Source organism: Paraburkholderia dipogonis (assembly GCF_046027395.1).
GTDB lineage: Bacteria > Pseudomonadota > Gammaproteobacteria > Burkholderiales > Burkholderiaceae > Paraburkholderia > Paraburkholderia dipogonis_A.
In genome coordinates this window covers 1-112,210 of the sequence record NZ_JAQQEG010000025.1, presented here as the reverse complement: position 1 = coordinate 112,210, position 112,210 = coordinate 1, and the positions used below count along the sequence as shown (strand labels likewise).

Genomic DNA, 112,210 nt, shown 5'->3' with positions numbered 1-112,210 from the left:
AGCGAACGACACGCAGTACCTGATTCCGTGCGGTCTGGCGGCGGACGAGGAAGCGCGCCTGAAAGTGCTGGCGCGCCGTGCCTTCGACGTGCTCGGTTGCACCGACTGGGGCCGCGCGGATTTCATGCTCGACGCCGACGGCAACCCGTATTTCCTCGAAGTGAACACGGCGCCTGGCATGACCGATCACTCGCTGCCGCCGAAAGCGGCGCGCGCGGTGGGCATCAGCTATCAGGAACTGGTTGTCGGCGTGTTGGCGCTGACGCTGCAGGACTAACCGGGGCGACCCGAAAGCAACACCATGTGGAACAACGTTCGCCAGCTCAATTTCGCCGCCAACGCATTGCATGCGTTGCTGGTGCTCGTGCTGCTGGCGGCAGGCGGTTACTGGCTGATCCAGCGCCCGAATTTCGCGCTGCGCGAGATTCAGATCGACGGCGACACCGAGCACATCAATTCGCCGACGGTGCGTGCCGGTGTGGTGGGGCGCTTGAAGGGCAACTTTTTTACGGTGGATCTCGACGTGGCGCGTCAGGCCTTCGAGCAGATGCCGTGGGTGCGTCATGCGAGCGTGCGGCGCGTCTGGCCGAATGCACTGGCTGTCACGCTGGAAGAGTACAAACCGCTGGGGACATGGGGCAGCGATCAGTTGGTGAGCGTCGACGGCGAGTTGTTCACCGCGAACCAGGGTGAGCTCGAAGAGGACCTGCCCGCGTTCGACGGTCCCGACGGGACGGCAAAAGAGGTGGTCGCGCGGTATCACGACTTCCAGAAATGGTTTGCGCCATTGGGCGCGACGCCTGAAGAGGTGACGCTGTCGCCGCGCTACGCGTGGACGGTGAAGCTCTCGAACGGCACGCAGGTGGAACTTGGGCGCGAACGCAATCAGGACACGCTGCTCGATCGGAGCAAACGTCTGAGCGCGGCGTGGAGCGCGGTGACGCAACGTTGGGGAAAGGATATCGAGTATGCGGACTTGCGCTATCCGAACGGTTTCGCGATTCGCGCGGCAGGGATGCGCTTTATCACCGAACCCGACAAGGGCAAGAAGTAAACGGACATCACACGCAATGAGCACGCTATGAGTAAAGACTATAAAGATCTGCTGGTCGCCCTCGACATTGGGACGTCGAAGGTCGTGGCCATCGTCGCCGAGTTGAAGGGCGAAGGTCACTACGAGGTGATCGGCCTCGGCCAGAGCGAATCGAAGGGGCTCAAGAAAGGCGTGGTGGTGAATATCGAGGCCACCGTGCAGTCCATTCAGCGCGCGCTCGAAGAAGCCGAACTGATGGCCGACTGCAAGATCACAAACGTATTTACCGGAATTGCCGGCAGCCATATCCGCAGCTTCAACTCGAGCGGCATGGTGGCGATCAAGGAGAAGGAAGTCACGCAGACGGATGTGGCGCGCGTGATCGAAACGGCGAAGGCGATCAACATCCCGACCGATCAGCAGGTGCTGCACATCCTGACGCAGGAATTCATCATCGACGGTCAGGAAGATGTGCGCGAGCCGATCGGCATGAGCGGCATTCGTCTCGAAGTGAAGGTGCATATCGTCACCGGCGCGGTGAGCGCGGCGCAGAACATCGTCAAATGCGTGCGCCGCTGCGGCCTCGAAGTGAACGATCTGATTTTGCAGCCACTGGCGTCGTCGCTGGCGGTGCTGACGGAAGATGAAAAAGAACTCGGCGTGGTGCTGGTCGATATCGGCGGCGGCACGACGGACATTGCGATTTTCAGCGAAGGCGCGATCCGTCATACGGCGGTGATTCCGATCGCCGGCGACCAGATCACTAGCGACATCGCGATGGCGCTGCGCACGCCGACGCCGGACGCGGAAGACATCAAGGTGGATTACGGCATCGCCAAGCAGGCGCTGGCCGATCCGGACGAGATGATCGAAGTGCCGGGTCTGGGCGAGCGCGGTCCGCGCACGCTGTCGCGCCAGGCGCTGGCGGCGGTGGTCGAGCCGCGTGTCGAAGAACTGTTTTCGCTCGTGCAGCAGGTGGTGCGCGAGTCGGGTTACGAGGAGCTGCTGAGCTCCGGCGTGGTGCTGACCGGCGGCGCGTCGATGATGCTCGGCATGGTCGAACTGGGTGAGGACATTTTCCTGAAGCCGGTGCGCATCGGCGTGCCGGAATACGCGGGCGGTCTCGCCGATGTCGTGCGCAATCCGCGCTACTCGACGGCAATGGGCCTGCTCGTCGAAGGACGCTCGCAACGCATGCGCGGCCGCAAGGTCGCGGTGCAGTCGGGGTCGATGGGACAGGTGTTCACGCGCATGAAGGACTGGTTCCTCGGCAACTTCTAACGCATTCGCTGTATAGAACGGTTTTGAAAAATACGCGCCGGTGCCGGCGGCCGGCGCGCGACAGGGGGTTGCCCGATCTCCTGCCGAATAACGGCCGAGTGGCTGTAAATTTTTTATCTTGACGGAGGCATCATGGATTTCCAAATGCTGGAAACCGAAACGAACGGCACCATCATCAAGGTGGTCGGAGTAGGTGGCGCTGGCGGCAATGCTGTCCAGCACATGATCAACAAAGGCGTGCAAGGCGTCGACTTCATCGTGATGAACACGGACGCGCAGGCTTTGTCGCGTTCGCGTGCCACCGCGGTGATCCAGCTCGGTAACACGGGTCTGGGCGCCGGCGCCAAGCCGGAAATGGGCCGCGCCGCAGCGGAAGAAGCCCGTGAGCGCATCGCCGACGCATTGCGCGGCGCGCACATGGTCTTCATCACGGCCGGCATGGGCGGCGGCACGGGCACGGGCGCAGCACCCGTGGTCGCGCAGATCGCCAAGGAAATGGGTATCTTGACCGTTGGCGTTGTCAGCAAGCCGTTCGAATTCGAAGGCGGCAAGCGGATGCGCGTGGCAGAAGCCGGTTCGCAGCAACTGGAGGATCACGTCGACTCGCTGATCGTCGTCCTGAACGACAAGCTGTTCGAGGTGATGGGCGATGACGCCGAGATGGACAAGTGCTTCCAGTGCGCAGACGACGTTCTGAACAACGCAGTTGCCGGCATCGCGGAAATCATCAACGTCGACGGTCTGGTGAACGTCGACTTCGAAGACGTGAAGACGGTGATGGGCGAGCAGGGCAAGGCGATGATGGGCACGGCGACGGTTGCCGGCGTCGATCGCGCTCGCCTCGCGGCTGAGCAGGCTGTCGCCAGCCCGCTGCTGGAAGGCGTGGATCTGTCGGGCGCGCGTGGCGTACTGGTCAATATCACGTCGAGCCGTTCGCTGCGCCTGTCGGAAACGCGCGAAGTGATGAACACCATCAAGAGCTATGCTGCAGAAGACGCAACCGTGATCTTCGGCGCGGTGTACGACGATGCGATGGGCGACGCGCTGCGCGTAACGGTCGTGGCAACGGGTCTGGGCCGTGCGGCGAAGAAGCAGCAATCGGCACCGATGACGCTGCTGCGCACCGGCACCGACAATCAGCCGATCAGCACGATGCAACACGCTGCTTACACGCCGTCGCACGCCAGCACCGCCGACTACGGCGCGCTGGACACGCCGGCAGTGTGGCGCACGTCGCGCGATACGGCCGCTTCGCATGTGCAGGCGTTGCAGGAAAAGGGCGTCGACACGTACGACATTCCGGCATTCCTGCGCAAGCAGGCGGACTGAGCGCACGGGCAGGCTTTCGTTGCGGCGCTGCGAGTTGGACAGCAGTGCAGCGCTGGCGGACGAATGCACGAGCGTGGCGGGTGAACGGCGAACAAGTCGCGTATCTTTGAGGATTCGCGACAAGGACAACTGCCCTCTTCGGATTCGCGAAGCGGAGCGGGCGACTGTCGCCGGACGGCGGAGCATGTAATGGCTGGGCTCACGCCGGATTTTTCACTGCGACACGACGACGTGCGAGCGTGCTTCGCATCGATGCAAAGGACTGAGCATGATTCAAGCAGGTGACAAGCTGCCCGACGCAACGCTCTTCGAGTTGATCGAAGACGAGCGGGCGGGCTGCACGATCGGGCCTAACAGCTTCGACGTGCGCGAGCAGACGGCGGGCAAGCGCGTGGTGATCTTCGGATTGCCGGGCGCGTTCACGCCCACCTGTTCGGCCAAACATGTACCGGGTTATGTCGAGCACGCCGAGCAGTTGCGCGCTCTTGGCATCGACGAAATCTGGTGCGTGTCCGTCAACGACGCGTTCGTAATGGGCGCGTGGGGACGCGATCAGCACGCCTCGGGCAAGGTGCGCATGATGGCGGACGGCAGTGCGGCTTTCACGCGAGCGCTCGGTCTCGAGCAGGATTTGTCGGCGCGCGGCATGGGAATCCGTTCCCAGCGCTACGCGATGGTTGTCGACGACGGCGTGGTCAAGACGTTGAACGTCGAGGCTGCCGGCAAATTCGAAGTCAGCGATGCAGGGAGTATTCTCGCTACGTTGAGCTAGGCACGCTGGCGTCGTGGCCTTCGCCACAGGCACGCGCGGTTGGCGCGTTGTGCCGGGGCAACGGTTGATAAGACGCTTTTGTGACAGGCCGTTACGCGGGCCGATGACCGGAAACGCCTCCGTTCCGGGGCATCGGCCCGTCACGCTTTCCCTGACGGGCGCCCAGGGTAATGCAGCGAAACAGATTGATACGTTCCGCGAAAAGACGCTCCTTAGGGTATTGGAGTATAATTCGTGCTATGGAATAAAAAGTCCCGATTGGGATTTTCAATCGAATAGAAGATCACCATGTTGAAGCAGCGCACAATCAAGCAAATCGTCAAGACAGTCGGCATCGGCCTGCACTCCGGCCGTAAAGTCGAACTGACGCTCCGTCCGGCCGGGCCGGACACGGGCATCGTGTTTTCGCGCGTGGATCTGGCCACGCCGGTGGACATTCCTGCGTCGGCGATGGCGATTGGCGATACGCGTCTGGCTTCCGTGTTGCAGAAGGACGGCGCGCGCGTCTCGACCATCGAGCATTTGATGTCCGCTTGCGCCGGTCTCGGCATCGACAACCTGTATGTCGACGTCACCGCCGAAGAAATCCCGATCATGGACGGCAGCGCCGGTTCATTCGTGTTTCTGATTCAATCGGCAGGTATTGAAGAGCAGAACGCGGCGAAGAAATTCATTAAGGTCACGAAGCCGGTCGAAATTCGTGACGGCGACAAATTCGCGCGTCTCGACCCGTATTTCGGTTTCAAGCTTAAATTTACGATCGATTTCCGTCACCCGGCTGTGGATAAAACCGGCCAGGCGCTGGAAGTGGATTTTGCCAATACGTCGTACGTGCGTGAAATCGCGCGTGCCCGCACCTTCGGTTTTGCGCATGAAGTGGAAATGATGCGCGAACTGGGGCTGGCGCGCGGCGGCAGCATGGACAACGCGATCGTGCTCGACGAGTACCGCATTCTGAACAACGACGGCCTGCGCTACGACGACGAGTTCGTAAAGCACAAGATGCTCGACGCGATCGGCGACCTGTATGTGGTTGGCCACCCGTTGCTGGCGGCATATGACGCGTACAAGTCGGGCCACGGCCTGAACAATGCGTTGCTGCGCGAACTGCTGGCGCACGAAGATTCGTACGAAATTGTCACCTTCGACGACACGCAGAAGGCGCCGCGCGGTTTTGCCTACGAGACGCAGACGGCTTTCGCCTGACGCCGTCGCTTCGGGTGAAATTTCCGAAGCAAACGCATGAAAAATTAGCGGCCCAGTCGGGCCGCTTTTTTTTCTGGTCAGCGATTTCTCCGATGCCGGGCCGCCATTTTCGCCAGCGCTTCCTGTAACGGCGACGGTGCCAGCGATTCGCTGAGCGCGTGGAGCGCATCGGCGCCGGCGGGCGTCATGCGCGCCTGTTTGACCGGCGGCGGTTCCTTGACGGCCTGCGGCCGCACGCGAATCCGCAGGGAATTGACCGGCCAGCCGCGCTGCTGCAAGTCCGACAGCAGTCGTGGCTCCAGATGCCGCAGTCGTGCCGCCAGCGCGTTATGGCCGGCAAACAGGGCCAACACGCCTTCCTTGATAAAGCTAGGCTCGACGCTGGTTGCCAGGTAGTCCGGCAGCAGCGCCCGCAGATCCTTCTCCAACGCCGCAATCTGCTCGACGCCCGCGCGCAGGGCCGCGAACGCGTCCGTGCGATTGAGCACCTCGGCGACCGGCTGTGGGCGCCGAGCCTTGAACTGCTGGGGCGGCGGCCTTGAAAAGGAAGGAAAACGGCTCATGTTCGATGGTAACGGCGTATCCGCACCCTATGTGCGTTCACGCCGCGATTGTACCGCGCGAGATGCACGCGGACCTGCCTCAATGCGGACTGTCAAAGCTCGCTGTGACGGGCTTCGGATGCCCCGCCGCCGTCTCGCTGCCGACATAAGCGCGGGCGGGGGCGCGTGCTAAAATGCGCGATTCGAATTCACTCTTGGACTAAGCCGCCGAGGCCCTTCCGACCCCGGAGCGCACGTGCACGAAATGCACGGCGCGACCCAGCCGAAGCCGCGACGCAGACACCGATCCGATGACCACCGGTTTTCTACAGAAGATTTTTGGCAGCCGCAACCAGCGGCTAGTCAAGCAATATCAAAAGACCGTCACGGCGATCAATGCGCTCGAGCCGCAGATCGAGCAATTGACGGACGATCAACTGCGCGCCAAAACGGGTGAATTCCGCCAGCGCGTCGCGAGCGGCGAATCGCTCGACAAGCTCCTGCCGGAAGCTTTCGCGGTGTGCCGCGAGGCCAGCAAGCGGGTGCTGAAAATGCGCCACTTCGACGTGCAGCTGATCGGCGGCATGGTTCTGCACTACGGCAAGATCGGCGAAATGCGCACCGGCGAGGGCAAGACGCTCGTCGCCACGCTGCCGGTGTACCTGAACGCGCTTTCGGGGCGCGGCGTGCACGTGGTCACGGTCAACGACTACCTCGCCCAGCGTGACGCCGAGTGGATGGCGCGCCTGTACAACTTCCTCGGTCTGTCGGTCGGCATCAATCTGTCGCAGATGGATCACGGCGCGAAGCAGGAAGCCTACGCGGCGGATATCACGTACGGCACCAACAACGAATTCGGCTTCGACTACCTGCGCGACAACATGGTCTACGAGACCGATGCGCGCGTGCAGCGAGCCCTGAATTTCGCGGTGGTCGACGAGGTCGACTCGATCCTGATCGACGAAGCCCGTACGCCGCTGATCATCTCTGGCCAGGCCGAAGACCATACCGAACTCTACGTGCGCATGAATGCGCTGCCTCCGCTGCTCGAGCGCCAGATCGGCGAAGAGAAAGCGGACGGCACCGGCGTCGAAAAGCCGGGCGACTACACGCTGGACGAGAAAGGCCGCCAGGTGTTCCTGACGGAATCGGGCCACGAAAAAGCCGAGCGCCTGCTCGCCGAGTGGGGCCTGATCGGCGAGGGCGAAAGCCTGTACGCGCCGCAGAACATCACGCTGATGCACCACGTGTACGCCGCGTTGCGCGCGCACACACTGTTCTTCAAGGACCAGCATTACGTCGTGCAGAACGGCGAAGTGGTGATCGTCGACGAATTCACCGGCCGTCTGATGTCGGGCCGCCGCTGGTCGGATGGCCTGCACCAGGCCGTCGAGGCGAAGGAACACGTCAAGATCCAGAGCGAGAACCAGACGCTCGCGTCGATCACGTTCCAGAACTACTTCCGCATGTACGCAAAGCTGTCCGGCATGACCGGTACGGCGGATACGGAAGCGTACGAATTCAACGAGATCTACGGTCTCGAAACGGTCGTGATCCCGACCAACCGGCCGCCCAAGCGGATCGACAAGCAGGATCAGATCTACAAGACCGCCAAGGAACGCTACGACGCGGTGATCCGCGACATCCGCGATTGCTACGAGCGCGGTCAGCCGGTGCTGGTCGGCACGACGTCGATCGAAAACTCCGAGTTGCTGTCGCATCTGCTGAAGCAGGCCGGTTTGCCGCACGAAGTGCTGAACGCCAAGCAGCACGCGCGTGAAGCCGAGATCGTCGCAGAAGCCGGCCGTCCGAAGCGCATCACGATCGCCACCAACATGGCCGGTCGCGGTACCGACATCGTGCTCGGCGGCAACGCGGAAAAGCAGGCGTCGTTCATCGAACTGGACGAAACGCTGGCCGAAGACGACAAGCAGCGCCGTATCCAGAAGCTGCACGACGAATGGCAAGCCCTGCACGATCAGGTGAAGGCCGCGGGCGGTCTGCACATCATCGGTACCGAGCGCCACGAATCGCGCCGGATCGACAACCAGTTGCGCGGCCGTGCCGGACGCCAGGGCGACCCGGGTTCGTCGCGCTTCTATTTGTCGCTGGAAGATCCGCTGCTGCGCATTTTCGCCGGCGATCGCGTGCGCGCGATCATGGACCGCCTGAAGATGCCCGAAGGTGAAGCGATCGAAGCGGGCATCGTCTCACGCTCCATCGAATCGGCGCAGCGCAAAGTGGAAGCGCGCAACTTCGACGTTCGCAAGCAATTGCTCGAATACGACGATGTGTCGAACGATCAGCGCAAGGTGATTTACCAGCAGCGCAATGAGTTGCTGGAAGCGAACGACATCACGGAAACGATCGGCGCGATGCGTCAGAGCGTGATCGCCGATATTGTTCATCAGTTCGTGCCGGCAGGCAGTATTGAAGAGCAGTGGGACGTGCCCGAGTTGGAAGAAGTGCTGCGCAACGAATGGCAGCTGGACCTCGCGATCCAGGAAATGATCAACGAGTCGAATTCGATCAGCGCGGACGAGATTCTCGAAGCGGTCGAAGCCGCCGCGGACGAAGCCTACGAGGCGAAGGTCGAACTGGTCGGCCGCGAATCGTTCAGCGCGTTCGAGCGCTCGATCATGCTGCAAACGCTGGACCGTAGTTGGCGCGAACATCTGGCCGCGCTCGATCACCTGCGCCAGGGCATCCATCTGCGCGGCTATGCGCAGAAGAATCCGAAGCAGGAATACAAGCGCGAGGCGTTCGAACTGTTCGCCGCGATGCTCGACGCCGTGAAGCTCGAAGTCACCCGCGTGGTGATGAACGTGCAGATCCAGTCGCCGGAACAGTTGGAACAGGCCGCCGAACAGCTCGAAGAGCAGGGCGGCCACCTTGAAAACGTCGAATTCCGCCACGCCGAATTCGCCGAAGCCGCCGCAGCAGCGCCTGTTGCCGCGGAAGCGGCCACCGCCGCCATGATCGGCGATGCAATGAGCCACGGCCCGTCGCATACGGCCGCAGCGAACATGAGCGCGGACAACGTGCCGAAGGTCGGCCGTAACGACCCGTGCCCGTGCGGCAGCGGCAAGAAGTACAAGCAGTGCCACGGCAAGATCGCGTAATGCCGAAGGCGGCGCGCTGTGAGGCGCGCCGCGTCGTTTTACGCGCTACTTTGCCTTGATTTCGCGGTGGACCGGCAACACGCCCGGACCATCAGTTTCCGTTTCCCTCGATGCCGGCGCCTGCCGGCATTTTCTTCGACAGGTCGCGACCATGGCTGTCAATTTCCCTTCGATCGATCCCGCTCAACTCCAACCCGTCGCCGGCGTTTCGCTCGGCTGGGCGGAGGCGAATATCCGCAAGCCGAACCGCAAGGACGTGCTCGTCATTTCCGTGGGCGAAGGCGCCACGGTCGGCGGCGTGTTCACGCAGAACCGTTTTTGCGCAGCGCCCGTCACGGTGTGCCGTGAGAATCTGGAACGCGTGCGCGCAGGCGGCAAGCCGATTCGCGCGCTGGTGATCAACACCGGCAACGCGAACGCGGGCACCGGCGAGCCGGGCCTCGTGGCGGCGCGCGAAACCTGCGCCGAACTGGCGCGTCTCGCGGATATCACGCCGGAACAGGTGCTGCCGTTTTCGACGGGCGTGATCCTGGAGCCGCTGCCGGTCGATCGTCTGAAGGCGGGGTTGCCGGCTGCGTTGGCGAACCGCAAGGAAGCGAACTGGTACGACGCCGCGCAGGCGATCATGACCACGGACACGCTGCCGAAGGCCACGTCGCGCCAGGTCACTATCGAGGGCCACACGGTCATGCTGACCGGCATCAGCAAGGGCGCGGGCATGATCAAGCCGAACATGGCGACCATGCTCGGCTTCCTCGCGTTCGACGCCGCCGTCGCGCAACCGGTGCTCGATGCGCTGGTGAAGCATGTGGCGGACCGCTCGTTCAACTGCATCACGATCGATGGCGATACGTCGACCAACGATTCGTTCATCCTGATCGCGTCGGGCAAATCGAGCCTGCCGACGATCACGTCCACCGACTCGCCCGCTTATGCAGCGCTGCGCGACGCGGTGACCGAAGTCGCCCAGACCCTCGCGCAATTGATCGTGCGCGACGGCGAAGGCGCGACCAAATTCATGACCGTGCAAGTGGAAGGCGGTTCGAGCGTCGGCGAATGCCGCCAGATCGCCTATGCGATCGGCCACTCGCCGCTCGTGAAGACGGCCTTCTATGCATCGGACCCGAATCTCGGCCGCATTCTCGCGGCCATCGGCTATGCCGGCGTGGACGATCTCGACGTCGGCAAGATCGATCTGTATCTGGACGACGTGCTGGTTGCGACTGCCGGTGGCCGCAATCCGGCCTACCGTGAGGAAGACGGCCAGCGCGTCATGAAAAAGAGCGAGATCGGCATTCGTGTCGTACTCGGCCGCGGCGATGCGCAAGCCACGATCTGGACTTGTGATCTGTCGCACGACTACGTGAGCATCAACGCCGACTATCGTTCGTAATCAGGTTCATTACGCGGCCTGAAGGCCGCTTATTCCCAGCCATGGACAAACTCGAACAGTTTCTGACCCGGGCCGAAGCCGTGCTCGTCCGCCTCGAAGCGATGCTTCCGCCCGCTTCGCCTGATATCGACTGGTCGGCGGCAGTTGCCTTCCGCTGGCGCAAGCGCCAGGGGCGCGGCTACCTGCAGCCGGTGCCGGCCATCTCGGCGATCACGCTCGATGACCTGCAGAACATCGATCGGCAGAAAGGCCTGATCGAGCAGAACACGCGCCAATTCGTGCACAAGCAGCCGGCCAACAACGTGTTGCTGACGGGCGCGCGCGGCACCGGCAAGTCGTCGCTGATCAAGGCATGCCTGAACGCGTACGCGAAAGATGGCCTGCGTCTGATCGAAGTGGATAAGGACGATCTGCACGACCTCGGCGATATCGTCGACCTGATCGCGCAGCGGCCGGAGCGCTTCGTGGTGTTCTGCGACGACCTGTCGTTCGAAGACGGCGAGTCGGGCTACAAGGCACTGAAGGTCGCACTCGACGGCTCGATCGCCGCGCAATCGGACAACGTGCTGATTTACGCGACGTCGAACCGCCGCCATCTGTTGCCCGAGTACATGAGCGACAACGAGACGTACAAGCACACGTCCGACGGCGAGATTCACCCCGGCGAACTGGTCGAAGAAAAGATCTCGCTGTCCGAGCGTTTCGGGCTGTGGGTCAGCTTCTATCCGTTCAAGCAGGACGATTACCTGTCGATCATCAGCCACTGGCTGCGGCATTTCGGCTGCGATGACGCCGAAGTCGAAGCGGCGCGCGGCGATGCGCTGGTGTGGGCGCTGGAGCGCGGGTCGCGTTCGGGGCGTGTTGCGTGGCAGTTCGCACGCGACTGGTCCGGCCGCAAGACCTCAGCATGAGCCTCGGCATGAGCGACGACGTCGAGAAGAACGCCGCCGGCCGCAAGGTGACGGAAGTTGCCGTCGGCGTGCTGGTTCAGCCCGATGGCCGCTATCTGCTGGCGCAGCGCCCGGCAGGCAAGCCGTACGAAGGGTATTGGGAGTTTCCGGGCGGCAAGCTGGAAGCGGGTGAGTCGGTTGAGGCCGCGCTCGCCCGTGAGTTGCACGAGGAACTGGGTATCGACGTCGAAGCGAGCCATCTCTGGCACACGCTCGAACACGATTACCCGCACGCCTATGTGCGGCTCTTTTTCTGCAAGGTGACTCAGTGGTCCGGCGAGCCACACGGCCGCGAAGGCCAGGCTTTTGTCTGGCAGACGCTGCCCGCGGATGTCGAGCCGCTGCTGCCGGCGACCATTCCCGTGCTGGAATGGCTCGCAGCCGAAAAGGCCTGATAGGAAAGGATCAGGGCACGCGGTAGCGGGCGCTGCGCTGGCAGCGCCGGTCCGCGTGGCCCGGACAATGGGCCGCGCTCAATGCGGCGTGTAGTCCCCGCCAGGCGTCTCGTCCGACGACGCTTCCTGCTCGCTCCCGCCGATCTTGTACTTCTCAGCGGCCCAGGCGCCGAGATCGATCTGCTTGCAGCGATCGGAGCAGAACGGGCGGAAGCGGTTTTCAGGTGTCCAGCGGACGTCCTTTCCGCAAGTGGGGCATTTGACGACAGTAGGCATACGGTCAGGCAGTCAATCGCAAAACGGAACAAGTAACGAATATAGGGGCATTTCTCGCCGCTTTAAAGGCGTGCCCCTTCGGTTCGGATTTACCAGGTGAACGTGACAGGCTTGCGAGCGTGTTTTACAGGCTGCAAAGCGTGAGCTGGAAAGGTACATCGACGTCGACCGCACGCGGACGCAGATCGCCGTCCTGCACGGTGAAGCGCACCCACAGCATGTACTTGTTCGCACTGGCTTCGGGGATCACGCGCAATTCCGGTGCCACCCGTACCTGCATCAATTGATACGAACGGCCGGACAGCATTTGCTGATAGCTGCCCTGCATGGCCATGACCTTGGACGCCTGGCCGGATTCACGCGCGAGCCGCAGGACGATGATGGCCGCGTCACGCAGCGGCAGCAGCGGCGTCACCCACTTGGCGATGTCCTGACGGCGCTGATCGGGATGAATCTGCTGCCACGCGTAGTAGGACGGCAAATCGAACTTGCAGGTGCCGCCTGGAATGATCGCGCGGCTGCGGATGCTGGCGAGCCATTCGTTGTCTGCAAGATGCTGGCCGGTCTTGCCCTGCATCTGCGAAAGGCCCGCGAGAGTTTGCTCGATCTCGCCGAGTACGGCCTCAAGCGCATTCTGTTCGATTCCCGGATTGCCGCGAAACGGCGCCAGCGTTTGCCGTTGGCGTTCGAGTTCTTTCATCAGATCCGACTTCAGATCCGCGCGGCCCGCAACCTCTGAGATTTCGAACAACGTTGTCAGTGCGACGTGATGTTCCCTGGCGTCTTCCTGAGTCAGAAAGAACGTGAAGCGCTCGAACAGATCTTCGAGGCGCAATAGCGTCCGGATTCGCTCGTTGAAGGGATACTCGTAAAGGATCAAGCGGGCTCGCCTCGGGCGTGGTCGGTGACGGGAATGCAGAACATTCTAATGCCGTGGGACTACCCTAGCAATCACGCACTTTTTCAGCGCGCATTCGCAACTTTTTTCACGTGTTTCGGGCGGTTTCCAACGCGCTTTTGGCATGCGCATCGCTGCGAAGTTCAACCGGGATTTCCCGAAGTGTCACGTCGCCGTCATGCGCCGGCAAGCGACAGATACACACGATGCTGCGCGTCGACTTGCGCTTTTAGCGCGTCGAGTGGCGCGTTGCCGTTGTCGATCACGTCGTCGGCCGCGGCCAGGCGCGCTTCGCGCGTGGCCTGACGGGCGATGATCGCCAGCACCTGTTCGCGACTGAAATTGTTGCGGCTCATCACGCGCGAGATCTGCGTTTCGACGCTGCAGTCCACCGTCAGCACGCGATTCACGCGCGTCTTCCACTTGCCCGATTCGACCAGCAGCGGCACCACCACGATCACGTACGGCCCTTGAGCCTCGCGCTGCTCGCGTTCGGTTTCCGCGCGGATCAATGGATGCGTGATGCCCTCGAGGCGTTTGCGCGCGCCGTCGTCGCTGAATACGAGCGAACGCATGCGGGCGCGGTCGAGTGAGCCGTCAGGGGCGACGAACGCTGCGCCGAACTCGACGGCGATCTGCGGCATGGCGATGCCGTGTGGCGCGGTGATGCGATGCGCGATCAGGTCGGTGTCGACGAGCGGCACGCCGTGCGCGGCAAACAGGTCGGCGACAGTCGATTTGCCGCTGCCGATGCCGCCGGTCAATCCCACAGCAAACATGCTTCAACCTCCCAGTGCCAGATAAAGCGGTGTGCCGAGAAACAGCGTCAATGCGCCGCCTGCCGCGAGAAACGGCCCGAACGGCAGCGGCTCTTCAAAGCGGATGCGGCCGCGCCATGTTGCCAGTAGACCGACGACCGCGCCGGCGACCGCTGCGATCAGCACGATCTGCGGCAGCGCCGCCCAGCCGAGCCACGCGCCGAGCGCCGCCAGCAGTTTGAAATCGCCATAACCCATGCCTTCGACGCCGCGTACGAGGAGAAATAACCAGTGCACGACCCACAGCACCAGATAGCCGAAGATCGCGCCGAGCACCGCGTCGTGCAGATTCGTGAACATGCCGTTGAAGTTGACGATGATGCCCGCCCACAGCAACGGCAGCGTCATCGAGTCGGGCAGCAGATGCGTATCGATGTCGATCGCGCTCATCGCGAGCAGCGCGGCGCACAGTCCGAAGGCGGCGAGCGCCGTGAAGGTCGGGCCGAACAGCGCGAGAGAGCCTGCCGCGAATGCGGCACTGGCGATTTCGAGCAGCGGATAGCGCAGGCTCACATGCGCCTTGCATGCGGAGCAGCGCCCGCGCAGTAGCACATAGCTCAGCACTGGGAGATTCTCCCACGCGCTCAACGGATGGCCGCAGTGAGGACACGCGCTGCGCGGCACCCACAGGTTGTAGCGTGCCGGCAGGCCGTCTTCTTCCAGCGGTTCGTCGGCGGTCTCGCTGACTTCCGCGCGCCATGCGCGCTCGAGCATGATCGGCAGCCGATGCACGACCACGTTCAGGAAGCTGCCGATCACGAGGCCGAACACAATGGCAAACGTCATCTGCAGGGCGGCGGGCAAGCTGCCGAACGCCTCGCCGAGACCGGTCGCGAAATGGCCGGGCAGCAAGCCCGACAGCAGGCTGGAAGAAGTGTCTGGCACGAGTGGAAGAGTGGCCCGCATAGATTAAGGATGGATTCGGCTGCGATCCTACACCACGTTGCCGAGTTGAATAATGGGAAGATACATCGCGATCACGAGGCCGCCGACCAGCGCACCGAGCACAATGATGACGAGCGGCTCGCACAGGCTCGACAGCATGCCGATCTTTTCGTCTACCTGACGATCAGCGAGCGACGCCACGTCGATCAGCATGGTGTCGAGTGCTCCGGACTCCTCGGCAACCGCGATCGGCTGCACGACCTCGGGCGGAAAGCAGTGTGCCGCGCGCATCGCGGCGGCGAGTCGCTCGCCACGCCGCAGCCGCGCGGCGATATCCACGGTGGCGCGGTCGAAGAAGGCGTTGCCGGTGGCGTGAGTCAGCGAATCGAACGCGTCGGCCAGCGGTGTGCCGGCTGATAACAAAGTGCCGAGCGCACGGCTCCAGCGCGCCGCGCACAACGTGCGCAGCAGCGGACCGGCGACCGGTATTGTCAGCGATATGCGCGCAAAACGGATGCGCGCGGCTTCGGAACGTCGCAGTAGAAACGTCGCTGCCGAACCAGTTGCGAAGATCATTGCGAATGCCGGTACGCTCCATCGCGCCACGCCGGACGACAACGCCAGCACGAACTGCGTCGGTGCGGGCAGTCTGGCGCCGAAGCCGTCGAAGATCTGTTTGAAAGTCGGCACGACCCACACGAGCAATGCCGCGGTGATCGACATTGCCAGCACGAGAATCGCGACGGGATAGGTCAGCGCCGCGCGCACCTTGGCGCGCTGCGCGGCGGCGCGTTCGCGATCATCGGCGATGCGGGCGAGGACGGCCGCGAGCGCGCCGGCTGCTTCGCCGACTTCGACGAGCTGGCAGTAGAGCGCGTTGAATTGGCCGGGATGTCGCTGCAATGCTGCCGAGAATCGCAGTCCGCCAGTGATGTCGCGCGCGAGGGCGCCGACGATCCGCGGCATGCCCTGGCGGCGTGAAGCCTGCGCTTGCGCGAGCAGGTCCAGCGCGGGCGCGAGCGGCAGGCCGGCGCGCAGCAGGCTGGCGAGCTGCCGGGTGAATAGCGTGATGTCCGCGGCGCGTGCGGTCGGACGCGGTGCCGGTCCGTGCGCCGTGAGTTCGACGATGAACAGATTGTCGCGCTTGAGCACTGAGCGCGCGACGGCCGCATCCGGTGCGATGAGCGCGCCGTTTTTCCGCACGCCGTCGGCATCGACACCGCGCCATTTGAAACGCATGTCGGAGGCCAGAGCCCGTTGGGTCGTGGCCGTGTTCATGCGACCTCAGTGGCGGCGAGCGCTTCAGCGAGACTGGTGGTGCCATCGCGCACACGAGCCAATGCCGCGTCGCGCAAGGTGCCCACCTGTTCGGTTTGCGCGAGCCGCGCGAGTTCATGCGTGCCGGCGCTTGCGACGATCAACTCTCGCATCGCATCAGACACGGGCATCACCTGATGAACTCCGACGCGGCCCCGATAACCGATGCCGTGACACGCAGTGCATCCGGCCGCGGCGTAAGGTTGCCAGCCGTCGAGTTGATGCTCGCTGAAACCCGCCGCTCGCAGCGCCGCGACCGACTGCGGCGCCGGCACGCGGCACGCGACGCACAGCCGTCGCACCAGCCGTTGTGCGGTCACCATCCGCAACGCGGCCGCGAGGTTATACGGCTCGACGCCGATGTCGATCAGGCGCGCGACGGCTGCCGGCGCGTCGTTCGTATGCAGGGTCGACAGGACGAGGTGGCCAGTTTGGGCGGCTTTTACGGCGACGTCGGCGGTCTCTTCGTCACGGATTTCACCGACCATGATCACATCGGGGTCCTGACGGAGAAATGCGCGCAACGCGACCGCGAAAGTGAGCCCGGCTTTCTCGCGCACGCTGACCTGATTGATGCCGGCCAACTGGATCTCCGCGGGATCTTCCACTGAACAGAGATTGCGCGTTTCGCCGTTGAGCAGGTTCAGGAAACAATACAGCGACAACGTCTTGCCGCTTCCAGTGGGACCGGTGACGAGCACGAGGCCGTGCGGCGCGCGAATCGCTGCGTCCATTGTCTCGCGTTGGCGCAGATCGAGGCCGAGCAAGTCGAGTGAGAGATCGGCGGGCAGCGCGTCGAGTCTGCGCAGCACGAGTTTCTCGCCGAATAGCGTCGGCAGCGAGTTGACGCGATAGTCTTCGACGCGTCCGGGCGAAGTCGAAATACGAAGCCGGCCGTCTTGCGGCACGCGACGCTCCGCGATATCCATGCGAGCGAGCACCTTCACACGAGTGATGAATGCATCACGCAGATGCGCGGGCGGCGGCAGGATTTCGTGCAGTACGCGGTCGATTCGTAAGCGCACGCGCCAGCCGTGTTCCGCCGGCTCGATGTGAAGGTCTGACGCGTTGCGGCGGGTTGCTTCCTGCAATGTGTCGGTCAACAGACGTACGGCGGGAGCGTTGTCTGGATCGGTGAGGCTTGATGCGCTGAGGTCGGGTGAGAATGCCTTCGGTTTCGCCTTGACTGCGCTTTCGTGGGCGTTTGCGATGGGACGCGGCGATGCCGCCGCGGGTTGAAAAGAAGCTTGCATGAGAGACCGGTGATGAGCCGCCTGTAGAACACGACGGCTTCATCTTCCGGTAAGGCGGCGGGCGCCGCTACTCAGCCGTTCGGCTAATGGCGCGCGCGGCGCCTGTGTGGGATGCTGCTGCGTGTCGTGCCTGACTGTGGTGTTCGGCCGCGTCGCGCGGTTACGTCTACTGGCCTAGCCGCGCAATACCTTGCTGGCCTTCGCGCGCGTCGGCGGTCTGAACAGCTTGACCGTACGAATCGCCTGATCATCGCTGCGCATCACCTCGAGTTTGACTTCGCCGATCTGCACGCACACGTCGCCGTCGGGAATGTCTTCGAGAATTTCGAGGATCAGGCCGTTGAGCGTTTTCGGCCCATCGGTGGGTAGCGTGAGATGCAGCCAGCGGTTCAGTTCGCGCAGCGGCATGCTGCCGGCCACGATGCATTCGCCGTTCTCGTTCCAGCCGCCGCGCGAATTGGCGCCGCGCGGAATCGACGTGGTGAATTCGCCGATCAGTTCCTCGATGATGTCTTCCGGCGTGACGAGCCCCTGCAACTCGCCGTATTCGTTGACGACCAGCGCCGTGCGGTGACGGCTCTCCTGGAAGAATTGCAACTGCTGGAACACCGGTGTGCCGCTCGGGACGAAGTACGGCTCGGCGAGCAACTCACGCAGCGTCTCGCGTTCGAGTTCCTGGTTGTGTAGCGCGGCCAGCGTTTTGCGTACGTGCAGCACGCCGAGCACCCGGTCGATGTCGCCTTGATAGACGATCAGCTTGTTGTGATAGCAGGTTTCGAGTTGATGCAGGATCTGTTCGAACGGCGCGTCGAAATCGAGCGCCTCGATGCGGCGGCGCGGGATCATCACGTCGTCGACGGAAATGTTTTCGAGGTCGAACAGGTTCAGCAGAATGCTGCGGTGTTTGGTCGGCATGAAGCTGCCGGACTCGAGCACGATGGTGCGCAGCTCTTCGGTCGACAGGCGCTGGTCGTGCGCGCCTTTCGTATTGATGTGCAGCACGCGCAAGATGGCGTTCGCGAACAGATTGACAAACCAGACGAGCGGTTTGGCGACGCGCATCATCGGCGCGATCAGCAGGCTTGCGGGCAGCGCGATCTTTTCCGGGAACGTCGCGCCGACGATCTTCGGCGTAATCTCCGCGAACACGATGATCAGAAACGCGACGATACCGGTCGCGATCGACAGCACCAGATTGTTACGGCCGAACGTGTGCAGCGCGATCGAGGTGGTGAGCACCGGAATGATCGTGTTGAACAGATTGTTGCCGATCAGCACGACGCTCAGCAGTTGATCGGTGTGCGCCAGTAGACCCTGCGTGGTCTTCGCGCCGAGCGCGTTCTGGTTGGCAAGATGTTTCAGGCGATGGCGGTTGATCGCCATCATCGCCGTTTCGGAAATGGAAAAAAAGCTCGAGCAGACAAGCAGCAGAAAGACGGCGCCGATCTGCGCCCATAAGGGAAGTTGTTCCACGCGTCGTGAAGGATAGGGGAAAGGATGAAGAGAATATAGCAGAGGGGCTTGCGCGCGCCGTTTGGCACGGCGGCAAAAGACAGGGGCGGACGGCAGCCGCGGCGCAAGGCGCGTGTGGCGAACGACACTCGGCGAACACGCCGTACGTGACCCAAAAACAAAAAAACCGCCGAGCAAGCTGGGCGGTTTTTCGAGCCTTGAACTAACAAGGCAAATCTGGTCGGGGTGAGAGGATTCGAACCTCCGGCCTCTACGTCCCGAAGAATGCGGAACATCAGGATTGGCATTGTTTTTAAAAGATTTTTCCATCAAGTACTACACAAAGTACTAAAGTCAGCAATCTACATAACTAAACATTATCAAGTCAAGCAGCAGCAGTCACTTCAAGCTGGTGAGCGCCCGGTGTTTACACAGTACACACGAATGACGAGTGATCAGGCCCTTCTTTTGCTGCCGTCCGCTCGCTGCCCCTAGATCGGTTTTGCGTTGAGATCAGCAAGCTGCTTTTGCAGCTTCTGCATCTTATGTTGGATGTCGGCGCGCTTGGCGGCGACCGTCTGGCGCTTGGCCGCTAGCTTTTGCGCGTCGATACGCTGCGTCTCAAGGTCTTTGACTTCACGCAGATCGGAGCGGGTCAGGATTTCTTCGTATCTCACGGTAATAAGTCTCCTCGGTTGTGCAAGTATTTATGCGGCTGGAATACGCGATCGAGGTAGAGCCGAGGGCAATTGTCTCCCCACGGCTTATTGTGTAGTCGACCCGATGCGTTGCCGAGGCCTCGTCGCTTCACATCGTGCTAAAGAAGCTCGCTGCATTTGCCGTCAACCAGAGAGGTAGTAGTCGCGCGGGCACCGACATACGCAGAGACCTATCGAAGAAGAACAGTCCTGACCATGCGGCATAATGCTGCCAACCTTTGCTACGGTCGGGTGCTTTACTCCTCCTAGTATCAAAACGAGCGATAAGAATGGCGCCAAACGGAACAGCGGAAGATGTCCGCCTTGAGCAACTTGAAATCAAGGGTTACAGATCTTGCCTATCGACCAGCTTTGCGCCCGATAAGGACCTATCGGCCCTTATCGGGGTCAATGGAGCAGGGAAAACTAACATTTTGCAAGCCGTTCGCTTGTTGAACAGCAAGCAGGGGCGATTCAATAAGAGAGCACTTGAACAGCTTGGAAAGGGGGCGGACTCGGAAGTTACTGCTTGGTTCAGGCTTGGCGGAAACGATAAGCGAATTGGATTAAGGATGCGCTTCAGCATTATGGAATCCACACGTCGGGACGAACTCGTTGCGGTTTCGGAAGCTTGGAATCTTCAGAGTATCACTGGTTCAAAATCGTGGCGAAACTTACCACCGATCGAATTTTTCCGCGATAGCGCAAAGGCGCAATATTATCAAGAAGATTTTTTCTTGTTCAACGGCGAAGCTCGGTTTGGCCAGGTCAGCAAAATGGATATCGATCGGTCGGGAATCGATTTGATGCGGGACCCAACAATCGTCGACGCAGTTTCGTCGATCGCCGATTTTCGCGCAGGGATCACCTACTATAGTGCCTCGCGCTTCACTGATCCTGTTCGATGTCCGAGCAGCTTCGAAGTTGATGAGGACGGCCGTCTAGCAGACTCGTACGGTTCGTCGGCACCTCATTTGCGTTTCATCTACGATCTGTACCGGCTAAAGGTGCTAAACGAAGCACTGTATGATGCTTATTGTAGGTTTGTCTCGCGCCAACAACTTGGACTCCTTAGCCGCATCACGTGGAAAGAGATCGAGCTCAGTTCTTCTACGGCGGAAGTTCGCAGTGGAGGCGGGGTAAAGAAGGTCAGGAAGCGGAAGACACTTGTAATTCCAAAAGTACAGATTGGATCTTCTTACATCACGTTCAACCAGCTCTCTGAGGGAACGTTTAAAACGCTGGCGCTTGCTTTTTATATAATTACTGATTCAAGCCGGTTGCTCATGGTCGAAGAGCCAGAGGTCTGCGTGCATCACGGCCTCCTCTCACGCGTTGTCGACACTCTAAAAGCCTACTCAAAAACCAAGCAAACCTTCATTTCGACGCACTCCGATCTGCTCGTCGATCAACTCGAAACAGAGAATATTTTCGTAGTCGAAATGGCGCGCAACGGCACCCAAGTAAAGCAACTTGACAATTGGCTGACGAAGGATGCCAAGCGTGCCCTTCATACCTATCTCGCGGAAACGGGTTCGCTCGGGGAATATTGGCGCAGCGGAGGGCTATCATAATGCCGGCGAAGATTGGCATTATCGCCGAGGATCCGAGCGACGTCGAAGTGCTGAAATTGTTAGCCAGAAAAATCACGGGCAAGCCCGTTTCGACTGCGCACTTCACAGGCAAAGGTTGCGGACCACTCAAGAAGAAGACCCCAGGGTGGTGCAAAGATCTGGCGCATAAGGGATGCACAAAAATTTTGCTCGTTCATGATTTGGATCGTAACGATGCGAAAGCGCTTAGAACGACCCTAGAGGCAATCCTGGAAAAGAGCACAGCTTCTACGCAAGCTGTTGTAATACCCGCGGAAGAACTGGAGGCGTGGTTACTGAGCGATGTTTCCGCGATCACGTCAGCGCTGAATCTGCAAAAGGAACTGAAAGCGGTCCACCATCCCGAGACGATTCCCTCGCCGAAAGAATATATCCGTGACAAGGTGTGGCTCCTATCGAACAAGACCACGGCATATGTCAACAGCGTACATAACAAATTGATTGCCGAAAGGCTCGACGTCGGTTCTGTTCGGAGGAAATGCCCGTCTTTCAAACAATTTTCTGAATTTTTCGGCAAGTGAGGATGGCCATGGAGGCCGCCATTTTTTTCAAGAAGCCTCCAACCACATTCGGCTCCTATAGCGTTGCGCCCGCCCAGTATGTAATGCAAGCACAGATGTGCACTGATAAGCAATACAACTGGAACCGGTTTGGGAACGAAGTATTCGCGCCGATTTGCGAACAAGGACTGCCGGGTCAAGCAGTCCCCAGCGCATTCATTTGCCAACGAAGCCCGTACGCATCTGACCGCTGACGGCTTCGATTTGAGCGTCGAGTTCGCCGGCTGCGACTGCGACCTTGAGCATTTCAAGTGTCGGGATCAGGTCATCGAGCGTACCGATCTCGATGGCCGTCTTGCCCTTTGCCAGTTCGAGAGTTTTCGTTCCGTAGCGGACGTGCATGCAGACTTTGCCGTTTTCGGCAGTCCACCACCAAGCACGCACACGCTTCTGCACTTCCACGTTACGGCGCCCGCCGGTTTCTGCGTCCTTCACCGAACGGAACAGAGTCGGCCGAAACGCCGTGCCAGCTTGCTGAGCCTTGGCGAGTTCTGTCTGTTCCCAGATTTTCGAGATCAGACGGTTACGACGCTGCACGATCTGCGGCAGCGAGCCGGGACGCTTTGCGGCGACGAGTTTCAGGCTAGTAAGCGTGCTCATATTGGACTCCTGAGTTATTTGGTGCAATCCAGGATGTAGCCGCTTGCCAATGAAATCAATAGGATTGTGACACTAACCGTCAGGTTACGCCGTGGCCGGCATAAATACGGCTATGACGAAAAATACAGATATAAAGACAGCGACACGCGACTGGATGCTTGGCTACCGATCGTGGATGACGCATGCCGTTACGCTCACGATGAAACAGTATCGAATCGTCGGAACGGACAAAGGGCAGACAGTCCAAACGTTGACTGCTGAGGAAGCGCGAAAAAACTTCCGACACTTCATGAGTCGCCTGAATCGAAGCATGTACGGGAATGGGCCGAAGTGCCACTACGTGATTCCTGTGCTGGAAGGTGTGGCGACCGGAAAGAACCTGCATTACCACTGCGTCATGGGAAACTTCCGTGAGGAAAAGAGCCATGAGGAGATAGTCGAGGCAATACGTAACGCATGGCGGAAAACCAGCTTCGGTAACGAGCAGATCGACGTGCAGATAATGTACGGCGATGACTGGCTCAACTACATCACGAAGGAAGTCGGCATGGGCAACGCCGACAGCGTTGACTACGGGAATGTGTACGTTCCTGATAGCCGATAACAATAAAGCAAGACCCCACCAAGTAGTCCATGCTGCGTTGCTGACGTAATCGTCCTCGCAGCTTTCACTTCGAAGAGCACCACGCAATGCTCTTTAATGAATTCCTATGGCTATAGATTTCGTGAAGAAATACCTCGAAGAAGTTACGGTAGCTGACGAGGAACCAACGACTGACGGGAAGTTAGACAAGGAACGGATGACGGTCCAGATATAGAAGACAGGTGATCTGCATACGAACGCGGAACACATGGCGGAACGGAAAGTCACTAATACGCCATCACTGATACCTCGTCGATTGGTTTAACCAATGCGTTCGGCGCGACCGCAACACGAAACCAAAGCAAATAGCAAAAACCTTTGTTCTTCACGCAGGTGTTCGTTTCTTCTGATACCTACAACGCGTCATTCTTCTATTGATTCGTATAACTAAATAATACATCCTCTGGAACAAGGAATTCATTTGTTTAGAGGAAACACATGAAGCAGGCCAAGACATTCACTGAAAAGGAACTCAAGCAGGTACTGACCTATATCTCGCTACGTAGGCATGCGCTACGTAACCGGGCTATGTTGCTACTGACGCATTGGGCCGGTATGCGGGTCGGAGAAGTAGCTGCATTGCTTGTTGGGGACGTGGTCAACGCGGATGGCTCGATCAAGTCGGAAATTCGACTTGCTCCTGAGCAGACCAAGGGCCGTCATGCACGCACGGTATTTCTCGGGCAAAAGCTGCGGCGCGAACTTGCCGCGTATGTTGCGAGCTTGAAGAAGAAACAGCCAGACAGGCCGTTGTTCTATACACAGAAGCGGGCCGGTTTCACGGCCAACACGCTGTGCCAGTACTTCTACTGGCTCTACAAGGAAGCAGGTATCGAAGGCGCGAGCAGCCATTCAGGTCGGCGCTCGTTCATCACGAATCTGGCGAACAAAGGCGTAGGTGTTCGCGTGCTCATGTCGCTCGCCGGGCACCGCAACATCTCGACTACGCAAGCATATATCGACGTCAATGACGAGATGCAGCGCAAAGCCGTGGACCTCGTGTGATTGCTGGTCGGACTGGCTGATTCGATCCGTCTGAAACCTCGATCCCGAACAGCACGTTCCCGACCAGCTCTGTATTTCGACGTCAGCTTGCGGCGGCGCGATTGCAACGAAGTTGGGGGTGTGCAAGCTCGCATCAAACCGTGCTGGTCTTGCATTGATCACTTCTGGTCATTCTTTGTAGGTTCGTTCGCCGCATTCGCTGGACGCTCACGCGCGCTACCCCTGGCAGGCGCTTCTCTCTCAAGCAGCGTCGTCAGTCTGAATATTGCCATCGCGGTCGCGAGCGCAGTAAGGATGGCATAGATGAATAGCGCAAACCCCAAGAAATTTCCGATCGGCGCGATCCATTCATGAACGAAGTCGACGCTACCTACCGCACGAAATACTAGTGCTCCGACTCCTTGGTCCTCGCGCAGGCCAAAATCCAGTCCCTTTCCGATCAAGGCTGCGATTAACGCGACCAACTGTACGACTATAAAATGGGCTAGGGAAGCGCTGATCGTCACATACGGACTTGTTTTCCCATCCCTCCGTTGCGTAAGCAACGAGCGGAACTTCTCGTCGCCAAATCCGAGCACGATCGCATACGCCCCGATCGCAAACCCGATCATGGTTGGCAAAGAGGCAATTGCGTCTCCCCACCAGGCAGCATCCACCCATAGATGGCCGAGCAGGGCGGTCAGAACCATCGACGCGTGCAGATACGGGGACAAAAATACAGCCTTTGCCCCTCCGTATGCGGTCCAATACCGCGCGAATATCTCTGCGACGCCGCTATACGATCTCTTGAGATCACGTAGCATCAGTTAGTCTCTGTTGGCCGGCCGTGGTCGTCTAATTCGGGCGAGATGTGTCTCCGCAACGTTTAGCAGAGCCGTCCGAACTGTTTCTACGTCCGGATCGTACTGCGACGGGGCGAGCATGGGATGTTGCTTTGTCGAAAATGTCGAAACCTTCCCGCCTTCGACGGCTCCCCTGGCCTCGACGTAGCCATTGCTTTGCGCTACTTCGGAGAGCATGCGCGTCGGACCATTCGGAACAAGAGATTCACCTTTTTCTGCAACGAGGACCGTTACCATTGTGGCCGCATTTTGCTCCGCCAAACGGTCTCTGATTTCCTGCTCAAGATCGTGCCAGTCATCAGGGTTCGGCGGGGTGATGACGATGTGCAACTTTCTGAGATCCGGCAGACCAAGGATCCGTTCAAGTGAATCGGCATCGGGTATGACCGTAACGTTTACTTGCCCGTACTGGTCGACGAGTCGAGGCTGATTCAACAGCTCCCGAAAATATCTTCCCGCGTCGACCGGCCCAAGGTGTTCATTGGTCTCGCGACTAATGAAAAACAGCCTGTGCGTTGGCGCATGAAAAAGGAACGGGAATGCCTCCAATCCGGGCTTCAAATGTTCCGGGACCTTGAGGTCCGCCAGATCCTGCTCTTCCGCTGGCGCTTGCTGGAGCATGTTCAGCCACTTGCCCGTAAGCTTCAAATCGTAAAATTTGTAAACTTCCCCGTAGTAGAAGCCGTCTTCCTCTCGACCGTCGAAGGCCCCCAATATTCCAGCAAACTGGCCGCGGATTTTGACCACCCGCTTGGTTCGGTATGCCTTCCTGAACATTTCAACGTAGCGTTCAGGACTATGCGGCACCGGCATCACAATGTTTAACGCGCTAATAACGACTGCTCTCACAATCTCACCCTTTTTTTTGATTTTTGGATCAACGCCGCCACGGCCCGGGCAGCCACAAATGATAACCGAAAGGTCTATTAGGGTCCGAAACGCGAGCGCTTGAAATCCGGCGTCAGCACTTTCCGCGACGCATCGGGAGTTGTGAAGGCAAGACGCCGACCAGTGATGACAGTCGCGAGTTTGTGTACTGGTGCACGGAGACGATCTGGAGCCGGTGTTCGAAGTCGTTTTCGGAGACGCCAGCAAAACCCCGTGAACGGCGACATGCGCGTGTGCCGGCTTGGTGATCGAGCGCGCGTGGTCGTGTCTGCGAACTTCAATCGCATCTTCGGCGCGGAACTGGCGGAGGCGCGGTGGACGCGGTAGCGCTGGAAGATGTGCGCGCGATAGAGTTGCACTTAAGTTACAAATCTGTAAATCGATAGGATAATTCCCCTCCACCCTGCTCGCAGTTGGTGTGGGGGAATCCTGACGACTTGCGATCAATCTGGAGTTTCTTTGTAATAAGGAGATTTTGGTTTATGGCAGAGCGAAAACGCGGAACGATTCTCTATTCCGACTCGGACATTTACGACTGGTTGGCCGATCAGAAAGGGGCCAATCACCTTCTCGACAAGTTCGGTCTTGAGTTTGAGCGGCGAGTCCTGCTGGGCGACCGAGCAACTGCGCGGATGTCTATTTCTTACGTCTCTCCACACACAGAGGGGAGGTGGGCTGGTAAGGAGCGTCGCTATAGCTGTGGGACGTTTCCGACTGACTCGATCGAAGGTGCGCATCGCCAGATTGAAAATATGGACGCGCTGCTGGCGAAGGGCATCGACCCGAACGATGAGCGGGATGGGGGCCGTCCGAGAGTGGGCGACGGAATGGGTCCGGAGGGGAAGAACGGCGGAGGCTCTGGTGAGTGATATCGTCCGGGATGTATGACCGCTTGCTGTTCTGGAGCGGTCATGTGAACGTCCGGACGCCGCATCCGAGGAAGGTCGCGCCCTGGCCGACTACTGCCCTATACGATCGGCGGCGTGTGACCTACGAGCGACGGCTCGGAATAGCTTCCGCCTTGAACGTTGAGCGCTCGCGTTGGTGAGCCGGGTGTCAATGCCCGATACGTTTGGCCTCCATTGCAGTTAGCGCTTCCATGAAAATCACCTGCAAGGATGGCAACGCTTTCTCAAGGACATCGTACAGGCCCATATCTCGGCTGAGTTTCTCCAGTTTGGCACGATATAGCCGAGCGGCTTGGCATCGCTGATCGATGGGAACGAGGAAATACTCGCCGTTCCGATTTTTCGTGGACTCGATGTCCTCGGCTAGACCTTGCTCGTGTAGGTCGAACGCAGCGCCGACTGCCTGACCGCGACTGCACCCGAGCAGCGGGTGCAACTTGTCGAGCGAGATTTCGCCAGTGGAAAGCCCGATGTCCAGCGCCTTCGCCGCGAATACGGAAGTATTGAGCGTTTTCGCGAGGGCGGTTGCATACCGGCCTTGGTACAGCGACATGAAATTGTGAAAGCGTGTGATCGCGAACATGTAACTCCAAGCTGTGGATGTTGATCTTATATCTGCGTTGACTTCAACGATGCCAGATGCATGACGCATCGATATAAGGAGGGTAGCGAGGGGTTACTGGATCATCAAGAAAAGGTTGATGCGGTGGACTCAGGCGGATCGTCGCTTGATCCATGTGCTAGGTCAAACCTATCGCTGGGCGTACAGGCCTGTCCAATCAAAGTAATGCCGGGACAGGCCTGGTACTGGCTTACGGCGTCCTGGGCGCGGGAGCCTGCACTTGCGCTTGACGTTGGACAATCGCGGCTTTTAGCTGTATCGCTACGATCTCGCTGTTTGCGAGAATGGAGCGGGGATCGTTGCCCTTGGCGATGACATTGGTTCGAATGTAGCTGTCGGTGATTCTGCTGACATTCGGTACGCCGTGTTCGTCGAGCAGATTTCGGACAAGTGGAATCCAGACGTCCGTGCTTTCCGGCGCGAACGGAATGCAGTGGCTTCTCGATCTTACGCCCGCGTCAATACGGTTGAGGTGATTTGTCGTCATGATGAAGGCCGTAGTAAACAGGCCGTTTGCGTCAACCGAATTCATGACGCATTTAAGCTGTTTCATCGCGTCCGCTGTCAGATTGTCGGCCTCGTCAAGAATGACGTAGTGAAAGCTCCCGCTTAGAGGGTAGCCTTTGCTCTGTTTATCGATGGACTCGATCAGGCCGACGCCGTTGTTTCCGGCCATACAGTTTTCGTGACGCACGTTCGGCTTCTGCGTCGAGTATTTGGCTTCGATGTCAGCAGGCAGGAGCTTTGCGCAGCTCGACTTCCCTGTACCGAACGGGCCGTGGAGGATGATGCCGTTCCGCTTCGTGCCCGGAAATGAGTGCCCGGGTGTGATGAGCATACGGATTGTGGATTCTGCGGAAGCAGACGGATAGATCATGGTGTTGAGATTCATATTTCGTATTCCTATGTAAATGGTGGTCAAGGTCATCCTGACCACCGGATGGATTAAACAGCGATCAGTGCGTCCGCGATGGTTGTGAGGTCTTCGGCGGGCACCTTGGCCGGAGGTTGGGTGACAGCCTGTGCTACCGTTGCAGCGGGTGTTCCGCTGGTATCGGACGTAGTCTTTTGAGTCTGTTCGGCGGCATGCTCCAAGTATGCGGAATCGATCAGGCTCTTGCTGGAGACGAACCCCTTGATATCGATGCTGCCGTCCGGGTTACGCACAACGATGGCGACGTACTCAGTCGGCTTCTCCACTGGATCAAGATCCGCGTCCGCGAGTGCAGGCGCGTCGATAATGCAACGTGTCGCTTGCAGGGCATCACGGGCGCTGGCAACCTTGTCCGAGCGGTTCTTTTCGCGCTTCGAGCCGGAGACGTACTTGAGGTTAATCTCCCCGTCCGCGAGAAACTTCTTGCGCACGGCTTCGATGCCACCTGCTTCCTTGAGCCACTTGAGGAATTCACCCGGGGTCTTTTTCAGTGCTTGCGCGACAGAGAAGACATGCACGTATCCGGACGTGAGTTGCGGGCTCACGGTGACAACCAGCTTGACGAGTTTGTGCAGGTCGGTAGTCTGGTCGTTCGTACCGATTTGCTTAGCTTTGCACGCCTCGTCCAGAATTGCGCGATTCTTTTCGCGTTCTTCTGGCGCCGCGTTCACGATGTAGGCAAGGTGGGTGCCGTAGATGTCGCGGAGGGTTTCGTGCAATGCGTTGTGCGCGCCCGTGAATCGGGTCTCGAGTGCCGTGATCGTTTGCGCCAGAGGTACCGGCGATTGATACTCCGCGAGGCGGATGATTTCGGTCTGTTGCGTCGTGTCGCTCATGAAAATGCTCCTGTAAAGTTGAGGAATTTGCCGATCAGTGAATCGACGGTTCTACTTTATTGCGGAGCGGTTTTCGATGATATCCGCGTACTTGCCAAACGGTAAAAGTTCGCTTCCGTTTGGCAAGCAAGTGGCTAATTTTTCTTGCCTTGATGGCGTTTGAAGGTCATGCCCTTCAGCCAGTCATAGATTCTGCGGTAGAGCGTCTCGCTCTTTACCTCAATCTCCAAGCGCTTCGCTTCGGCGATAACTTCCTTTTCCAACTTCATGGCAGCATGGAGCCTGGAGTTGTAGTTGCCCTCCGAAGCAAGTTTTCGGGCATGCTGCCTTAACGGCTCGAACTTGGCGCTACGAGCAAGTCCACCTGCCGAGCCTCGTTCAGACAGTGCTTGCTTGCGAAAGGCTTTCATGAATCCGATGCCAAATGCAACGCCCATCCAATACTGTGCGTGAGCGATCCCAAGCCAGGAATTTTCGCGGTTTGCCTCGGCCAATGACGCGAGCGCGCCAAGAGCATACGCACACGAGAGGTGCATCATGTCTAGGTTGCTGACATCGCGGTCGGCAAAGCCGTCTTCAATGTCGTTCGGGTCGGCTTCCGCTGCCACGAGCTGATCGATGATGTCCGGCTTGAAATCCGCAGCAGTCTTATCGATGCCGAGGCTTTCGTACATCTCCGACAGTTGATTGAGCACTTGGAAGGCCATTGCCTCGCATGCCGATTCGTTGTGTGATTCGCGATTATCTGTTGACGTGTTGGATGCCATTTAATGTGTTGGGTGGATGTTGGGGCAAGGAAGAACGCCAGAAGTGATGTATGCGCATTCAGATGGTCGTCGGTCGAACCGACTGCATGTGATTAACGGCGTTCTGGCGGGTTGCTTGAATGCAGAGTTGCGCAGGTATCGAACAGACCGGCCAAGCGCATGGCTGCACGTCTGGTTTGCCGTAGGGGAAATGTTAGCTACGCTGCTATTTTCCGGGTATCCGGATTCAGCGGTTGATGTTCACAAGCATGTTGCGTTGCGAGAAGCGAACATCATGGGCATGTGTGGAGTATCGGGCAACTATCGACCCACTTCAGCCAGCCTACCGTCACGGTCGTCCGATCTCACGCTAGTATGAGACGCTCGCAGATCAAAATGCGACGCTCTGCGGCTCGGCCACTCTGGATACTCGCTCGAACGATCCGCGCCCAGCGACAGACCGCAGCGAGTAACGCCAACATCAGGCGAACCAGGCCAGAACCTTTATATCGCCTGTATATCGGGCAACAGTCGGTCGAACTCCCGTTTCACCACGCCATAGCATTCGCACGCGCGCTTTTCGAGTCCCGGCCGATCCAGCACCTCAACATGATTACCGCTGCATCGTACCAACCCGGCATCCTGCAGCTTCATTGCCACTTCGGTCATGCCGGCCCTTGGGATCCCAAGCATGTTCGCAATCAGTTCAACCGTCATTTTCTGTTCGTCCAGCGGTAGGCGGTCGACACTGAGCAGCAGCCATCTGCACATTTGCTGGTCCATCGAGTGATGCTGGTTGCAAACGACCGTCTGGGCCATCTGCGTGATCAATGCCTGGGTATAGCGTAGCAATAGCCGCTGCACCGGACCAGCTCTGTCGAATTCCTCCTTCAGGATTCGGGCATCCAGGCGATATGCCTGCCCGGCGCTTTGCACGATGGCCCTGTTTGGCATCGTCTCTCCACCCATAAAAAGCGCGATCCCAACGAGTCCTTCGTTACCCACGATCGCAATTTCTGCGGGCGTTCCGTCATGCATCAGGTGCAGCATCGATACAACTGCCGTCCTCGGAAAATAGACGTTCTCCACGTTTGCGTCAGACTCATACACAACCTGCCCCAGGGGCATATTGACAGGGACCAGGTGCGCTGCCAGACGCGCCCATTCTGCGTCCGGAAGAACACTGAGCAAGTGATTCTCTTTGGCACGATGTTCGTTCGTCATGTGTTTCGCTCCCAGGCATCTGATCCGCACCGCACGGCATGCGTAGGCGTCGTCTTGACAGGATCACGTAACGAAGCCGTGTGAGCGCGTCGAACAAACGGCAAGAATGTCGCTGCGCATTGCCCCGACCGTCAGCCCTGGCGTGGTGCGTTTACGTCGGCAAACCTTTCGCCTGAAAAGACGTGGCCCATCAAATCCTCTGCTAGGCTCGCGATCCTGGTAATCTCCCGGTCAATCGTGTCAATCGCCCCGAGTATCTCTGGCTGATCCGGAGATGCCGTGCGGAGGGTTTGAACCGCGAGTCGCAGTGGGGTCAAACGATTGAACAGCTCGTGCGCAATCGTCAACAAAATTTCGACCCTGCTCTGCGACAGGTCGAAATGGCCGTGGGTCAGCGGAACGTTGTCTGAAAAAGCGATGGCGGCTCGCCGGCGAGGGCGGTTCATATCTCGATCGCTCACGGCTGAGCGACGCTTACAGGAAATATCCAGATACCGCCGGTAGGAGATTCTCTGCGCCGACATGATGCTTCCTCTTTTGACTTCCGGATCGCGGTCAGCCCGAGAAATCCAGTGGTGTTTGGCGCCCGCTCCTAACAAGGACCGGGGGGGGCTCTGCCAACTGCAACGGGTCCGCAAACCCGCTCGGGCGACTCGCGATTGCCGGATGCACGTAGGAAGCGACAGCGTCTCACGGCACAGAGGGAACGTCTGTACGGTAGCGTTCAAGACTCTCCGCCAAGTGATTCAGGTCGATATTGCCTTTTCATCGGGTCAATTATCCAGCCCCTCGTCCCGCGTCGTCCGCACGTGGGAGTGACACTGAAAAGGAGGTCTCTGTCTCGCCGGACCGCGCTTCGATCGCACCGTGGTGGGCCTTGGCGATTTCGCTTGCAATATAGAGTCCCAGTCCGAGGCCATCCGCCCTGTCGTCTTTGCTCTGATGGTCCGGACCCCGCATCAAGGGATCAAAAATGCGCGCCAGCGTGGCGCGATCGATCGCAGGTCCGCGGTTGCTGACGTCGATACGAACAAGTGCTACGTCGCCAGTCACTGTCACGTGCACTGGAGTGTCTTGTGCCCCGTACTTAATGGCATTGAGTACAAGATTTCCGATCAATTGTTGCAGGCGGTGGCCGTCCCAGACCCCCTGTGAATTGCCACTCACGTGCAGCTCAATCTGCCTGTCAGGATGAACCGCGCGCAACTCGTCCAGCTCGTCGGCAAGCACGTCCGCGAGATTGACACTGGTGGGTATGACGTTGATGCCCAAGCCCAGTCTGGTCCGATTGAAATCGCTCAAATCGTCAAGCAACGCCTGCATTCGGGCCCCGCTACGTATCAGGCGGCCGGCGGCTTCCGATATTTGCTCCCCGGCGTTCAGTGCTGCCAGACACGACGCGGTCACCTGAATCGCCTGCAGAGGGCTGCGCATGTCGTGCCCCAGCATGCCAAGCAGAAGGTTACGGTTCTGCTCGATCTGTGCACTGAAAAATGTGACCGATTCGGCAAGTACCTGATCAATTGCTTCGTTGAATCGAATGATGTCGTCCAGATCAGCCGCTTCCGGCTCGCAATGGTCGATCCATAAGCGAAGCACGCTTGCGCGCAGTGCGCGATATTCGGCGGCAAGCTGGTTGATGTTGAAGCCGGCCCTCGCTCTCAGAAGGGCGTGGGCTTGCGCGGCTGTTTCGGTGGCGTCGATCAGAGTGGGCCCTCGCCCCATTGATTTTTCGCGTTGTGCTTCCCTGGTTTGCGAAGTCTGCAAGTCCTTTGCCACGGCGAGAAGAATCTGCTGCGCGTGGTCGCGCAGCGCCAACGATTCCATGTTTGCCGCCGCCGGCAGAAGGGTGGCGGCGAACGCCTCCCATTGCGCCAGAATCGGCTCCATGTCTCGCGAGATGAAGTCAGCAAGTCGCATGTAGGCGTCTCCAAAACGGGTGTCGAGGTCCGGTCGGCGTCCCTATGTTACGCGCAAATTAGGGACGATTCGACCGGAAGAAAAGCTCGTTGGTGGCCGAACGCTATCGTGGCCTGCGTGGCTGCCTGGCCGCGAAACTTGTTGATGTGAGATAGCGTTCGTGTTGCGAAAAAGGCGCGGGCCGATGGCACGATGGTATGCGCGCAATCGGGATACACGAACGCGACGTTAGGGGGCAAGTTTAATCCGGGAGCAGCCGTTTGCGCGAAGCAGTCGAACGTCTCAAAGTGGCCGTTCTGTGCCTTCGAATCAACGATCGCTTTACGTGGCGACTCCTGCATCGCACAAGAAGTGCTCAAGCACGGAATCCGAATACCCAATTTTCCGGAAATCCAGCGGCATCAAGGAAAGGCCGGATTTGACGAAAAGTCCGGCCACGCGAAGAGCAGTTACGACAGCGACAGCGGTGGAATAGAACTGGCCGGAAGGTTCAGTACTCCACTACCGGTCCCAGGCATGGCAGACGGACTTACCGGAGTCGTGCCCGCCTTGCTTTTCACTTTCGACGTGTCGGCTGCTTTCCCATCCGGTGCTTCTGCTTCGGCCTCTCGCTTGTTCTTGCGTTTGCGCTGCGACTGGATCACGTCGATATTCATTTCGCCGGTAAGCTCGCTGGCATAGAAGCGTTCGATCATTTCGACGGATGTACGGGCATTACGGGCCAGCGTCAGCATGTCGATGCCTTCCCCATTGAGCAAGCGATACATGATGGAGGTATGACGCAAACTGTAGATCGTACGCTCGTTGCCGCGAGCATCGGTTTTCATGCCGAGGTCGTCCAGCAGGAAGTTGAATTGCTGCTGCAGGCGCTTTAACGCGGTGTCTCGATTCGAGTACTGGGGCATGAACACGTAGTCATCCGGCTTTGCCAGATCGTCCGCCGCGTACAGTTTGCGTTGGCGCTCGTACACGTCAACGGCACGTTCCATCGTTGCGATAGGCTTGCTGTGCTTCTTGCTCTCAGGCAGTGATAGCCGCAGGTACGTGTGCTCGTCACGGATGATTTCGACATGCTTGTGCTGCATGTTCTTCAGGTCAGTCGGCCGAATGAAGCTGTTGACCATGAAAACGATCATGTTGTACAGGTCGGCCGTGATTTTGAGCTTGCGGGTTTCGTCCTGTCTGCCGTTGCCGCTTGGTGACGAAATCTCGTGTTCTGTGCCGATAAGGGCCTTCGCTCGTCGGTACAGCTTTTCGTATTGCGATTGGTTAAACCAAGCGCGTGGTTTGTCTTGCTTGCTGATTTTCGGAAAGCGGGGCAGCGTGTCGATTGCTCCTCGATTTGCTGCGTACTGAAGCACCTTATTGATGATGCCCACGTAACGTTGGATCGTCGAGGGATCGAGCTTTTCAGCGCTCAGCTTGATTACGAACTGGTCTAGTAGTTCGAACGTCACGTCTTTGATGGGGCGGCTGCGGAACTCCGGAAAGATTTTCGCTTCGAGCATGTACTTGTCGTTGCGATGCGCATCGTCCGAGAACTCCCTGCGATCGACGCGCCCTTGCTGCGATTCGAGCATCTTTTGCGTCCAATACTCGAAACCGGTCTGATGTGCTGGCGATGCGCTCGTGAATTGTCCTGCCATGACCTGTTGGCACAATGTCTTGGCAAACGTGATGGCTTCGCGCTTGTCTGAAGTCTTGGCGCTGCGCTTGATGGTCTTGAGGCCGTCGTAGTATCTGACCTGCCAGTGCGAACTGGCAGGCATCAAGTAGATCTTGAGCTTGTCTGGATAGCCCTTGATACTTTCGAGCGTCGCTGGGATGGGCACTGTCCGGTTGGTTTTGGACGTTGCCTGAGTGGATGATGTCGTGTTTGTTGTTGTAGTTATGGACATGATTGCGTTGTTGTAGTTGCAATGAAAAAAGCCCTGCGAACAAAAGAGTTTCGCAAGGCTTTATCAAGGGTGTGTACTACACAGCTTACTGTAGTACATCTGCAACGGCAAAATTCGCTAAGCCGTTGATTTTTAAACAAAATCTGGTCGGGGTGAGAGGATTCGAACCTCCGGCCTCTACGTCCCGAACGTAGCGCTCTACCAGGCTAAGCTACACCCCGATTTGTACTGCAGACTCGATTCAGACTAAGTCGGTGTTTCAGTCTCGTTCAAGACTGTCTTGCCGTCGAGTAAGAACATAATTCTAGCAGGCTCTCTTTAAAAATGGAATCGGGAAATGAAGAAATTGCTGCTGCGGCGGCCTGCGCTTCCTGCTTCGCGCATTCGAGCGTGTGATCCAGCGCGCCGGAACGCGTGATCGCCTCGAAAATGGTGTCGAAGCGGGCCGTGCCGCCTTGTTCGATCGCTTCCCGCGCGAGCGCCGATTGATCCGGCGTGCCGCGTTCGATCAGATAGATCAGCGGGAGTGTGGGTTTGCCTTCACGAAGATCGTCGCCGGCGTTCTTGCCCATCGATTCGGCCGTGCCCGTGTAGTCGAGCCAGTCGTCCATGATCTGGAATGCAGTGCCGATGCGCCGGCCGAATTCCGCCGCGGCGGCTTCCGTTTTCGCGTCCGAGCCGGCCAGCACCGCGCCCAGCTGGGCCGCGGCCTCGAACAGCTTGGCGGTCTTGTAGCGGATCACTTGCATGTAGCGGGCTTCGTCCACGTCGGCGTCGTGCATGTTGAGCAGTTGCAGCACTTCGCCTTCGGAGATGACGTTGGTCGCCTCCGACAGAATCTCCATCACGCGCATTTTGCCCACGCCGACCATCATCTGGAACGAGCGCGAGTACAGGAAATCGCCCACCAGCACGCTCGCGGCGTTGCCGAACAACGCGTTGGCGGTCTGCCGGCCGCGCCGCAGGTCGGATTCATCGACCACGTCGTCGTGGAGCAGCGTGGCCGTATGAATGAATTCGACGACCGCGGCCAGTTCATGCCGGTGCCCCGTGGTTTCGCCCAGCGCGCCGGCCACCAGCAGCAGCAGCGCGGGCCGCAGCCGTTTGCCGCCGGCGCTGATGATGTACTCGGAAATCTGGTTGATCAGCATCACGTCGGACGCAAGACGGTGCCGTATGACGCGATTGACCTGCTGCATGTCTTCGGCGATCGGAGCGAGCAGGCTGGCGGCGTTGGAGGAGGGGGTGGCAGTCGACGACATGATGGCTGAATTGGGTAGTGCCGCGAATTATAAGGCGAATCGCGACAGTTCCGGGTCGCAGGCTGCGGCGCGGCGCGTTCCGGGCGGCGGCAGAGCCGGGCACCAAGGCCGTGAGGCAAGGCGCCGGACGCTGCGCGCGGCGCCTCTCAATGAGTTTTGACCGAGCAGCTAACTCTATGTATAATCACGGGTTTCCGCGCGCGGTGCGTGGGAAAAATGAACACAGAGTGAGGTTCTCAATGTACGCGGTCATAAAAACCGGTGGCAAGCAGTATAAAGTTGCCGTCGGCGAAAAACTTAAAGTAGAACAGATACCGGCAGACATTGACGCTGAAATCACGCTCGACCAGGTTCTCGCAGTGGGCGAAGGCGAATCGATTAAGTTCGGTACGCCGCTGGTCAGTGGGGCTTCCGTCAAGGCTACCGTCGTGTCGCAAGGTCGTCACGCAAAAGTGACCATCTTCAAGATGCGTCGCCGGAAGCACTACCAGAAGCATGGCGGCCACCGCCAGAACTATACCGAACTGCGCATCGACGCGATCAACGCGTAAGCGCAACGGTTAAGGAGCAAATCAAATGGCACACAAAAAGGCAGGCGGATCATCCCGCAACGGCCGCGACTCTGAATCGAAGCGTCTCGGCGTCAAGGTTTACGGCGGTCAAGCCATCAACGCTGGCGGCATCATCGTTCGTCAACGTGGCACGCGTATGCACCCGGGCGAAAACGTCGGTATCGGCAAGGATCACACCTTGTTCGCGCTGACGGACGGCCACGTCAATTTCTCGACGAAGGGCGCAGCGAAGAAGCACATGGTCAACGTCGTCCCGGCAGCAGTCTGAGCTTACTCAGGCACGGGCTTCAGGACCGGAAAAAGGCCCCGCGAAGTTAGCGGGGCTTTTTTTATTCCGGCGGTTTTCGTCGGGTGAATGGGCGTGAATGTTTCGCTCACGCCAGCACGCCTATGCCGTTTGGTCGATTGATCAGCGCGCGGCGGGCGCGGCAAAATAGCATCATCCAGTAGCATCAAATCTAGCAGCACCATCGGGCAGCACACCACGGGACGGAGTTACGCATGAAGTTCATTGACGAAGCGAGGATTGAAGTCATCGCCGGCGACGGAGGGGATGGCAGCGCGTCGATGCGCCGCGAGAAATTCGTCCCGTTCGGCGGCCCGGATGGCGGCGACGGCGGCCGGGGCGGCAGCGTGATCGCGGTCGCGGACCGCAACATCAACACGCTGATCGACTACCGCTACGCGAAGAAACACTTGGCGCGCAACGGCGAAAACGGCCGCGGCGCGGACTGCTACGGCAAGGGCGGCGACGACATCACGTTGCGCATGCCGGTCGGCACCACCATCACCGACATGGAGACCGGCGAGTTGATCGCCGATCTGACCGAGCATAACCAGAGCGTGCAGATCGCTCAGGGCGGTGCGGGCGGTCTCGGTAACCTGCATTTCAAGTCCAGTACGAACCGCGCGCCGCGTCAGAAGACCGACGGCAAGCCGGGCGAGCGCCGCATGGTGCGCCTCGAACTGAAGGTGCTGGCGGACGTCGGTCTGCTCGGCATGCCGAACGCCGGCAAGTCGACCTTCATCGCGTCGGTGTCGAACGCGAAGCCGAAGATCGCCGACTACCCGTTCACGACGCTCGCGCCGAATCTCGGCGTGGTGCGCGTCGGGCCGAGCCGCAGCTTCGTGATCGCGGACATTCCTGGCCTGATCGAAGGCGCGGCGGAAGGCGCGGGCCTCGGCCACCAGTTCCTGCGGCATTTGCAGCGCACCGGCTTGTTGCTGCACATCGTCGACCTCGCCCCGTTCGACGACGCGGTCGATCCCGTCGCGGAAGCCAAGGCGATCGTCAACGAACTGCGCAAGTACGACGAGCTGCTGTATGAAAAGCCGCGTTGGCTCGTGCTGAACAAGCTGGACATGGTGCCCGAAGACGAGCGCGAAACGCGCGTCTCGGCGTTCCTCGAAGGCTTCGGCTGGGACGGTCCGGTGTTCGAAATCTCGGCGCTGACCGGCCAGGGCTGTGAAAACCTCTGCTACGCGGTGTTCGACCACATCGCCGCGCATTCGGATGCGCAGCGCGCGGCCGAAGCCGAAGATCTCGCCGCGGACGTGCGCTTCCGCGAGAAGCCGGAAGCTCCGGCCGCCGCAGACGACGCCGGCATCGACCCGCAGGCATAAAAAGCTCGAGCGCCGGCGCCCGAACGGGCTGCCGGTATGCATCACGCGTCATCTTGGAGACTGCGCACAATGCGTTCCGTCATCGCAGATTCACGGCGATTGGTAGTGAAAGTCGGTTCGAGCCTCGTCACGAATGACGGGCGCGGCCTCGATCATGCTGCTATCGGTCGCTGGGCCGCGCAGATTGCCGCCCTGCGCGCGCAAGGCAAGGAAGTGGTGCTCGTCAGTTCGGGCGCCATTGCCGAGGGAATGCAGCGGCTCGGCTGGACCAAGCGGCCGCGTGAGATCGACGAACTGCAAGCGGCCGCGGCCGTCGGCCAGATGGGTCTCGCGCAGGTCTACGAAAGCCGCTTTGCCGAGCATTCCATCCAGACCGCGCAGATTCTACTGACTCACGCCGATCTGGCCGACCGCGAACGCTATCTGAACGCACGCTCCACGCTGCTCACGCTTCTGCGCTTGGGCGTGGTGCCGATCATCAATGAGAACGACACGGTCGTCACCGACGAAATCAAATTCGGCGACAACGACACGCTCGGCGCGCTCGTCGCGAACCTGATCGAGGGCGATGCACTTGTTATCCTGACCGATCAGCAAGGGCTTTTCACCGCCGACCCACGCAAGAATCCGGCTGCGACTCTGGTCCAGCAGGCCGATGCCGGCGCGCCGGAGCTCGAAGCCATGGCGGGCGGCGCCGGTTCGAGTCTGGGGCGCGGTGGCATGCTCACCAAGATTCTCGCCGCGAAGCGCGCGGCTCACAGCGGCGCCAATACGGTGATCGCAAGCGGGCGCGAAGCGGATGTGTTGTCACGGCTGGCCTCGGGCGAGGCGATCGGCACGCAGTTGATAGCGCGCACGGCGCGCATGGCGGCGCGCAAGCAATGGATGGCGGATCACTTGCAAGTGCGCGGCCACGTGGTGATCGACGACGGCGCTGTCGAAAAACTGACCGAAGGCGGCAAGAGCCTGTTGCCTATCGGCATCGTCGGCGTGCAGGGCGCATTTGCTCGCGGTGAAGTGATTGCTTGTCTGAGCGCTGCGGGGCGTGAAGTGGCACGCGGCCTGACGAACTACAGCAGCGCCGAAACCAAGCTGATCCAGCGGCGCCCGAGCGGCGAGATTGAATCGGTGCTTGGCTATATGCTGGAGCCGGAGCTGATTCACCGTGACAACCTGGTGCTAGTCTAAGTCACTAATAGTCGCAGGCGCGGGAACAGGGACACGGCAAACAAAAAGCCGTTCCAGCGAAAGCTGGAACGGCTTTTTTTTTACGCCCGCAACCCGCCAGGATCCAAAGTTCAGTGGATCGACGAACTCGCTGTGCGCTTATAGCGGATGTTCTCCAGAATCGAGCTTGCGTTCCCCATGGGCATCTTGTTCGCGCACAGATAATCCTGATACAGCGCCGCCTGATAGGCGTTCAGCGCGCCATTCTCGATGCGCGTGAAGCTGTTCGCAACCGTCGTGTCCCAGCCGTCGTGATCAGAATTCAGGCCCGCATACTGGCGCCATTCATAGGTGTCGCAGCGAATCCCTTCGTAGATTACGTTACGAGCGCCGCTCGGGCTTGCGACGACGACGGTAAAGCGAACCACTCCGTCCGTACCGACGGTGAGCGAGTTCCGGTCGACCGCGAACTGCAGCGGTGTATTGCCGGATACTTCGAAAGGCAGCAGATTCGAGTCTTGCGGCAGCGGCGGCAGGGTGTCCACCTTGTTCTCAACCCAGTTGCTCTGCCGGTCCAGCAAATAGGTAAACGCGCTGTCGTCTTTATTGGTAGGTTTGCCGGCGCTCGAACAGCCAGCCAGCAGGGCGCCGGTGGCGACGCACGCCACGACGAGAGCAAGTGCTTTCAATATGATTTCCTCGAAACACTGACGCGGCTCGTCGAGCCGCGTCAGAGAGAGGCGGCGTGGACAGCCGCACAGAGTTGTTAATTGCGCACGCCCGGGCGGAACAGCGAGCCGGCCGTTTCGCCTGCCGATTCGTCTTCGTGCTCCGGCACGGCGCCTACCTCGGCCGTTGAACCGGAGCCCGGACCGCAATCGGACGCGATCGTTGCGTGAACCGATGTTTCGATGCTGACAGATGTCACCGAGGTCACGGTGGTCACCGTCATTACCGTGGAATCCGGTGGACTTTCCATTGACGACGCTATCCGGGGATAGCGCGGCCCATGGTGCCCGCCAGGTTTTTCCGCACGCGGCGCAGCCCGGCGCATGAAACGGGATAGCTCCGTCAGCGCCAACTGATATACATCCCGCTTGAACTCGATCACACAGTCGAGCGGCACCCAGTACTCGTTCCAGCGCCACGCATCGAACTCAGGGTGGTCGGTGGCGCGCAAGCAGATGTCGCAGTCGCGTCCAACCATCCGGAGCAAAAACCAGATTTGTTTCTGGCCGCGGTAATGACCGCGTACTTCGCGCTTGATGAACTTGTCAGGCACCTCGTAACGCAACCAGTCGCGCGTGCGACCAATCACCTTGACGTGCTCAGGAAGCAGCCCGGTTTCTTCGTGTAACTCCCGATACATCGCTTGCACGGGGGTCTCTCCGTACTTGATGCCCCCTTGCGGAAACTGCCAGGAATGTTCACGGAGCCGTTTGCCCCAAAACACCTCGTTGTGCGCGTTCAAGAGGATGATGCCGACGTTCGGGCGAAAGCCTTCACGATCCAGCATACAACCACCTTCGAATCCTTTAAAATTGCTTTGATTATAAACAGATAACGGGCCTGACGCACCGATTCGCACCAGATTGGAACGATTCGCCGCCAAAGGCTCGCGTTTGCGGTAGCCTGTCAGTCTTTCCGTGCCTTATCCCTTGTGCAAAGGCTTTGCGCGGCGGCTTCGGCGCCGCGGTCGGGCTGCGTTGTGCCGGTGTCAGGCAAACCGTGCCGGCTCAGAGCCGGATCTGTGTCGATTTCCCCACCGTTTTCACCTTTCGGGCGGTCCCTCCGGAGCCGCCGCTTTTGGATAATCTGAATGAAAGCTTCCCGTTTCTTTATCGGTACCCTCAAAGAAGCTCCCGCCGACGCAGAGATCGTCAGCCACAAGCTCATGGTGCGCGCGGGCATGATCCGGCGCGTCGCCGGCGGTATCTATAACTACCTGCCGGTCGGCCTGCGCTCGATCCGCAAGGTGGAAGCCATCGTGCGCGAAGAAATGAACCGGGCAGGCGCGATCGAGTTGCTGATGCCGGCGGTGCAGCCGGCCGAGTTGTGGCAGGAATCGGGCCGCTGGGAAAAGTACGGCCCCGAACTGCTGCGCTTCAAGGATCGCAGGCAGTCCGATTTCGTGATCGGACCGACCCACGAAGAAGTGGTGACGGACATCGCGCGCAATCAGATCAAGAGCTATCGCCAGTTGCCGGTGAACTTCTACCAGATTCAGACCAAGTTCCGCGACGAGATCCGTCCGCGTTTCGGCGTGATGCGCGGCCGCGAGTTCATCATGAAAGACGCGTACTCGTTCGACAAGGACATGGATGGCCTGCGCGAGTCGTATCGCAAGATGTACGACGCTTACGTGCGCATCTTCACGCGCCTCGGTCTGGACTTCCGCGCAGTGGCGGCGGACAACGGTTCGATCGGCGGCAGCGGCTCGCATGAATTCCACGTGATCGCTGAGACGGGTGAAGACGCGATCGCCTATTGCCCGACCTCCGAGTTCGCGGCGAACGTCGAAGCGGCTGAAGCGCTGCCGCTCTACGCGGAACGCGCTGCGCCGGCCGAAGAGATGAAGAAGACCGCCACGCCGGGCAAGGCGAAGTGCGAAGCGGTGGCCGAACTGCTGAACATTCCGCTCGAGCGCACGATCAAGTCGATCATCCTCGCGACGGAAAACGAAGGCGCCGAGCCGACCATCTGGCTGCTGATGCTGCGCGGCGACCACGACCTGAACGAGATCAAGGCGAGCAAGCTGCCGGGTCTGGCCGACTTCCGCATGGCGACCGAGGCGGAAATCATCGAAACCTTCGGTACGCCGCCGGGTTACCTCGGTCCGATCGACACGAAGAAGCCGATCAAGGTCGTCGCGGATCGCACGGTCGCGAACATGAGCGACTTCGTGGTCGGATCGAACGAGGTGGATTACCACACCACCGGTGTGAACTGGGGCCGCGATCTGCCGGAACCGGTCGTCGCCGACATTCGCAACGTCAGGAAGGGCGATCCGTCGCCGGACGGCAAGGGCGTGATCGACATCTGCCGCGGTATCGAAGTGGGCCACGTGTTTCAGCTCGGCACCAAGTATTCCGAAGCGATGAACGCGACCTGCCTCGACGAAACCGGCAAGCCGCGGCCGATGGAAATGGGCTGCTACGGGATTGGCGTGACGCGTATTCTGGGCGCCGCGATCGAACAGAATTTCGACGACAAGGGCATCATCTGGCCAGAATCGATTGCGCCGTTCGAAGTCGTGCTGTGCCCGATGGGTTACGACCGCAGTGAAGCCGTGCGCGCAGAAGCCGATAAGCTGTACGCGACACTGGTCGAAGCGGGCATCGACGTGATCCTCGACGACCGCGGCGAGCGCCCGGGCGTGATGTTCGCCGACTGGGAGCTGATCGGCGTGCCGCATCGTCTCGTGATCGGCGACCGTGGCCTCAAGGAAGGCAAGCTCGAATACCAGGGCCGCCGCGACGCTGAAGCGACGCTGCTGCCGGTCGAAGACGCCGCGCAAACGGTGATCGGGAAGGTTCGCGCAGCGTTGGCGCGCTAAACGGAGCGGACGGTGGAATACACCTTCGTGTCCGCGACTGTCCTGCTGATTCTGATCACCGATCCGCTTGGCAACATTCCGCTCTTCATCAGTTGTCTGCGCGGCGTGTCGCCGAAGCGGCGCACGATCGTCATTCTCCGTGAGGTGGCGATCGCCTTCGCGATCCTGCTGATCTTCATGGTGGTCGGTGACGGCTTTCTGCGCATGATGAGCCTGACCGACCAGTCGTTGCGCATCGGCGGCGGGATCGTGCTGTTCCTCATCGCGCTCAGAATGGTGTTTCCGCATCCGGACGGTCCGCTCGGCGGCGACACGCGCGGCGGCGAACCGCTGATCGTGCCGCTCGCCATTCCGGCGCTGGCGGGCCCGTCGGCGCTGGCCACGGTGATGCTGCTGACGTCGCAGGCGCCCGGCAAGATGCTGGAGTGGATCGGTGCGCTGACTGTCACGATGATCGTCTGCGCGATCGTGCTGATGTTGGCGGAGCGCATTCAGGCGTGGCTCGGCGAGCGCGCGATGATGGCCTTCGAGCGGCTGATGGGTCTCGTGCTGGTGGCAATTTCGGTGGAGATGATGCTCGGCGGTATCCGGTCGTTCGTGCATCAACTGTGATGCCGGAGCCGGCGGGGCATCCAGGCCCGTGCAGTGCAACGCAGCGCAAAAAAAGCGGCCCGTGAGCCGCTTTTCTTATACCGATTCACCGCCTCGAAAGCGGCGGCCTTAAACGGGCATCAAGCGCCTTCAGTCAGCGCGCGAATCGTGGGCAGGTTACGCCAGTAACCCTTCGCATCCATTCCGCAGCCGAACACATAGCGGTCCGGCACTTCGAAGCCGCAATAATCCGGACGCAGCGGCTTGGCCTTCGGAATGATCTTCTCGCACAGCACCGCGCTCAGGAAGCGCTTCGCGCCCATCGCGAGAATACGGTCGCGGATCGCGGCCATCGTCTCGCCTTCGTCGAGGATATCGTCGAGCACCAGCACGACGCGATCCTTCACCGACTCCGCCGGCGCCACGCGCCACTGCATCTCGTTGCCGCCCTTGGTGGTGTTGCGGTAGCGGGTCAGGTGGATGTAGTCGAACTCGAGCGGGAAATCGAGGTGCGGCAACAGCATGCCGGTGAACACCGCCGCGCCGCCCATGACCGACAACACGAGCGGGAAGTCCTCGCTCATCTCGTCGCGGATGGCGGCCGCCATGCCGCTGATCGACGCGTTGACGTCGTCGGCCGAAACGATTTCTTCGGAGTGGCTAAAAATGTGGAGAGCTTCTTCGCGGTTCATGACGTCTGACGGGCGGTGACTGTATACATAGTGTGGGTGAGGACGGCGGCGCGCGGTACAGAATAAACCCGCACGAATCCGGAGTCAGGTCGCGTTCCGTGGTCCATGCGCGGAACGCGCGCGCCGCCGTCTTGCTAAAGCTTAGCGCATGCCGGGCAACATGCCCTTCATGCCGCGCATCATCTTTTGCAGATTGCCGCCCTTGAGCTTTTTCATCATGGTGCGCATCTGGTCGTACTGATTCAGCATGCGGTTGACTTCCTGCACTTGCACGCCCGCGCCCGCGGCGATGCGGCGCTTGCGCGTGGCCTTGATGAGGTCGGGCTTGGCGCGCTCCAGCGGCGTCATGGAATTGATGATGCCTTCCATGCGCCGCATCTGCTTCTCGGCCTGGCCCATGTTGGCGCCGGCGGCGGCCTGCTGGAACTGCGCGGGTAGCTTGTCCATCAGCGACGACAGGCCGCCCATGCCCTTCATTTGCGTGAGTTGTGCGCGGAAATCGTTCAGATCGAAGTCGCCGCCTTTCTTGACCTTGTCAGCGAGCTTCTGCGCGGCCTGCACGTCCACGCCGCGTTGCGCTTCTTCGACGAGGGCGAGAATGTCGCCCATGCCGAGAATCCGGTTCGCCATGCGGTCCGGGTAGAAGACTTCGAGGCCGTCGAGTTTTTCCGCCACGCCGACGAACTTGATCGGCTTGCCGGTGACATGGCGCACGGAGAGCGCCGCGCCGCCGCGCGAGTCGCCGTCGAGCTTGGTGAGGACCACGCCGGTGAGCGGCAGCGCGTCGCTAAATGCCTTGGCGGTGTTCACCGCATCCTGGCCGAGCATCGCGTCGACCACGAACAGCGTTTCCGCCGGCTTCAGCGTGCTGTGCAACGCGGCGATTTCCTGCATCATCACTTCGTCGATGCCGAGACGGCCGGCCGTGTCGACCAGCAGCACGTCGTGATAGTGGCGCTTGGCCCAATCCACGGCGGCGCGCGCGATGTCGACCGGCTTCTGATCCGGCTCCGACGGGAAGAAGTCCGCGCCGACCTGCTCGGTCACCGTCTTCAACTGCGCGATAGCGGCAGGGCGGTAAACGTCGCACGACACGGTCAGTACTTTTTTCTTGTACTTCTCGCGCAGCAGCTTGGCGAGCTTGCCGACGGTGGTCGTCTTACCGGCGCCCTGCAGACCCGCCATCAGAATGACGGCCGGCGGCGTGACGGCGAGGTTCAGTTCGACCGCCTTGCCTTCGTAGTCGCCGCCGATGATCGCGGTCAGCTCGCGCTGCACCACGCCGACCAGCGCCTGACCCGGCGAGAGGCTGCTGATGACTTCCTCGCCAAGCGCCTTTTCCTTCACCTTGGCGATGAACTCGCGCACGACGGGCAGCGCCACGTCGGCCTCGAGCAGCGCCAGGCGCACCTCGCGCAGCATTTCCTGGGTGTTCGCCTCGGTGAGCCGGGCTTCGCCGCGCAGCGTCTTGACGACGCGCGCCATCCGTTGAGTCAGATTGTCGAGCATGGGGAGCGATGAACAGTGCGGCCCGGGCAGCGCGCGAAGCGGAAGACGTCGCGGAGTAGGGGCCTAGTGTAAACTTCGAATATGGATATTGTACTGTATGCCCTCACTGCGCTCCTCTACGGTGGTTTAGCCGTGGCCGGCTGGCGCTCGCACCGGCACGCCGCCATGCGTCCCATGCTCGAAAGCGTGCCGCCGGTGCCCGCCGCGGCTGCGCCCGTGTCGGCACCATCGGCCGCTTCGGGCATGAGCAGCTCGGGGCGCGCGCTGCTGTTCGTGGCGCTGCTCGCCCACGGCGTGCTGCTGCATACCACCATCTTCCCGCAGAACGCGATGGTGTTCGGTTTCGCGTTCGCGCTGTCGGCCATGTTCTGGCTGGGCGCCGGCATCTACTGGATCGAGAGCTTTTTCTTTCCGCTCGACGGCCTGCGTCTGCTGGTCCTGCCGCTCGCCTGCGTCGCCTCGTTGTTGCCGCTGGCGTTCAACGGCGTGCGCGTGCTGCCGTACTCGGCCGCGCCGATGTTCAAGCTGCACTTCCTGATCGCCAACATCGCCTATGGTCTGTTCGCGATCGCGGCGCTGCACGCCATTCTGATGCTGCTGGTCGAGCGGCGTCTGCATGCCATGCGCGGCGGCATGGCGCAGCGGCACGGGGCCGCGGCGGGCAACGGCTGGCTGTCGAGCTGGCTCGATACGCTGCCGCCGCTGCTGACGTTGGAGAAGCTGCTGTTCCGTTTGATCGGCGCGGGTTTCGTCTTGCTGACGTTAACACTGGTGTCGGGCATTCTGTTCAGCGAGCAACTGGTCGATCGCGCATTGCGGCTCGATCACAAAACCGTGTTCGCGATTCTTTCCTGGGTGATGTTCGGCGCGCTGCTGACCGCGCGCAAGGTTTCCGGCTGGCGCGGCCGTGCGGCATTGCGCTGGGTGCTGGCGTCGTTCGTCGCGCTGTTGCTGGCGTACGTCGGCAGCCGTTTTGTTTTCGAGGTGCTGTTGCACCGAGCTGTAGTGTGAGCGTGTCCCCATGCGACAAATATTTCTGCTGATCCTGTTGTTCATCCTTGGCCAGTGGCTGGTGAAGGCGCTGCGTCGTCATGACGTGCAGGCGTCCCAACGCAGCGGCACCGGCGCCGCGGGCGCCAAAGGCGCGAATGGCGCGAATGGCGCGAATGGTGCGAATGGTCCGAACGGCGGCGCGCGCGCTTCCGCGCCGGCGCAACTCGCCGAGCCGATGATCCGTTGCGTCGAATGCGGCGTGCACGCGCCGAAGAGCGATTCCGTGGTGGTGGCCGGGCAGCCGTTCTGCAGCGCCGCGCACGCGCAGCGTCACGGCGCGCGACCCACGGGCCGCGACGCTCGATGAGCGTCGAGTTCACCGTCGACACCGACGGTTGGGTCGCCGCCGCAAGCAAACTGCCATCGCCGAATTTCGAAGCGCGGCCCGAAGGGGCCGTGCCGACGCTGATCGTCGTTCACAACATCAGCCTGCCGCCCAACGAATTCGGCGGCACCGCGATCGCCGACCTGTTCCTCAACGCGCTCGATTGCGACGCCCACCCGTACTACGACTCGCATCTGCGCGGCGTGCGGGTGTCGGCGCATTTCGTGATTCATCGCGACGGCGCGCTCGAGCAGTTCGTGTCGTGCAACGAACGCGCGTGGCACGCCGGGCCGTCGAATTTTTTCGGCCGCGAACGCTGCAATGATTTCTCGATCGGCATCGAGTTGGAGGGCAGCGACATTACGCCTTTCGAAGCGGCTCAATACCGCACGCTCGGTGCCCTCGTGAGCGCGCTCAAGGCTCGCTATCCGGTCGAGGCGCTCGCCGGTCACTCGGACATCGCCCCCGGTCGCAAGACCGATCCAGGGCCCCATTTCGAGTGGTCGCGTCTGCAGCGCGACACGTCGCTTGACGCTCAGTATTTCCCCTATCTCAAGTTTTCCAAAGCGCCGTAACGACCCTTCGCGCGACTTCGCGTGATGCGAGGAGAGCAAGGCGCCGCCTTGTTCTCCGGGGAGTCGGCTTCGCGCCGCGCTAAGCAAAAGTCAAGACTTCGAAAGCAAATAAAACGATTTGACCTGTCTCGAATCTCCACTATACTTGGTGCCACAAATTCGGTTCTGCACTACATCTTGTGTTCCGCTGTGCATAACCGTGTGAATAACTGAGTGCATAACCGAGTGTATAAGTCCGCGGCGCCCCGCTCTCGAGCACGGCGCCGCAAGCATTCCAGGCAGCGAAAAAAATTCCTGTGGCGCGGCCGGCGAGACCACCGGCAGCATCCAGAAACATTCAGGAAAGGGGCTTAGCCAGTGATCGCGACCTACACGATGAAGACCGTTACCAATTCGAATCAGGCTTCATCGCAGTCGCATCCCGCCACGCGGCTTAGCCGGCCTTTTTCCTGCACCCCATCGCTTGCGCACGCGGCGGCGCAGCGTTCGTTTTAATCCGCGGATCTTCCCGCAACATTTCCAGGACCAGGAGCTTTGCACATGCAAACCACCGACAACGTGACGACCCGGTATGAGGGCTCACCGACTGGCCAGGCCTTCGGCCAGGCACAAGGCGCACAAGCGCTCGCGCCGCAAGCGACCTTCGCCGACTACAAGGTGATCCGTCGTAATGGCAGCGTCGTGTCGTTCGAACCGTCGAAAATCGCCATCGCCGTGACGAAGGCATTTCTGGCCGTGAACGGTGGTCAAGGCGCCGCCTCGGCGCGTGTGCGCGAACTGGTCGAGCAACTCACGCAGAACGTGGTGCGCGCACTCGTGCGCAGCCGCCCGAACGGCGGCACGTTCCATATCGAAGACATTCAGGATCAGGTCGAGCTCGCGCTGATGCGCGGCGGCGAGCACAACGTCGCGCGTGCTTACGTGCTGTATCGCGAGAAGCGCACGCAGGCCCGCGGTCATGACGACCAGATCGTGGCGAACACGCCGGGTCTGAACGTGACCGACAACGGCGTCACACGTCCGCTGGACATGGCTGCGCTGCGCGGCATCATCGAACTGGCTTGCTCGAACCTGGGCGACGCGGTGAGCGCCGATCCGATCATCGCCGAGACGGTCAAGAATCTGTACGACGGCGTGCCGATGAGCCAGGTCTACGACTCGGCGATTCTGGCTGCCCGCACGATGATCGAAAAGGACCCGGCTTATAGCCAGGTCACCGCGCGCATCCTGCTGCACACCATCCGCCGCGAGATCCTCGAAGAGGAAGTCACGCAAACGGAAATGGGCGAGCGCTACGCCGAGTACTTCCCGCAGTTCATCAAGCGCGGCGTGCAAGCCGAGCTGCTCGACGACAAGCTGCTGCAGTTCGACCTGAAGCGCCTCGGCGCCGCGCTCGACAACAACCGCGATCTGCAATTCGGCTACCTCGGTCTGCAAACGCTGTACGACCGCTACTTCCTGCATCACGACGGCGTGCGCATCGAAATGCCGCAGGCATTCTTTATGCGTGTCGCGATGGGTCTGTCGCTCAACGAGATCGACCGTGAAGCGCGCGCGATCGAGTTTTACAACGTGCTGTCGAGCTTCGACTTCATGTCGTCCACGCCCACTTTGTTCAACTCGGGCACGCGCCGTTCGCAACTGTCGTCGTGCTACCTGACGACAGTCGACGACGACCTCGACGGCATCTACGAAGCGCTGAAGGAAAACGCGCTGCTGTCGAAGTTCGCCGGCGGCCTGGGCAACGACTGGACGCGCGTGCGGGCGCTTGGTTCGCACATCAAGGGCACCAATGGCAAGTCGCAAGGCGTCGTGCCGTTCCTGAAGGTCGTCAACGACACGGCGGTCGCCGTGAACCAGGGTGGCAAGCGCAAGGGCGCGGTCTGCGCGTACCTGGAAACGTGGCACCTGGACATCGAGGAATTCCTCGAGCTGCGTAAGAACACCGGCGACGACCGCCGCCGTACCCACGACATGAACACGGCGAACTGGATTCCCGACCTGTTCATGAAGCGCGTGATGGAAGGCGGCGACTGGACGCTGTTCTCGCCGTCCACCTGCCCGGACCTGCACGACAAGTTCGGCGCCGAGTTCGAAACGGCTTACACGGCTTACGAAGACAAGGTCGCGCGCGGCGAGATCAAGCTGTTCAAGAAGATCCCGGCGGCGCAACTGTGGCGCAAGATGCTGGGCATGCTGTTCGAAACCGGCCACCCGTGGATCACGTTCAAGGATCCGTGCAATGTGCGCTCGCCGCAACAGCACGTCGGCGTCGTCCACTCGTCGAACCTGTGCACGGAAATCACGCTGAACACCAGCGACGCCGAAATCGCCGTCTGCAACCTGGGCTCCGTGAACCTCGTCGCTCACCTGAAGGAACAGGCCGACGGCACGCTCGTGCTCGACCACGACAAGCTGAAGCGCACCGTCAGCGTGGCGATGCGCATGCTCGACAACGTGATCGACATCAACTACTACGCAGTCGCCAAGGCGCGTAACTCGAACCTGAAGCACCGTCCGGTCGGCATGGGCATCATGGGCTTCCAGGACTGCCTGCACCTGCTGCGCACGCCGTATGCGTCGGAAGAAGCGGTCAAGTTCGCCGATACGTCGATGGAAGCGGTTTGCTACTACGCCTACTACGCGTCGACGGAACTGGCGCAGGAGCGCGGCCGTTACTCGAGCTACCGCGGCTCGCTGTGGGATCGCGGCATCCTCCCGCAAGACTCGGTGAAGCTGCTGGCCGACGCGCGTGGCGGTTACGTGGAAGTCGATTCGAGCGAGTCGATGGACTGGACCGAACTGCGTTCGCGCATCGCCACCTACGGCATGCGCAACTCGAACTGCGTCGCGATCGCGCCGACGGCGACGATCTCGAACATCATCGGCGTGTCGGCTTGTATCGAACCGACCTTCCAGAACCTGTATGTGAAGTCGAATCTGTCGGGCGAATTCACGGTGGTCAACGACTACCTGGTGCGCGACCTGAAGGAACGCGGCCTGTGGGACGAAGTGATGGTCGCCGACCTGAAGTATTTCGACGGCACGCTCTCGCGCATCGACCGGATCCCGGCCGACCTGCGCGCGATCTACGCCACCGCGTTCGAAGTCGATCCGAAGTGGCTGGTCGAAGCGGCATCGCGTCGTCAGAAGTGGATCGACCAGGCGCAGTCGCTGAACATTTACATGGGCGGCGCGTCGGGTAAGAAGCTCGACGAGATCTACAAGCTCGCCTGGGTGCGCGGTCTGAAGACCACGTACTACCTCCGCACGATGGCGGCGACGCACGTCGAGAAGTCGACGGTGGCGCACGGCGCGCTGAACGCGGTGAGCTCGGGCGGCGGCGAAGGTTCGGGCGGTGCTGCCGGCGGCGCTGCAGGTGGCTTCGGCGCGAGCGGCGGCGCGGCTTCAGGTGGCATTCAGGCAGCAGCGGCAGCGCCGGCAATCGCGGTTGAAGCAGCGCCGGAAGCGGATGGTCCGGTGTGCATGATGCGTCCGGGCGACCCTGGCTTCGACGAGTGCGAAGCTTGCCAATAAGCAGTCGGCAAGAAGCAGGATCGCTGCTTGCTGACGAGTCGTAGGTAATGACCCGCATGCAGCGAGCAGCGAAGCTGAAGCAAGTGAAGTAGAAGTGAAGTCGATGAACGGCGCGGCGAGTGAAATACGAAGCGCGCCGCTCATCGCAACGCAGCGAAGCAGGGCAGGTCACGGAAGTCTTGAAGCGGTCATCGTGACCCGGTCAATCAGCAGTCAGCAGTCGGCAGCACCAGACGAAGCGCGCGACACAGTGCGCGCAGCAAACGCTTCGATCGATGGGTCGATCAACGCAGCCGGCCCGATGCATCGCTCGACATTGCATTGAACTTCACCTCGCTAGCGCTGACGAACAGCCATATGCGAGGCAAGCGCGGACCACCGCGACGAGCAACGCGAGGCAACAGTCAGCAGTCGCAAGACGCTACAAGCACGCTCCGCAATACAGATAGATAGAGCAGCGAAACGTCGCATCGACACGTTGCTCTTCGAGCTCGCGAAGCACCTCGACGACACACGTTCAACACGCTTCACATGAGGTGATGCACACACTCTGTTGAACAAAGTGTTGTATGAACGTAGCAACGCGAATCGAAAACAGGATTTTTCATCAGCGAACTCTTTTATCGCTCGTGAAAAGATGGTACAAACCGTTCTAAATTGATGGTGACATTTATGCTCAACTGGGATGACGAGATCACTGCCGTAACTCCCTCGAGCGCTACGCAACAGAATGTGTTGCGCAACGCTGCGGGATCGGCTGTCGGTTCGCAAGTCGGAACGCGTTCCGCTCCTCACGCTCCCTCGGCTCAAGAAGTGTTCGCGAACGACATCGCTGTCGCTCCCGCCGCTTCCGCTTCTCACGCTGCTTCCACCGAAGCGCGGGTCAACGTCGCCGACAAGCGCATCATCAACGGCCAGACCGACGTCAATCAGTTGGTGCCGTTCAAATACAAGTGGGCTTGGGAAAAGTATCTGGCTGGTTGTGCCAACCACTGGATGCCACAAGAAGTGAACATGTCGCGCGACATCGCCCTCTGGAAAGACCCGAACGGTCTGACCGAAGATGAGCGCCGCATCGTCAAGCGCAACCTGGGCTTCTTCGTGACGGCCGATTCCCTCGCCGCCAACAATATCGTGCTGGGCACCTACCGCCACATCACGGCGCCCGAATGCCGCCAGTTCCTGCTGCGCCAGGCGTTCGAAGAGGCGATCCACACGCACGCCTACCAGTACATCGTCGAGTCCCTGGGCCTCGACGAAGGCGAAATCTTCAACGCGTATCACGAGGTCTCCTCGATCCGCGCGAAAGACGAATTCCTGATTCCGTACATCCACGTGCTGACCGATCCGGCCTTCAAGACCGGCACGCTCGAGGCAGACCAGACGCTGCTGCGCTCGCTGATCGTGTTCGCCTGTGTGATGGAGGGGCTGTTCTTCTACGTCGGCTTTACCCAAATTCTGGCGCTGGGTCGCCAGAACAAGATGACCGGCGCGGCGGAACAGTACCAGTACATCCTGCGCGACGAGTCGATGCACTGCAACTTCGGCATCGACCTGATCAACCAGATCAAACTCGAAAACCCGCAACTCTGGACGGCTGAGTTCCGCGCGGAAATCCGCGAGATCTTCCAGCAAGCGGTCGAACTTGAATATCGTTACGCAGAAGACACGATGCCGCGCGGGGTGCTCGGCCTCAACGCGTCGATGTTCAAGAGCTATCTGCGCTTCATCTGCAACCGCCGTTGCCAGCAGATCGGTCTCGATCCGCTGTACCCGAACGAGGAAAACCCGTTCCCGTGGATGAGCGAGATGATCGACCTGAAGAAGGAACGCAACTTCTTCGAGACGCGAGTGATCGAATATCAGACTGGCGGCGCGCTGACCTGGGAGTGATCCGGGTTCGTGCTGCAGATGCATTCATCGATGGGGATGCCGTCGGCTTGGGCCGCGGCAATTTTGGCTAGGAGCAGAACCGCCTGATGCAAAGCATGTCCGGTGCGCCGCGTGCCTTCGCGGTCCACAACTATGACAGGCACTTTGCGAACCCTTCAGTGGGATGGGCAAACTTCCCCCCGGAAAAAGCCGCTGGCGTCATTGTCGGCGGCTCGATCAAGCAATTGCCGGCGTTGAGCTTTCACGCCGAACAGATCTGGCGCGCGGTGCCTTTTGGCACGGCGCGCCTTACCGCATTCATTAGCGTAAGCGCGCAGCACCTGCGTACGCCGATGAATAGCCCGCTTCGTAGCGCGCGCCCTGAGAAGCGTCCGCGGGAAGCGGGTTTTGACGAAGGGTGTAGTTTGAACTGACTCTCATCTGAAAACCTGAAGGAGAAAATGATGGCAACTGCAAAAAAAGCCGCCGCTAAGAAACCCGCAGCCAAGAAGGTCGCAGCAAAGAAGGCTGCTCCCGCAAAGAAGGCTGCTCCGGCAAAGAAAGTCGCTGCCAAGAAAGTGGCAGTGAAGAAGGTTGCAGCGAAGAAGGCAGCACCGGCTAAGAAGGTTGCAGCGAAGAAAGCTGCTCCGGCCAAGAAGGTTGCAGCCAAGAAAGTCGCAGTGAAGAAGGTTGCGGCGAAGAAGGCAGCACCGGCTAAGAAAGCCGCTGTGAAGAAGGTTGCAGCAAAGAAGGCAGCACCGGCCAAGAAGGCAGCAGCGAAGAAGGCTGCGCCTGCTAAGAAGGCTGCTGCCAAGAAGGCTGCGCCTGCGAAAAAGGCTGCTGCTAAAAAGGCTGCGCCCGCGAAAAAGGCTGCCGCTAAAAAGGCTGCGCCTGCCAAGAAGGCTGCCGCGAAGAAGGCCGCTGCTCCTGCCAAGAAGGCTGCCCCTGCGAAGAAGGCTGTCGCCAAGAAGGCGGCCCCTGCACCCGCTGCGACTTCTGTCTCGAGCGCACCGGCGGCGACGGTGAAGACCGCGCTGAACCCGGCAGCGGCATGGCCGTTCCCGACGGGCAGCCGTCCGTAAGTTGGACGCTGAGCGGTAGAAGCACTTCGACACGTCGCATGATGTGTCCGATGATCGAGTAGCGCTTGAGTAGCGTGGCGAGCGCTACTCGGTCAGGGTCCCGTTGCCGGTTTCCGGCGACGGGATTTTTTTCGCCCGGCGAGAAACTTGCAGGCGAAAAAAACGCATGCACAGGGGAGGGCATGCGTGTGAGGTCGTCGCGGCGGCAGAAAGCCTCGCCGCGCGAGAGGGGAAACTTAGTGCGTGACGCGCGTGACGCCGCCGCTGGAGAGCAGCCGCACGCGCTCGCCGGCGCGGAAGATTTCGCCGGTGGCGCTTTGCGTGATGGCGCGCATGTCGCCGTTATCGAGCCGCACGGTGATCTCGAGGCCGTCATGCACGGCGACGCCATTTTCAACCGCATTGCCCGCCACCGCGCCCGCCAGACCGCCGATGATGCCCGTGATGATCGAGCCGGTGCCGCCGCCGATCGTGCTGCCGGCCACCGCGCCCAAGGCGCCGCCGCCGATCGCGCCGATGCCGCTCGGCTGGCCATTGTTCGAACTGATCTTCACGGCGCGCACGCTGTCGACCGTGCCCAGGCGAACCGTTTCTTCACGCTGTGCCTGCGACGCCGTGTACACGTCCGCAGAGCTGCTGTTGTACGCACACCCCGACATGGCCAGCGAACCGGCAATCAAGGCGGCCACGACCAGGCGACTCGTTGTTCTCATTCCCTAAACTCCAATAGCTCTCGGTATTACGGCAGGTCGTATCCGAACGCCTGCTTGAACCGCTCGTTGATCTCGGCCCGGCTGGGCGCATAGTTTTGCGGACCCTGGTGTTCGATCTTCAGCGCGCCCATCAGGCTCGCCAGACGCCCGGTGGTGGCCCAGCCGAGCTTGTTCTCGATGCCGTACAGCAAGCCGCCGCGGAACGCGTCGCCGCACCCTGTGGGATCGAGCACTTGTTGTGCCTTGACCGCCGGAATCTCTTCGATGCCGCCAGCATGATGGATCTGCGCGCCTTGCTCGCCGAGCGTGACGATCAAGGCCTCGACCTTGCCGGCGATCTCTTCGATCGACCAACCCGTTTTGTTGCTCACCAGTTTGGCTTCGTAATCATTGACCGCTACGTAAGTGGCGAGTTCAATCGTGCGCCGCAGCGACTCACCGTCGAAGAGCGGCAGGCCTTGGCCCGGATCGAAGATGAACGGCACGCCCGCGGCCGCCAGATGCTCGGCGTGCTGGATCATGCCGTCGTAACCGTCCGGCCCGACGATGCCGAGCGTGATGCCCTTGGCCTGGTCGGCGCGATTCAGATGCGACTGCATCATCGCGCCCGGATGGAACGCGGTGATCTGATTGTTTTCCAGATCCGTGGTGATCATTGCCTGCGCCGTATAGGCGTCCGGCACGACCAGCACGCTCTCCGTCGACAGGCCCAGTTGCCTGAACCGGTCCATGTAGAGCTGCGCGTCGACCGAGCCGAGCGTGCCCATGATGCGCGCGTCGCCGCCCAGCAGATGCAGCGAGTAGGCGATGTTGCCCGCGCAGCCGCCGAACTCGCGGCGCATGGTCGGCACGAGAAAGCTGACGTTCAGGATGTGGACCTGCTCCGGCAGGATGTGCTCCCGGAACCGGCCTTCGAAGGTCATGATGTTGTCGTAGGCGAGCGAGCCGCAAATCAGCGTAGCCAAGGCGAGCGTTCCTGTAAAAACGATAAAGAGAATGGGCGCGACGATGTGACAGCGCCGCGCATGAAGCGCGGCGCCGGGTTCGTGCGCGAAGGTGTTACTTCAGCGCGGCGAGGGCTGCGTCGTAGTTCGGTTCGTTCTTGATTTCGCCGACCAGCTCAGCGTGAACGACCTTGTCGTTCTCGTCGACCACCACCACGGCGCGTGCCGTCAGGCCGGTCAGCGGGCCGCTCGTCACGTCGACGCCGTAGGCTTGCGCGAACTCGTGGCCGCGGAACGTGGACGCCGTGACGACGTTCTCGATGCCCTCGGTCGTGCAGAAGCGCGATGCGGCGAACGGCAGGTCGCCCGACACGACGATCACGGCCGTGTTGGTCAGCTTGGCGGCGGCTTCGTTGAACTTGCGGGTCGAGGTGGCGCAGGTCGGCGTGTCGAGGCTCGGGACAATGTTCAGCACTTTGCGCTTGCCGGCGAAATCGGCGAGCGACACCGGCTTCAGATCCTTGCCGACCAGCGAGAAAGCGGGAGCGGCCTGGCCCACCGACGGGAACGTGCCGGCTACTTCGATCGGGTTGCCACCCAGCGTGACTTGACTCATGTTGTCGTGCTCCGAAAATTCGTCAGGATTGACGGTGAACGCGCCCGGTCAGCGCCAGGCGCGCGAGGATGCGTTACGGATAAAAAATCTGTACGCGGAAATTGGAAGCGACCGCATTGCCCGTGTCGAGATGCACGATCATGGTCTGGGTCGTATGCGCCGGCAGGCCGGTCGCGATCGGCGTGCCGGGCGGGACGTAGTCTTGCGGCCACAGCACGCGGCGTACCGCGACGTTGTTCTGGTCGTCGAGCAGCGTGAGTTCGATGGCCGGATAGGCGAGCGCAATATTGAAGCGGTTGCGCAGCGGCATCTTCAGTTCGAGCTTGTGCGGGCCGTCGATCTGCCGCAGATCGGACGGCTCGACCTGCAAGCCGTCGATGTCGTGCGGCGGCGTGACCTGGCAGCCGAGCGTCAGGCAGGCCTTTGCGTAGAGCGTCTGCGAGCGCGGGAAATACACCATCACCGTTTCGCGTTGCCACCAGGCGAGTTGCGCGAGCAGCGCGATGATCAATAGCGCCGCCACCACCGAGCCGGCGATGATCCAGCCCATGCGCCGCGGTTCGGCCGGGCGGGTTTCGCGCATCACGGGGAAGGGATCGGTGCCGTCGTTGACCGGTTGCACGGAGAAGGGCTCGCCGCTGGCGGAGACCGGGCCAGTCGTGGCCGCCGGGCCGGCAGCAGCAAAGCCGGCCGCGCCTGCGCCCGCCGCCGCGCCTACGCCGGCCGCGCCTACGCCGGTCGTACCTAAGCCGGCCGCGCCTAAGCCGGCCGCGCCGAAACGCGGCTCATTGTCAGGAATGCCATACAAGGTAGCCGGTTCGTCCAGAACCGGCTCTTCGAGCGGCTCGTCGTCCATCGGTGCGTCGGAAACGCGCTCGGTTTTGTGCCAGACGCGTGGCGCTTCCTCCTCGGGCGGATCGAGGTGATAAGCGAACGGGTCGAGCGGCGCGTCCGCGAGCAGTGGTTCGTCGTCGGGTGGAAGCGGTGGGGTGGATGCGCCGGGTGGCAGTTCGGGTTCCGTAGCGTGGCGCGGCGTGACCGCGACGCCTGCGCCGGTGGCGACCGGCGCAAGCGGCACATTGCTGGCGTTGTGGCGCAGACGGTTGTCGATGGCAGCGTCGGGTGCCGCCGCCCACGGATCCCATGCTTCGGCGCTGAAGTCGGGGCCCTTGGGGCGCACGCCCGAAAGCGCTTCGATCGCCGCGGCAGCGGCAACCGGTTTGGCGGTCGAGAAGTCACCGCCTTCGCTGATGTCGAACAGGCTGCTCGACGCGTCGAAAACTTCTTGGCAATGCCCGCAGCGCACCAGGCCGCGGCGCAGCGCAAGTTGTTCCGTTTGCAGGCGGAAGACGGTTTCGCAGAAGGGGCAACGCGTTGCCAGGAGCATATTGAGCCGATAAGCCGGAAGGCCGTTAGTTGGACAATACGCCTTATTCTAATGGCTTTCGCGACGCGTTCCCGACAGACATACCCAACCTTCGTGTTCGCGCCATACGCTGATGTCGATCCACCGCGAGTAGACCTGGGCGACCTCGTCCGCTTGCCGCGCCAGAATGCCGGACAGCGCGATCTTGCCACCCGGCTTGACCTTCGAGGAGAGCATCGAGGCCATCAGTTTGAGCGGGTTGGAGAGGATATTGGCGACCACGATATCGAACTCGCCGGTGGGGCATGCGTCGGGCAAACCGTACGTGACTTCCGCACGATTGCGCTCGCTGTTGTGACGCGCCGACTCGACCGCTTGCGGATCGATGTCGATGCCGTACACCGGATTCGCGCCGCACTTTTTCGCGAGGATCGCGAGAATGCCGGAGCCGCAGCCGTAGTCCAGAACCGATTGTTCGGGCTCGACCGATTGCTCAAGCCACTCCATGCAGAGCCGCGTGGTGGGATGGCTGCCGGTGCCGAAGGCGAGCCCCGGATCCAGTTCCAGCACCAGTGCTTCGGGGTCCGGCGCATCGTGCCACGACGGCACGACCCAGATGCGTTCGCCGATCTTGATCGGATCGAATTGCGACTGCGTGAGCCGCACCCAATCCTGATCCTCGACTTCACGCACGGTGAACGACGGCGCCGCCTCCAACCCGATTTCATTGGCCGCGGCGGTGAGCAACACCGCCGGCTCATGCTCCGGCGCAAGCAGCGCGATCACGCGCGAACGCTGCCACGCCGTGCGATCCGGCGTGAGACCGGGCTCGCCGAACAGCGGCTGCTCGTCGGGCGTGTCGGCGTCCGCATCTTCCACGGACACGGACAACGCGCCCAACTCGAGCAGCGCGTCGGAGAATTCCTCCGCGTGCTCGCGTGCCAGTTCGGCGATCAGTTCCCGGTAGCTCATGAGTTACGCTTCTTCCGGCGCGGCCTGCTGCTTCGCGGCCAACCGGTTTTCGAGGTAGTGAATGCTGGTGCCGCCTTCCACGAATTTCGCGTCCAGCATCAGCTCGCGGTGCAGCGGGATGTTGGTCTGAATACCTTCCACCACCATCTCCGACAACGCGATGCGCATGCGCTTGATCGCCTGTTCGCGCGTGGCGCCGTAAGCGATCAGCTTGCCGATCATCGAATCATAGTTGGGCGGCACGAAATAGCCATTGTAGGCATGCGAGTCGACGCGGATGCCGGGGCCGCCCGGCATGTGCCACGACGTCAAACGTCCCGGCGACGGAATGAACTTGAACGGATCTTCCGCATTGATCCGGCATTCGATCGCGTGACCTTTGAACACGATGTCGCGCTGACGGAACGCGAGCTTCTCGCCGGCCGCAATGCGGATCTGTTCCTGCACGATGTCGACGCCCGTGATCAGTTCCGTCACCGGATGCTCGACCTGCACGCGCGTGTTCATTTCGATGAAGTAGAACTCGCCGTTTTCGTACAGGAACTCGAACGTGCCCGCGCCCAGATAGCCCATCTTCTTGCAGGCGTCCGCGCAACGATCGCCGATGCGGTCGATCAGACGGCGCGCGATACCCGGCGCCGGCGCTTCTTCGATTACTTTCTGGTGACGGCGCTGCATCGAGCAATCACGCTCGCCCAGCCAGACCGCGTTCTTGAACGAGTCAGCCAGGATCTGAATTTCGATGTGCCGCGGATTCTCCAGGAATTTCTCCATGTAGACCTGCGGGTTGCCGAACGCACGGCCGGCTTCTTCGCGCGTCATGTTGACCGCGTTGACCAGCGCCGCTTCCGTGTGGACCACGCGCATGCCGCGGCCACCGCCGCCGCCGGCGGCCTTGATGATGACCGGATAGCCGACCTGGCGGGCAATCTTCACGATCTCTTTCGGATCTTCCGGCAACGCGCCTTCCGAACCCGGCACGCAAGGCACGCCGGTCTTGATCATGGTTTGCTTGGCCGTGACCTTGTCGCCCATCATCCGGATCGTTTCCGGGCGCGGGCCGATGAAGGTAAAGCCGGACTGTTCGACACGTTCAGCGAAGTCGGCGTTTTCCGAGAGGAAGCCGTAGCCGGGGTGAATCGCTTCGGCGTCGGTCACTTCCGCCGCGCTGATCAGCGCGGGCATGTTCAGATAGCTCAGATTGGAAGGCGCCGGGCCGATACAGACCGCCTCGTCGGCGAGCTTCACGTACTTGGCTTCCTTGTCGGCTTCGGAATAGACGACGACCGTCTTGACACCGAGTTCGCGGCAGGCGCGCTGGATACGAAGCGCGATCTCGCCACGATTGGCAATGAGGATTTTTTCAAACATAGCGGGTTTTCGACTCATCAATGGGCGCCGGGTTGATCACAACGTCGGCTGCCTCAGAGGATCGGTCGCGCGCCTAGGAAAAACGGCGCGCGGGCGGCATGCGCAAAGCGTGCCGCGTCAGCCGACCACGAACAGCGGTTGGCCGTACTCGACCGCCTGACCGTTTTCGACGAGGATTTCCTTCACCACGCCGGACTTGTCCGACTCGATTTCGTTGAGCAGCTTCATCGCTTCGATGATGCAGATCGTCTGACCTTCCTTGACCGTGTCGCCCACCTGGACGAACGGATCGGCGCCCGGGGACGGCGCGCGGTAGAAGGTGCCGACCATCGGCGAGGTCACCACGTGGCCTTGCGGCGCGACGGCAGCCGGCGTAGCCGGTGCGGTCGCAGCGGCCGGCGCTTCGCCACCGATTGCCGGTGCCGGCTGCGCGTACTGCGGCGCGTACGAGGCGGACGGTTGCACGTAAACCGGCGGCGCATTCTTGACGATGCGGACCTTGCCTTCGCCCTCGGTCACTTCGAGTTCGGAAATACCGGACTCCGAGACGAGGTCGATCAGAGTTTTCAGTTTACGTAGATCCATCAGGCAGCCCCTTTAATGCGTAAAGTGCCGGCGCGTACGCAGCCGGCGCAAATTAGACGTGTTTGGATTCAGCCGCGCGACGAGCCGGCGGACAGCCGGTCGAGCGCGAATTCGAGCGCGTACAGATATCCCTTCCAGCCGAGGCCGCAAATCACGCCCTCAGCCTGGTCGGAGAAATACGAGTGATGCCGGAACGGTTCGCGACGATGCACGTTCGACAGATGAATCTCGACGAACGGGATGCCGACCCCCGCCAGTGCGTCCCGAATGGCCACGCTGGTGTGCGTGTACGCGGCGGGATTGATCAGTATGAAATCGGTTTTTTCAGTCCGCGCGGATTGGATGCGGTCCACCAGAGCGCCTTCGTGATTGCTCTGGAACGACGCGAGCTCGGCACCTGCGTCCGCTGCGCGGTCCGCCAGCGCCTGATCGATCTGCGGCAAGGTCACGCGACCGTAGACCTCAGGTTCCCGGGTGCCGAGAAGGTTGAGGTTGGGTCCGTGCAGTACCAGCAGTCGCGTCATGGTCGCTTCTTTTTCCGTGGAATTGGGCGCACTTTAGCGCTGATTAGAGAAACTTGTCTAGTTTCGCGCGCGTACGGGTCGAGGGCGGCGGCCTTTCGTCGCTGCTCCGGGCGCTCATCTTCTCTCAAATCCGTCCGATTTGCGCCTATTTTCGCGCCTTCCGCGGGTAATCGAGCGTCAAAAGAATGTGAAATTTAAAGCGCATCGAGCGTCTGTTTCAGCGCCTGCGGGTCGATTTGTCCTAATTTTGTCGAGCGAATGTTGCCTTTTGCGTCAATTACGACGGTAAACGGCAGTCCACCCGCAGTATTGCCGAAGGCGCGCGCGAGGTCGGCGCCGCCGAAGCCGGTCACGTACACCGGGTACGCCACTTTCACTTTCTGCAGGAATGCCTGGACGTTCTTCTCCGAATCGACGCCAAGTCCGACGAACTGGATGCCTTTTTTCGCGTAATCGCGCTGAAGCTGCGACAAAGCCGGCATTTCTTCGACGCAAGGCCCGCACCACGAGGCCCAGAAGTTGACGACGATTGGGTGTCCTTTAAGCAAACTTAGCGTCTGCGGCTTGCCGTCCACTGTCGTTACTGGGGCGGTCCAAAGTTGCGCCACCGCGTTTTGGGTGGAGGGCGGTTGCGCGGCGTGCGCGACTTCCTCCGCGCCGCCGTTCAGCCAATGATTGGCCAGCACCCCGCCGCCCGCAGCGACAGCGGCGACAAGCACGCCCGCCAGAATCCGTCTCGTATTCATCTTGGTCAGTCTAGTTGGTTGAAGGAGCGACGTCGCTGCCGTCGAGCAGCGTCTGAACGGCCTGCAGATTCGCGCGCGCCGTGCGCCCGCGCGCGTCGGCGCGTACAGCGCCGCGCAGATCGTCCGTTTCGTAGAGCGCCACGTGCACGCCGGCCGGTTCCGCCTCGCGCCCTTCGTTCGTGGGGCGCCACAGGAAGCTCAGCGTCTCGACATAGCCGCGGCCGGCGAAATGCCGCGTTTCCGAGACGTCGTACTGAATGTTCGCGTTCAGAAAGTAGATTGCGACTTCTTTCGGGTTGTCGCAGAAGACCTGAAGGTGAATGTCCGAGTGTTCGCCGGCGGTGCCGCCGAGCACCGCGCCTGTCAGATACGGATTGAACGGCGCGAGCCGCTCCATCCATTCCACCGCGATACGGCGCAGCCGCCGCAGCAGCACGGGCTGGCTGTCGCCCTGGAACAGCGACTGATATTCGCGGATTTCTTCTTCGATCTGGTCGTTATCCGGCAGCCATTCGCCGGCAACACGGCTCTCGCCGACCACTTGCCGGGCGGCTTTGCGCTTCGCCGTGGCGTAATCCAGACCGTCTTCGGCGATCATGCGGGCAGCCGCGATGGCGATTTCCTCGCGCACGCGCTGCGGATCGAAATGAGATTTGCGGACCATCCCTCGATCATACTAGAGATTGATGACGGCCTTTCCTGGCGGGTCGCGCCGGGAGGGCCGGCGGGGGGCGAGCGCGCATAGGGTGATCGAAAGGCGTCGGTTACAATAGCGACCTTTGCAGACGGTCGTTTCGGCCGCTCTTCTGCGCTCCCATCCCTCTCAGGAAAACGCCGGGCCGCGCCCAGTTTTCTTGCCCCCTCAGGGGGCCTGGCGCCAAGCGGCAGGTTAGGGGGCCCTTCCAGGAAAAACGCCCGCGCGGCACGACAGGCTTATGCACATCCACATCCTCGGTATCTGCGGCACGTTCATGGGCGGTCTCGCGGTCCTCGCGCGCGGCGCGGGCCACACCGTGACGGGTTGCGACGCCGGCGTCTATCCGCCCATGAGCACCCAGCTGGAGGCGCAAGGCATTGGCCTGATTGAAGGCTACGACGCGGACCAGCTGAACGGCCTGAACGCGGACCTGTTCGTGATCGGCAACGTGGTTTCGCGCGGCAACCCGCTGATGGAAGCCATTCTCGACCGCGGCCTGCCGTACACCTCCGGCCCGCAATGGCTCGGCGAGCATGTGCTGAACGGCAAATGGGTGCTGGCGGTGGCCGGCACGCACGGCAAGACGACCACCAGCTCAATGCTGACCTGGCTGCTCGAAGACGCCGGCCTCAATCCGGGCTTTCTGATCGGCGGCGTGCCGCTGAATTTCGGCGTGTCGGCGCGGCTGACTGATTCCAGCTTCTTCGTGATCGAAGCCGACGAGTACGACACGGCCTTCTTCGACAAGCGCTCGAAGTTCGTTCACTACCGGCCCAAGACCGCGGTTCTGAACAACCTTGAGTTCGATCACGCCGACATTTTCCCGGATCTGGCCGCGATCGAAACGCAGTTCCATCATCTGATCCGCACCGTGCCGGGTATTGGCCGCGTGGTGACGAACGGCCGCGAAGACGCGCTCGAGCGCGTGCTGACGCGCGGCTGCTGGAGCGAAGTGGAGCGTTTCGGTGTGCAGGGCGGCTGGCAAACCTTGCCGGCGGAAGACGGCGTGCCGGTCGACGAGCGTTTCGCCGTCTATCACAACAGTGAGCGCGTCGGTGTGGTCGAGTGGCAGGTGCAAGGCGAGCACAACCGCATGAACGCGCTCGCCGCGATCGCCGCCGCGCGCCATGTCGGCGTGCCACCGGCGCAGGCCGCCCGGTCGCTGGCGAGCTTTCGCAACGTCAAGCGGCGCATGGAAGTGCGCGGCAGCGTCGACGGTGTGACCGTTTACGACGACTTCGCGCATCATCCGACCGCCATCGACACGACCGTGGCCGGCCTGCGCGCCCGTGTGGGTCGCGACAACACGCGAATTCTCGCCGTGCTGGAACCGCGCTCGAACACCATGAAGCTCGGCGTGATGAAAGCGCAACTGCCGGCCAGTCTCGCCGACGCCGACCTCGTGTTCGGCTACGGCGCGCCGACCGGCCGCGATGCGCTCGGCTGGAATCTCGGCGAGGCGCTCGCGCCGCTCGGCGGCAAAGCGCAGGCTTTCGACAATCTCGACGCGCTGGTCAAAGCAGTCGTCCACGCAGCGCGCCCCGGCGATCAGATTCTGGTGATGAGCAACGGCGGCTTCGGCGGCGTGCATCAGAAACTGCTCGACGCTCTTTCCGCGCGAGGCGCTTCGTGATCCTTTATCTGCACGGTTTCCGCTCGTCACCCAATTCGTTCAAGGCACGCGTGCTGGCGACGCGGCTCGTCGAGCTCGGTCGCAGCGACGAATGGTGCTGCCCGATGTTGCCGGTCTCGCCGTTCGAGACGGTGGCGCTCGCCGAATCGCTGGTGGCCGCCGCCCAGTCGGAAAACGTCACGCTGATCGGCAGTTCGCTTGGCGGCTATTTCGCCACCTATCTGGCGGAAAAGCACGGCTGGCCGGCGGTGCTGCTTAACCCGGCAGTCGTGCCGCAGCGCGATCTGAGCGCCTATCTCGGTGAGCAGCCGTTGTGGCACGGCGGCGGCAGCATCGTTGTCGAGCCGCATCATCTGGATGAGTTGCGCGCGCTCGGCGTCGCCGCGATCACGCGGCCTGAACGCTATTATTTGATGGCCGCCACCGGCGACGAAGTGCTCGACTACCGCGAAATGCTCGCGCACTATCCCGGCGCACGCACTACGCTGATCGAAGGGAGTGACCACGCGATCAGCGAGTTCGCGCAATACGTCGACGACGTGCTGGCCTTTTGCGACGCGGAAGACGTCGAGCCGCCGGCGCCGCGCGAAGCCGCGTAAAGTCGCGTAAAGCCGGGCGTTCCAGCAGCGGGGCGATTGCCGCGCATCATGATTCATGCCGCCGGCGCGCGCGTATCGCGCCGCGGATCCACTACCACGAACACGTTGCCGTGCCGCGCACGCAGTGACCGATCGCAAAGCAGGATCGGGCGCGCCGGCAGATGCAAGTCAGAACGAGAGTATTGAGTGAACGTTTTCTTCGAGGAATCGGGCAGTTTCAAGGCAGGCAGCGTGCTGTCGCGCCAGGGCGATGCTTTTCAGGTCGAGTTGCCGGGCGGCCGGCGCGCCAAGGTGCGCGCGAAAGATGTGCTGATCGAATTCGAAAAGCCGAGTGCGGCCGAACTGATGCAGCAGGCCGACGCCGCCGCGCAGGAGATCGACCTGGACTTCCTGTGGGAGTGCGCGCCTGACGACGAATTCCCGTTCGCCGCGCTCGGAGCCGAGTACTTCGGTGAGCGCTTCGGGTCGATCGAGCGCGCCGCGCTGGTGCTGCGCATGCATGGCTCGCCGGTGTACTTCCGCCGCAAGGGCCGCGGCATGTATCAGCGCGCGCCGCAGGAACAACTGAAGATGGCGCTCGCTGGCCTCGAGCGCAAGCGTCAGCAGGCGCTGGTGCAGGCCGGCTATGAAGACGAGCTGAAAGCCGGCCGCCTGCCGGAAGCCTTCACCGGCAGCAAGGCGTTGGCGCTGTTGACCAAACCGGACAAGAACACGATCGAATACAAGGCGCTCGAAGGCGCCGCGGCGGCGCGTGGTATTTCGCAGGCGCGTCTGATGCTCGAAAACGGCGCCATTCCATCGGCGCGCGCGTTGCATGAGGCGAAATTCCTCTCCGAGTTTTTCCCGCACGGCACCGGCTTTCCGCCGGTCACTGCCGGCACCTTGCCGGAAGATCTGCCTGAAGCGGACGTGCAGGCGTTCTCGATCGACGACATCACCACCACTGAAATCGACGATGCCTTCTCCGTCGAGCATCTGGCCGACGGCCGCGTGCGGATCGGCGTGCATATCGCCGCACCGGCGCTCGGCATTCAGCGTGGCGACGAGGTCGATGCGATCGCGCGCGCGCGTCTGTCGACCGTGTATATGCCCGGCGACAAGATCACCATGCTGCCCGACAGCGTCGTCGAAGCGTTCACGCTCGCCGAAGGCGGCTTGCGTCCGGCGCTCTCGCTGTATGTGATCGTCAATCGCGAGACGCAGGAGATCGTCGCGAGCGAAACGCGCGCCGAGCGCGTGTTTGTGAAGAACAACCTGCGCCACAACACGCTCGACGAACTCGTCACCGAAGAGGCGCTCGCCGCCGGCACCGGCGACTATCCGCACAAGGACGACATCGCCGTGCTGTGGCCGTTCGCGCAGGCGCTGTTCGAAAAGCGCCAGGCCGCGCGCGCCGGTTACGGTCTGCGTCGCGAAGTGCAGCGCAATACCGACTTCAACTTCTACGTGGAAGGCGAGCACATCACGATCACGCCGCGTCGGCGTGGGTCGCCGCTCGATACGATCGTCGCCGAACTGGCGATTCTCGCGAACTCGTCGTGGGGCGCGTTCCTCCACGACCACGGCGTGCCGGGCATTTATCGCACGCAGCGCGCATTCGGCGCGCCGACCGGCCCCAAGCGCACGCGCATGCAGACCAACGCCGCGCCGCACGAAGGGCTCGGTGTCACGCAGTACGCGTGGAGCACGTCGCCGCTGCGTCGCTATGTCGACCTGGTGAACCAGTGGCAGTTGATCGCCTGCGTGCAGCACGGCGTGACCGCGAAACTGGCCGCGCCGTTCAAGCCGAAAGACGCCGATCTGTTCGCCGTCGTGCAAGGTTTCGACGATACCTACACCGCGTATGCCGATCATCAGCGCCGCATGGAGTATTTCTGGTGCCTGCGCTGGCTGAAGCAGGAGAACAGGAAACAGGTGGTGGCGTCGGTGGTGAAGGGCGATCTGGTGCGTCTGGAAGAGATTCCGTTGCTGCTGCATGTGCCGGGCCTCGGCGTGCACGCGCGCGGCACGCGTTTGCAGATGGAAGTGATGTCGATCGATGAATTGACCGTCGAAGCGTCCGTGCGTCTCCTGCACGTGCTCGACGCGCCGACCGTGACGAGCGGCAGCGAGGCTGAAGAGGCGGACGAGGGCGAAGAGGAGATCATCGACGCCCCGGACGAGAGCGCCGAAGGCGAAGCCGAGGCGCAGGCCGAAGCCGAACTCGACGGCAACGATGCGGCCGCTGCGAAGGACGACGCCGAAAGCAGCGATGGCGCGGACGGTGCCGCCACCCATCAGCACATTGCGGAGCCGGGACGATGAGCACCCAGGATTCACGCGACCGCTATGCGGTGATCGGCAACCCGGTCGGCCACAGCAAGTCGCCGTTCATTCATGGACGTTTTGCGGCGCAGACCGGTGAGCCTGTCGAGTATGGCCACCTGCTCGCGCCGGTGGATGCCTTCGTACCGCACGTGCGGGCGTTTATCGAAGCAGGCGGGCGCGGGCTGAATGTGACCGTGCCGTTCAAGCTCGACGCGCATGCGTTCGCCGATACGCTCTCGCCGCGTGCGGCGGCGGCGGGCGCGGTGAACACGTTGCGCATCGATGCGAATGGTATCTACGGCGACAACACCGATGGCTTCGGTCTCGTGCGCGATATCGAAGTGAATCTCGGCGTGTCTCTGAAGGGCGCGCGCATTCTGTTGCTGGGCGCCGGTGGTGCCGCGCGCGGCGTGGTTTTGCCGATGCTTGATCGCGCGCCGCATACGCTGACCATCGTCAATCGCACGGCGGAGAAGGCTGACGCGCTGGTCGACCAGTTCGCGCAAGCCGCGCGCGACGCAGCGTGTCGTCTGAGTGGCGGCAGCGCGCGGGCGATCGAAGCTGGCACGTATGACCTGATCGTCAACGCGACAGCGGGCAGTCTGGATGCTTCGTTGCCCGAGTGCGACGACCACGCGTTCGGTAGCGGCACGCTCGCCTACGACATGATGTACGGCGCGCATCCGACCGTCTTCATGGAGCACGCGAGGAAGCTGGGCGCGCGTGGCGCGGACGGCCTCGGCATGCTGGTCGAGCAGGCGGCCGAATCGTTTTACGTGTGGCGCGGTGTGCGGCCTGACGGTGCGCCGGTGCTGGCTGAATTGCGCGCGTTGCTGACGGCGCCGTCCCACACCTAACGCTGGCGCCTTACGTTAAGGCACTTTCCCGCACGAGGATTGGAAGCACGATGACAGCAACGCGGCGCGTGAGCCGGCCAGGTCCGGTGCGGTGGATGTTCTATCTGGGCGCCGTGGTGGCGATTGCGTGGCTGGCGACGCAGGCGTTTTACTTCGCGCAGATCGCGGTTTGGAATTACGTCAATCCGCGGACTACCTCGTTTATGCGTTCGGATGCGTGGCGGTTATCGCAGGATCGGCCGGATCTTTCAGTGCAGCATACGTGGGTGCCGTATGACCAGATTTCGCGGAATCTGAAGCGGGCGATCATTGCTTCTGAGGATGCGAATTTTGTTAATAACAATGGGTATGAGACCGACGCTATTTTGCAGGCCTGGGAGCGGAATAAGGCTAAGGGCAAGATTGTTCGCGGTGGGTCGACCATTACTCAGCAGTTGGCCCGGAATCTGTTTTTGTCGCGGGAGAAAAGCTATATCCGGAAGGGGCAGGAACTCATCATTACGTGGATGCTTGAGACGTTGATGGATAAGGAGCGGATCTTTGAGATTTATCTCAACTCCGTTGAGTGGGGGAATGGGGTTTATGGGGCTGAGGCGGCGGCTCACTATTATTACAAGACGTCGGCGAGTAAGTTGACTGCTGCGCAGTCGGCTCGCTTAGCCGTTATGCTGCCGCAGCCTAAGTACTTTGATGAGCATCGAGGGTCGCAGTATTTGGCGCAGCGGTCGCGGGTTATTGCGAGGCGGATGGGGGCGGCTGAGTTGCCCGATTGATCAAGGTTTTTGCCTGATCGGCGGGCTGGGGCTTTATGGTGTTGGCCTCTCCTTGAATTCACGGTGGTCTATTGGCGTTGCCCCTGTGCGGGGCGGCACCTACTTTCTTTGCCGCGGCAAAGAAAGTAGGCAAAGAAAGTAGGCAAAGAAAGCTGCTTCACACCGCTAGCTTATAAGCGGGTCCCTCGCGCTGTCGCGGTAGTGGTGCATCTGGAATTTGTGTTCGCGCACATTCCGCTCTTGTGACACAGCCGTCATACTTCCCGTCTCGCGCTCCGCGCTCGCCGGAACGGTCTGTTTAAAACCAGTGGGTTTGTTGTGCGTCGTGGGGTCGTCGGCTTCGCCTCGGCGAAATGCCGTAACCCTTGTCAGGGTAGCCGTCGCGTTGCCACGAAGCTCAGTCAATTTCCGTCTCAGAGTCGCGAAGCTTCGTCACGCCCGTCGTGGGGCCGCGCAGTTCGGTCAATTTGCTGTCCCGGTTTGGAGACGTTCCGGCGATGTCGCGCCGAAGCGCCACGAAGCTTCGTCAATGTGCCGTCGCGGTTGACCGCGCGATCGTTCTGAAGCGGGTCTGTCTGTTCCCCATCATCCGCGTCGCGCCAATGCGTTCGCGCCTTTCTGATGCCGTCTGCGTGGCCTTCGACAGAAGGTCCGCTGCGTGCCGCGCTGTGATTCGGCTTTGAGGAATTCCCTTCGCGTCCAGCGCGATGACCTGATACAGCTCACGGTCGATTTCGACTTCGCGCCGGTAATCCTCGCCGGTGTCGACGAGCAGTTCCAGCAACTTCCGCTGGCCATGTCTTTCTTCCTGCGTCAATGCCGGACTCCTAACGATTGCAGCCGCAAGTTTGACCAGTTTGTCCAGTTGAGTTAATTGCCGCTCAACTAGTCCGAAAGCGGACAGGGCGAGTTTTTCGTATTGGAGTGCGTCAACAGGTGGGCGCGACGTAGTGCGTGAATGCTTGGAGGATTTACTCATGGTGCGATCTCCCTGAAACTTGACTGGATCGCCCGACACGCGCTTGCAAGGTGGTGAGCGGGCACAGTGACAGGTCGACAGACCGGCGTAGAACCAAAACCGGCAGACCCGAAGGTCTCCATGCCAAGGCCCGCCCATGGACAGAAGGCGTGCTAAAGCTAACGCGCGTCTGCGATACAGACGCGCGGGTTCTACTCTACGGACCAGGCTGTCGAACCTGAGCCATCGCGATCGCGACGGCAAACCGAGTTTAGACAGATCACGCCGAGAGTGATCACCTGTACAAGCTAAAAGGTGCGTGCCACCTTCATTTCCGAAATTTCCCTGGCATTACTTCCGATTCGCAGTGGTCGCGCTAAGCAAATTCCGCGGGAAATGTGGCGTTACTCGTTGAGAAATAATCGTGAGGTATAGCGACACGCACCCGTGCCCAGATCGTTCAGCAGAACGCGAACCCTAACGCTGCGATCGGGGCCTTGAGCGCCGCGTCGGCCACACCTTGCCAGACCTGTCGGCATTCCATCTCCGGCGGCAACTTTTCAGACACGGGCACTTCGGCGCCACGCCGAGGCGAAGCCGACGGCTCCCGCCGCGCACGAACAAACCCACTGGATTAAGCAGACCCTTCCGGCGAGCGCGCAGCGCGAGGCGGGAAGAATGACGGCCTTGTCACTCGCGCGAAATGTGCGAGGGCACAGATTCCAGATGGACCACTGCCCCCTCCAAGCCAAGGGACCCGCTTATGAGCTGGCGGTGTGAAGCGACTTTCTTTGCCTACTTTCTTTGCCGCGGCAAAGAAAGTAGGTGCCGCCCCGCACAGGGGCAACGCCAATAGACCACGAACAAAGCAAGGAAAGGCCAACCCCTACAGACCACAGCCCCAAAACCCCCAGCCAACACAAAATCCCATTATATGAATTCAACACTCACATATTGGAGCTTTCTCAAAAACCGCCCTACAATCCACCCCAACACGCAGAAAGCGCCGCACGAGCAAAGGGAACCCACCCACCGCGAGGCGCCAACTGCAACAGCAAAAAAACCGGAGACAACGCCCAACCATGCCTAAACCGCAAAGGCAGCACGCCCATGCCCGCGGCACCGCGAGCGACTCAGGCCCCCTCTCCGGCCCCGCGCTGTAAGCGCAAAAAAACCACCGAAAAGCGAATCGCCATGAACAAAGCGATGCCTACTCACGCCGCGAGCGAGTCCGAAGCCGATCTGGCGTCATCCGCCGGTCACGCGTCCAGCGCCACGCCACCGCGCCCGACGCCCGCCGCCAAAGCGCCACGCGCGGGCACAGGCGCGAACGCCAGCATCCACCCGGCCCCGATCGACGGAATCGCGCTCCCCAGCACGCTGCTCGACATCACCCCGCAACAAGCCGGCACGCAAACCCTCCTGCGCGGCCTGGCGATCCTCGAAGCGGCAGCAGCAGGTGTCCGCGACCTGCGCACCTTCGGCGCCGCGCTCGGCACGACCCGCAGCACCACGCATCGCCTGGTCAGCAGCCTCGTGCAAGCCCGCTACCTGCGCCAGGTGCAAGGCGGCTATCTGCTCGGCCCGAAGCTAATCGAACTCGGCACCATCGCGCTCGAACAGATGCCACTCACCGCCGTCGCCCGTCAGCATCTGGAATCGCTCGCGGAACAAACGCTCGACACGATCCACCTCGGCGTGCGCGACGGCGACGACGTCCTGTACATCGACAAAATCCCCGGCACCCGCGGCCTCGAAATGCGCTCACGCGTCGGTCACCGCATGCCGCTGGCATCGACGGGAATCGGCAAGGCGATGATGCTCGACCTCACGCCGGACATCTGGCAGTCACTCTTCGACGCGTCGCGCCGCGCGCTCGCCGGCGTCAGCTTCAAGCCGGATAACCGCCCCGACGCGCAGACCTTCATGCAGCGCATGACCAACTACGCCGCCGGCGGCTACACCTTCGATCTCGAAGAAAACGAAGCGTCGATCCGCTGCGTCGCGGCCCCCGTGCGCGATGCGTCGGGCGCGGTGGTGGCGGCTCTTTCCGTGGCGAGCACGATTCCGTACATGTCGCTCGAACGCATGGACGAACTGATTCCGGTCGTACAGCGCGAAGCGCGCGCGATCTCGGAAGAACTCGGCTGGCGCGCCCCGCAACCGGCAACCCGCAGGATCAAGCGATGAAGCGAGCGGGTTCTCCCACCCAGGCAGCTAGCCACGCCGCAGTAACTGCGGTCGACGCCAGCTTCGCGCACGCCGCGCTGATCGCGCTCGACTGGGGCACGACATCGCTGCGCGCCTATCTGTACGACGCGTCCGGCAACGTGCTGGCGACGCGCGCATCGACGGCCGGCATCATGAATCTGCCACGCAGCGCCGAGCAAGGCGGCTTCGACGCGGCCTTCGACGACGCCTGCGGCGCCTGGCTCGAACACGCGCCCGCCGCGCCGGTGATCGCGGCAGGCATGGTCGGCAGCGCGCAAGGCTGGCTGGAAGCGCCGTATGTGGACACGCCGGCGAGCGCCGATGCGCTGGTGGCCGGCATCGTCCACGTGAAGGCGGCGTGCGGCGTGACGCTGCACATCGTGCCGGGCGTCCTGCAACGCGGCGAACTGCCCAACGTGATGCGCGGCGAAGAAACACAGATTTTCGGCGCACTGGGCGAGGAAACGAACGCCGCCGACAGCGGCAAGCGCTCCCTGATCGGCCTGCCCGGCACCCACGCCAAATGGGCGGTGGTGCAGGCGGACCGCATCGAACGTTTTCATACCTTCATGACCGGCGAAGTATTCGCGGCATTGCGCGAACACACGATCCTCGGCCGCACGATGCTCACGCCGGATCGTCCGGACACCGTCGCGTTCCTGCATGGCGTGAACATCGCCCGGGAAAAGGGCCAGGCGGGTGTGCTCGCGACGGTATTCAGTTCGCGCACGCTCGGCCTCACCGGACAACTTTCACGCGAACAACAACCTGACTATCTGTCGGGATTGCTGATCGGCCACGAACTCGCCGGCCTCGACGCCGTGCTCGCGCAGCAGCAAAGCGCGCTCGCCGGCCAGAGCCTGCGGCTGATCGGCAACGAAGCGCTGTGCGAGCGCTATCGCCTCGCGCTCGCGCAATTCGGCTGCACCCAGGCGGAACTGGTCAAGCACGCCACCGAGCGCGGCCTGTGGCGCGTCGCGTCGCAGGCAGGGCTCGTCAAACCGGCCGCCAAGACGGCGCGCGCCTAACCCACAGCGCCGCCGCCCACGAAACAAGGAACCGACATGCAACCTCACATCAATCTGCCCGCTCCGTACATGCCGCACGCGGGTTTGATCGCGGCGTTCGAGGCGTGTCCGCTGATCGCGATCATGCGCGGCGTGACGGCCGCCGATGCCGCCGAGCACGGCCAGGCGCTCTACGAAGCCGGCTTCCGGATCGTCGAAGTGCCGCTGAACTCGCCGCAACCGTTCGACAGCATCGCCGCGATCCGCAAGGTGTTGCCGTCCGATGCGATCGTCGGCGCGGGCACGGTGCTGCATCCGAGTTTCGTCAACGACGTGAAGTCGGCGGGCGGCGAACTGATCGTCATGCCGCATAGCGATCCTGAAGTCGTCAGCGCCGCGAAAGCGCAAGGCATGGCCTGCGCGCCGGGCGTCGCGACACCCAACGAAGCGTTCATCGCGCTGAAGAACGGCGCGGACGTGCTGAAGATGTTCCCCGCCGAACAACTCGGCTGTCAGGTGGTGAAGGCTTGGCGCGCGGTGATCGCGGCTGAAGTGCCGCTGGTGCCGGTCGGCGGCATCACGCCCGACAACATGGGCCCGTTTCTTAGCGCGGGCGCGAACGGTTTCGGTCTCGGCTCGGCGCTGTACAAGCCGGGTCAGAGCGCGGCCGTGACCGCATCGCATGCCAAGGCTTACATCAATGGTTTGCGTATCGCCCGCGCAGGTGCGAAGAAATGAAACGGCTTGCCGGTAAAGTCGCTCTCGTCACCGGCGCCGGTCGCGGCATCGGCGCCGCGATCGCGCATGCGTTCGCGCGCGAGGGCGCGGCAGTCGTGCTGGCCGAACTGGATATTGAGACCGCGCAGCAGACGGCGGAGCACATCAAGGCGCAAACCGGCGCGCGCGTGCTCGCGGTGCACACGGACGTGACGCAAGCGGCGTCGGTTCAGCACGCGGTGAGCGAGGCCGAACGCGCATTCGGCGCGCTCGACGTGCTGGTGAACAACGCCGGCATCAACGTTTTCTGCGACCCGCTCACCATGACCGACGACGACTGGCGCCGCTGCTTCGCGGTCGATCTCGACGGTGTGTGGAACGGTTGCCGCGCGGCGTTGCCGGGCATGGTCGAACGCGGCGCGGGCAGCATCGTGAATATCGCCTCGACGCATTCGTTCAAGATCATTCCGGGCTGCTTTCCGTACCCGGTAGCGAAGCACGGCGTGATCGGACTGACGCGCGCGCTTGGCATCGAATACGCGCCACGCAATGTCCGCGTCAACGCGATCGCGCCCGGTTACATCGAAACGCAATTGACGCATGACTGGTGGAACGAACAAGCCGATCCGGCTGCCGCGCAGCAGGCGACGCTCGATCTGCAGCCGATGAAACGCATTGGCCGCCCGGAAGAAGTGGCGATGACCGCAGTGTTCCTCGCCTCGGATGAAGCGCCGTTCATCAACGCCACCTGCATCACCGTGGATGGCGGGCGCTCGGCGCTGTATCACGACTGATTTACAGGACTCGAATTGCGCAGGGGCGCATGGAGTACACCGGACGACGCGCTGGCCGCGTGTGTCACACCCGGTACAAGAAGACGCGGCCGATACCTTCTCGTTATCAATTAGTCAGGAGACACGCATCATGAAACGTAGAATTTTCCTCACGCTGGCAGCAGCGGCGGCGGGTGTGCTCTTCAACGCACCGGTCGCGCAAGCTGCCGATCCGGTGAAGATCGGCTTCCTCGTGAAGCAGCCGGAAGAACCGTGGTTCCAGGACGAGTGGAAGTTCGCCGAAATCGCCGCCAAGGAAAAGGGCTTCACGCTGGTGAAGATCGGCGCGCCGTCGGGCGAGAAGGTGATGAGCGCAATCGACAACCTGTCGGCGCAAAAGGCGCAAGGCTTCGTGATCTGCACGCCTGACGTCAAGCTCGGACCGGGCATCGTCGCGAAGGCGAAGGCCGACGGCCTGAAGATGATGACGGTGGACGATCGTCTGGTCGACGGCGCGGGCAAGCCGATCGCATCGGTGCCACATATGGGCATCTCGGCATACAACATCGGCAAGCAGGTCGGCGACGGCCTGGCTGCGGAGATCAAGAAGCGCGGCTGGGACATGAAGGACGTGGGCGCGATCGACGTGACCTACGAACAACTGCCGACCGCGCATGACCGCACGAGCGGCGCAACCGATGCGCTGATCGCCGCCGGCTTCCCGAAGGCGAACATCATCGCCGCGCCGCAAGCGAAGACCGACACGGAAAACGCGTTCAACGCCGCTAACATCGCGCTGACGAAGAATCCGAACTTCAAGCACTGGGTCGCTTACGGCCTGAACGACGAAGCCGTGCTCGGCGCCGTGCGCGCTGCGGAAGGCCGCGGCTTCAAGGCGGACAACATGATCGGTATCGGCATCGGCGGCTCGGAGTCGGCGCTCAACGAGTTCAAGAAGCCGTCGCCGACGGGCTTCTACGGCACGGTCATCATCAGCCCGAAGCGCCACGGCGAAGAAACCTCGACGCTGATGTACGACTGGATCACGCAAGGCAAGGCACCGCCGGCACTGACCCTGACGACCGGCATGCTGGCCACGCGTGACAACGTCGCCGATGTGCGCCAGAAGATGGGCCTCGCGGCAAATTAAGCGGTTTGATTCAGCACGTGGTGACATGAAGTGAACTGCCGGCGCGTGTTTCTCTTTCGCGAAAGAGGGCATGTGTCGGCAGCAGCAATAAAAGATCAGCAGTAGAGACAGACGGTTCACACGAAGCATTAGGAGGCGAAGTGTCAGCGACGCTACGTTTTGACAATATCGGCAAAGTCTTTCCAGGCGTGCGCGCGCTCGACGGTGTGTCCTTCGACGTCAACGTCGGCCAGGTGCACGGCCTGATGGGCGAAAACGGCGCAGGGAAATCGACCTTGCTGAAGATTCTTGGCGGTGAATATCAGCCCGACTCGGGCCGCGTGATGATCGACGGCAACGAAGTGCGCTTTACGAGCGCCGCGTCGTCGATCGCGGCGGGCATCGCGGTGATTCACCAGGAACTGCAATACGTGCCCGATCTGACGGTCGCGGAAAACCTGCTGCTCGGCCAGTTGCCGAACTCGCTCGGCTGGGTCAACAAGCGCGAAGCCAAACGCTTCGTGCGCGAACGCCTCGAAGCGATGGGCGTGGCGCTCGACCCGAACGCGAAGCTGCGCAAGCTCTCGATCGCGCAACGCCAGATGGTCGAAATCTGCAAGGCGCTGCTGCGCAACGCGCGCGTGATCGCACTGGATGAGCCGACCAGCTCGCTGTCGCATCGCGAGACCGAGGTGCTGTTCAAGCTGGTGCGTGACCTGCGCGCCGACAACCGCGCGATGATCTACATCTCGCACCGAATGGACGAGATTTACGAGTTGTGCGACGCCTGCACGATCTTCCGCGACGGCCGCAAGATCGCCTCGCATCCGACGCTCGAAGGCGTGTCGCGCGACACCATCGTCAGCGAGATGGTGGGGCGGGAAATTTCGGACATCTATAACTACTCGGCCCGGCCGCTCGGCGAAGTGCGCTTCGCAGCGAAAGCGATCGAGGGCCACGCGCTCGCGCAACCGGCCAGCTTCGAAGTGCGGCGCGGCGAGATCGTCGGCTTCTTCGGCCTGGTGGGCGCGGGCCGCAGTGAACTGATGCATCTGGTGTACGGCGCCGATCACAAGAAGGGCGGCGAGTTGATGCTCGACGGCAAGCCGATCAAGGTGCGCAGCGCGGGCGAAGCGATCAGACACGGCATCGTGCTGTGCCCGGAAGACCGCAAGGAAGAGGGCATCGTCGCAATGGCGACCGTGTCGGAGAACATCAATATCAGTTGCCGCCGCCATTATCTACGCGCGGGGATGTTCCTCGACCGCAAGAAGGAAGCGGAAACCGCGGACCGTTTCATCAAGCTGCTGAAGATCAAGACGCCGAGCCGCCGCCAGAAGATTCGTTTCCTCTCGGGCGGCAATCAGCAGAAAGCGATCCTGTCGCGCTGGTTGGCTGAGCCGGATCTGAGAGTGGTGATTCTCGACGAGCCGACCCGCGGTATCGACGTCGGCGCGAAGCATGAAATCTACAACGTGATCTATCAGCTTGCCGAACGCGGCTGCGCGATCGTGATGATCTCGTCGGAGCTGCCGGAAGTGCTCGGCGTGTCCGACCGGATCGTCGTGATGCGCCAGGGCCGGATTTCCGGCGAGCTGTCGCGCAAGGATGCAACGGAACAATCGGTGTTGAGCCTCGCGCTGCCGCAAAGCTCGACCGCACTGCCCGGAACCGCAACGGCTGCCCAGCAGGCGGCCTGAACATCATTCGGACGAAAGTCCGGCAACCCGTGGGGAACGGGAGGAGTCTTCAACATGCAAGCCAGAGAAAACCTCGCGCAACAGGCCGCCAAGAGCGCCGCCGATGCGCTGATTCCGCAGTCCAACGACAAGGCGAAATGGTGGCAGCAGATCACCGAGTACAGCCTGATCGTGATCTTCATCGTGATGTTCGTCACGATGTCGCTGACCGTCGATCACTTCTTCTCGATCGAGAACATGCTCGGCCTCGCACTGTCGATCTCGCAGATCGGCATGGTCGCGTGCACGATGATGTTCTGTCTCGCCTCGCGCGACTTCGATTTGTCGGTCGGTTCGACGGTCGCCTTTGCCGGCGTCTTGTGCGCGATGGTGCTCAACGCGACCGGTAACACTTTCATCGCGATCGTCGCGGCGGTGGCGGCGGGCGGCGTGATCGGTTTCGTCAACGGCGCGGTGATCGCGTATCTGCGCATCAACGCGCTGATCACGACGCTCGCCACGATGGAAATCGTCCGCGGTCTTGGCTTTATCGTCTCGCACGGTCAGGCGGTGGGCGTGTCGTCGGATACGTTTATCGCGCTAGGCGGTTTGAGCTTCTTCGGCGTGTCGCTGCCGATCTGGGTCACGCTGCTGTGCTTCATCGTGTTCGGCGTGATGCTCAACCAGACCGTGTACGGCCGCAATACGCTCGCCATTGGCGGCAATCCGGAAGCGTCGCGTCTGGCCGGCATCAATGTGGAACGCACGCGCGTCTACATCTTCCTGATTCAGGGCGCGGTGACCGCGCTGGCCGGTGTGATTCTGGCCTCGCGTATCACATCGGGTCAGCCGAATGCCGCGGAAGGCTTCGAGCTGAACGTGATCTCGGCGTGCGTGCTGGGCGGCGTGTCACTGCTCGGCGGCCGCGCGACGATTTCCGGCGTCGTGATCGGCGTGCTGATCATGGGCACGGTCGAGAACGTGATGAACCTGATGAACATCGACGCGTTCTATCAGTACCTCGTGCGTGGCGCGATCCTGCTCGCCGCCGTGCTGCTTGACCAGTTGAAGAACCGCGGCTCACGGGATTAAACCCGCGACTCACCCACTTGCTCTAAAAGGAATCGAACGATGTCGTCTCCGGCCAATGCAAACGTCCGTCTCGCGGACAGCGCCTTCGCACGTTATCCGAGCCTAGTCGACCGCACGGTGTTGATCACGGGCGGCGCGACCGGTATCGGCGCATCGTTCGTCGAGCATTTCGCGGCGCAAGGCGCGCGCGTTGCGTTTTTCGATATCGATACGACTGCCGGCGAAGCGCTCGCCGATGAACTCGGCGATTCGAAACACAAGCCGCTGTTCCTGCCGTGCGATCTGACCGACATCGACGCGCTGCAAAAAGCGATCGCCGACGTGAAGGCCGCGTTGGGCCCGATCCAGGTGCTGGTGAACAACGCCGCGAACGACAAACGCCACACGATCGGCGAAGTCACGCGCGAGTCGTTCGACGCGGGCATCGCGGTGAATATCCGTCACCAGTTCTTTGCTGCGCAAGCGGTGATGGAGGACATGAAAGCCGCCAATAGCGGCTCGATCGTCAATCTCGGTTCGATCAGCTGGATGCTGAAGAACGGCGGCTACCCGGTCTATGTGATGTCGAAATCGGCGGTGCAGGGTTTGACGCGTGGTCTGGCGCGCGACCTCGGCCACTTCAATATCCGCGTCAATACGCTGGTGCCGGGCTGGGTGATGACCGAGAAGCAGAAGCGGTTGTGGCTCGATGACGCGGGCCGTCGTTCGATCAAGGAAGGGCAGTGCATCGACGCCGAGCTGGAACCGGCCGACCTCGCCCGCATGGCGCTCTTCCTCGCCGCCGACGACAGCCGGATGATCACCGCGCAGGACATCATCGTCGACGGAGGCTGGGCGTGAGTGCGAGCGGTTCATCCAGCACGGCCGCGCTGCTGCTCGATACGAAATGCACGCTCGGCGAAGGCGCGACATGGTGCGAGCAAACCGGCCGTTTCTACTGGACGGATATCGAAGGCGCGCGTCTGTGGCGCTATGACCCGAGGGACGGAAGCAACATGTCCTGGCGCCTGCCCGAACGCCTCGCCACCTTCGCGTTGTGCGCGGATCCGCGTTACCTGTTGCTCGGTCTGGCCACGCATCTCGCCTTTTTCGAGCTGGCCACCGGCGAGACGCGGCGCATCATCGACGTCGAAGCCGGCTTGAACACGCGCGTGAACGACGGCCGCTGCGACCGTCAGGGGCGCTTCGTGTTCGGCACCAAAGATGAAGGCGCGCCGCCGCAGCCGATCGGCGGCTTCTACCGGCTCAATCACGATCTGTCGCTGGAGCGTTTACCGCTGCCCGCGCCGGCGATCTCGAACAGCATCGCGTTCAGTCCCGACGGCGCGACGATGTACTACTGCGATTCGCCCACGCGCGAAATCCGCGTCTGCGACTATCGCGCGGACGGCGGCATCGCTAACGACCGCCTGTTCACCCGGTTGACCGACGCCACCGGTGAACCCGACGGCTCGACCGTCGACCGCGACGGCGGGCTGTGGAATGCGCAATGGGGCGGCCGGCGGGTGGTGCGCTACGGCCCGGACGGCGTGGAAACGGAACGTGTCGATGTGCCGACCGCGCAGCCCAGTTGCGTAGCGCTGGGCGGCTCGCAACTCGGCACGCTGTACATCACGAGCGCACGCTGCGACCTCGATGCGGCGGCGCTCGCCGACGATATGCAGGCGGGTGGCGTGTTCGTCGCCACGCCCGGACGGCAAGGTTTGCCGGAGCCGGTGTTCCAAGGCGCGCCCGCTTAGCGCAGAATGACGCTGCCTCGCTCTTGAGGCAGCAATGAAGAATGAAGCGATGAAGCGTGGTTGGGCAGTGAATCTGAAAGTGAATCGCAAGTTGATGGTGCAATCCCAGTGGCAGCAAATCGGCAGCATGCAGTTCGGACCCAGAGGCGACCGGTTTAAGAAAATCGCCCAACAGCATCCGTCAGCAATGACGGCAACGTCCCAAGCCTCTCGATGGAGCCAGATATGACTGTTGCGAATCTTGTTTCCTCCTCCCCTCAGACCTCACAGAGTCGACGCTCGCGACTCGCGGCGGCGGCCAACCCTGTGCTCGCCGGTCCCAGCACGTCGGCGGTGGCCGTCGGTGAAGCCAGCGCCGGCGATGTCGCGTGCATCACGCTCGCCAACGCGCATTTGCGTCTCGACGTCGCACCGACGCTCGGCGGCGGCGTCACCCGTTTCGACTGGCGCAACGACGGCGCGCTCACGCCGATTTTCCGCCGTTGCCGCCACGTCGCGGCCGATACGCAACCGAACCAGTTGTCCTGTTATCCGCTGCTGCCCTATTCAAATCGCATCGGCGGTGGGCATTTCAATGTGGCGGGCCGGCGCGTGGACGTGCCGCGTAATCGTGCCGACGAACCCTTGCCGATTCACGGCGACGGTTGGCAATCGGCCTGGCAGGTCGCCGAGTCGGATCGCGAAAACGTCCGTCTGACGCTCGATCGCCGCGATGGCAAGCCGTACACGTACCGCGCGACGCAAACCTATACGCTGGACGGCCCGACGCTCGTCGTCACGCTCGACATCGAAAATGCCGGCCGCGAGGCGCTGCCTTTCGGGCTGGGCGTGCATCCCTTCTTCGTGCGTGACGCGGACACCGAGTTGTCGGCCGCGGCCGGTGGTTTGTGGCTCTCTGGCGACGACTGGCTGCCGGTGCGGCATGTGCCGGCGCCGCCCGCATGGCAATTCGGCGTGGCGTATCCGTTGCCGGAAACCATCGTCAATCATGCTTTTACCGGCTGGAGCGGGCAGGCGGCGGTGGTGTGGCCGAAGCGCCGCCTGTCGCTGAACATTGCCGCCGATACCGATTACTACGTGCTGTACACGCCGCCCGGCGAAGACTTTTTCTGCTTCGAACCTGTCGATCATCCGATCAACGCGATGAACCTGGCCGGCGGCGCGAGCGAAAACGGCATGACCTTACTGGGACGTGGCGAGAGACTGACGCGCACGTTCCGCTTCACCGTCGAACGCACGGGTTTGCGCTCGATGCCGGGTGCGCGCGGCTCGAAGCGGCGGCAGTAGCGGGCGAGGGTGGCGCCACACGGCGGACGTGTGCATGCCCGGGGCCCGCTCAGGACCACCGATGCGCACGCTTCCGGCGTGGCCTGCCGCGCAGGACGGGTAAAATACGCGCCTCTTCCGTTTCCAGCTCGCCGCGAGACCCACCATGTCCAACTTCATCCAGACACTCAACGACGCCTGGCAACGCACCAACTCGCTGCTGTGCGTCGGCCTCGATCCCGAGCCGAGCAAATTCCCGGGCGCGCTCGCGGGTCGTCCCGAGGCGATCTTCGAGTTCTGCCGCACGATCGTCGATGCGACCGCGCCGTATGCGTCGTCGTTTAAACCGCAGATTGCCTACTTCGCGGCGCATCGCGCGGAAGACCAGCTCGAGCAACTCGTCGCCCACATTCATGCGAACCATCCGGGCCTGCCGGTGATTCTGGATGCGAAGCGCGGCGACATCGGCAGCACCGCCGAACAATACGCGCGCGAGGCGTTCGAGCGCTATCAGGCGGACGCCGTGACGGTGAATCCGTACATGGGTTTCGACTCGATCCAGCCGTATCTGGAACACGAAGGCAAAGGCGTGATCGTGCTGTGCCGCACGTCGAACCCGGGCGGCTCCGATCTGCAATTCCTGGAGACGGGCGGCCGTCCGCTGTATCAGGTCGTCGCGAAACTGGCGGCGGAGAAATGGAATGCGAGCGGCCAGCTGAGTCTGGTGGTCGGCGCGACGTTCCCGAAGGAAATCGAAGTGGTGCGGGGGATCGTCGGCGACATGCCGCTGCTGATTCCGGGCATCGGCGCCCAAGGCGGCGACGTGCAGGCGACGGTCAACGCCGGCCGCACCGCGAACGGCACGGGCATGCTGATCAACTCGTCGCGGGCGATCATCTACGCGGGCAAGGGCGACGATTTCGCCGAAGCCGCCGCGAAGGCCGCGATGGAAACGCGAGATCGGATCAACGCGTTCCGGTAATTGCGCGGGCTGTCTTTCTCGAAGACAGCTTCATGAGCATATGGGGCTCAGGCCGGCCCTAGCCGCTCGATCAACGCCGCATGCTGCGGGTGTCGCGCTTTCAACGTGCCGACATCCGCGAGTTCAAATTCGCTGAATTCAAAGCCCGGTGCGACCGTGCAACCCACCAGCGCGAAGGTCGCCGGATCGGCGCATTCCGCCGCGAACCATAAACCTGCCGGCACCACGGCCTGAAACACGGCATCCGGGTGCGTCAGCGCGTTGCCGAGCTTATGTGTCACCCATGCGCCCGTCTCGTCGAGCACGTGGACGTTCAACGGTTCGCCCGCATAGAAGTGCCAGACTTCGTCGGATTTGATCCGATGCCATGCGGAATGCGCGCCGTCGCATAGCAGGTAATAGATCGCCGTCGACGCCGAGCGCGTTTCCCCTGAGCTGTCGTCTTGGTCGCGAATCACGCGCTCTGCCGAGCGGTACGTCTCGCTAAAAAATCCGCCTTCGGGATGCGGCTTGAAATTGAGGCGGCGGATCAGTTCGTCTTTGACTGCGTGCGAATCAGGCATCGGCTTTCCGCTTCGAACAAAGGTTAGTGCTCGCGTTCGTCGAGCAAGGCGAGGACTCCGCGCAATGCATGCGCGGCAGCCTGCACGCGGACCTTCTCGCGGTCGCCCTTGAAGATCTTCGTTTCCACCGACGTATGCAGCCGGTTGCTCCAGCCAAACGAGACCATGCCGACCGGTTTGGTCTCGGTGCCGCCGCCCGGTCCGGCGACGCCGGTAATCGACAGCGAGACCTGCGCGCGGCTGTTGCGCAGCGCGCCTTCGGCCATGGCGCGCGCCACCTGCTCGCTGACCGCGCCGTGCTTGTCGATCAACTCGGCGGGCACGCCGATCATTTCGCTCTTCGCCTGATTCGAATACGTGACGAAGCCGCGCTCGAACCAGCCGCTGCTGCCGGAAATGTCGGTGATCGCGGTCGCCACCATGCCGCCCGTGCAGGACTCGGCGGTGACGAGCATGAGGCGCTCTTCGCGCAGACGGTTGCTCACGCGAATCGCAAGCTGGTGAACGACGGAATCGGTAGGCATGGCGTCAATCCGGAAAACGGGGGCTGGCGGTGAATGCCCGGCGGCGCGGCGGCCGCCGGGCAGCAGTCAAACGGACATGCGCCAGAGCGCGATCACGAGCAGCGTGAAAAACGCGGCGACCAGGTCATCGAACATGATGCCAAAGCCACCTTTCAGACGGCGATCGAAATAGCCGATGGGCGGCGGTTTCACCATGTCGAAGAAGCGGAACACGACGAACGCCCAGAACTGGCCGGTCAGCGTGACCGGCGTGACCATCAGCAGCACCAGCCAGAACGCGATGATTTCGTCCCACACGACCGGCGACGGATCGTCGATGCCGAGCTTCTTCGCGGTGAACCCGCAAATCGCAATGCCGCCGAAGAAGCCTGCGACGATCAGCAGGCCCCACTCGATTACGGTCAGATAACGGCTCAGCACGGCGAACGACGCCCATGCGAATAGCGTGCCGATCGTGCCCGGCGCGACTGGCGACAGGCCGCTGCCGAACCCCAGCGACAGAATGTGCAGCGGATGCGACAGCATGAAGCGCGCAGTGGCGCGGCGCGGCTGACGGCCCGGCGGGCGCGGATCGGGCGCGCGCGGCGCCTGCGGCGGCTCGGCGTTGATGAGTTTGCCGGCCGGGCCGAGCGGGGGATCAGTCTGCATGAAAGTGGTCGAAGCCTTGCAACGTCAGAGTGAGCGGCGCGCCGGCGGCATCGCGCCAGCCGATCGACGGGAGGTCGGCCGCCGTTTCGAGAGCGCTTATTGTACCGATGCGGGTGAGCTGGATGCCCACCTCGTGGCCGGCCTTTTCGACGGCGGCACGCGCCGCGATGGGCGCGGTGAAGCACAGCTCGTAGTCGTCGCCGCCGGCGAGCGTGCAGCGTCGCTGAATCTCGGGCGCGAGGCGGCGCAGCGCGGCGGAACGGGGCACGGCGTCGACGTCGACCGTGGCTCGCAGGTTCGAGCGTTCCAGAATGTGCAGCAGATCGCCCGCGAGGCCGTCCGAGAGGTCGAGCGCCGCGTGGGCGATGCCGCGCAGTACGAGCCCGAGCGCGACACGCGGCTCCGGGCGTTCGAGGGCGCGACGAAACGTCGCAGTGTCGCTGACGTCAGCGGACCATTCGCCGCGTTGTACGCCAAGGCCGGCGCGCGCGTCGCCGAGCGTTCCGGAAATCCAGACGTCGTCACCCGGCTGCGCGGCGTCGCGGCGCAGCGCAGCGCGCGGTGGCACGCTGCCGAACACCGTGATGCACAGATTCAGCGGGCCGCCGGTCGTATCGCCGCCGATCAGCTCGCAGCCGTAGCGTTCGGCCAGCGCGAAAAGCCCTTCGCTGAACGCGGCAAGCCAGGCTTCTTCGGCCTTCGGCAAGGCGAACGCCAATGTGAACGCCTGCGGCTGCGCACCCATCGCGGCGAGGTCCGACAGATTCACCGCGAGCGCCTTGTGACCCAGCGCCTCGGGATCGACATCGGCGAAAAAGTGGCGGCCTTCGACCAGCATGTCCGTCGATATCGCCAGCATTTCGCCGGCGCGCGGCGCGAGCAACGCGCAGTCGTCGCCGATGCCGAGCGAGCCGGCGGCGGCATCGGATGGCCGTGCAGCAGCGCGGCGGGCAAAGAAACGATCGATCAGAGAGAACTCAGAGAGCATGGTGGCGATGGGTGGACGCGAGGGTGGCCAATTAAATGTCGCGAAATGTGGCTAACGGCGCGCTTTGTATCGAGTGGCCAAAGGGTAAATGGGTGAATTGCCGGCAACTCCGCTTCGAGTTGCGCTCGGGCCGCAGCATGTTACGTCAGCCTTTCGCTATGTTTCAGTCGCGGCAGTTGTACCCGTATTGAACGAATTGGGCCGGCAATTGGGGCTACAATGCCGTCGAACGTCTATTCTAATCCGCCCTTCGAAGCCCGCCTTATGTCGACTCCCGTCAATAGCAAACTCCGCGAAGCCGCCCTCGATTACCACGAGTTCCCCACCCCGGGGAAGATCGCGATCGCCCCGACCAAGCAGATGATCAACCAGCGCGACCTCGCGCTGGCCTACTCGCCTGGCGTCGCGTTCGCGTGCGAGGAAATCGTTGAAAATCCGTTGAACGCCGCGCGCTTCACCGCGCGCAGCAACTTGGTCGGCGTCGTCACGAACGGCACCGCGGTGCTGGGTCTCGGCAACATCGGGCCGCTCGCCTCGAAGCCGGTCATGGAAGGCAAGGCCGTCCTGTTCAAGAAGTTCGCCGGCATCGACGTGTTCGATATCGAGCTGAACGAGTCCGATCCGCACAAGCTGGTCGATGTGATCGCGGCGCTGGAGCCGACCTTCGGTGGCATCAACCTCGAGGACATCAAGGCGCCGGACTGCTTCATCGTCGAACGCGAATGCCGCAAGCGCATGAAGATTCCGGTCTTCCACGATGACCAGCACGGTACCGCGATCGTCGTCGCGGCGGCCATCACCAATGGTCTGAAGGTCGTCGGCAAGGACATCAAGGAGGTCAAGCTGGTGTCCTCGGGCGCGGGCGCGGCGGCGCTGGCCTGTCTGGACCTGCTGGTCGACATCGGCCTGCCGCTCGAAAACATCACCGTCACCGATCTCGCCGGCGTGGTCTACAAGGGCCGCGTCGAACTGATGGACCCGGACAAGGAGCGCTTTGCGCGTGAGACCGACGCCCGCACGCTCGCTGAAGCGATTGGCGGCGCGGACGTTTTCCTCGGCCTCTCGGCCGGCGGCGTGCTCAAGCAGGACATGGTCAAGCAGATGGCGGACAAGCCGCTGATTCTGGCGCTGGCCAACCCGACGCCGGAAATCCTGCCGGAGCTGGCGCTGGAAGTGCGTCCGGACGCCGTGCTGTGCACCGGTCGCACCGACTACCCGAACCAGGTGAACAACGTGCTGGTGTTCCCGTTCCTGTTCCGCGGCGCGCTGGATGCGGGCGCGACCACGGTCACGCGGGAGATGGAAATCGCCGCGGTCAACGCGATCGCCGAACTGGCGCGCCAGGAGCAGAGCGATATCGTCGCGACGGCGTATGGCATTCAGGACCTGTCGTTCGGTCCGGAATACCTGATTCCGAAGCCGTTCGATCCGCGCCTGATCGTCAAGGTCGCGCCGGCCGTGGCGAAGGCAGCGATGGATTCGGGCGTCGCCGAGCGTCCGATCGAGGACATGGAAGCGTACGAACAGCATCTGCAGCAGTTCGTGTATCACAGCGGCACGACCATGAAGCCGATCTTCCAGCTCGCGCGTGGCGTCGAGCCGGAGAAGAAGCGCATCGTGTTCGCGGAAGGCGAAGAGGAGCGCGTACTGCGCGCGATGCAGATCATCGTCGACGAAAAGCTGGCCAAACCGATCCTGATCGGCCGTCCGGCTGTGATCGAGCAGCGCATTGCGCGCTACGGTCTGCGTCTGGTCGCAGGTCAGGACTACACGGTCGTGAACACCGACCACGACGAGCGCTACCGCGACTTCTGGCAGGAATATCACAAGATGATGTCGCGCAAGGGCATCAGCGCGCAGATGGCGAAGCTCGAAATGCGTCGCCGCACCACGCTGATCGGCGCGATGCTGGTGGAAAAGGGCGAAGCGGACGGCATGATCTGCGGCACGGTGTCGACCACGCATCGCCACCTGCACTTCATCGATCAGGTGATCGGCAAGAAGGAAGGCGCGAAAGTCTATGCGGCGATGAACGCGCTGGTGCTGCCGAACCGCCAGATTTTCCTGGTGGATACGCACGTCAACGTCGATCCGACGCCGGAGCAACTGGCCGAAATCACGATCATGGCGGCTGAAGAAGTGCGCCGTTTCGGCATCGAGCCGAAGATCGCGCTGCTGTCGCATTCGAACTTCGGCACCAGCAACGCGCCGACCGCGCAGAAGATGCGCGACACGCTGGCGATCCTGCGCGAACGCGCACCGGATCTGCACGTGGACGGCGAAATGCACGGCGACGTCGCGCTCGACGCAAATCTGCGCCGCGAAGTGATGCCCGACTCGACGCTCGAAGGCGACGCGAACCTGCTGGTGCTGCCGAACATCGACGCGGCCAACATTTCGTACAACCTGTTGAAGACCGCTGCAGGCAACAACATCGCGATTGGTCCGATGCTGCTGGGCGCGGCCAAGCCGGTGCACGTGCTGACGGCGTCGGCGACGGTGCGCCGGATCGTCAACATGACGGCGCTGCTGGTGGCGGATGTGATCGCGGCCCGTTAATCCGCGGTCCAGACGAGCATGGCGCCGGTTTGAAGACCGCGCGCCATGCAAAAAAAGGCGCGCCCGCAACGGGCACGCCTGAGGGTGCACAGGGGAATGTCACCCAAAAAACGACAAGTCAGACAAGATTCCGCCTTCAAGAGCGTTCAAGGGCTCAAGACCCTTGCCACGGGGAATCAAGGTGTCAGCAGACACATACGAAGCGCCTTGCCGTCGCTCCCGCTTGCCTCCCTTCACCCCGGTTCGCACCGTCAGGCTAAGTTTAGCTTGACTAAGCTAAATATTCTGTCAAAAGTCGTCAAAGCCGCTCTGGTAGCCTCTTCTCGCCTGATCCGAGGATTTCGCCCGCCCGGCGAACGTTGATTCCGAGGGCCATTAGCGATACCCTTACGACTTTCATGGTCGTCAAACTCGTGATCTAACAGCGGGGAACCCTGATACATGGCACGCAAGTGGCAACGCATGAAAGGCGTGCTGATCGGTGCTGTTACGCTGTGCGCTTTATCCGGCCCCGTGCCTGGCGCGTTTGCGCGCGACTCCACGGCACCCGCCGATGCGGACGCGCAGTTGCAGGGCACCATCGCGCTAACGCAGTTGCCACGTGAAGCGGTCAATACATTGAACTTGATTGCCGCGGGCGGGCCTTACCCGTATGAGAAGGACGGCATCGTATTCGGCAATCGCGAACGGTTGCTGCCGGCCCATCGGCGCGGTTATTACCACGAATACACCGTTCCCACGCCTCGCTCACGTAATCGCGGGGCGCGTCGCATCGTCTGCGGAGGTCCGCTGAAGCGAACCGACAATTGTTACTACTCGGACGACCACTACACCAGTTTTAATCGTATTGTTGAATGACATCGGGATGAACGGCATGAGCGACAACGTCTACGCGCACGACTCCGGAGTCGCGACGGATCTTTTCGCGGCCGGCGACGGCAATTTGTTCCAACGCGTCATGCAGATGCGAGCCGGCGATCAGGGCCGCGAGAACCAGAGCGAAGCAGGCACTGTGGTTTCATCGAACGAGGAGCCCATGAGTCTTTTCAAGACCGTACGACCGAACATCGTACAGTCGATCCGCGCGTTCCGCGTGCAGGATCTCGCCGACGAGGCCAACCAGCTTGGCCAGCATTTTCTCTATGCGTATTGCGCCAATGCGCAGTCCAAGCAGGAAGTGCTAGAGACCATCGCGACATCGTTCCTGTTTCCGAAACATTTCGGCAAGAATTACGACGCGCTCTACGACTGCCTGACCGATCTGGTTCAGAAGGCGGGTGCGCAGCCAGGCTTCGTGATCGTGCTCGAGCAGTTGCCCGTCGCGCAGAAGTTCGACAAGGAAGGGCGTGAAACGCTGCTGGACGTGTTCCGCGAAGCCGCGGAGTTCTGGGCCGAGCGGAAGGTCGCGTTCCGGGTGTTCTACTCGTTCGCTTAAGTATTTGCTTGAACGTTGCCTGTTTAGGCTAAGTAGAAGAAAGGCCCGCCAATCGGCGGGCCTTTTGCTTTGATGTTGCAGTCGATATGGCTTGGCCGCCCTAAATCGAAGCGGCCAGCCCGCCACGCAAGCGGCTTACCACCCGCCCCAACCGGCCGCCAGCGCCGAGAGCACCGCGATGCCGGCAGTTTCGGTGCGCATCACGCGCGGGCCGAGGCCGACGGCAGTGAAACCGTGATCGGTCGCCGCGGCTTCTTCGGTAGCGGAAAATCCGCCTTCCGGGCCCACCAGCACCGTCACGCGTCCTTTCGGCGGCTCGGCGGGCAAGGCGGAAAAGCTGATGCTGGCGCGCGGCGAGAGCAGAATGCGCAAGTCGCCTTCCTCGGGCGTGCGGGGCATCGTGCCGAGCCAGGTGGCGATTTCGCGCACCGGCATCACTTCCGGCAGGCGATTGCGCCCGCACTGCTCGCACGACGCCCGCACGATGCCTTGCCAATGCGCATGCCGCCGCTGCGCGCGTTCGCCGCTCAGACGCACGACGCTGCGCGTGGTGGTCAACGGCACGAAGCTGGACGCGCCCAGTTCGACGGCTTTTTCGATCAGCCAGTCCATCTTGTCGCCGCCGGCAATGCCCTGCGCGAGCGTGAGGCGATATGGCGCTTCGACCTCGATATTGCGGAATTCGCGGATTTTTACCGTGGCCGAGCGCCTTTCGACTTCGACGAGTTCGGCGCTGTATTCGCCGCCTTTGCCGTTGAAAAGGACGATCGAATCGCCTGGCTGCAGGCGCAGCACGAGGACATGCCGAACGACGTCATCGGGAAGCGGCATGATGTCGTCGGGCTGGAGAGGCTTATCGACGAAAAAGCGTGGCATCAGAAAAATACTCATTGGTTCACGAAAGGTGGCGAGCGAGCGCCCAGCGGTAGCCGTCCAGATCTTCGACCTGGGCGAAGCGGTCGCCCCAGAACTGATCTTGTGGCTCGCTCAGCGATTTGGCGCCGGCGGCCAGCGCCCGCGCGTAAATCGCGTCGACATCGTCGACATAGACATAGAACGATTGCGGTGCGATGGCGCCCGCGCTTTTGGGTGTTTTCGCCGCCGAGCCGAACGCGCCTTCCGGAGCGAACATCACAATCAACTGGCCTTGATAGGTCATCTCGACATGCATGACGACACCGTCGTCCTGGACACTGTCGCGCACTTCGAAGCCGAATGCCGCCGAGAAGAACGCAGACGCGGCACGTGCGTCGCGCACCGTCAGATAGGGGGTCAACCAGGGCACACCGGCTGGGCGGGTGGCGGTCATGGGATTCTCCGGATCGTGAGGTTGACGGGGCACATGCTGCGAGTCCAGGCGGAAGTCTGCGTATCGAAATACCGATAGCGCAATCCGACGGAGCCGTGCATTTTGCCCACGCGTTAGCTTGCTGGCTTTAAGAATTGACTTAGTTTATCGCGCACTGAGCGGGATGCCGAGCACAGTCCGGCGTGCGCGGCCGCGTCGTAATGCATCAGGCCGTTGATCCCGCGCGTGGCGCCGTCGGGAGCCCGGAGGTCGAGTTTGTGCAATTGTAAAGGCCGAAGCTCGGCGGGCATGTCGGGCCACACCGCCAGACGGCTTTCGGAGCGGGGCGCGGTCAACGTTCTGTTAGAATGTCACGCTTTCAGCCTTGTCCGTTTGCTCTGCCCGTTTCGCGTCTCCTGGCGCCGCATCGTGCGCCAAAGTGAACCGGCATTCGAGCATCCGGGCCTCAAGCGCGCACCGCTTTCTGACTCTGTCTCCGGACTCGACATGACGACCCCGTCTCCCGCACACACCTCATTGATGGCCAACGCAATCCGCGCGTTGTCCATGGACGCCGTTCAAAAAGCGAATTCCGGCCACCCCGGCATGCCGATGGGCATGGCCGAAATCGGCGTGGCTTTGTGGTCGCGTCATCTGCGTCACAACCCGACGAACCCGCAATGGGCCGACCGCGACCGTTTCGTGCTGTCGAACGGCCACGGTTCAATGCTGCTGTACTCGCTGCTGCACCTCACCGGCTACGATCTGCCGATCGACGAGCTGAAGAACTTCCGCCAGATGCATTCGAAGACGCCGGGCCACCCGGAATACGGCATCACGCCGGGCGTCGAGACGACTACTGGCCCGCTCGGCCAGGGTCTGGCGAATGCGGTCGGCATGGCGCTCGCCGAGTCGCTGCTCGCCACCGAATTCAACAAGCCTGACGCGAAGATCGTCGACCACCACACGTACGTGTTCGTCGGCGACGGCTGCCTGATGGAAGGCATTTCGCACGAAGCCGCTTCGCTCGCTGGCGTACTGAAGCTGAACAAGCTGATCGCGTTCTACGACGACAACGGCATCTCGATCGACGGCGAAGTGGTGCACTGGTTCCACGACGACACGCCGAAGCGCTTCGAAGCGTACGGCTGGAACGTGATTCCGAATGTGGTCGGTCACGACGTCGACGCAGTCGATGCAGCCATCAAGCAGGCCAAGCAATCCGACAAGCCTACGCTGATCTGCTGCAAGACGGTGATTGGCGAAGGCTCGCCGAACAAGGCCGGCAGCCACGATTCGCACGGCGCGGCGCTCGGCGACAAGGAAGTCGCGGCCACGCGCGAAAAGATCGGCTGGAAGTGGGAACCGTTCGTGATCCCGCAAGAAGTCTACGCAGCATGGGACGCGAAGGAAGTCGGCGCCCGTAATGAATCCGAGTGGGACAAGGCGTTCGCCGCGTACGCAGCCAAATATCCGCAGGAAGCCGCTGAATTCAAGCGTCGCGACGCGAAGCAATTGCCCACCGACTGGAAGGACAAGGCCAAGGCGATCATCGCCGGCGCGAACGAACGCGCGGAAACCGTCGCGACGCGCAAGGCATCGCAACAGGCTATCGAGGCTTTGTCGGCCGTGCTGCCCGAACTGCTCGGCGGCTCCGCCGACCTGACCGGCTCGAACCTGACTAACTGGAAGGCCGCCAAGCCCGTGCGCGTGAACGCGGAAGGCCACGCCGCCGGCAACTACGTCAACTACGGCGTGCGCGAATTCGGCATGAGTGCCGCGATCAACGGCGTGGCGCTGCATGGCGGCTTCAAGGCCTTCGGCGGCACGTTCCTGACGTTCTCGGACTACAGCCGCAACGCGCTGCGCGTCGCCGCGCTGATGAAAGCGCCGTCGATCTTCGTGTTCACGCATGACTCGATTGGTCTCGGCGAAGACGGCCCGACGCACCAGTCGATCGAACACGTTGCCAGCCTGCGTCTGATTCCGCACCTGCAAGTGTGGCGTCCGGCTGATACCGTTGAGACTGCGGTGGCCTGGACTCACGCCGTCGAACATCACGGCCCGTCGGCGCTGATCTTCAGCCGTCAGAATCTGCCGTTCTCCGAGCGTACGGACGCGCAGATCGCCAACATCGAGAAGGGCGGCTACGTGTTGCGCGACTGGAACGACGAAATCGTCGCGCGCAAGATCATCCTGATCGCTACCGGTTCGGAAGTCGAACTGGCGCTGAACGCGATCGAGCCGCTGGCGCGCGAAGGCATCGCGGCGCGTGTCGTGTCCATGCCGTCGACCACCGTGTTCGACAAGCAGGACGCCGAGTACCGTGAGCGCGTGCTGCCGCAAGGCGTGCGCCGCGTCGCGATCGAAGCGGGCGTCACGGATTTCTGGCGCAAGTACGTGGGTCTGGAAGGCGGCGTGGTCGGCATCGACACGTTCGGCGAATCGGCCCCGGCTGGCGTGCTGTTCAAGCATTTCGGCTTCACCGTCGAGCACGTGGTAGAGACGGCAAAAGCCGCCCTCGGCTGATCCTGAACAAGCGTTGCCGCTGGCGTGTGAACGCGCGGCAACGCTCTCAGTCAGACGAACCAGGACGTATTTTTTCAGCCCTCAGGAGATAGACCATGACGATTCGCGTCGCAATCAACGGCTACGGCCGGATCGGCCGCAACACGCTGCGCGCCTTCTATGAAAACGGCAAGAAGCACGATATCGAAATCGTCGCCATCAACGATCTCGGCGATGCCAAGACCAATGCTCACCTGACGCAATACGACACGGCGCACGGCAAGTTCCCGGGCGAAGTGTCGGTGGACGGCGACTACCTCGTTGTCAACGGCGACAAGATCCGCGTGCTGGCCAACCGCAACCCGGCTGAACTGCCGTGGGGCGAGCTGAATGTGGACGTCGTGCTGGAATGCACGGGCTTTTTCACGACCAAGGAAAAGGCGAGCGCGCACATCAAGGGCGGCGCGAAGAAGGTGATCATTTCGGCGCCGGGCGGTAAGGACGTCGACGCCACGATCGTCTACGGCGTGAACCACAACGTGCTGAAGGCATCGGATACGGTTATCTCGAACGCATCGTGCACGACGAACTGCCTCGCGCCGCTCGTCAAGCCGCTGAACGACAAGATTGGCCTCGTGAACGGTCTGATGACCACGATCCACGCGTACACGAACGACCAGGTTCTGACGGACGTGTATCACGAAGACCTGCGCCGCGCGCGCTCGGCCACGCACAGCCAGATCCCGACCAAGACCGGCGCGGCTTCGGCGGTCGGCCTGGTGCTGCCGGAACTGAACGGCAAGCTGGACGGCTACGCGATTCGTGTTCCGACGATCAACGTGTCGGTGGTCGACCTGTCGTTCATCGCCGCGCGCGACACGACGGTCGAAGAAGTCAACGCGATCATGAAGGAAGCGTCGGAAGGCTCGTTGAAGGGCATCCTCGGCTACAACGAGGCGCCGCTGGTGTCGATCGACTTCAACCACAACCCGGCTTCGTCGACGTTCGACGCCACGCTGACCAAGGTGTCGGGCCGTCTGGTGAAGGTGTCGAGCTGGTACGACAACGAGTGGGGCTTCTCGAACCGCATGCTGGACACGGCTGTGGCGCTGGCCAACGCGAAGTAACTGACTGCGCCTCGCGCGCTTTACGCCCTGCAAAGCCGGCTTCGAGCCGGCGGTGGCTGGGCAAACAAAAACCGCTCTTCGGAGCGGTTTTTTTTTGCCTACGCCTGCGGCTGCGGCGTTGGGAAATACACGCCGGCGCGCTGCGCGGCGTTCGAGATATGCGTCTCGATGGCTTTGCCGGCCGCGGCGGAATCGCGCGCCTTGAGCGCGTCCAGAATCACGCGATGCTCGTTGTACGTGGACAGCACCAGTTCGCGCCGGTAGAACGGCATGCGCTGGCTTTCCTTCATGATCTCCGCGCTGCTGCTCAGAATCGATTCGATCGCCGCGTTGCCGGCAATGTTGACGATCCGCATGTGGAAGTCGTAGTCGAAGCGGGCGGCTTCGTCGAGTTCGTCGCAGGCGAGCGCCGTTTGCATGGCCGTGATGTTCTCTTCGAACCAGGCAAGGTCTGAATCGCTGACCGCCAGCGCCGCCATGCGCGCGATAAAGCCTTCCAGCGCGAAACGCATCTGATAGGTGTCCGGCAGCGACGACTGCTCCGCGAAGCGCCACGCATGCGCGGCCGAGGCCTGCGCGCTTTCCACATACACACCCTTGCCGGGCCTGATCACCAGCAAACCGAGCGCCTCGAGCGTGGAGAGCGCCTCGCGCAACGACGCGCGGCTGATCGCGAGTTCTTCGGAGAGTTGACGCTGCGCCGGTAGCAAACTGCCCACGGGATAGGCGCCCGCTTCGATCCGTTCGCGGATGGTCGCGATGGCGGCATCGGTGACGGTATGCGGGACGTTTTTCATCGTTGGCTCACTTGAAAGCGCGGTCTGACCAGCATTGTAATACGTCCGAACGCCCGTGCGGCTTGCCGCTCGCCGCTGCCGATCCGACCCGAAACCGCTTGAAAAACAGCGGGTAAACACTGTTCTATGAATCCTTGACGTCAGTATATCGGCTTCCTACTATTCGAGATAACAGTACTGGTCGGACCAGTCTGAACAGATGTGAATCGTAACTAGGAGGAAGCCGTGTTGAAATTTTTCAATTCGCTGTTTGGCCGGGTCGTCATAGCGCTGGTGGCGGGCATCGTAATCGGTGCCGTCTTCCCGCATTTCGCCCAATCGCTGCGCCCGCTCGGCGACGGCTTTCTCAAGCTGATCAAGATGGTGATCGGGCCCATCGTTTTCTGCGTCGTGGTCAGCGGCATGGCGCATGCCGGCGACTTGCGCAAAGTGGGGCGCGTCGGCCTGAAGGCCGTGATCTACTTCGAGGTGATGACGACGATCGCGCTCGTGATCGGCGCAATCCTGGCGTATGTCACGCGTCCCGGCGTCGGCATGAACATCGATCTGCACTCGCTGGATCCGGCTTCGCTCTCGACCTACACCGAGCACGCGAAGAGCCTCAAGGACACGGCTGGCTTTCTGCTGAAGATCATCCCCGACACGGCGATCAACGCGTTCGCCACCGGCGACATCTTGCAGATTCTCGTGTTTTCGGTGCTGTTTGGCTCGGCGTTGTCGCTGCTCGGCAATAAGGCGCAGCGCGTGAGCAACCTGATCGACGAACTCTCGCAAGTGTTTTTCCGCGTGATGGGTTTCATCATCAAGCTCGCGCCGCTTGGCGTGCTCGGCGCGATCGCGTTCACCACCGGCACGTACGGCGTCGAGTCGCTCAAGCAACTCGGCATGCTGGTGCTCGTGTTCTACGTGAGCTGCTTCGTGTTCGTGGCCGTCGTGCTGGGCGTCGTCATGCGGCTCGCGGGCTTCAGCATCTTCAAGCTGATTCGCTACCTGCGCGAAGAGCTGTCGATCGTGCTCGGCACCGCTTCGTCGGATGCGGTGCTGCCGCAGATCATGCGCAAGCTCGAATGGATGGGCGTCAAGGATTCGACCGTCGGCCTCGTCATTCCGACCGGCTACTCGTTCAATCTCGACGGCTTCTCCATCTATCTCACGCTGGCCGTCATTTTCATCGCACAGGCTACTAACACGCCATTGTCCCTGCATGACCTGATCGTGGTGGTGCTGGTGTCGCTGGTGACGTCGAAGGGCGCGCACGGCATTCCCGGCTCGGCCATCGTGATTCTGGCAGCCACGTTGTCCGCGATTCCGGCGATCCCCGTGCTCGGCCTGGTGCTGATCCTGCCGGTCGACTGGTTCGTCGGCATTGCCCGCGCGCTGACCAACCTGATCGGCAACTGCGTCGCGACGGTGGTAGTCGCCGTGTGGGAAAACGATATCGACCGGGCGCGCGCCCATCGCGTGCTGAACCGCGATGCGGCGTTGCGCTACGTGCCGGCCGGTGACGACGCCACGCCCGCCGTCGGCGAACACGCCCACGCCGTCTGAACCTGAGAAACCGTATCCCAATCCGCGCGCCAAAGCAGCGCGCTTCCAGCGTCGGCAGATCCCAAGAACGCCGGCGCTCCTTCACTTTTTCGCTGCCTGACCGAGACTAGAGACTATGGCCAATCCGATCCTCGACCCCAACGCTCCCGCTTTCACCCGTCGCTATATGAACCTCGCCGACCCGCGTCTGGGCGCGAAGGCGCTCTTCGCCAGCGACGAATTCTTCGCGCCGAAAGAACGCATGCTCGAGCCGCAACCGGCGGTGTTCATCCCCGGCAAATACGACGACCACGGCAAATGGATGGACGGCTGGGAAACCCGCCGCAAACGCACCACCGGCCACGACTCCTGCGTGATCCGCCTCGCGCACCCGGGCGTCGTGCACGGCGTGGATCTGGATACGAGCCACTTCACCGGCAACTTCCCGCCGGCGGCGTCGATCGACGCCTGCTACGTGGACGGCGACGTGCCGCCCGATAACGCCGACTGGCAAACGCTCGTGCCGGCCACCACGCTGCAGGGCAACCAGCACCACTACGTCGACGTGAACGACGCGCGCGCGTTCACCCATCTGCGTGTGAATCTGTACCCGGACGGCGGCCTCGCGCGTCTGCGCGTGTACGGCCAGCCGAAGCGCGATTGGGAGCGCGTGGAGCGCGGCACGCTGCTGGATCTGGCGGCGATCGAGAACGGCGCCTATCTGGTCGCGGCGAACAACCAGCACTTCGGGCCGGCCTCGCAGATGCTGATGCCGGGCCGCGGCGTCAACATGGGCGACGGCTGGGAAACCCGGCGCCGTCGCGAGCCGGGCAACGATTGGGCGATCGTCGCGTTGGCGCGGCCGGGCGTGATTCGAAAGATCGAAGTGGATACGGCGCACTTCAAGGGCAACTTCCCGGACCGCTGTTCGCTGCAGGCCGCGTCGGTGACGGGCGGCACGGACGATTCGCTCGTCACGCAGGCGATGTTCTGGCCGGTTCTGCTCGGTGAACAGAAACTGCAGATGGACCACGTCCACACCTTCGCGGATAACCTCGCGTCGCTCGGCCCGGTCACGCATGTTCGTTTCAATATCTTTCCGGACGGCGGCGTGTCGCGCCTGCGCCTGTGGGGCGAAATCGCATAACGGAGTGGCGTCGATGAAGACATTGCAGTTGGAACGCCTCACGCGCGCGGCCTTCGCGCCGTTCGGCGACGTCATCGAACTGGACGGCGCGCGGCATTTCGCCATCAACGGCGGCACGACCGAGCGCTATCACGACCTGGCTACCGTCGACGTGACGGCGGACGGTGGCCGGCCGCTGATCAACCTGTTTCGCGCGCAGCCGCGCACGCTGCCGGTCGAGATCACGATGATGGAACGGCATCCGCTCGGCAGCCAGGCTTTCATTCCCTTGACGGCCGGCCGCTATCTGGTGGTCGTCGCACCGGCCGGCGAGTTCGATCCGGCGCGGATGCGCGCCTTCTGGACCGACGCGTGGCAGGGCGTGAACTATGCAAAAGGCGTCTGGCATCACCCGTTGCTCGCGCTCGATCAGGTGAGCGATTTCGTGGTGGTGGATCGTGGCGGCGAGCAGCCTAATTGCGACGAATTGTCATTGGCGGAGCCGTGGCGGCTAATGTTCGAAGCGAACGCGGAATTGGTGGAATAGGGTCGCAATCGTTCCCGCAAAGAGACAGCGCCGCAGATGAAAAAAGACCCGGCCGATTCGCATCGGCCGGGTCTTTTTTGCCCCGCCTGACCGCGCACCCCAGCGCGGCCGGCACCTCATCAATGCTTGCGATGCGGGCAATTTTCCTTGGTGCAGGCGCCGTACAGCGCCAAAGCGTGTTCCTGCAGCTTGAAGCCGCGTTCTTTCGCGATGGACTGCTGACGGCTCTCGATCTCGGAGTCGAAAAATTCTTCGACGAGCCCGCAATCGAGACACACGAGGTGGTCGTGATGCGACCCTTCGTTCAGTTCGAACACCGCCTTACCCGACTCGAAATTGCTGCGCGAGAGCAGGCCCGCCTGCTCGAATTGCGTCAGTACGCGATACACGGTTGCAAGGCCGATATCGAGTTCTTCGTGCAGCAGGTTACGGTACACGTCTTCGGCCGTCAGGTGGCGCACCGGGCTGTGCTGAAAAATCTCAAGGATTTTGAGGCGCGGAAGGGTCGCCTTGAGCCCGATATTCTTGAGATCGGTTGGATTGGTCATGACAAGGGATCCCTAGAGTACAATGCTGGGCTCTCATAGTAATGTGTTTTTGCCGTTCTGGTCATCTTCGATGGAATGAAACTCGCGCGGCTCGTCAGCGGGCCCGCACGGTGAGTGAAATGATTTCAAAATCTCAATTGATCTACCGGGGGAGCCGCATGCGGGGTACCTTGATCGCTGTTGCGACTGTCGCGGTTCTTGCCGGATGTTCCACTTACGACAGCCTGACGCAGCGTATTGCCCAAAGCATCACGCCGTACCGCATTACAGTGGTGCAAGGCAATTTCGTCTCGAAAGAAGCGGCTGCACAGATGCAGGTCGGCTTGTCCCGCGCGCAGGTCAAACAGCTGCTCGGCACGCCCCTCCTGGCCGACATGTTCCACGCGGATCGCTGGGACTACGTGTTCTATTTCAAGCGCGGCTCGACGAGCGTCGTCCAGCAGCGCGACTTCGTGGTCTTGTTCGCGGGTGACCGTGTCGCCAGCTGGTCGGGCGGCGAAGATCTGCCGTCCAACCTCGAGTTGCTGGCTGAAATCGACGGCGACAAGTCGGGCAAGAAGAAGGCCGCAGCGGCCGTGGCGAGCGGCGCCAGCGGCGCGAGCGCGCCGGCGGCAGCAGCCGAGCCTGCCACGCCGGACACCACGCGTTCGCCGTCCGTGGCCGGCGCTGCCGCAGCGGGCATTCCGTCCACGGACGCCAACGCGGAAGCCGCGCAAGCCGCCAATCGTGCGACCAATGCAGTGCAGTTGTCGCCCAATGCGCGTCCGGCTGTGCCTAGCGCGCCGACCGCCAACGGCGGCGGCATCCCGCAACAGGGCCCGACGGCCGCGGGTCAGCCGCAGTTCCAGTTCCACCGTCCGCCGCCGCCGCAAAATCCGGGTACGGACAACAGCAATCCGGTTGGACCGACGGGCCCGCAGAGCAGCAACAGTGGCCCGACGCACGACGCGCCGCTGACCTCTTCTCCGGCTTCGGGAACGGGCGGCTAATCGCGCTGTCCGTGTCTTAAGACGGGCGCTGCGCGCGGGCAACCGCACCGTGCAAAGCGTCCGTCCGGTTCTTCGTTTTTTCAGTCATGCGCGGCGCCTGGGTGTGCTGCCCGCCGCCGCTTTTGCCCGCCTTTGCCGGGTTTTGCCTTCGAACCCTCGTAGCCATGAAAATTGCCATTGCTGGCGCATCGGGCCGTATGGGCCGCATGCTCATCGAAACAGTCCTTAACGATCCCGACGCCACGCTGTCCGGCGCGCTCGACCGTGCGGGCTCCCCGCAACTCGGTCAGGACGCCGGAGCGTTTCTGGGCAAACAGACGGGCGTGGTGATGACCGACGACGTCGAGCGCGTGTTCGCCGAATCCGACTACCTGATCGACTTCACGCGCCCCGAAGGCACGCTGATGCATCTCGAAGCGGCCCAGCGTCACAACGTGAAAATGGTGATCGGCACGACCGGCTTCGACAACGAGCAGAAGGCGCAGCTGCGCGCCGCGGCGGACAAGATCGCCATCATGTTCGCGTCGAACATGAGCGTGGGCGTGAACGTCACGCTGAAGCTGCTCGAATTCGCGGCCAAGCATTTCGCGACCGGATACGACATCGAGATCATCGAGGCGCATCACCGTCACAAGGTTGACGCGCCGTCCGGCACGGCGTTGACGATGGGCGAAGTGATCGCCAATGCGCTCGGCCGCAACCTCGACGACTGCGCGGTCTACAGCCGCGAAGGCGTGACCGGCGAACGCGACCCGTCCACGATCGGTTTTTCGGCGATTCGCGGCGGCGACATCGTCGGAGACCATACGGTGCTGTTCGCGGGCATCGGCGAGCGCATCGAAATCACGCACAAATCGGCGAGCCGTCTGTCGTACGCGCAAGGCGCGCTTCGTGCTGTGCGTTTCCTCGAAGGCCACCAAACCGGCTTCTTCGACATGCAGGACGTGCTCGGTCTGCGTTGAGCGTGTCTTGAGCGAACGTAAGGGGCATCGCGCCCCTTGTTCGCGCCCCTGAAATCACAACGCCACGGCGAGGTCAGATGGCAGGCAGCAGCGGCATCATCCATTACCTGCAAACCAGCGATGCGATCACGCATGGTGTCGCGTACGTGCTGCTGGCCATGTCGATTGCGAGTTGGTGCTTTCTGATCGTCAAAAGCTGGATCCTCACGCGCGCCAAACGTCAGGCCACGCACGCGATCGCCCAGTTCTGGCAGGCGCCGACGCTGTCCGAAGGCGTCGCGGCGTTAAAGCGCGCGGACCGTGAGCGGGTCTTCACGCCGCTGGCGGAAGCGGCGCTGCATGCGTCTGAAGTGGATATTCCGGGCGCGTTGCTCGCGCGCGTCGAACGCGGCGAGCGGGTGCTGCGGGCGTTGCGTCAGGCGCTCAATGCGTCGCAGCGGCGGCTCGAATTCGGCCAGGTGCTGCTGGCCTCGGTGGGCAGCACGGCGCCGTTTGTCGGCCTGCTCGGCACCGTGTGGGGCATCTATCACGCCCTCGGCAGCATTGCGGCGAGCGGTCAGGCGCAGATCGAAAACGTCGCCGGGCCGGTTGGCGAGGCGCTCATCATGACCGCTTTCGGCCTCGTGGTCGCGATTCCGGCCGTGCTTGCCTACAACGTGCTCGGGCGGATGGTGCGGCAGTTGACGGAAGAACTCGACGGCTTCGCGCACGACCTCCACGCCTACGTATGCGCGCCCGCGGAGCAGGGCCACACTCAGGCGCCGGCGCGGGCCCAGCAGGCCTCGACCCACTAAGCGCGGCGCTCAGGCAGAAGGAGGCGAGATGGCATTCGGCGGACTCGAGAAAAAGCAGACGGCCGCGCCGATGGCCGAGATCAACATGACGCCGCTGATCGACGTGATGCTGGTGCTGCTGGTGATTTTTATCATTACCGCGCCTTTATTCACGCACGCGATCCGGCTCGATTTGCCGAAAGTGGCGGCCGCGCCCGCGCGTCAGACGCCGCAAACCATTTCGCTTTCCATTGACGCCGCGGGCAAGCTGTACTGGGACGGCAGCGTGATTACGCTTGACCAGATGCGGACGCGTTTCTCGCAGGCGGGCAAGCAGAGCAACCAGCCTGAAATCCAGCTACGCGCCGAGCGCTCTACGCGCTACGAAGTGATCGCACAGGTAATGGGCGCGGCGCAGCAGGCCGGGCTTGAGCGGATCGGTTTCGTGACGGATCCGCCGCCGCCCGCCGCGAAGCCTTAGCGGCGTCGCGCTCGACAGGATTAGCGGCTAGTCGATCCGCCGCGGTTCCTGGCTGTGAGCGTATTGCTTTAGCGCTGCGCGCCCGCAAATACTTTCGAAGACAAGCCAAGCCAAGCCAAGCCAAGCCAAGCCAAGCCAAGCCAAGCCGGGTCCGTTGTCGCATCGACCACGCCGCGCGGCGTACCCGTCCGCGGACGGTATAATCAGCCCTTTCCCCCGCCGACGGGGAAACGACGCCATTTCATCCAGCAGAGCACCAAAGCGGCCGGTGCGAAAGCACCGACCCAGCGATCCCATCACACCATGCACGAAAAATACGTTCCCTCCGACGTCGAATCCGCCGCGCAAGGGCAATGGCGCGCCATCGACGCGTACAAATCGACGGAAACCACCGACAAGCCCAAGTTCTATTGCGTCTCGATGCTGCCGTACCCGTCGGGCAAGCTGCACATGGGTCACGTGCGCAACTACACGATCAACGACGTGATGTACCGCTATCTGCGGATGAACGGCTACAACGTGCTGATGCCGATGGGTTGGGACGCGTTCGGCATGCCGGCGGAAAACGCCGCGATGGCCAACAACGTGCCGCCGGCCAAGTGGACCTACGACAACATCGCTTACATGAAGAAGCAGATGCAGTCGATGGGCCTCGCGATCGACTGGTCGCGCGAAGTCGCGACCTGCAGCCCGGACTACTACAAGTGGAACCAGTGGCTGTTCCTGAAGATGCTCGAAAAGGGCATCGCGTACAAGAAAACCGGCACCGTCAACTGGGATCCGGTCGATCAGACCGTGCTCGCCAACGAGCAGGTGATCGACGGCCGCGGCTGGCGTTCGGGCGCGCTCGTCGAAAAGCGCGAAATCCCGATGTACTACATGCGCATCACGCAGTACGCGGACGAACTGCTGAACGACCTCGAAGGCCTCGGCTGGCCGGAGCGCGTCAAGATCATGCAGCAGAACTGGATCGGCAAGAGCTTCGGCGTGAACTTCGGCTTCCCGTACGAGATCGACGGCGAGCAGAAGCTGCTGCGCGTGTTCACCACGCGTGCCGACACGATCATGGGCGTCACGTTCTGTGCGATTGCCGCCGAGCATCCGCTCGCCACGCGCCTCGCAAAAGACAAGCCGGAATTGCAGGCGTTCATCGAGGAATGCAAGCGCGGCGGCGTCGCTGAAGCCGACGTCGCGACCATGGAAAAGAAGGGCATGGCCACCGGCTTCTACGTCACGCATCCGCTGACGCAGGAACAGGTCGAAGTGTGGATCGGCAACTATGTGCTGATGAGCTACGGCGAAGGCGCCGTGATGGGCGTGCCGGCGCACGACGAGCGCGACTTCGCGTTCGTGAAGAAATACGCTCTGCCGATCAAGCAGGTGGTCGCGGTCGAAGGGAAGGAATTCTCGACGGACGCCTGGCAGGAATGGTACGGCGAGAAGACCGGTACGCTGGTCAACAGCGGCAAGTACGACGGCCTCGATTACGAACAGGCGGTGGACCACATCGCCGCGGACCTGAAGGAACTCGGCCTCGGCGACAAGCAGATCACGTGGCGTCTACGTGACTGGGGCGTGTCGCGCCAGCGTTACTGGGGCACGCCGATTCCGATCATCCACTGCCCGACGTGCGGCGACGTGCCGGTGCCGGAAAAAGATCTGCCGGTGGTGCTGCCGGAAGACCTCGTACCGGACGGCACGGGCAATCCGCTCGCCAAGTCCGAAGCGTTCGTGAACTGCACCTGCCCGACCTGCGGCGGCGCGGCCAAACGCGAAACCGACACGATGGACACCTTCGTCGATTCGTCGTGGTACTTCTACCGCTATGCGTCGCCGGATGCGAAGACCATGGTCGACGAGCGCACCGACTATTGGGCGCCGATGGACCAGTACATCGGCGGCATCGAGCACGCGATTCTGCACCTCTTGTACTCGCGTTTCTGGGCGAAGGTGATGCGCGATATGGGGCTGGTCAAATTCAGCGAGCCGGCCAGGAACCTGCTGACGCAGGGCATGGTGCTCAACGAGACCTACTACCGTGAAAACGAAGCGGGCAAGAAGACCTGGTACAACCCGGCCGACGTGACCGTTTCGTTCGACGACAAGGGGCGCCCGGTCGGCGCCGTCCTGAACGCGGACGGTCAGCCGGTGGTGCTCGGCGGCGTCGAGAAAATGTCGAAGTCGAAGAACAACGGCGTCGATCCGCAATTGCTGATCGATCAGCACGGCGCGGACACCGCGCGTCTGTTCGTGATGTTCGCCGCGCCGCCCGAGCAGTCGCTCGAATGGTCCGGCTCGGGCGTGGAAGGCGCGAGCCGCTTCCTGCGCCGCGTGTGGAACTTCAGTCAGACGAACGAAGCCGCGTTGCGCCAGGGCGGCACGTTCGACGCCGCTCAACTGAACGACGTCGAAAAGGCGCTGCGCCGCGAGATCTACACCGTGCTCAAGCAGGCTGACTTCGACTACCAGCGTCTGCAATACAACACGGTGGTATCGGCCGCGATGAAGATGCTCAACGCGCTCGACAGCGCGAAGGGCGCGCGCCCGGCCGTACTGCGCGAAACCTGCAGCGTGATGCTGCGCGTGCTGTATCCGGTCGTGCCGCACCTCACGTTCCAGTTGTGGCAGGAACTCGGTTACGCCGACGAATTCGGCTCGCTGCTCGACGCGCCGTGGCCGAAGGTCGACGAGAAGGCGCTGGAGCAGTCCGAGATCGAACTCGTGCTGCAGGTGAACGGCAAGGTGCGCGGGGCGATTACCGTGGCGAAAGACGCCTCGCGTGAAGCGATCGAACAGCTGGCCGCCGCTCACGAGATGGTCGCGAAGTTCAGCGAAGGCAAAGCGCCGAAGAAGATCGTCGTGGTGCCGGGGCGCCTCGTGAACGTGGTCGTGTGAGGATCAACGAAGACATGCCAGCCGGCAAGACGCCGCCGCGCGCGGCGGCGCTTGTCCGCGCTGGGGAATCTACTGCGAACCAGGAGCCAATGTGACTCGCAGATCGTTTTTGACGCTGGCTTGCAGCGTGCTGATGTTGTCCGCCTGCGGCTTCCAGCTGCGCGGTCAGCAGGACTACGCATTCAAACGCCTCTTTATCGCCGGCGGTTCGCCAGCGGCGGCCGCGCGCCTGACGCGTATCGTGCAAGGCGGCAGCGACACGGTCGTGGTCAGCTCGGTTGCGAACGCCGACGCCACGTTGCAGATCACGGAAGGCCGTGGCACCAGCACGCTGACGCTGAACTCCCTCGGCGCAGTCGAAGAGTATCAATTGAATCTCAACATGAACTATTCGCTGATCGCCAAGGACGGCACGCTGCTGATTCCGCCGAGCGTGATCGCGCTAAACCGCGCGATGACCTATAGCGACCAGTTCTCGCAGGCGAAAGCAGCCGAAAGCGACATTCTCTTTGCCGATATGGAAAACGACGCGATCGACCAGCTCACGCGCCGTCTGGGGGTCGTGCGCTCGATGCATCCGGCGCCGGGCCAGGAAGTGCCGTCGATTGCGCCGCGCGCGCCGTTGCCGCCGCCGCCGCTGTGAGCGTCGTGCTGTGTTCAATGTGCCGCACCTGTTCAACCTCGCCGATCGGTAGCCATGCAACTGCGACTTGACGCGCTCGAAGCGCATCTCGCCAAGGGACTTGCCGGACTGTACGTCGTCTACGGCGACGAGCACCTGCTCGCGCAGGAAGCCTGCGATCGCATTCGCGCCACGGCGCGCGCGGCCGGCTTCACCGACCGCTCGGTGTTCACGGTCGAGCGCGGGTTCGACTGGAGTTCGCTGCTGGGCGCGAGCCAGTCGATGTCGCTGTTCGGGGACCGCCAACTGGTCGAGTTGCGTATTCCGTCGGGCAAGCCGGGCAAGGAAGGCGCGGACGCGTTGAAAGCGCTCGCTGCTGCCGTCAATGACGACGTGCTCACCATGATCATGCTGCCGCGGCTCGACGCGGCCACGCAGAAGTCGGCGTGGTTCACGGCTTTGTCCGACGCGGGCGTCGCGTTGAAGATCGATCCGGTCGAGCGTGCGCAGTTGCCGAATTGGGTCGGGCAGCGGCTCGCGGCGCAGGGTCAGCGAGTCGTCGCGGGTGAAGAAGGGCGGCGCGCGCTGGCTTTCATCGCCGAGCGCGTGGAAGGTAATCTGCTCGCCGCGCATCAGGAAATCCAGAAGCTTGGGTTGCTGTATCCGGCTGGGTCGCTGAGCTTCGAACAGATTCAGGACGCCGTGCTCAACGTCGCGCGTTACGACGTCTTCAAGCTGAACGAAGCGATGCTGGCGGGCGACGTCGGCCGCTTGTCGCGCATGCTCGACGGGCTGCGTGGCGAGGGCGAGGCTGCGGTGCTGGTGCTGTGGGCCGTCGTCGAAGAAGTGCGGACGCTGCTGCGGATCAAGCGCGGCGTCGCGGCCGGCAAGCCGCTGGCGATGCTGGTGCGCGAGAACCGTGTTTGGGGGCCACGTGAACGGCTGATCGGGCCGGCGTTGTCGCGCGTGAGCGAAAGTGCGCTGGAGAAGGCGCTTGCGTTGGCGGCGCGGATCGATCGTCAGGTGAAAGGTTTGTCGGGCGGTACGCCGGGCAATCATCGCAACGATCCGCCGCCTGATCCGTGGGACGGGTTGTTCGAACTGGCCATGACGGTGGCCTCGCCGAAGACGGCGCCGGTGCCGCCGGCTCGACCTCGGCCAGGCTCTGTCGCGCCGTCGCGAAGGCCGGCCTGAAACGCGTCGCGAGGCGCCTGGTCCGGCGCCTTTGAGGGCGTGCTGGGCGATCTCGGGAACGTCGACGTCAGCGTCTCCATGATCGTTTGCGGCTGCCAGGTTCGGCGTGAAGTGAGCGCTGGTCTCTGTGCAACCTCGGCTGCGTCGCAAGCAAAGCGCCTTCGCCCGACTTACAATCGCTTGATCTTTCGCTCATTCTGTTTGTCCGACGCACCTCGACGTGCGCGGCACCACGAGAATCACCATGGATATCGACCAGTACATGACCGACCTCGGCCGTCGCGCCCGCCACGCTTCACGGGCGATGGCGCGGGCGTCGACGGCGGACAAGAACGCCGCGCTCGCAGCGGTTGCGCAGGCTATCGAACGCGATGCCGCGTTGCTGAAGGAAGCCAATGCGCGCGACGTCGCGCGGGCGCGCGAGAAAGGCCACGACGCTGCGTTCATCGACCGTCTGACGCTGTCGGACAAAGCGCTGAAGACGATGGTCGAAGGTCTGCGGCAAGTCGCCGCGCTGGCCGATCCGATCGGCGAAATCAGCAATCTGAGGTACCGGCCGAGCGGCATTCAGGTCGGCCAGATGCGCGTGCCGCTGGGCGTGATCGGCATCATCTACGAATCGCGTCCGAATGTGACGATCGACGCCGCGGCGCTGTGCCTGAAGTCGGGCAACGCGACGATTCTGCGCGGTGGTTCGGAAGCGCTGGAATGCAATACGGCGTTGGCGAAGCTGATCGGTGAAGGGCTGGAAGCGGCCGGTTTGCCGCAAGACGCTGTGCAAGTGGTCGCCACGTCGGATCGTGCGGCGGTCGGCAAGCTGATCACGATGACAGAATACGTCGACGTGATCGTGCCGCGGGGCGGCAAGAGCCTGATCGAACGGCTGATGAACGAAGCGCGCGTGCCGATGATCAAGCACCTCGACGGCATCTGCCATGTGTATGTCGACGACCGCGCGGATCTGGGCAAGGCGCTGACCGTCTGCGATAACGCGAAGACGCATCGCTACGGCACGTGCAACACGATGGAGACGCTGCTGGTCGCGCACGGTATTGCTGCTGACGTGCTGCCGCCGTTGGGCAAGCTGTATCGCGATAAGGAAGTCGAGTTGCGAGTGGACGCGGCGGCGCACGCGGTGCTGGCGGATGCGGGCGTGGGTCCGCTCGTCGATGCGACCGAAGAAGACTGGCGTACCGAATATCTCGCGCCGGTGTTGGCGATCAAAGTGGTCGGCGGGCTCGACGCGGCGATCGAGCACATCAACGAGTACAGTTCGCACCACACCGACGCGATCGTCACGGAAGACCACGATCGCGCGATGCGCTTCTTGCGCGAAGTGGATTCGGCGAGCGTGATGGTCAACGCATCGACCCGTTTCGCCGATGGTTTCGAGTTCGGTCTGGGCGCGGAAATCGGCATCTCGAACGACAAACTGCATGCGCGTGGACCGGTGGGACTGGAAGGGCTGACGTCGCTCAAGTACGTCGTGCTGGGCCACGGCGAAGGCCGGCAATAAAACGAGAGGACCGCTGATGCTTTGGGTAAAGACGTTTCATATCGTTCTGGTTGCGTCATGGTTTGCCGGCCTGTTCTATTTGCCGCGCATCTTCGTCAACCTGGCGATGGAAACGGAACCCGCCGCGACGGCGCGGCTGTTGACGATGGCGCGCAAGCTGTTCCGCTTTATGACGTTTATCGCGGTGCCGGCGCTGGCGTGCGGGCTCTGGTTGTGGCTCGTGATCGGAATCGGGCGCGGGCAGGGGTGGATTCACGCGAAGGTTGGCGTGGTGGTGCTGCTTTTGATTTACCACGCTTATTGCGGTGTGCTGCTGCGGACGTTCGAGCGTGGGGAGAATCGGCGGACGGATAAGTGGTATCGGATGTTCAATGAGCTGCCGGTGCTGGGGATGTTGGCGGCGGTGGCGTTGGTGGTGATTAAGCCGTTTTAGGGCGGTGGTTGGTGGGGTGGCTGGTTGCGCTGTACAGGTTGTGAGTTTTGATTTGCTAGAAGGGCGGTTTGCTGGGTTGTTCGGCAAACCGCCCTTTTTTGTTGTCGGCGCTGGGGTGCGACGCGGTGTCTTAGGCCGAATGGCTAGCTCGGTTGTTAGCCTATATTGGGACGGCCGATGGGCGTGCGGGGTGATTTATAATTTGCAGACCATCGGCACCAACCGGTGGTCTGGTTTAGCAGCCAGTGCCAAAAACCGCACACCCGCCCAGGCGGGGCGTGCGTCTGCCTCTGCACGTCTATATTTCAATGGGCGGGCCGTGGTGGGGAGCCGCAAGGCTCGCCGGTTTGTTTTTGGCCCGGTCTGCTAACCCGCTACGTGCCCGCTCACCCTCCTTGCAAGCGAGTGTCGGGCGATCCAGTTAGGTTTTAGGAGATCGCACCATGAGCAAGTCCATCAAAAATCAAACGGCCTCACGCCCACCCGTCGATGCCTTGCAGTACGAAAAGCTCGCCTTGTCGGCATTCGGTTCATGCGAACGGCAGTTGACCCAACTCAACCGATTGGCCACGCTTGCGACCTCGATATATAGGAATCCTGCATTGACAAACCACGAACGACGCAGCCGACAAGTGCTGCTCGAATTGCTGGTGGAGACGTGCGAGGAATATGAGCGGGAAGTGGAATGCGACCGCGAGTTGTATCAGGTGATTGCGCTGGACGCGCGGGGGATTGCGCGTCGGCGGATTACGGCTGGTGCGGCGGCGAAGCTTCTTGCGGATGCGGCGCGGGGTGCGGAAAAGGCTGAGGCGGTCGCTGAAGCGGGCGTCGAGGTGACGCGCAAGCCGGCACAAGGGAAGGCCGACGTAGTGGTGGCCGTGACGGCGCACTGAGACGGACTGCGGACGCGCTCCGGCAATGAAAAGAGGCGCGAACGATTCGCGCCTCCTGACTTTTGACTCACGGCCGCTACCGCGCCATCTGAGTACTTAGGCGCTGGCCTCGCGTGTCGTACTTGACGCCGCCACACGCCATGCGTCGCCACGACGCACGTACACGTCAGTGAAAGCGTAATCGGTCGCTTTCATGCCTGAGCCTGGCGTGTAGTGGTTGACGCCCGAAACCATGGCGATGTTTCCGAAGACATGCACCTTCAGTTCACCGAGCGATTGCGTGGAACCAGACGGTAGCGTGGGCGCGAACAAAACATCGGCTTTGGTGCGGCGTGCGCCGTTGGGCATCGTCTCGATGAACGAGTCATCGAGCAGTTGGTCGAGCGTCGCGCGGTCGCCTCGAATCGCGGCGTTTACCCATGCTTGCTCCATTGAGGCAAGCGTTGTTTCGACTTGCACCTGTGTGTTCAAGCCGGCGGCCAGCACGCAGGTCGAGAGGCCCATGGCGGCCAGGAAGCCTTTGTATTTCATGATTGCCTTCTGCTGAATCGGTGACTCAAGCAAGGTTGGAAGCGCTCGCCTGGTCACGTTGAGTCGCTGTGGTGCGCCGAAAGGAGGCAGTGCAAGCCCACCGGTATGGGGCCGGCGCGGCGAGCACGTCGGCCTTGCCACGGCCCGCGTCGTGTTGGTCCGCCGATGCTCATCTGCGTGACGAACTAGCCGCCAGGCAGTTCGACGAGCACGGCCTCATCGCGACTTGAGGCGGCGTTTGCCGGGTCGCGGCTTTCACAGTCATAGACGGCGACGCACAGGCCGCCGCGAAGGACTATCGGCGACTCATTTGCGACGACATGATGCGCCAGCCATCTGCTTTGCGCACGAACACATCGGTAAACGAATAATTCACCGGTTGGGCGGCGGGGTTCGTCTTGAAACGATTGGTGCCAATGACAATGGCCGTGTCACCGTTCACGCGTACATCCATATCCGTCAAGTCTTGCGACGACCCCGGCGGTGGCGGCGGTGCGAGCAGCAGGTCACTCTTGCTGCGGCGCACGCCGTTGGGCGAAGTCTCGACGAAAGAATTGTCGAGCAGTTTCTCAAGCGTCACGCGGTCGGTGTTGGTGACTGCGGTGATCCACGTTTGCTCCATGGCTTTCAAGGTCGATTCGTCCTGATCCGTTGCGAACGCGGGCAGTGTGAAGGAAGCCATTAATAAAGCGGTGAGGGCGAAACGGTAGGGAGTCTTCATGCTAATTCTCGATAAAGATGGGTTATGCCGAGGGAATGCTTGGTTTTCGATCCAATGGTCCATGCGGAATCAATCGCTTTCCGCTAGTGAATTGCCGGCTTTGGGTCAGTCGATAAGCGTTTGTTGGCTGACTATTTTTCCGATCAGAGGCAATTGTAAAAATTTTAGTCATTTTTGGATTGGACTAAATAAGACGAATCTTAATTAAACTTGGTTGTTTAGGGCCTGCGCAGTTTCCGACAGCCGTCGCCTCTTCACATTTTTTTGCCATCTCCTTTTCCCTTGATAGCCTTTTGCGTCCGCAGCCGTCGCGCGGGCTGCTAACCATTTCCTCGGTTTGATGTTTGACGAGCTTTCGCTGGTGTTTTTGCGAAGGTTCTGCATCGGTGGCGTCGATTCGATTGAGCTTAGCTTCCAAATTCATTGCTGAGCTTATTTAAGATGTGTCTTATTCACCGCCTGAATGGCGGGCGCTACATTTGGCAATGCCGTGCGATTTGAAGAAATTGTTAAGTTTCTTCTCATTATCGCCGTCGCTCTGTCAATTTTCCTGCTTCTCGTTGTGCTTTATGAACGCGTACCTCAATGGCCGCGGCGCAGCAATGGGCAGCTCCTCGCCATTAGATAGGTGAATTTGTGAATAAGTCGTATAAAACTGTTTGGAATGAAACAACTGGGACGTATGTCGCGGCGCCCGAAGTGGCGAAGAGCCGGGGCAAGGAGAGCAGGAGCAAGAAAGCGCTGGTCGTGGCGTTGCTGGCTGCTGGGGCAGGAAGCGTTGCGTCAATGCATGCGTACGCAGGTGCGGTTGACGGCGGAACGGCGAACGGTGGCCCGACTTCGGAGGCCATCGGCACAGGTGCGACCACAGCGTACAACTACGATATCGCTGTGGGCTATGGTGCAACAACGGTGGGCGGGGCTAACAATAACGTAGGGGCTATTGCAATTGGCGCCGGTGCGACAGCATACGGAGGGGGGGCAGTACCATCGGCCCAAACATCGCAATCGGTTATCAGGCTGTCGCCGGCAATTCCGGCAACGCTACCGGGCAAGCCACAGCATTGGGTAGCTTTGCGCAGGCGACAAACTGGGGAACGACCGCTATTGGCTCCGCTACGACTGCTTCGGGCAATTACGCGACGGCGGTTGGCACGGGTGCGGTAGCGAGCGGCGCCCAAGCCACCGTGTTCGGCACCAACAGCAGCGCCGGCGCCACCGACTCGCTTGCGATCGGCGAAGGGGTGACTATAACTACCGCGGGCACTGCCGGAACAGCGCTTGGGCGGCAAGCGCAGGTGTCCGCTGCCCAAGGCAGCGCGCTAGGCGGCTTCGCTACCGTCAGCGGAACGAGTTCTACTGCCATCGGCTATCTCGCAACGGCGACGGCTGCCAATTCCGTCGCTCTTGGTTCGGGCTCGACGACGACGGCGAACCTGTCGGCGGCGGGTTACAACCCGGGTTCGGCAGCTCTGTCGGGTACT

Annotated in this window: 112 protein-coding genes, 1 tRNA gene and 1 pseudogene (1 of these 114 cut by a window edge); 66 read left to right on the top strand and 48 right to left on the bottom strand. The window is 61.9% G+C overall.

The features are described from left to right. From PQR32_RS25340 to lpxC, 6 genes are all read left to right on the top strand, one after another. Positions 1-277, top strand: partial view of a D-alanine--D-alanine ligase gene (locus PQR32_RS25340; RefSeq protein ID WP_408233176.1) — the 3' portion only. 665 nt of this gene lie to the left of the window's left edge; the window shows 277 of its 942 coding nt (coding positions 666-942); its start codon lies beyond the left edge, outside the window; the stop codon is at positions 275-277. Between the two features lie 24 nt (positions 278-301). Further along, positions 302-1,054, top strand: coding sequence for a cell division protein FtsQ/DivIB (locus PQR32_RS25335; RefSeq protein ID WP_408216430.1), 753 nt, complete (start codon positions 302-304; stop codon positions 1,052-1,054). A gap of 27 nt (positions 1,055-1,081) precedes the next feature. Further along, positions 1,082-2,314, top strand: coding sequence for a cell division protein FtsA (gene ftsA, locus PQR32_RS25330; RefSeq protein WP_007180311.1), 1,233 nt, complete (start codon positions 1,082-1,084; stop codon positions 2,312-2,314). Positions 2,315-2,446: 132 nt separating this feature from the next. After that, complete coding sequence (gene ftsZ / locus PQR32_RS25325) at positions 2,447-3,643, top strand: cell division protein FtsZ (RefSeq protein ID WP_408216427.1); 1,197 nt, start codon at positions 2,447-2,449, stop codon at positions 3,641-3,643. Between the two features lie 268 nt (positions 3,644-3,911). Then, a complete protein-coding gene (locus PQR32_RS25320; RefSeq protein ID WP_012434415.1) occupies positions 3,912-4,415 on the top strand; it encodes a peroxiredoxin in 504 nt (167 codons plus the stop codon). A gap of 288 nt (positions 4,416-4,703) precedes the next feature. Next, positions 4,704-5,621, top strand: a complete 918-nt coding sequence (gene lpxC / locus PQR32_RS25315; protein WP_106285167.1) for a UDP-3-O-acyl-N-acetylglucosamine deacetylase — start codon at positions 4,704-4,706, stop codon at positions 5,619-5,621. 77 nt (positions 5,622-5,698) lie between these two features. Here lpxC and PQR32_RS25310 read toward each other — a convergent pair whose 3' ends face one another. After that, positions 5,699-6,184 (bottom strand): DciA family protein, encoded by a 486-nt coding sequence (locus tag PQR32_RS25310; RefSeq protein WP_168795302.1) that lies wholly within the window; start codon positions 6,182-6,184, stop codon positions 5,699-5,701. Between the two features lie 290 nt (positions 6,185-6,474). Here PQR32_RS25310 and secA point away from each other — a divergent pair, with 290 nt between their 5' ends. The 4 genes from secA (at position 6,475) to PQR32_RS25290 (ending at position 12,023) form a co-directional block, all read left to right on the top strand. Continuing rightward, positions 6,475-9,285, top strand: a complete 2,811-nt coding sequence (gene secA / locus PQR32_RS25305; protein ID WP_408233171.1) for a preprotein translocase subunit SecA — start codon at positions 6,475-6,477, stop codon at positions 9,283-9,285. Between the two features lie 151 nt (positions 9,286-9,436). Beyond that, the gene (gene argJ / locus PQR32_RS25300; protein WP_408233168.1) at positions 9,437-10,678 is read left to right on the top strand and encodes a bifunctional glutamate N-acetyltransferase/amino-acid acetyltransferase ArgJ; all 1,242 of its coding nucleotides are present in this window, start codon (positions 9,437-9,439) and stop codon (positions 10,676-10,678) included. Positions 10,679-10,719: 41 nt separating this feature from the next. Beyond that, positions 10,720-11,589, top strand: a complete 870-nt coding sequence (locus tag PQR32_RS25295; protein WP_116118336.1) for an ATP-binding protein — start codon at positions 10,720-10,722, stop codon at positions 11,587-11,589. An 8-nt stretch (positions 11,590-11,597) separates the two neighbouring features. Next, complete coding sequence (locus PQR32_RS25290; RefSeq protein ID WP_408233165.1) at positions 11,598-12,023, top strand: NUDIX domain-containing protein; 426 nt, start codon at positions 11,598-11,600, stop codon at positions 12,021-12,023. A gap of 78 nt (positions 12,024-12,101) precedes the next feature. Here the strand turns inward: PQR32_RS25290 and yacG are convergent, their stop codons facing one another. The 8 genes from yacG to PQR32_RS25250 form a co-directional block, all read right to left on the bottom strand. Continuing rightward, positions 12,102-12,299 carry a DNA gyrase inhibitor YacG gene (gene yacG / locus PQR32_RS25285; protein WP_106310901.1) on the bottom strand — a complete coding sequence of 66 codons (198 nt, stop codon included), beginning with the start codon at positions 12,297-12,299 and terminating at the stop codon, positions 12,102-12,104. A gap of 124 nt (positions 12,300-12,423) precedes the next feature. Continuing rightward, positions 12,424-13,179, bottom strand: coding sequence for a cell division protein ZapD (gene zapD / locus PQR32_RS25280; protein ID WP_106285174.1), 756 nt, complete (start codon positions 13,177-13,179; stop codon positions 12,424-12,426). A 194-nt stretch (positions 13,180-13,373) separates the two neighbouring features. After that, positions 13,374-13,976: a dephospho-CoA kinase gene (gene coaE / locus PQR32_RS25275; protein WP_408233162.1), complete on the bottom strand. Its 603-nt coding sequence runs from the start codon at positions 13,974-13,976 to the stop codon at positions 13,374-13,376. Positions 13,977-13,979: 3 nt separating this feature from the next. Further along, positions 13,980-14,921, bottom strand: coding sequence for a prepilin peptidase (locus tag PQR32_RS25270; protein ID WP_408233159.1), 942 nt, complete (start codon positions 14,919-14,921; stop codon positions 13,980-13,982). A gap of 27 nt (positions 14,922-14,948) precedes the next feature. Further along, complete coding sequence (locus tag PQR32_RS25265; protein ID WP_408233156.1) at positions 14,949-16,178, bottom strand: type II secretion system F family protein; 1,230 nt, start codon at positions 16,176-16,178, stop codon at positions 14,949-14,951. Next, the gene (locus tag PQR32_RS25260; protein ID WP_408233153.1) at positions 16,175-17,470 is read right to left on the bottom strand and encodes a GspE/PulE family protein; all 1,296 of its coding nucleotides are present in this window, start codon (positions 17,468-17,470) and stop codon (positions 16,175-16,177) included. The genes PQR32_RS25265 and PQR32_RS25260 overlap by 4 nt, the downstream gene beginning before the upstream one ends. 174 nt (positions 17,471-17,644) lie before the next feature. Next, complete coding sequence (locus PQR32_RS25255; RefSeq protein WP_408233150.1) at positions 17,645-18,943, bottom strand: HlyC/CorC family transporter; 1,299 nt, start codon at positions 18,941-18,943, stop codon at positions 17,645-17,647. Between the two features lie 470 nt (positions 18,944-19,413). Further along, a complete protein-coding gene (locus tag PQR32_RS25250) occupies positions 19,414-19,599 on the bottom strand; it encodes a hypothetical protein (RefSeq protein ID WP_408233147.1) in 186 nt (61 codons plus the stop codon). Positions 19,600-19,910: 311 nt separating this feature from the next. Between PQR32_RS25250 and PQR32_RS25245 the strand changes: the two genes are divergently transcribed. Together PQR32_RS25245 and PQR32_RS25240 are read left to right on the top strand one after the other, a co-directional pair. After that, positions 19,911-21,194, top strand: coding sequence for an AAA family ATPase (locus PQR32_RS25245; protein WP_408233144.1), 1,284 nt, complete (start codon positions 19,911-19,913; stop codon positions 21,192-21,194). Further along, complete coding sequence (locus tag PQR32_RS25240; protein WP_408233141.1) at positions 21,194-21,754, top strand: DUF4276 family protein; 561 nt, start codon at positions 21,194-21,196, stop codon at positions 21,752-21,754. Before PQR32_RS25245 ends, PQR32_RS25240 begins: the two co-directional genes overlap by 1 nt. A 195-nt stretch (positions 21,755-21,949) precedes the next feature. Here the strand turns inward: PQR32_RS25240 and PQR32_RS25235 are convergent, their stop codons facing one another. Beyond that, positions 21,950-22,393, bottom strand: coding sequence for a DUF6641 family protein (locus tag PQR32_RS25235; protein ID WP_408233138.1), 444 nt, complete (start codon positions 22,391-22,393; stop codon positions 21,950-21,952). A gap of 112 nt (positions 22,394-22,505) precedes the next feature. Here PQR32_RS25235 and PQR32_RS25230 point away from each other — a divergent pair, with 112 nt between their 5' ends. Continuing rightward, entirely contained in the window at positions 22,506-22,997 is a 492-nt protein-coding gene (locus tag PQR32_RS25230) for a rolling circle replication-associated protein (RefSeq protein WP_408233136.1), read from the top strand. Between the two features lie 477 nt (positions 22,998-23,474). Next, positions 23,475-24,041: a tyrosine-type recombinase/integrase gene (locus PQR32_RS25225; RefSeq protein ID WP_408233133.1), complete on the top strand. Its 567-nt coding sequence runs from the start codon at positions 23,475-23,477 to the stop codon at positions 24,039-24,041. A 158-nt stretch (positions 24,042-24,199) separates the two neighbouring features. Here the strand turns inward: PQR32_RS25225 and PQR32_RS25220 are convergent, their stop codons facing one another. Both PQR32_RS25220 and PQR32_RS25215 read right to left on the bottom strand, forming a co-directional pair. Further along, on the bottom strand, positions 24,200-24,730 hold the full coding sequence (locus tag PQR32_RS25220; RefSeq protein WP_408233130.1) for a hypothetical protein: 531 nt from the start codon (positions 24,728-24,730) through the stop codon (positions 24,200-24,202). A 117-nt stretch (positions 24,731-24,847) separates the two neighbouring features. Then, on the bottom strand, positions 24,848-25,732 hold the full coding sequence (locus tag PQR32_RS25215) for a DUF4747 family protein (RefSeq protein ID WP_408233127.1): 885 nt from the start codon (positions 25,730-25,732) through the stop codon (positions 24,848-24,850). A gap of 521 nt (positions 25,733-26,253) precedes the next feature. Between PQR32_RS25215 and PQR32_RS25210 the strand changes: the two genes are divergently transcribed. Beyond that, the gene (locus tag PQR32_RS25210; protein ID WP_408233124.1) at positions 26,254-26,640 is read left to right on the top strand and encodes an integrase arm-type DNA-binding domain-containing protein; all 387 of its coding nucleotides are present in this window, start codon (positions 26,254-26,256) and stop codon (positions 26,638-26,640) included. A 187-nt stretch (positions 26,641-26,827) separates the two neighbouring features. Here PQR32_RS25210 and PQR32_RS25205 read toward each other — a convergent pair whose 3' ends face one another. The 10 genes from PQR32_RS25205 to PQR32_RS25160 all read right to left on the bottom strand — a co-directional run bounded on the left by PQR32_RS25205 (position 26,828) and on the right by PQR32_RS25160 (position 36,121). Beyond that, on the bottom strand, positions 26,828-27,262 hold the full coding sequence (locus tag PQR32_RS25205) for a hypothetical protein (protein WP_408233121.1): 435 nt from the start codon (positions 27,260-27,262) through the stop codon (positions 26,828-26,830). A 229-nt stretch (positions 27,263-27,491) separates the two neighbouring features. Next, complete coding sequence (locus PQR32_RS25200; protein ID WP_408233118.1) at positions 27,492-28,193, bottom strand: AAA family ATPase; 702 nt, start codon at positions 28,191-28,193, stop codon at positions 27,492-27,494. A gap of 53 nt (positions 28,194-28,246) precedes the next feature. Then, positions 28,247-29,071, bottom strand: a complete 825-nt coding sequence (locus PQR32_RS25195; RefSeq protein WP_408233115.1) for a hypothetical protein — start codon at positions 29,069-29,071, stop codon at positions 28,247-28,249. A 134-nt stretch (positions 29,072-29,205) separates the two neighbouring features. Further along, positions 29,206-29,838 (bottom strand): hypothetical protein, encoded by a 633-nt coding sequence (locus tag PQR32_RS25190; protein ID WP_408233113.1) that lies wholly within the window; start codon positions 29,836-29,838, stop codon positions 29,206-29,208. A gap of 483 nt (positions 29,839-30,321) precedes the next feature. Beyond that, positions 30,322-31,041: a Crp/Fnr family transcriptional regulator gene (locus PQR32_RS25185; protein WP_408233110.1), complete on the bottom strand. Its 720-nt coding sequence runs from the start codon at positions 31,039-31,041 to the stop codon at positions 30,322-30,324. Between the two features lie 131 nt (positions 31,042-31,172). Continuing rightward, a complete protein-coding gene (locus PQR32_RS25180) occupies positions 31,173-31,565 on the bottom strand; it encodes a hypothetical protein (RefSeq protein WP_408233107.1) in 393 nt (130 codons plus the stop codon). Positions 31,566-31,818: 253 nt separating this feature from the next. Next, on the bottom strand, positions 31,819-32,961 hold the full coding sequence (locus PQR32_RS25175; protein ID WP_408233104.1) for an ATP-binding protein: 1,143 nt from the start codon (positions 32,959-32,961) through the stop codon (positions 31,819-31,821). A gap of 449 nt (positions 32,962-33,410) precedes the next feature. Then, positions 33,411-34,859 carry a site-specific integrase gene (locus PQR32_RS25170; RefSeq protein WP_408233101.1) on the bottom strand — a complete coding sequence of 483 codons (1,449 nt, stop codon included), beginning with the start codon at positions 34,857-34,859 and terminating at the stop codon, positions 33,411-33,413. Between the two features lie 144 nt (positions 34,860-35,003). Further along, positions 35,004-35,080 (bottom strand) — tRNA-Pro (locus PQR32_RS25165). 48 nt (positions 35,081-35,128) lie between these two features. Further along, complete coding sequence (locus PQR32_RS25160; protein ID WP_408233098.1) at positions 35,129-36,121, bottom strand: polyprenyl synthetase family protein; 993 nt, start codon at positions 36,119-36,121, stop codon at positions 35,129-35,131. A 239-nt stretch (positions 36,122-36,360) separates the two neighbouring features. Here PQR32_RS25160 and rplU point away from each other — a divergent pair, with 239 nt between their 5' ends. The 4 genes from rplU (at position 36,361) to proB (ending at position 39,504) form a co-directional block, all read left to right on the top strand. Beyond that, on the top strand, positions 36,361-36,672 hold the full coding sequence (gene rplU / locus PQR32_RS25155) for a 50S ribosomal protein L21 (protein WP_007180329.1): 312 nt from the start codon (positions 36,361-36,363) through the stop codon (positions 36,670-36,672). A gap of 25 nt (positions 36,673-36,697) precedes the next feature. After that, complete coding sequence (gene rpmA, locus PQR32_RS25150; RefSeq protein WP_007180330.1) at positions 36,698-36,961, top strand: 50S ribosomal protein L27; 264 nt, start codon at positions 36,698-36,700, stop codon at positions 36,959-36,961. Positions 36,962-37,194: 233 nt separating this feature from the next. Then, positions 37,195-38,316, top strand: a complete 1,122-nt coding sequence (gene cgtA, locus PQR32_RS25145) for an Obg family GTPase CgtA (RefSeq protein WP_408233095.1) — start codon at positions 37,195-37,197, stop codon at positions 38,314-38,316. Between the two features lie 69 nt (positions 38,317-38,385). Next, positions 38,386-39,504, top strand: coding sequence for a glutamate 5-kinase (gene proB / locus PQR32_RS25140; protein ID WP_408233092.1), 1,119 nt, complete (start codon positions 38,386-38,388; stop codon positions 39,502-39,504). 110 nt (positions 39,505-39,614) lie between these two features. On the opposite strand, the gene PQR32_RS25135 is transcribed toward proB, so the two are convergent. Together PQR32_RS25135 and PQR32_RS25130 are read right to left on the bottom strand one after the other, a co-directional pair. After that, on the bottom strand, positions 39,615-40,172 hold the full coding sequence (locus PQR32_RS25135) for a CNP1-like family protein (RefSeq protein ID WP_408233089.1): 558 nt from the start codon (positions 40,170-40,172) through the stop codon (positions 39,615-39,617). Positions 40,173-40,249: 77 nt separating this feature from the next. Beyond that, on the bottom strand, positions 40,250-40,999 hold the full coding sequence (locus PQR32_RS25130; protein WP_408233086.1) for an RNA pyrophosphohydrolase: 750 nt from the start codon (positions 40,997-40,999) through the stop codon (positions 40,250-40,252). Positions 41,000-41,302: 303 nt separating this feature from the next. On the opposite strand from PQR32_RS25130, the gene PQR32_RS25125 reads away from it, so the two are divergent. Next, the gene (locus PQR32_RS25125; RefSeq protein WP_408233083.1) at positions 41,303-43,039 is read left to right on the top strand and encodes a proline--tRNA ligase; all 1,737 of its coding nucleotides are present in this window, start codon (positions 41,303-41,305) and stop codon (positions 43,037-43,039) included. 12 nt (positions 43,040-43,051) lie between these two features. Continuing rightward, a complete protein-coding gene (locus PQR32_RS25120) occupies positions 43,052-43,651 on the top strand; it encodes a MarC family protein (protein ID WP_323046458.1) in 600 nt (199 codons plus the stop codon). 119 nt (positions 43,652-43,770) lie between these two features. On the opposite strand, the gene PQR32_RS25115 is transcribed toward PQR32_RS25120, so the two are convergent. Both PQR32_RS25115 and ffh read right to left on the bottom strand, forming a co-directional pair. After that, the gene (locus PQR32_RS25115; protein WP_007180337.1) at positions 43,771-44,322 is read right to left on the bottom strand and encodes a hypoxanthine-guanine phosphoribosyltransferase; all 552 of its coding nucleotides are present in this window, start codon (positions 44,320-44,322) and stop codon (positions 43,771-43,773) included. A 141-nt stretch (positions 44,323-44,463) separates the two neighbouring features. Then, complete coding sequence (gene ffh / locus PQR32_RS25110; RefSeq protein ID WP_408233080.1) at positions 44,464-45,831, bottom strand: signal recognition particle protein; 1,368 nt, start codon at positions 45,829-45,831, stop codon at positions 44,464-44,466. A gap of 81 nt (positions 45,832-45,912) precedes the next feature. On the opposite strand from ffh, the gene PQR32_RS25105 reads away from it, so the two are divergent. The 8 genes from PQR32_RS25105 to PQR32_RS25070 all read left to right on the top strand — a co-directional run bounded on the left by PQR32_RS25105 (position 45,913) and on the right by PQR32_RS25070 (position 54,275). Then, a complete protein-coding gene (locus PQR32_RS25105; RefSeq protein WP_408233077.1) occupies positions 45,913-46,842 on the top strand; it encodes a cytochrome C assembly family protein in 930 nt (309 codons plus the stop codon). A gap of 10 nt (positions 46,843-46,852) precedes the next feature. Next, complete coding sequence (locus PQR32_RS25100) at positions 46,853-47,191, top strand: PP0621 family protein (RefSeq protein ID WP_408233074.1); 339 nt, start codon at positions 46,853-46,855, stop codon at positions 47,189-47,191. Then, positions 47,188-47,784: a 1,6-anhydro-N-acetylmuramyl-L-alanine amidase AmpD gene (gene ampD / locus PQR32_RS25095; protein ID WP_408233072.1), complete on the top strand. Its 597-nt coding sequence runs from the start codon at positions 47,188-47,190 to the stop codon at positions 47,782-47,784. Before PQR32_RS25100 ends, ampD begins: the two co-directional genes overlap by 4 nt. A gap of 540 nt (positions 47,785-48,324) precedes the next feature. Continuing rightward, the gene (locus PQR32_RS25090; RefSeq protein WP_408233069.1) at positions 48,325-51,321 is read left to right on the top strand and encodes a ribonucleoside-diphosphate reductase subunit alpha; all 2,997 of its coding nucleotides are present in this window, start codon (positions 48,325-48,327) and stop codon (positions 51,319-51,321) included. A 94-nt stretch (positions 51,322-51,415) separates the two neighbouring features. Then, positions 51,416-51,646 carry a hypothetical protein gene (locus PQR32_RS25085; protein WP_408233066.1) on the top strand — a complete coding sequence of 77 codons (231 nt, stop codon included), beginning with the start codon at positions 51,416-51,418 and terminating at the stop codon, positions 51,644-51,646. Between the two features lie 347 nt (positions 51,647-51,993). Continuing rightward, positions 51,994-53,214 (top strand): ribonucleotide-diphosphate reductase subunit beta, encoded by a 1,221-nt coding sequence (locus tag PQR32_RS25080; protein WP_408233063.1) that lies wholly within the window; start codon positions 51,994-51,996, stop codon positions 53,212-53,214. Positions 53,215-53,300: 86 nt separating this feature from the next. After that, positions 53,301-53,627 (top strand): hypothetical protein, encoded by a 327-nt coding sequence (locus PQR32_RS25075; RefSeq protein WP_408233060.1) that lies wholly within the window; start codon positions 53,301-53,303, stop codon positions 53,625-53,627. A gap of 30 nt (positions 53,628-53,657) precedes the next feature. Then, positions 53,658-54,275 carry a histone H1-like DNA-binding protein gene (locus PQR32_RS25070; RefSeq protein WP_011489883.1) on the top strand — a complete coding sequence of 206 codons (618 nt, stop codon included), beginning with the start codon at positions 53,658-53,660 and terminating at the stop codon, positions 54,273-54,275. Positions 54,276-54,511: 236 nt separating this feature from the next. Here PQR32_RS25070 and PQR32_RS25065 read toward each other — a convergent pair whose 3' ends face one another. The 10 genes from PQR32_RS25065 to PQR32_RS25020 all read right to left on the bottom strand — a co-directional run bounded on the left by PQR32_RS25065 (position 54,512) and on the right by PQR32_RS25020 (position 62,776). Then, entirely contained in the window at positions 54,512-54,988 is a 477-nt protein-coding gene (locus PQR32_RS25065) for an outer membrane lipoprotein (protein ID WP_408233057.1), read from the bottom strand. A 26-nt stretch (positions 54,989-55,014) separates the two neighbouring features. Continuing rightward, a complete protein-coding gene (locus PQR32_RS25060) occupies positions 55,015-55,953 on the bottom strand; it encodes a carbohydrate kinase family protein (protein WP_408233054.1) in 939 nt (312 codons plus the stop codon). Between the two features lie 94 nt (positions 55,954-56,047). Further along, entirely contained in the window at positions 56,048-56,548 is a 501-nt protein-coding gene (tpx, locus tag PQR32_RS25055) for a thiol peroxidase (protein WP_134457779.1), read from the bottom strand. A 73-nt stretch (positions 56,549-56,621) separates the two neighbouring features. Then, entirely contained in the window at positions 56,622-57,935 is a 1,314-nt protein-coding gene (locus tag PQR32_RS25050; protein ID WP_408233051.1) for a zinc-ribbon and DUF3426 domain-containing protein, read from the bottom strand. Between the two features lie 48 nt (positions 57,936-57,983). Then, a complete protein-coding gene (gene prmA, locus PQR32_RS25045; protein ID WP_408233048.1) occupies positions 57,984-58,886 on the bottom strand; it encodes a 50S ribosomal protein L11 methyltransferase in 903 nt (300 codons plus the stop codon). Positions 58,887-58,889: 3 nt separating this feature from the next. Continuing rightward, complete coding sequence (gene accC / locus PQR32_RS25040; RefSeq protein WP_179734457.1) at positions 58,890-60,257, bottom strand: acetyl-CoA carboxylase biotin carboxylase subunit; 1,368 nt, start codon at positions 60,255-60,257, stop codon at positions 58,890-58,892. 117 nt (positions 60,258-60,374) lie between these two features. Then, positions 60,375-60,842, bottom strand: a complete 468-nt coding sequence (gene accB / locus PQR32_RS25035; protein ID WP_408233045.1) for an acetyl-CoA carboxylase biotin carboxyl carrier protein — start codon at positions 60,840-60,842, stop codon at positions 60,375-60,377. A 68-nt stretch (positions 60,843-60,910) separates the two neighbouring features. Beyond that, on the bottom strand, positions 60,911-61,366 hold the full coding sequence (gene aroQ / locus PQR32_RS25030) for a type II 3-dehydroquinate dehydratase (RefSeq protein ID WP_408233042.1): 456 nt from the start codon (positions 61,364-61,366) through the stop codon (positions 60,911-60,913). Positions 61,367-61,560: 194 nt separating this feature from the next. Further along, positions 61,561-62,112 (bottom strand): TlpA family protein disulfide reductase, encoded by a 552-nt coding sequence (locus tag PQR32_RS25025; protein ID WP_408233039.1) that lies wholly within the window; start codon positions 62,110-62,112, stop codon positions 61,561-61,563. Between the two features lie 10 nt (positions 62,113-62,122). After that, complete coding sequence (locus tag PQR32_RS25020; RefSeq protein WP_408233036.1) at positions 62,123-62,776, bottom strand: UDP-N-acetylmuramate--alanine ligase; 654 nt, start codon at positions 62,774-62,776, stop codon at positions 62,123-62,125. Positions 62,777-63,047: 271 nt separating this feature from the next. Between PQR32_RS25020 and mpl the strand changes: the two genes are divergently transcribed. The 5 genes from mpl to mtgA all read left to right on the top strand — a co-directional run bounded on the left by mpl (position 63,048) and on the right by mtgA (position 68,978). Continuing rightward, on the top strand, positions 63,048-64,442 hold the full coding sequence (gene mpl, locus PQR32_RS25015; protein ID WP_408233034.1) for a UDP-N-acetylmuramate:L-alanyl-gamma-D-glutamyl-meso-diaminopimelate ligase: 1,395 nt from the start codon (positions 63,048-63,050) through the stop codon (positions 64,440-64,442). Further along, on the top strand, positions 64,439-65,041 hold the full coding sequence (locus PQR32_RS25010) for a YqiA/YcfP family alpha/beta fold hydrolase (RefSeq protein WP_408233031.1): 603 nt from the start codon (positions 64,439-64,441) through the stop codon (positions 65,039-65,041). Before mpl ends, PQR32_RS25010 begins: the two co-directional genes overlap by 4 nt. A 186-nt stretch (positions 65,042-65,227) precedes the next feature. Next, entirely contained in the window at positions 65,228-67,345 is a 2,118-nt protein-coding gene (locus tag PQR32_RS25005) for a ribonuclease catalytic domain-containing protein (RefSeq protein WP_408233028.1), read from the top strand. After that, positions 67,342-68,205: a shikimate dehydrogenase gene (gene aroE / locus PQR32_RS25000; RefSeq protein ID WP_408233025.1), complete on the top strand. Its 864-nt coding sequence runs from the start codon at positions 67,342-67,344 to the stop codon at positions 68,203-68,205. Before PQR32_RS25005 ends, aroE begins: the two co-directional genes overlap by 4 nt. Before the next feature lie 50 nt (positions 68,206-68,255). Further along, a complete protein-coding gene (gene mtgA, locus PQR32_RS24995) occupies positions 68,256-68,978 on the top strand; it encodes a monofunctional biosynthetic peptidoglycan transglycosylase (protein WP_408233022.1) in 723 nt (240 codons plus the stop codon). Between the two features lie 526 nt (positions 68,979-69,504). Here the strand turns inward: mtgA and PQR32_RS24990 are convergent. Further along, positions 69,505-69,957 carry a hypothetical protein gene (locus tag PQR32_RS24990; protein ID WP_408233019.1) on the bottom strand — a complete coding sequence of 151 codons (453 nt, stop codon included), beginning with the start codon at positions 69,955-69,957 and terminating at the stop codon, positions 69,505-69,507. A 1,173-nt stretch (positions 69,958-71,130) separates the two neighbouring features. Between PQR32_RS24990 and PQR32_RS24985 the strand changes: the two genes are divergently transcribed. The 12 genes from PQR32_RS24985 (at position 71,131) to pyrF (ending at position 82,531) form a co-directional block, all read left to right on the top strand. After that, positions 71,131-72,126 carry an IclR family transcriptional regulator gene (locus PQR32_RS24985; RefSeq protein WP_408233016.1) on the top strand — a complete coding sequence of 332 codons (996 nt, stop codon included), beginning with the start codon at positions 71,131-71,133 and terminating at the stop codon, positions 72,124-72,126. Further along, positions 72,123-73,175: a 2-dehydro-3-deoxygalactonokinase gene (locus tag PQR32_RS24980; RefSeq protein ID WP_408233013.1), complete on the top strand. Its 1,053-nt coding sequence runs from the start codon at positions 72,123-72,125 to the stop codon at positions 73,173-73,175. Before PQR32_RS24985 ends, PQR32_RS24980 begins: the two co-directional genes overlap by 4 nt. Positions 73,176-73,211: 36 nt before the next feature. Then, positions 73,212-73,892, top strand: coding sequence for a 2-dehydro-3-deoxy-6-phosphogalactonate aldolase (locus PQR32_RS24975; protein ID WP_408233011.1), 681 nt, complete (start codon positions 73,212-73,214; stop codon positions 73,890-73,892). Next, a complete protein-coding gene (locus PQR32_RS24970) occupies positions 73,889-74,665 on the top strand; it encodes an SDR family oxidoreductase (RefSeq protein WP_408233008.1) in 777 nt (258 codons plus the stop codon). The genes PQR32_RS24975 and PQR32_RS24970 overlap by 4 nt, the downstream gene beginning before the upstream one ends. 130 nt (positions 74,666-74,795) lie before the next feature. Further along, positions 74,796-75,794, top strand: coding sequence for an arabinose ABC transporter substrate-binding protein (locus PQR32_RS24965; RefSeq protein ID WP_408216319.1), 999 nt, complete (start codon positions 74,796-74,798; stop codon positions 75,792-75,794). A 140-nt stretch (positions 75,795-75,934) separates the two neighbouring features. Beyond that, a complete protein-coding gene (gene araG / locus PQR32_RS24960) occupies positions 75,935-77,473 on the top strand; it encodes an L-arabinose ABC transporter ATP-binding protein AraG (protein WP_408233005.1) in 1,539 nt (512 codons plus the stop codon). Between the two features lie 54 nt (positions 77,474-77,527). Continuing rightward, complete coding sequence (gene araH / locus PQR32_RS24955) at positions 77,528-78,544, top strand: L-arabinose ABC transporter permease AraH (protein ID WP_408233002.1); 1,017 nt, start codon at positions 77,528-77,530, stop codon at positions 78,542-78,544. 39 nt (positions 78,545-78,583) lie between these two features. Continuing rightward, positions 78,584-79,384 carry an SDR family NAD(P)-dependent oxidoreductase gene (locus PQR32_RS24950; RefSeq protein ID WP_408232999.1) on the top strand — a complete coding sequence of 267 codons (801 nt, stop codon included), beginning with the start codon at positions 78,584-78,586 and terminating at the stop codon, positions 79,382-79,384. Next, the gene (locus tag PQR32_RS24945) at positions 79,381-80,283 is read left to right on the top strand and encodes an SMP-30/gluconolactonase/LRE family protein (RefSeq protein WP_408232996.1); all 903 of its coding nucleotides are present in this window, start codon (positions 79,381-79,383) and stop codon (positions 80,281-80,283) included. The genes PQR32_RS24950 and PQR32_RS24945 overlap by 4 nt, the downstream gene beginning before the upstream one ends. Before the next feature lie 34 nt (positions 80,284-80,317). Continuing rightward, positions 80,318-80,512, top strand: coding sequence for a hypothetical protein (locus PQR32_RS24940; protein WP_408232994.1), 195 nt, complete (start codon positions 80,318-80,320; stop codon positions 80,510-80,512). Then, positions 80,509-81,570 (top strand): aldose 1-epimerase, encoded by a 1,062-nt coding sequence (locus PQR32_RS24935; protein ID WP_408232991.1) that lies wholly within the window; start codon positions 80,509-80,511, stop codon positions 81,568-81,570. Before PQR32_RS24940 ends, PQR32_RS24935 begins: the two co-directional genes overlap by 4 nt. Before the next feature lie 145 nt (positions 81,571-81,715). Then, positions 81,716-82,531, top strand: a complete 816-nt coding sequence (pyrF, locus tag PQR32_RS24930; protein WP_408232988.1) for an orotidine-5'-phosphate decarboxylase — start codon at positions 81,716-81,718, stop codon at positions 82,529-82,531. A gap of 47 nt (positions 82,532-82,578) precedes the next feature. Here the strand turns inward: pyrF and PQR32_RS24925 are convergent, their stop codons facing one another. The 4 genes from PQR32_RS24925 to thiL all read right to left on the bottom strand — a co-directional run bounded on the left by PQR32_RS24925 (position 82,579) and on the right by thiL (position 85,254). After that, entirely contained in the window at positions 82,579-83,094 is a 516-nt protein-coding gene (locus PQR32_RS24925) for a cupin domain-containing protein (RefSeq protein WP_408232985.1), read from the bottom strand. A gap of 23 nt (positions 83,095-83,117) precedes the next feature. Then, positions 83,118-83,618, bottom strand: a complete 501-nt coding sequence (locus tag PQR32_RS24920; protein WP_408232982.1) for a CinA family protein — start codon at positions 83,616-83,618, stop codon at positions 83,118-83,120. Positions 83,619-83,684: 66 nt separating this feature from the next. Beyond that, positions 83,685-84,266 (bottom strand): phosphatidylglycerophosphatase A family protein, encoded by a 582-nt coding sequence (locus tag PQR32_RS24915; RefSeq protein WP_408232979.1) that lies wholly within the window; start codon positions 84,264-84,266, stop codon positions 83,685-83,687. After that, positions 84,256-85,254, bottom strand: a complete 999-nt coding sequence (gene thiL / locus PQR32_RS24910) for a thiamine-phosphate kinase (protein WP_408232976.1) — start codon at positions 85,252-85,254, stop codon at positions 84,256-84,258. The genes PQR32_RS24915 and thiL overlap by 11 nt, the downstream gene beginning before the upstream one ends. Positions 85,255-85,473: 219 nt before the next feature. On the opposite strand from thiL, the gene PQR32_RS24905 reads away from it, so the two are divergent. The 3 genes from PQR32_RS24905 (at position 85,474) to PQR32_RS24895 (ending at position 89,248) form a co-directional block, all read left to right on the top strand. Further along, a complete protein-coding gene (locus PQR32_RS24905) occupies positions 85,474-87,813 on the top strand; it encodes an NADP-dependent malic enzyme (RefSeq protein ID WP_408232973.1) in 2,340 nt (779 codons plus the stop codon). Between the two features lie 441 nt (positions 87,814-88,254). Beyond that, positions 88,255-88,671, top strand: coding sequence for a ribonuclease (locus tag PQR32_RS24900; RefSeq protein WP_408216289.1), 417 nt, complete (start codon positions 88,255-88,257; stop codon positions 88,669-88,671). 16 nt (positions 88,672-88,687) lie between these two features. Then, positions 88,688-89,248 (top strand): barstar family protein, encoded by a 561-nt coding sequence (locus PQR32_RS24895; protein ID WP_132373051.1) that lies wholly within the window; start codon positions 88,688-88,690, stop codon positions 89,246-89,248. A 135-nt stretch (positions 89,249-89,383) separates the two neighbouring features. Here PQR32_RS24895 and PQR32_RS24890 read toward each other — a convergent pair whose 3' ends face one another. Both PQR32_RS24890 and PQR32_RS24885 read right to left on the bottom strand, forming a co-directional pair. Next, complete coding sequence (locus PQR32_RS24890) at positions 89,384-90,124, bottom strand: 16S rRNA (uracil(1498)-N(3))-methyltransferase (protein ID WP_408233212.1); 741 nt, start codon at positions 90,122-90,124, stop codon at positions 89,384-89,386. A 19-nt stretch (positions 90,125-90,143) separates the two neighbouring features. Beyond that, a complete protein-coding gene (locus PQR32_RS24885; RefSeq protein WP_408232970.1) occupies positions 90,144-90,557 on the bottom strand; it encodes a VOC family protein in 414 nt (137 codons plus the stop codon). Between the two features lie 486 nt (positions 90,558-91,043). Here PQR32_RS24885 and tkt point away from each other — a divergent pair, with 486 nt between their 5' ends. Both tkt and gap read left to right on the top strand, forming a co-directional pair. Beyond that, on the top strand, positions 91,044-93,065 hold the full coding sequence (tkt, locus tag PQR32_RS24880) for a transketolase (protein WP_408232967.1): 2,022 nt from the start codon (positions 91,044-91,046) through the stop codon (positions 93,063-93,065). A 95-nt stretch (positions 93,066-93,160) separates the two neighbouring features. Further along, positions 93,161-94,171 carry a type I glyceraldehyde-3-phosphate dehydrogenase gene (gap, locus tag PQR32_RS24875; protein WP_012434345.1) on the top strand — a complete coding sequence of 337 codons (1,011 nt, stop codon included), beginning with the start codon at positions 93,161-93,163 and terminating at the stop codon, positions 94,169-94,171. Positions 94,172-94,269: 98 nt separating this feature from the next. On the opposite strand, the gene PQR32_RS24870 is transcribed toward gap, so the two are convergent. Next, positions 94,270-94,968: a FadR/GntR family transcriptional regulator gene (locus tag PQR32_RS24870; RefSeq protein ID WP_408232964.1), complete on the bottom strand. Its 699-nt coding sequence runs from the start codon at positions 94,966-94,968 to the stop codon at positions 94,270-94,272. A 225-nt stretch (positions 94,969-95,193) separates the two neighbouring features. On the opposite strand from PQR32_RS24870, the gene PQR32_RS24865 reads away from it, so the two are divergent. From PQR32_RS24865 to PQR32_RS24855, 3 genes are all read left to right on the top strand, one after another. Further along, positions 95,194-96,516 (top strand): C4-dicarboxylate transporter DctA, encoded by a 1,323-nt coding sequence (locus PQR32_RS24865; protein ID WP_408232961.1) that lies wholly within the window; start codon positions 95,194-95,196, stop codon positions 96,514-96,516. A gap of 115 nt (positions 96,517-96,631) precedes the next feature. After that, a complete protein-coding gene (alc, locus tag PQR32_RS24860) occupies positions 96,632-97,642 on the top strand; it encodes an allantoicase (RefSeq protein WP_408232958.1) in 1,011 nt (336 codons plus the stop codon). 13 nt (positions 97,643-97,655) lie between these two features. Further along, on the top strand, positions 97,656-98,168 hold the full coding sequence (locus PQR32_RS24855; RefSeq protein WP_408232955.1) for an ureidoglycolate lyase: 513 nt from the start codon (positions 97,656-97,658) through the stop codon (positions 98,166-98,168). A 119-nt stretch (positions 98,169-98,287) separates the two neighbouring features. On the opposite strand, the gene fur is transcribed toward PQR32_RS24855, so the two are convergent. Continuing rightward, positions 98,288-98,716: a ferric iron uptake transcriptional regulator gene (fur, locus tag PQR32_RS24850; RefSeq protein ID WP_012434340.1), complete on the bottom strand. Its 429-nt coding sequence runs from the start codon at positions 98,714-98,716 to the stop codon at positions 98,288-98,290. 158 nt (positions 98,717-98,874) lie between these two features. On the opposite strand from fur, the gene PQR32_RS24845 reads away from it, so the two are divergent. The 10 genes from PQR32_RS24845 (at position 98,875) to PQR32_RS24800 (ending at position 109,474) form a co-directional block, all read left to right on the top strand. Beyond that, complete coding sequence (locus PQR32_RS24845; RefSeq protein WP_408232952.1) at positions 98,875-99,705, top strand: outer membrane protein assembly factor BamE; 831 nt, start codon at positions 98,875-98,877, stop codon at positions 99,703-99,705. A 164-nt stretch (positions 99,706-99,869) separates the two neighbouring features. Then, positions 99,870-100,667: a 4-hydroxy-tetrahydrodipicolinate reductase gene (gene dapB, locus PQR32_RS24840; protein ID WP_408232949.1), complete on the top strand. Its 798-nt coding sequence runs from the start codon at positions 99,870-99,872 to the stop codon at positions 100,665-100,667. Positions 100,668-100,744: 77 nt separating this feature from the next. Next, positions 100,745-101,461, top strand: a complete 717-nt coding sequence (locus tag PQR32_RS24835) for a MotA/TolQ/ExbB proton channel family protein (protein WP_408232946.1) — start codon at positions 100,745-100,747, stop codon at positions 101,459-101,461. A 28-nt stretch (positions 101,462-101,489) separates the two neighbouring features. Further along, positions 101,490-101,921: an ExbD/TolR family protein gene (locus PQR32_RS24830; protein WP_408232943.1), complete on the top strand. Its 432-nt coding sequence runs from the start codon at positions 101,490-101,492 to the stop codon at positions 101,919-101,921. Between the two features lie 303 nt (positions 101,922-102,224). Beyond that, a complete protein-coding gene (gene leuS, locus PQR32_RS24825) occupies positions 102,225-104,816 on the top strand; it encodes a leucine--tRNA ligase (RefSeq protein WP_408232940.1) in 2,592 nt (863 codons plus the stop codon). Between the two features lie 91 nt (positions 104,817-104,907). Further along, a complete protein-coding gene (locus PQR32_RS24820) occupies positions 104,908-105,459 on the top strand; it encodes an LPS-assembly lipoprotein LptE (protein ID WP_408232937.1) in 552 nt (183 codons plus the stop codon). A 54-nt stretch (positions 105,460-105,513) separates the two neighbouring features. After that, positions 105,514-106,632, top strand: a complete 1,119-nt coding sequence (holA, locus tag PQR32_RS24815) for a DNA polymerase III subunit delta (protein ID WP_408232934.1) — start codon at positions 105,514-105,516, stop codon at positions 106,630-106,632. A gap of 244 nt (positions 106,633-106,876) precedes the next feature. Next, the gene (locus PQR32_RS24810; protein WP_408232931.1) at positions 106,877-108,148 is read left to right on the top strand and encodes a glutamate-5-semialdehyde dehydrogenase; all 1,272 of its coding nucleotides are present in this window, start codon (positions 106,877-106,879) and stop codon (positions 108,146-108,148) included. 16 nt (positions 108,149-108,164) lie between these two features. Continuing rightward, positions 108,165-108,581, top strand: a complete 417-nt coding sequence (locus tag PQR32_RS24805) for a CopD family protein (protein ID WP_408232928.1) — start codon at positions 108,165-108,167, stop codon at positions 108,579-108,581. A 443-nt stretch (positions 108,582-109,024) separates the two neighbouring features. Beyond that, positions 109,025-109,474 (top strand): hypothetical protein, encoded by a 450-nt coding sequence (locus tag PQR32_RS24800; protein ID WP_408221359.1) that lies wholly within the window; start codon positions 109,025-109,027, stop codon positions 109,472-109,474. A 96-nt stretch (positions 109,475-109,570) separates the two neighbouring features. Here the strand turns inward: PQR32_RS24800 and PQR32_RS24795 are convergent, their stop codons facing one another. The 3 genes from PQR32_RS24795 to PQR32_RS24785 all read right to left on the bottom strand — a co-directional run bounded on the left by PQR32_RS24795 (position 109,571) and on the right by PQR32_RS24785 (position 111,150). Continuing rightward, positions 109,571-110,062: a nuclear transport factor 2 family protein gene (locus PQR32_RS24795; protein WP_408232925.1), complete on the bottom strand. Its 492-nt coding sequence runs from the start codon at positions 110,060-110,062 to the stop codon at positions 109,571-109,573. A 238-nt stretch (positions 110,063-110,300) separates the two neighbouring features. Next, a complete protein-coding gene (locus PQR32_RS24790; RefSeq protein WP_408221363.1) occupies positions 110,301-110,726 on the bottom strand; it encodes a nuclear transport factor 2 family protein in 426 nt (141 codons plus the stop codon). 184 nt (positions 110,727-110,910) lie between these two features. Beyond that, positions 110,911-111,150, bottom strand: a complete 240-nt coding sequence (locus PQR32_RS24785; protein WP_408232922.1) for a hypothetical protein — start codon at positions 111,148-111,150, stop codon at positions 110,911-110,913. A 212-nt stretch (positions 111,151-111,362) separates the two neighbouring features. Between PQR32_RS24785 and PQR32_RS24780 the strand changes: the two genes are divergently transcribed. Continuing rightward, the gene (locus tag PQR32_RS24780; RefSeq protein ID WP_408232919.1) at positions 111,363-111,893 is read left to right on the top strand and encodes an ESPR domain-containing protein; all 531 of its coding nucleotides are present in this window, start codon (positions 111,363-111,365) and stop codon (positions 111,891-111,893) included. Beyond that, positions 111,791-112,210, top strand: a pseudogene (locus PQR32_RS24775) (hypothetical protein); the annotation flags it as partial. The gene PQR32_RS24780 and the pseudogene PQR32_RS24775, both read left to right, overlap by 103 nt.

What these genes read in the sequence shown, in the direction of transcription:
- PQR32_RS24810 (WP_408232931.1), top strand. Translation starts at nt 106,877, where the DNA reads ATGGATATCGACCAGTACATGACCGACCTCGGCCGTCGCGCCCGCCAC.
- PQR32_RS24895 (WP_132373051.1), top strand. Translation starts at nt 88,688, where the DNA reads ATGAGCGACAACGTCTACGCGCACGACTCCGGAGTCGCGACGGATCTT.
- PQR32_RS25075 (WP_408233060.1), top strand. Translation starts at nt 53,301, where the DNA reads ATGCAAAGCATGTCCGGTGCGCCGCGTGCCTTCGCGGTCCACAACTAT.
- PQR32_RS25310 (WP_168795302.1), bottom strand. Translation starts at nt 6,184, where the DNA reads ATGAGCCGTTTTCCTTCCTTTTCAAGGCCGCCGCCCCAGCAGTTCAAG.
- PQR32_RS25080 (WP_408233063.1), top strand. Translation starts at nt 51,994, where the DNA reads ATGCTCAACTGGGATGACGAGATCACTGCCGTAACTCCCTCGAGCGCT.
- holA (WP_408232934.1), top strand. Translation starts at nt 105,514, where the DNA reads ATGCAACTGCGACTTGACGCGCTCGAAGCGCATCTCGCCAAGGGACTT.
- argJ (WP_408233168.1), top strand. Translation starts at nt 9,437, where the DNA reads ATGGCTGTCAATTTCCCTTCGATCGATCCCGCTCAACTCCAACCCGTC.
- PQR32_RS25025 (WP_408233039.1), bottom strand. Translation starts at nt 62,112, where the DNA reads ATGAATACGAGACGGATTCTGGCGGGCGTGCTTGTCGCCGCTGTCGCT.
- PQR32_RS24855 (WP_408232955.1), top strand. Translation starts at nt 97,656, where the DNA reads ATGAAGACATTGCAGTTGGAACGCCTCACGCGCGCGGCCTTCGCGCCG.
- PQR32_RS24990 (WP_408233019.1), bottom strand. Translation starts at nt 69,957, where the DNA reads ATGAGTAAATCCTCCAAGCATTCACGCACTACGTCGCGCCCACCTGTT.
- PQR32_RS25070 (WP_011489883.1), top strand. Translation starts at nt 53,658, where the DNA reads ATGGCAACTGCAAAAAAAGCCGCCGCTAAGAAACCCGCAGCCAAGAAG.
- pyrF (WP_408232988.1), top strand. Translation starts at nt 81,716, where the DNA reads ATGTCCAACTTCATCCAGACACTCAACGACGCCTGGCAACGCACCAAC.
- PQR32_RS24805 (WP_408232928.1), top strand. Translation starts at nt 108,165, where the DNA reads ATGCTTTGGGTAAAGACGTTTCATATCGTTCTGGTTGCGTCATGGTTT.
- ffh (WP_408233080.1), bottom strand. Translation starts at nt 45,831, where the DNA reads ATGCTCGACAATCTGACTCAACGGATGGCGCGCGTCGTCAAGACGCTG.
- PQR32_RS25235 (WP_408233138.1), bottom strand. Translation starts at nt 22,393, where the DNA reads ATGAGCACGCTTACTAGCCTGAAACTCGTCGCCGCAAAGCGTCCCGGC.
- rpmA (WP_007180330.1), top strand. Translation starts at nt 36,698, where the DNA reads ATGGCACACAAAAAGGCAGGCGGATCATCCCGCAACGGCCGCGACTCT.
- PQR32_RS25260 (WP_408233153.1), bottom strand. Translation starts at nt 17,470, where the DNA reads ATGCAAGCTTCTTTTCAACCCGCGGCGGCATCGCCGCGTCCCATCGCA.
- PQR32_RS25100 (WP_408233074.1), top strand. Translation starts at nt 46,853, where the DNA reads ATGCGACAAATATTTCTGCTGATCCTGTTGTTCATCCTTGGCCAGTGG.
- aroQ (WP_408233042.1), bottom strand. Translation starts at nt 61,366, where the DNA reads ATGACGCGACTGCTGGTACTGCACGGACCCAACCTCAACCTTCTCGGC.
- PQR32_RS25065 (WP_408233057.1), bottom strand. Translation starts at nt 54,988, where the DNA reads ATGAGAACAACGAGTCGCCTGGTCGTGGCCGCCTTGATTGCCGGTTCG.
- PQR32_RS24845 (WP_408232952.1), top strand. Translation starts at nt 98,875, where the DNA reads ATGCGGGGTACCTTGATCGCTGTTGCGACTGTCGCGGTTCTTGCCGGA.
- PQR32_RS24985 (WP_408233016.1), top strand. Translation starts at nt 71,131, where the DNA reads ATGAACAAAGCGATGCCTACTCACGCCGCGAGCGAGTCCGAAGCCGAT.
- PQR32_RS25020 (WP_408233036.1), bottom strand. Translation starts at nt 62,776, where the DNA reads ATGGTCCGCAAATCTCATTTCGATCCGCAGCGCGTGCGCGAGGAAATC.
- gap (WP_012434345.1), top strand. Translation starts at nt 93,161, where the DNA reads ATGACGATTCGCGTCGCAATCAACGGCTACGGCCGGATCGGCCGCAAC.
- tpx (WP_134457779.1), bottom strand. Translation starts at nt 56,548, where the DNA reads ATGAGTCAAGTCACGCTGGGTGGCAACCCGATCGAAGTAGCCGGCACG.
- PQR32_RS25125 (WP_408233083.1), top strand. Translation starts at nt 41,303, where the DNA reads ATGAAAGCTTCCCGTTTCTTTATCGGTACCCTCAAAGAAGCTCCCGCC.
- PQR32_RS25335 (WP_408216430.1), top strand. Translation starts at nt 302, where the DNA reads ATGTGGAACAACGTTCGCCAGCTCAATTTCGCCGCCAACGCATTGCAT.
- PQR32_RS24925 (WP_408232985.1), bottom strand. Translation starts at nt 83,094, where the DNA reads ATGCCTGATTCGCACGCAGTCAAAGACGAACTGATCCGCCGCCTCAAT.
- PQR32_RS24950 (WP_408232999.1), top strand. Translation starts at nt 78,584, where the DNA reads ATGTCGTCTCCGGCCAATGCAAACGTCCGTCTCGCGGACAGCGCCTTC.
- PQR32_RS25160 (WP_408233098.1), bottom strand. Translation starts at nt 36,121, where the DNA reads ATGTCGTCGACTGCCACCCCCTCCTCCAACGCCGCCAGCCTGCTCGCT.
- PQR32_RS25265 (WP_408233156.1), bottom strand. Translation starts at nt 16,178, where the DNA reads ATGAACACGGCCACGACCCAACGGGCTCTGGCCTCCGACATGCGTTTC.
- PQR32_RS24900 (WP_408216289.1), top strand. Translation starts at nt 88,255, where the DNA reads ATGGCACGCAAGTGGCAACGCATGAAAGGCGTGCTGATCGGTGCTGTT.
- PQR32_RS25220 (WP_408233130.1), bottom strand. Translation starts at nt 24,730, where the DNA reads ATGGTTCTGACCGCCCTGCTCGGCCATCTATGGGTGGATGCTGCCTGG.
- PQR32_RS24785 (WP_408232922.1), bottom strand. Translation starts at nt 111,150, where the DNA reads ATGAATTTGGAAGCTAAGCTCAATCGAATCGACGCCACCGATGCAGAA.
- mtgA (WP_408233022.1), top strand. Translation starts at nt 68,256, where the DNA reads ATGACAGCAACGCGGCGCGTGAGCCGGCCAGGTCCGGTGCGGTGGATG.
- proB (WP_408233092.1), top strand. Translation starts at nt 38,386, where the DNA reads ATGCGTTCCGTCATCGCAGATTCACGGCGATTGGTAGTGAAAGTCGGT.
- PQR32_RS25205 (WP_408233121.1), bottom strand. Translation starts at nt 27,262, where the DNA reads ATGTTCGCGATCACACGCTTTCACAATTTCATGTCGCTGTACCAAGGC.
- cgtA (WP_408233095.1), top strand. Translation starts at nt 37,195, where the DNA reads ATGAAGTTCATTGACGAAGCGAGGATTGAAGTCATCGCCGGCGACGGA.
- PQR32_RS24965 (WP_408216319.1), top strand. Translation starts at nt 74,796, where the DNA reads ATGAAACGTAGAATTTTCCTCACGCTGGCAGCAGCGGCGGCGGGTGTG.
- PQR32_RS25240 (WP_408233141.1), top strand. Translation starts at nt 21,194, where the DNA reads ATGCCGGCGAAGATTGGCATTATCGCCGAGGATCCGAGCGACGTCGAA.
- PQR32_RS24980 (WP_408233013.1), top strand. Translation starts at nt 72,123, where the DNA reads ATGAAGCGAGCGGGTTCTCCCACCCAGGCAGCTAGCCACGCCGCAGTA.
- PQR32_RS24800 (WP_408221359.1), top strand. Translation starts at nt 109,025, where the DNA reads ATGAGCAAGTCCATCAAAAATCAAACGGCCTCACGCCCACCCGTCGAT.
- PQR32_RS25195 (WP_408233115.1), bottom strand. Translation starts at nt 29,071, where the DNA reads ATGAGCGACACGACGCAACAGACCGAAATCATCCGCCTCGCGGAGTAT.
- PQR32_RS24835 (WP_408232946.1), top strand. Translation starts at nt 100,745, where the DNA reads ATGGCAGGCAGCAGCGGCATCATCCATTACCTGCAAACCAGCGATGCG.
- mpl (WP_408233034.1), top strand. Translation starts at nt 63,048, where the DNA reads ATGCACATCCACATCCTCGGTATCTGCGGCACGTTCATGGGCGGTCTC.
- PQR32_RS24920 (WP_408232982.1), bottom strand. Translation starts at nt 83,618, where the DNA reads ATGCCTACCGATTCCGTCGTTCACCAGCTTGCGATTCGCGTGAGCAAC.
- yacG (WP_106310901.1), bottom strand. Translation starts at nt 12,299, where the DNA reads ATGCCTACTGTCGTCAAATGCCCCACTTGCGGAAAGGACGTCCGCTGG.
- PQR32_RS25290 (WP_408233165.1), top strand. Translation starts at nt 11,598, where the DNA reads ATGAGCGACGACGTCGAGAAGAACGCCGCCGGCCGCAAGGTGACGGAA.
- ftsA (WP_007180311.1), top strand. Translation starts at nt 1,082, where the DNA reads ATGAGTAAAGACTATAAAGATCTGCTGGTCGCCCTCGACATTGGGACG.
- rplU (WP_007180329.1), top strand. Translation starts at nt 36,361, where the DNA reads ATGTACGCGGTCATAAAAACCGGTGGCAAGCAGTATAAAGTTGCCGTC.
- PQR32_RS24915 (WP_408232979.1), bottom strand. Translation starts at nt 84,266, where the DNA reads ATGCAGACTGATCCCCCGCTCGGCCCGGCCGGCAAACTCATCAACGCC.
- fur (WP_012434340.1), bottom strand. Translation starts at nt 98,716, where the DNA reads ATGACCAATCCAACCGATCTCAAGAATATCGGGCTCAAGGCGACCCTT.
- PQR32_RS25245 (WP_408233144.1), top strand. Translation starts at nt 19,911, where the DNA reads ATGGCGCCAAACGGAACAGCGGAAGATGTCCGCCTTGAGCAACTTGAA.
- PQR32_RS25130 (WP_408233086.1), bottom strand. Translation starts at nt 40,999, where the DNA reads ATGCTGGATCGTGAAGGCTTTCGCCCGAACGTCGGCATCATCCTCTTG.
- PQR32_RS25230 (WP_408233136.1), top strand. Translation starts at nt 22,506, where the DNA reads ATGACGAAAAATACAGATATAAAGACAGCGACACGCGACTGGATGCTT.
- PQR32_RS24830 (WP_408232943.1), top strand. Translation starts at nt 101,490, where the DNA reads ATGGCATTCGGCGGACTCGAGAAAAAGCAGACGGCCGCGCCGATGGCC.
- PQR32_RS24885 (WP_408232970.1), bottom strand. Translation starts at nt 90,557, where the DNA reads ATGACCGCCACCCGCCCAGCCGGTGTGCCCTGGTTGACCCCCTATCTG.
- PQR32_RS25225 (WP_408233133.1), top strand. Translation starts at nt 23,475, where the DNA reads ATGAAGCAGGCCAAGACATTCACTGAAAAGGAACTCAAGCAGGTACTG.
- PQR32_RS25210 (WP_408233124.1), top strand. Translation starts at nt 26,254, where the DNA reads ATGGCAGAGCGAAAACGCGGAACGATTCTCTATTCCGACTCGGACATT.
- PQR32_RS24970 (WP_408233008.1), top strand. Translation starts at nt 73,889, where the DNA reads ATGAAACGGCTTGCCGGTAAAGTCGCTCTCGTCACCGGCGCCGGTCGC.
- araH (WP_408233002.1), top strand. Translation starts at nt 77,528, where the DNA reads ATGCAAGCCAGAGAAAACCTCGCGCAACAGGCCGCCAAGAGCGCCGCC.
- PQR32_RS24890 (WP_408233212.1), bottom strand. Translation starts at nt 90,124, where the DNA reads ATGCCACGCTTTTTCGTCGATAAGCCTCTCCAGCCCGACGACATCATG.
- PQR32_RS24975 (WP_408233011.1), top strand. Translation starts at nt 73,212, where the DNA reads ATGCAACCTCACATCAATCTGCCCGCTCCGTACATGCCGCACGCGGGT.
- ftsZ (WP_408216427.1), top strand. Translation starts at nt 2,447, where the DNA reads ATGGATTTCCAAATGCTGGAAACCGAAACGAACGGCACCATCATCAAG.
- PQR32_RS25185 (WP_408233110.1), bottom strand. Translation starts at nt 31,041, where the DNA reads ATGACGAACGAACATCGTGCCAAAGAGAATCACTTGCTCAGTGTTCTT.
- PQR32_RS24790 (WP_408221363.1), bottom strand. Translation starts at nt 110,726, where the DNA reads ATGAAGACTCCCTACCGTTTCGCCCTCACCGCTTTATTAATGGCTTCC.
- lpxC (WP_106285167.1), top strand. Translation starts at nt 4,704, where the DNA reads ATGTTGAAGCAGCGCACAATCAAGCAAATCGTCAAGACAGTCGGCATC.
- PQR32_RS25295 (WP_116118336.1), top strand. Translation starts at nt 10,720, where the DNA reads ATGGACAAACTCGAACAGTTTCTGACCCGGGCCGAAGCCGTGCTCGTC.
- PQR32_RS25180 (WP_408233107.1), bottom strand. Translation starts at nt 31,565, where the DNA reads ATGTCGGCGCAGAGAATCTCCTACCGGCGGTATCTGGATATTTCCTGT.
- PQR32_RS25270 (WP_408233159.1), bottom strand. Translation starts at nt 14,921, where the DNA reads ATGCGGGCCACTCTTCCACTCGTGCCAGACACTTCTTCCAGCCTGCTG.
- PQR32_RS25190 (WP_408233113.1), bottom strand. Translation starts at nt 29,838, where the DNA reads ATGGCATCCAACACGTCAACAGATAATCGCGAATCACACAACGAATCG.
- accB (WP_408233045.1), bottom strand. Translation starts at nt 60,842, where the DNA reads ATGGATCTACGTAAACTGAAAACTCTGATCGACCTCGTCTCGGAGTCC.
- PQR32_RS25090 (WP_408233069.1), top strand. Translation starts at nt 48,325, where the DNA reads ATGCAAACCACCGACAACGTGACGACCCGGTATGAGGGCTCACCGACT.
- coaE (WP_408233162.1), bottom strand. Translation starts at nt 13,976, where the DNA reads ATGTTTGCTGTGGGATTGACCGGCGGCATCGGCAGCGGCAAATCGACT.
- PQR32_RS25105 (WP_408233077.1), top strand. Translation starts at nt 45,913, where the DNA reads ATGGATATTGTACTGTATGCCCTCACTGCGCTCCTCTACGGTGGTTTA.
- PQR32_RS25175 (WP_408233104.1), bottom strand. Translation starts at nt 32,961, where the DNA reads ATGCGACTTGCTGACTTCATCTCGCGAGACATGGAGCCGATTCTGGCG.
- leuS (WP_408232940.1), top strand. Translation starts at nt 102,225, where the DNA reads ATGCACGAAAAATACGTTCCCTCCGACGTCGAATCCGCCGCGCAAGGG.
- PQR32_RS25050 (WP_408233051.1), bottom strand. Translation starts at nt 57,935, where the DNA reads ATGCTCCTGGCAACGCGTTGCCCCTTCTGCGAAACCGTCTTCCGCCTG.
- accC (WP_179734457.1), bottom strand. Translation starts at nt 60,257, where the DNA reads ATGTTTGAAAAAATCCTCATTGCCAATCGTGGCGAGATCGCGCTTCGT.
- PQR32_RS25320 (WP_012434415.1), top strand. Translation starts at nt 3,912, where the DNA reads ATGATTCAAGCAGGTGACAAGCTGCCCGACGCAACGCTCTTCGAGTTG.
- dapB (WP_408232949.1), top strand. Translation starts at nt 99,870, where the DNA reads ATGAAAATTGCCATTGCTGGCGCATCGGGCCGTATGGGCCGCATGCTC.
- prmA (WP_408233048.1), bottom strand. Translation starts at nt 58,886, where the DNA reads ATGAGCTACCGGGAACTGATCGCCGAACTGGCACGCGAGCACGCGGAG.
- PQR32_RS24940 (WP_408232994.1), top strand. Translation starts at nt 80,318, where the DNA reads ATGAAGAATGAAGCGATGAAGCGTGGTTGGGCAGTGAATCTGAAAGTG.
- PQR32_RS24935 (WP_408232991.1), top strand. Translation starts at nt 80,509, where the DNA reads ATGACTGTTGCGAATCTTGTTTCCTCCTCCCCTCAGACCTCACAGAGT.
- alc (WP_408232958.1), top strand. Translation starts at nt 96,632, where the DNA reads ATGGCCAATCCGATCCTCGACCCCAACGCTCCCGCTTTCACCCGTCGC.
- secA (WP_408233171.1), top strand. Translation starts at nt 6,475, where the DNA reads ATGACCACCGGTTTTCTACAGAAGATTTTTGGCAGCCGCAACCAGCGG.
- PQR32_RS25170 (WP_408233101.1), bottom strand. Translation starts at nt 34,859, where the DNA reads ATGTCCATAACTACAACAACAAACACGACATCATCCACTCAGGCAACG.
- thiL (WP_408232976.1), bottom strand. Translation starts at nt 85,254, where the DNA reads ATGCTCTCTGAGTTCTCTCTGATCGATCGTTTCTTTGCCCGCCGCGCT.
- PQR32_RS25115 (WP_007180337.1), bottom strand. Translation starts at nt 44,322, where the DNA reads ATGAACCGCGAAGAAGCTCTCCACATTTTTAGCCACTCCGAAGAAATC.
- ampD (WP_408233072.1), top strand. Translation starts at nt 47,188, where the DNA reads ATGAGCGTCGAGTTCACCGTCGACACCGACGGTTGGGTCGCCGCCGCA.
- PQR32_RS25200 (WP_408233118.1), bottom strand. Translation starts at nt 28,193, where the DNA reads ATGAATCTCAACACCATGATCTATCCGTCTGCTTCCGCAGAATCCACA.
- PQR32_RS24905 (WP_408232973.1), top strand. Translation starts at nt 85,474, where the DNA reads ATGCCGTCGAACGTCTATTCTAATCCGCCCTTCGAAGCCCGCCTTATG.
- tkt (WP_408232967.1), top strand. Translation starts at nt 91,044, where the DNA reads ATGACGACCCCGTCTCCCGCACACACCTCATTGATGGCCAACGCAATC.
- PQR32_RS24870 (WP_408232964.1), bottom strand. Translation starts at nt 94,968, where the DNA reads ATGAAAAACGTCCCGCATACCGTCACCGATGCCGCCATCGCGACCATC.
- aroE (WP_408233025.1), top strand. Translation starts at nt 67,342, where the DNA reads ATGAGCACCCAGGATTCACGCGACCGCTATGCGGTGATCGGCAACCCG.